This window comes from Mycoplana rhizolycopersici, from assembly GCF_013378445.1.
In the GTDB taxonomy this organism is placed as follows: domain Bacteria; phylum Pseudomonadota; class Alphaproteobacteria; order Rhizobiales; family Rhizobiaceae; genus Mycoplana; species Mycoplana rhizolycopersici.
In genome coordinates, this window is the sequence record NZ_JABXYK010000005.1 from 1 (window position 1) to 112,140 (window position 112,140).

At 64.0% G+C, this 112,140-nt stretch carries 108 protein-coding genes and 1 tRNA gene (1 of these 109 only partly in view); 50 read left to right on the forward strand and 59 right to left on the reverse strand.

Annotation, left to right across the window (positions count from 1 at the left end):
* Window positions 1-421: 421 nt before the first annotated feature.
* Window positions 422-2,068 (reverse strand): beta-galactosidase BglA, encoded by a 1,647-nt coding sequence (bglA, locus tag HV823_RS09305; protein WP_176949457.1) that lies wholly within the window; start codon window positions 2,066-2,068, stop codon window positions 422-424.
* A gap of 336 nt (window positions 2,069-2,404) precedes the next feature.
* Between bglA and HV823_RS09310 the strand changes: the two genes are divergently transcribed.
* Window positions 2,405-3,397, forward strand: a complete 993-nt coding sequence (locus HV823_RS09310) for an Ldh family oxidoreductase (protein WP_425487652.1) — start codon at window positions 2,405-2,407, stop codon at window positions 3,395-3,397.
* A 119-nt stretch (window positions 3,398-3,516) separates the two neighbouring features.
* A complete protein-coding gene (locus tag HV823_RS09315) occupies window positions 3,517-4,434 on the forward strand; it encodes a sugar kinase (RefSeq protein ID WP_176949459.1) in 918 nt (305 codons plus the stop codon).
* 111 nt (window positions 4,435-4,545) lie between these two features.
* Here HV823_RS09315 and der read toward each other — a convergent pair whose 3' ends face one another.
* The 3 genes from der to HV823_RS09330 form a co-directional block, all read right to left on the reverse strand.
* Window positions 4,546-5,979 (reverse strand): ribosome biogenesis GTPase Der, encoded by a 1,434-nt coding sequence (der, locus tag HV823_RS09320; RefSeq protein WP_176949460.1) that lies wholly within the window; start codon window positions 5,977-5,979, stop codon window positions 4,546-4,548.
* A 43-nt stretch (window positions 5,980-6,022) separates the two neighbouring features.
* Entirely contained in the window at window positions 6,023-6,694 is a 672-nt protein-coding gene (locus HV823_RS09325) for a tetratricopeptide repeat protein (RefSeq protein ID WP_176949461.1), read from the reverse strand.
* Between the two features lie 106 nt (window positions 6,695-6,800).
* Entirely contained in the window at window positions 6,801-7,385 is a 585-nt protein-coding gene (locus HV823_RS09330; RefSeq protein ID WP_176949462.1) for an NnrU family protein, read from the reverse strand.
* A gap of 140 nt (window positions 7,386-7,525) precedes the next feature.
* Here HV823_RS09330 and HV823_RS09335 point away from each other — a divergent pair, with 140 nt between their 5' ends.
* Window positions 7,526-8,530, forward strand: a complete 1,005-nt coding sequence (locus HV823_RS09335) for a polysaccharide deacetylase family protein (protein WP_246301060.1) — start codon at window positions 7,526-7,528, stop codon at window positions 8,528-8,530.
* Between the two features lie 23 nt (window positions 8,531-8,553).
* On the opposite strand, the gene bacA is transcribed toward HV823_RS09335, so the two are convergent.
* The 4 genes from bacA to HV823_RS09355 all read right to left on the reverse strand — a co-directional run bounded on the left by bacA (window position 8,554) and on the right by HV823_RS09355 (window position 13,108).
* On the reverse strand, window positions 8,554-9,831 hold the full coding sequence (bacA, locus tag HV823_RS09340; RefSeq protein ID WP_176949464.1) for a bacteroid development protein BacA: 1,278 nt from the start codon (window positions 9,829-9,831) through the stop codon (window positions 8,554-8,556).
* 115 nt (window positions 9,832-9,946) lie between these two features.
* Entirely contained in the window at window positions 9,947-11,128 is a 1,182-nt protein-coding gene (locus HV823_RS09345) for a YbfB/YjiJ family MFS transporter (protein WP_176949465.1), read from the reverse strand.
* Window positions 11,129-11,255: 127 nt separating this feature from the next.
* On the reverse strand, window positions 11,256-12,005 hold the full coding sequence (gene map / locus HV823_RS09350) for a type I methionyl aminopeptidase (RefSeq protein ID WP_176949466.1): 750 nt from the start codon (window positions 12,003-12,005) through the stop codon (window positions 11,256-11,258).
* Between the two features lie 56 nt (window positions 12,006-12,061).
* A complete protein-coding gene (locus HV823_RS09355) occupies window positions 12,062-13,108 on the reverse strand; it encodes an LLM class flavin-dependent oxidoreductase (RefSeq protein ID WP_176949467.1) in 1,047 nt (348 codons plus the stop codon).
* 304 nt (window positions 13,109-13,412) lie between these two features.
* On the opposite strand from HV823_RS09355, the gene HV823_RS09360 reads away from it, so the two are divergent.
* Window positions 13,413-14,171: a glycosyltransferase family 2 protein gene (locus HV823_RS09360; RefSeq protein ID WP_343051819.1), complete on the forward strand. Its 759-nt coding sequence runs from the start codon at window positions 13,413-13,415 to the stop codon at window positions 14,169-14,171.
* 42 nt (window positions 14,172-14,213) lie between these two features.
* Here the strand turns inward: HV823_RS09360 and HV823_RS09365 are convergent, their stop codons facing one another.
* From HV823_RS09365 to glpK, 5 genes are all read right to left on the reverse strand, one after another.
* Window positions 14,214-14,699 (reverse strand): SRPBCC family protein, encoded by a 486-nt coding sequence (locus HV823_RS09365; RefSeq protein WP_176949469.1) that lies wholly within the window; start codon window positions 14,697-14,699, stop codon window positions 14,214-14,216.
* Between the two features lie 90 nt (window positions 14,700-14,789).
* The gene (locus HV823_RS09370; protein WP_176949470.1) at window positions 14,790-16,046 is read right to left on the reverse strand and encodes a sigma-70 family RNA polymerase sigma factor; all 1,257 of its coding nucleotides are present in this window, start codon (window positions 16,044-16,046) and stop codon (window positions 14,790-14,792) included.
* On the reverse strand, window positions 16,043-16,423 hold the full coding sequence (locus HV823_RS09375) for a YciI family protein (RefSeq protein WP_176949471.1): 381 nt from the start codon (window positions 16,421-16,423) through the stop codon (window positions 16,043-16,045). The genes HV823_RS09370 and HV823_RS09375 overlap by 4 nt, the downstream gene beginning before the upstream one ends.
* Window positions 16,424-16,535: 112 nt before the next feature.
* Complete coding sequence (locus HV823_RS26645; RefSeq protein WP_246301062.1) at window positions 16,536-16,706, reverse strand: hypothetical protein; 171 nt, start codon at window positions 16,704-16,706, stop codon at window positions 16,536-16,538.
* A 467-nt stretch (window positions 16,707-17,173) separates the two neighbouring features.
* Window positions 17,174-18,667 (reverse strand): glycerol kinase GlpK, encoded by a 1,494-nt coding sequence (glpK, locus tag HV823_RS09385; RefSeq protein ID WP_176949472.1) that lies wholly within the window; start codon window positions 18,665-18,667, stop codon window positions 17,174-17,176.
* 227 nt (window positions 18,668-18,894) lie between these two features.
* Here glpK and HV823_RS09390 point away from each other — a divergent pair, with 227 nt between their 5' ends.
* The 3 genes from HV823_RS09390 (at window position 18,895) to xdhB (ending at window position 23,793) form a co-directional block, all read left to right on the forward strand.
* On the forward strand, window positions 18,895-19,668 hold the full coding sequence (locus HV823_RS09390) for a 3-hydroxybutyrate dehydrogenase (RefSeq protein WP_176949473.1): 774 nt from the start codon (window positions 18,895-18,897) through the stop codon (window positions 19,666-19,668).
* A 29-nt stretch (window positions 19,669-19,697) separates the two neighbouring features.
* On the forward strand, window positions 19,698-21,170 hold the full coding sequence (xdhA, locus tag HV823_RS09395; RefSeq protein ID WP_176949474.1) for a xanthine dehydrogenase small subunit: 1,473 nt from the start codon (window positions 19,698-19,700) through the stop codon (window positions 21,168-21,170).
* A gap of 286 nt (window positions 21,171-21,456) precedes the next feature.
* Window positions 21,457-23,793, forward strand: a complete 2,337-nt coding sequence (xdhB, locus tag HV823_RS09400; RefSeq protein WP_176949475.1) for a xanthine dehydrogenase molybdopterin binding subunit — start codon at window positions 21,457-21,459, stop codon at window positions 23,791-23,793.
* Window positions 23,794-23,936: 143 nt separating this feature from the next.
* Here xdhB and HV823_RS09405 read toward each other — a convergent pair whose 3' ends face one another.
* Both HV823_RS09405 and HV823_RS09410 read right to left on the reverse strand, forming a co-directional pair.
* Window positions 23,937-24,233, reverse strand: coding sequence for a PRC-barrel domain-containing protein (locus HV823_RS09405; protein WP_176949476.1), 297 nt, complete (start codon window positions 24,231-24,233; stop codon window positions 23,937-23,939).
* A gap of 113 nt (window positions 24,234-24,346) precedes the next feature.
* A complete protein-coding gene (locus HV823_RS09410) occupies window positions 24,347-24,559 on the reverse strand; it encodes a hypothetical protein (protein ID WP_176949477.1) in 213 nt (70 codons plus the stop codon).
* A gap of 103 nt (window positions 24,560-24,662) precedes the next feature.
* Here HV823_RS09410 and HV823_RS09415 point away from each other — a divergent pair, with 103 nt between their 5' ends.
* From HV823_RS09415 to guaD, 3 genes are all read left to right on the forward strand, one after another.
* Window positions 24,663-25,559, forward strand: coding sequence for a LysR substrate-binding domain-containing protein (locus tag HV823_RS09415; RefSeq protein ID WP_176949478.1), 897 nt, complete (start codon window positions 24,663-24,665; stop codon window positions 25,557-25,559).
* Between the two features lie 91 nt (window positions 25,560-25,650).
* Window positions 25,651-26,892, forward strand: coding sequence for a urate hydroxylase PuuD (gene puuD, locus HV823_RS09420; RefSeq protein ID WP_176949479.1), 1,242 nt, complete (start codon window positions 25,651-25,653; stop codon window positions 26,890-26,892).
* Complete coding sequence (gene guaD / locus HV823_RS09425; RefSeq protein WP_176949480.1) at window positions 26,889-28,196, forward strand: guanine deaminase; 1,308 nt, start codon at window positions 26,889-26,891, stop codon at window positions 28,194-28,196. The genes puuD and guaD overlap by 4 nt, the downstream gene beginning before the upstream one ends.
* A gap of 7 nt (window positions 28,197-28,203) precedes the next feature.
* Here guaD and uraH read toward each other — a convergent pair whose 3' ends face one another.
* From uraH to puuE, 4 genes are read right to left on the reverse strand one after another with little or no spacing between them, the layout of a single operon-like run.
* Window positions 28,204-28,566 (reverse strand): hydroxyisourate hydrolase, encoded by a 363-nt coding sequence (gene uraH, locus HV823_RS09430; RefSeq protein WP_097140786.1) that lies wholly within the window; start codon window positions 28,564-28,566, stop codon window positions 28,204-28,206.
* Window positions 28,563-29,096, reverse strand: coding sequence for an ureidoglycolate lyase (locus HV823_RS09435; RefSeq protein ID WP_246301070.1), 534 nt, complete (start codon window positions 29,094-29,096; stop codon window positions 28,563-28,565). Before HV823_RS09435 ends, uraH begins: the two co-directional genes overlap by 4 nt.
* The gene (gene uraD / locus HV823_RS09440; protein WP_176949743.1) at window positions 29,089-29,595 is read right to left on the reverse strand and encodes a 2-oxo-4-hydroxy-4-carboxy-5-ureidoimidazoline decarboxylase; all 507 of its coding nucleotides are present in this window, start codon (window positions 29,593-29,595) and stop codon (window positions 29,089-29,091) included. The genes HV823_RS09435 and uraD overlap by 8 nt, the downstream gene beginning before the upstream one ends.
* Window positions 29,589-30,518: an allantoinase PuuE gene (gene puuE, locus HV823_RS09445; RefSeq protein ID WP_176949481.1), complete on the reverse strand. Its 930-nt coding sequence runs from the start codon at window positions 30,516-30,518 to the stop codon at window positions 29,589-29,591. Before puuE ends, uraD begins: the two co-directional genes overlap by 7 nt.
* Before the next feature lie 120 nt (window positions 30,519-30,638).
* Between puuE and HV823_RS09450 the strand changes: the two genes are divergently transcribed.
* On the forward strand, window positions 30,639-31,013 hold the full coding sequence (locus tag HV823_RS09450; protein WP_176949482.1) for a PRC-barrel domain-containing protein: 375 nt from the start codon (window positions 30,639-30,641) through the stop codon (window positions 31,011-31,013).
* A 9-nt stretch (window positions 31,014-31,022) separates the two neighbouring features.
* Here the strand turns inward: HV823_RS09450 and HV823_RS09455 are convergent, their stop codons facing one another.
* The gene (locus HV823_RS09455; RefSeq protein ID WP_176949483.1) at window positions 31,023-32,201 is read right to left on the reverse strand and encodes an NAD(P)/FAD-dependent oxidoreductase; all 1,179 of its coding nucleotides are present in this window, start codon (window positions 32,199-32,201) and stop codon (window positions 31,023-31,025) included.
* Here HV823_RS09455 and mnmC2 point away from each other — a divergent pair.
* Window positions 32,200-32,946, forward strand: a complete 747-nt coding sequence (gene mnmC2, locus HV823_RS09460) for a tRNA (5-methylaminomethyl-2-thiouridine)(34)-methyltransferase MnmC2 (RefSeq protein ID WP_425487647.1) — start codon at window positions 32,200-32,202, stop codon at window positions 32,944-32,946. The two genes, HV823_RS09455 and mnmC2, sit on opposite strands and share 2 nt — an antisense overlap.
* A gap of 87 nt (window positions 32,947-33,033) precedes the next feature.
* On the opposite strand, the gene HV823_RS09465 is transcribed toward mnmC2, so the two are convergent.
* A complete protein-coding gene (locus tag HV823_RS09465) occupies window positions 33,034-36,732 on the reverse strand; it encodes a PAS-domain containing protein (RefSeq protein WP_176949484.1) in 3,699 nt (1,232 codons plus the stop codon).
* A 236-nt stretch (window positions 36,733-36,968) separates the two neighbouring features.
* On the opposite strand from HV823_RS09465, the gene HV823_RS09470 reads away from it, so the two are divergent.
* On the forward strand, window positions 36,969-38,561 hold the full coding sequence (locus HV823_RS09470) for a trimethylamine methyltransferase family protein (RefSeq protein WP_176949485.1): 1,593 nt from the start codon (window positions 36,969-36,971) through the stop codon (window positions 38,559-38,561).
* A 9-nt stretch (window positions 38,562-38,570) separates the two neighbouring features.
* Here the strand turns inward: HV823_RS09470 and HV823_RS09475 are convergent, their stop codons facing one another.
* Together HV823_RS09475 and HV823_RS09480 are read right to left on the reverse strand one after the other, a co-directional pair.
* Window positions 38,571-39,089 carry a c-type cytochrome gene (locus HV823_RS09475; RefSeq protein WP_176949486.1) on the reverse strand — a complete coding sequence of 173 codons (519 nt, stop codon included), beginning with the start codon at window positions 39,087-39,089 and terminating at the stop codon, window positions 38,571-38,573.
* 149 nt (window positions 39,090-39,238) lie between these two features.
* Window positions 39,239-39,685: a host attachment protein gene (locus HV823_RS09480; protein ID WP_176949487.1), complete on the reverse strand. Its 447-nt coding sequence runs from the start codon at window positions 39,683-39,685 to the stop codon at window positions 39,239-39,241.
* Between the two features lie 425 nt (window positions 39,686-40,110).
* Between HV823_RS09480 and HV823_RS09485 the strand changes: the two genes are divergently transcribed.
* Window positions 40,111-41,604, forward strand: a complete 1,494-nt coding sequence (locus HV823_RS09485; protein WP_176949488.1) for a DEAD/DEAH box helicase — start codon at window positions 40,111-40,113, stop codon at window positions 41,602-41,604.
* Between the two features lie 76 nt (window positions 41,605-41,680).
* Here the strand turns inward: HV823_RS09485 and HV823_RS09490 are convergent, their stop codons facing one another.
* Complete coding sequence (locus HV823_RS09490; protein WP_176949745.1) at window positions 41,681-42,568, reverse strand: DMT family transporter; 888 nt, start codon at window positions 42,566-42,568, stop codon at window positions 41,681-41,683.
* A gap of 329 nt (window positions 42,569-42,897) precedes the next feature.
* Between HV823_RS09490 and HV823_RS09495 the strand changes: the two genes are divergently transcribed.
* From HV823_RS09495 to HV823_RS09505, 3 genes are read left to right on the forward strand one after another with little or no spacing between them, the layout of a single operon-like run.
* Window positions 42,898-44,292, forward strand: coding sequence for a circularly permuted type 2 ATP-grasp protein (locus HV823_RS09495; protein WP_176949746.1), 1,395 nt, complete (start codon window positions 42,898-42,900; stop codon window positions 44,290-44,292).
* A gap of 5 nt (window positions 44,293-44,297) precedes the next feature.
* Window positions 44,298-45,239 carry an alpha-E domain-containing protein gene (locus HV823_RS09500; protein WP_176949489.1) on the forward strand — a complete coding sequence of 314 codons (942 nt, stop codon included), beginning with the start codon at window positions 44,298-44,300 and terminating at the stop codon, window positions 45,237-45,239.
* A 21-nt stretch (window positions 45,240-45,260) separates the two neighbouring features.
* On the forward strand, window positions 45,261-46,085 hold the full coding sequence (locus HV823_RS09505) for a transglutaminase family protein (RefSeq protein WP_176949490.1): 825 nt from the start codon (window positions 45,261-45,263) through the stop codon (window positions 46,083-46,085).
* Between the two features lie 163 nt (window positions 46,086-46,248).
* On the opposite strand, the gene HV823_RS09510 is transcribed toward HV823_RS09505, so the two are convergent.
* The 3 genes from HV823_RS09510 to HV823_RS09520 all read right to left on the reverse strand — a co-directional run bounded on the left by HV823_RS09510 (window position 46,249) and on the right by HV823_RS09520 (window position 47,234).
* The gene (locus tag HV823_RS09510) at window positions 46,249-46,629 is read right to left on the reverse strand and encodes a DUF6481 family protein (RefSeq protein WP_176949491.1); all 381 of its coding nucleotides are present in this window, start codon (window positions 46,627-46,629) and stop codon (window positions 46,249-46,251) included.
* A gap of 36 nt (window positions 46,630-46,665) precedes the next feature.
* Entirely contained in the window at window positions 46,666-46,890 is a 225-nt protein-coding gene (locus tag HV823_RS09515; protein ID WP_176949492.1) for a hypothetical protein, read from the reverse strand.
* Between the two features lie 134 nt (window positions 46,891-47,024).
* A complete protein-coding gene (locus HV823_RS09520; protein ID WP_097140769.1) occupies window positions 47,025-47,234 on the reverse strand; it encodes a cold-shock protein in 210 nt (69 codons plus the stop codon).
* A 276-nt stretch (window positions 47,235-47,510) separates the two neighbouring features.
* On the opposite strand from HV823_RS09520, the gene HV823_RS27350 reads away from it, so the two are divergent.
* Window positions 47,511-47,915: an acyl-CoA thioesterase gene (locus HV823_RS27350; RefSeq protein ID WP_176949747.1), complete on the forward strand. Its 405-nt coding sequence runs from the start codon at window positions 47,511-47,513 to the stop codon at window positions 47,913-47,915.
* Between the two features lie 214 nt (window positions 47,916-48,129).
* Here the strand turns inward: HV823_RS27350 and araD are convergent, their stop codons facing one another.
* The 5 genes from araD to chvE all read right to left on the reverse strand — a co-directional run bounded on the left by araD (window position 48,130) and on the right by chvE (window position 55,098).
* Window positions 48,130-49,869, reverse strand: a complete 1,740-nt coding sequence (gene araD / locus HV823_RS09530) for an L-arabinonate dehydratase (RefSeq protein WP_176949493.1) — start codon at window positions 49,867-49,869, stop codon at window positions 48,130-48,132.
* Between the two features lie 200 nt (window positions 49,870-50,069).
* Window positions 50,070-51,065 (reverse strand): AraD1 family protein, encoded by a 996-nt coding sequence (gene araD1 / locus HV823_RS09535; protein ID WP_176949494.1) that lies wholly within the window; start codon window positions 51,063-51,065, stop codon window positions 50,070-50,072.
* Between the two features lie 106 nt (window positions 51,066-51,171).
* Window positions 51,172-52,380, reverse strand: a complete 1,209-nt coding sequence (gene mmsB / locus HV823_RS09540) for a multiple monosaccharide ABC transporter permease (protein ID WP_176949495.1) — start codon at window positions 52,378-52,380, stop codon at window positions 51,172-51,174.
* Window positions 52,380-53,915 (reverse strand): multiple monosaccharide ABC transporter ATP-binding protein, encoded by a 1,536-nt coding sequence (mmsA, locus tag HV823_RS09545; RefSeq protein WP_176949496.1) that lies wholly within the window; start codon window positions 53,913-53,915, stop codon window positions 52,380-52,382. Before mmsA ends, mmsB begins: the two co-directional genes overlap by 1 nt.
* 112 nt (window positions 53,916-54,027) lie before the next feature.
* Window positions 54,028-55,098, reverse strand: a complete 1,071-nt coding sequence (gene chvE, locus HV823_RS09550) for a multiple monosaccharide ABC transporter substrate-binding protein (protein ID WP_176949497.1) — start codon at window positions 55,096-55,098, stop codon at window positions 54,028-54,030.
* A gap of 269 nt (window positions 55,099-55,367) precedes the next feature.
* Between chvE and HV823_RS09555 the strand changes: the two genes are divergently transcribed.
* Both HV823_RS09555 and HV823_RS09560 read left to right on the forward strand, forming a co-directional pair.
* The gene (locus tag HV823_RS09555; RefSeq protein ID WP_425487648.1) at window positions 55,368-56,384 is read left to right on the forward strand and encodes a LysR family transcriptional regulator; all 1,017 of its coding nucleotides are present in this window, start codon (window positions 55,368-55,370) and stop codon (window positions 56,382-56,384) included.
* A gap of 10 nt (window positions 56,385-56,394) precedes the next feature.
* The gene (locus HV823_RS09560) at window positions 56,395-56,892 is read left to right on the forward strand and encodes a hypothetical protein (RefSeq protein ID WP_176949499.1); all 498 of its coding nucleotides are present in this window, start codon (window positions 56,395-56,397) and stop codon (window positions 56,890-56,892) included.
* 7 nt (window positions 56,893-56,899) lie between these two features.
* On the opposite strand, the gene HV823_RS09565 is transcribed toward HV823_RS09560, so the two are convergent.
* Complete coding sequence (locus tag HV823_RS09565; protein ID WP_246301080.1) at window positions 56,900-57,172, reverse strand: hypothetical protein; 273 nt, start codon at window positions 57,170-57,172, stop codon at window positions 56,900-56,902.
* Window positions 57,173-57,436: 264 nt separating this feature from the next.
* On the opposite strand from HV823_RS09565, the gene iolG reads away from it, so the two are divergent.
* Window positions 57,437-58,429 (forward strand): inositol 2-dehydrogenase, encoded by a 993-nt coding sequence (gene iolG, locus HV823_RS09570; RefSeq protein WP_176949500.1) that lies wholly within the window; start codon window positions 57,437-57,439, stop codon window positions 58,427-58,429.
* A 90-nt stretch (window positions 58,430-58,519) separates the two neighbouring features.
* On the opposite strand, the gene HV823_RS09575 is transcribed toward iolG, so the two are convergent.
* A complete protein-coding gene (locus tag HV823_RS09575; RefSeq protein WP_176949501.1) occupies window positions 58,520-59,743 on the reverse strand; it encodes an ROK family transcriptional regulator in 1,224 nt (407 codons plus the stop codon).
* A 245-nt stretch (window positions 59,744-59,988) separates the two neighbouring features.
* Between HV823_RS09575 and xylF the strand changes: the two genes are divergently transcribed.
* The 3 genes from xylF to HV823_RS09590 all read left to right on the forward strand — a co-directional run bounded on the left by xylF (window position 59,989) and on the right by HV823_RS09590 (window position 63,415).
* Entirely contained in the window at window positions 59,989-61,026 is a 1,038-nt protein-coding gene (gene xylF / locus HV823_RS09580; RefSeq protein WP_176949502.1) for a D-xylose ABC transporter substrate-binding protein, read from the forward strand.
* A gap of 277 nt (window positions 61,027-61,303) precedes the next feature.
* Window positions 61,304-62,617: a sugar ABC transporter permease gene (locus tag HV823_RS09585; protein WP_176949503.1), complete on the forward strand. Its 1,314-nt coding sequence runs from the start codon at window positions 61,304-61,306 to the stop codon at window positions 62,615-62,617.
* A 12-nt stretch (window positions 62,618-62,629) separates the two neighbouring features.
* The gene (locus tag HV823_RS09590) at window positions 62,630-63,415 is read left to right on the forward strand and encodes an ATP-binding cassette domain-containing protein (RefSeq protein ID WP_176949504.1); all 786 of its coding nucleotides are present in this window, start codon (window positions 62,630-62,632) and stop codon (window positions 63,413-63,415) included.
* A 65-nt stretch (window positions 63,416-63,480) separates the two neighbouring features.
* On the opposite strand, the gene HV823_RS09595 is transcribed toward HV823_RS09590, so the two are convergent.
* Window positions 63,481-64,182 carry an SDR family oxidoreductase gene (locus HV823_RS09595; RefSeq protein ID WP_425487649.1) on the reverse strand — a complete coding sequence of 234 codons (702 nt, stop codon included), beginning with the start codon at window positions 64,180-64,182 and terminating at the stop codon, window positions 63,481-63,483.
* Between the two features lie 225 nt (window positions 64,183-64,407).
* Here HV823_RS09595 and HV823_RS09600 point away from each other — a divergent pair.
* Window positions 64,408-64,484, forward strand: a tRNA-Arg gene (locus HV823_RS09600).
* Between the two features lie 96 nt (window positions 64,485-64,580).
* On the opposite strand, the gene HV823_RS09605 is transcribed toward HV823_RS09600, so the two are convergent.
* The gene (locus tag HV823_RS09605) at window positions 64,581-65,474 is read right to left on the reverse strand and encodes a DMT family transporter (RefSeq protein WP_176949506.1); all 894 of its coding nucleotides are present in this window, start codon (window positions 65,472-65,474) and stop codon (window positions 64,581-64,583) included.
* A 310-nt stretch (window positions 65,475-65,784) separates the two neighbouring features.
* Window positions 65,785-66,255: an aminoacyl-tRNA deacylase gene (locus HV823_RS09610; RefSeq protein WP_176949507.1), complete on the reverse strand. Its 471-nt coding sequence runs from the start codon at window positions 66,253-66,255 to the stop codon at window positions 65,785-65,787.
* Window positions 66,256-66,404: 149 nt separating this feature from the next.
* Between HV823_RS09610 and HV823_RS09615 the strand changes: the two genes are divergently transcribed.
* Window positions 66,405-66,833 (forward strand): GFA family protein, encoded by a 429-nt coding sequence (locus tag HV823_RS09615; protein ID WP_176949508.1) that lies wholly within the window; start codon window positions 66,405-66,407, stop codon window positions 66,831-66,833.
* Between the two features lie 64 nt (window positions 66,834-66,897).
* Window positions 66,898-67,257: a DUF488 domain-containing protein gene (locus tag HV823_RS09620; RefSeq protein ID WP_343051824.1), complete on the forward strand. Its 360-nt coding sequence runs from the start codon at window positions 66,898-66,900 to the stop codon at window positions 67,255-67,257.
* A gap of 90 nt (window positions 67,258-67,347) precedes the next feature.
* Here HV823_RS09620 and HV823_RS09625 read toward each other — a convergent pair whose 3' ends face one another.
* From HV823_RS09625 to HV823_RS09640, 4 genes are all read right to left on the reverse strand, one after another.
* A complete protein-coding gene (locus HV823_RS09625; protein ID WP_176949510.1) occupies window positions 67,348-68,394 on the reverse strand; it encodes a Gfo/Idh/MocA family protein in 1,047 nt (348 codons plus the stop codon).
* Between the two features lie 8 nt (window positions 68,395-68,402).
* Window positions 68,403-69,188, reverse strand: coding sequence for a ThuA domain-containing protein (locus tag HV823_RS09630; protein WP_176949511.1), 786 nt, complete (start codon window positions 69,186-69,188; stop codon window positions 68,403-68,405).
* Between the two features lie 92 nt (window positions 69,189-69,280).
* Complete coding sequence (locus HV823_RS09635) at window positions 69,281-69,622, reverse strand: SMR family transporter (RefSeq protein WP_176949512.1); 342 nt, start codon at window positions 69,620-69,622, stop codon at window positions 69,281-69,283.
* Between the two features lie 32 nt (window positions 69,623-69,654).
* Window positions 69,655-70,215, reverse strand: coding sequence for a TetR/AcrR family transcriptional regulator (locus HV823_RS09640; RefSeq protein WP_176949513.1), 561 nt, complete (start codon window positions 70,213-70,215; stop codon window positions 69,655-69,657).
* Between the two features lie 127 nt (window positions 70,216-70,342).
* On the opposite strand from HV823_RS09640, the gene HV823_RS09645 reads away from it, so the two are divergent.
* Together HV823_RS09645 and HV823_RS09650 are read left to right on the forward strand one after the other, a co-directional pair.
* Window positions 70,343-70,753 carry a group II truncated hemoglobin gene (locus HV823_RS09645; protein ID WP_176949514.1) on the forward strand — a complete coding sequence of 137 codons (411 nt, stop codon included), beginning with the start codon at window positions 70,343-70,345 and terminating at the stop codon, window positions 70,751-70,753.
* A 13-nt stretch (window positions 70,754-70,766) separates the two neighbouring features.
* Window positions 70,767-71,132 carry a DUF423 domain-containing protein gene (locus HV823_RS09650; RefSeq protein WP_176949515.1) on the forward strand — a complete coding sequence of 122 codons (366 nt, stop codon included), beginning with the start codon at window positions 70,767-70,769 and terminating at the stop codon, window positions 71,130-71,132.
* A 57-nt stretch (window positions 71,133-71,189) separates the two neighbouring features.
* Here HV823_RS09650 and HV823_RS09655 read toward each other — a convergent pair whose 3' ends face one another.
* From HV823_RS09655 to HV823_RS09670, 4 genes are all read right to left on the reverse strand, one after another.
* Window positions 71,190-71,474, reverse strand: coding sequence for a hypothetical protein (locus HV823_RS09655; RefSeq protein WP_176949516.1), 285 nt, complete (start codon window positions 71,472-71,474; stop codon window positions 71,190-71,192).
* Window positions 71,471-71,872: a DUF2325 domain-containing protein gene (locus HV823_RS09660; protein WP_176949748.1), complete on the reverse strand. Its 402-nt coding sequence runs from the start codon at window positions 71,870-71,872 to the stop codon at window positions 71,471-71,473. Before HV823_RS09660 ends, HV823_RS09655 begins: the two co-directional genes overlap by 4 nt.
* Window positions 71,873-72,291: 419 nt before the next feature.
* Entirely contained in the window at window positions 72,292-73,197 is a 906-nt protein-coding gene (locus HV823_RS09665; protein ID WP_176949517.1) for an energy transducer TonB family protein, read from the reverse strand.
* A 46-nt stretch (window positions 73,198-73,243) separates the two neighbouring features.
* Window positions 73,244-73,675, reverse strand: coding sequence for a hypothetical protein (locus HV823_RS09670; protein ID WP_176949518.1), 432 nt, complete (start codon window positions 73,673-73,675; stop codon window positions 73,244-73,246).
* Window positions 73,676-73,967: 292 nt separating this feature from the next.
* Between HV823_RS09670 and HV823_RS09675 the strand changes: the two genes are divergently transcribed.
* The 6 genes from HV823_RS09675 (at window position 73,968) to HV823_RS09700 (ending at window position 79,004) form a co-directional block, all read left to right on the forward strand.
* Complete coding sequence (locus HV823_RS09675; RefSeq protein ID WP_176949519.1) at window positions 73,968-75,026, forward strand: hemin-degrading factor; 1,059 nt, start codon at window positions 73,968-73,970, stop codon at window positions 75,024-75,026.
* Between the two features lie 11 nt (window positions 75,027-75,037).
* Window positions 75,038-75,985 carry a heme/hemin ABC transporter substrate-binding protein gene (locus HV823_RS09680; RefSeq protein WP_176949520.1) on the forward strand — a complete coding sequence of 316 codons (948 nt, stop codon included), beginning with the start codon at window positions 75,038-75,040 and terminating at the stop codon, window positions 75,983-75,985.
* A 25-nt stretch (window positions 75,986-76,010) separates the two neighbouring features.
* Entirely contained in the window at window positions 76,011-77,087 is a 1,077-nt protein-coding gene (locus HV823_RS09685; RefSeq protein WP_246301106.1) for a FecCD family ABC transporter permease, read from the forward strand.
* A 29-nt stretch (window positions 77,088-77,116) separates the two neighbouring features.
* The gene (locus HV823_RS09690; RefSeq protein WP_176949522.1) at window positions 77,117-77,905 is read left to right on the forward strand and encodes a heme ABC transporter ATP-binding protein; all 789 of its coding nucleotides are present in this window, start codon (window positions 77,117-77,119) and stop codon (window positions 77,903-77,905) included.
* Window positions 77,906-77,997: 92 nt separating this feature from the next.
* Entirely contained in the window at window positions 77,998-78,375 is a 378-nt protein-coding gene (locus HV823_RS09695) for a hypothetical protein (protein WP_246301081.1), read from the forward strand.
* 188 nt (window positions 78,376-78,563) lie between these two features.
* The gene (locus tag HV823_RS09700) at window positions 78,564-79,004 is read left to right on the forward strand and encodes a hypothetical protein (RefSeq protein ID WP_176949523.1); all 441 of its coding nucleotides are present in this window, start codon (window positions 78,564-78,566) and stop codon (window positions 79,002-79,004) included.
* A 32-nt stretch (window positions 79,005-79,036) separates the two neighbouring features.
* Here the strand turns inward: HV823_RS09700 and HV823_RS09705 are convergent, their stop codons facing one another.
* From HV823_RS09705 to HV823_RS09715, 3 genes are all read right to left on the reverse strand, one after another.
* Window positions 79,037-80,551 (reverse strand): sensor histidine kinase, encoded by a 1,515-nt coding sequence (locus HV823_RS09705; RefSeq protein WP_176949524.1) that lies wholly within the window; start codon window positions 80,549-80,551, stop codon window positions 79,037-79,039.
* A gap of 121 nt (window positions 80,552-80,672) precedes the next feature.
* The gene (locus HV823_RS09710) at window positions 80,673-81,224 is read right to left on the reverse strand and encodes an RNA polymerase sigma factor (protein WP_176949750.1); all 552 of its coding nucleotides are present in this window, start codon (window positions 81,222-81,224) and stop codon (window positions 80,673-80,675) included.
* Window positions 81,225-81,229: 5 nt separating this feature from the next.
* Window positions 81,230-81,418, reverse strand: coding sequence for a NepR family anti-sigma factor (locus tag HV823_RS09715; protein WP_343051825.1), 189 nt, complete (start codon window positions 81,416-81,418; stop codon window positions 81,230-81,232).
* Window positions 81,419-81,579: 161 nt separating this feature from the next.
* Between HV823_RS09715 and HV823_RS09720 the strand changes: the two genes are divergently transcribed.
* Window positions 81,580-82,371: a response regulator gene (locus HV823_RS09720; protein WP_176949525.1), complete on the forward strand. Its 792-nt coding sequence runs from the start codon at window positions 81,580-81,582 to the stop codon at window positions 82,369-82,371.
* 279 nt (window positions 82,372-82,650) lie between these two features.
* Here HV823_RS09720 and HV823_RS09725 read toward each other — a convergent pair whose 3' ends face one another.
* The 8 genes from HV823_RS09725 to HV823_RS09760 all read right to left on the reverse strand — a co-directional run bounded on the left by HV823_RS09725 (window position 82,651) and on the right by HV823_RS09760 (window position 91,685).
* A complete protein-coding gene (locus HV823_RS09725) occupies window positions 82,651-84,234 on the reverse strand; it encodes an FGGY-family carbohydrate kinase (RefSeq protein WP_176949526.1) in 1,584 nt (527 codons plus the stop codon).
* 4 nt (window positions 84,235-84,238) lie between these two features.
* Entirely contained in the window at window positions 84,239-84,925 is a 687-nt protein-coding gene (locus HV823_RS09730; RefSeq protein WP_176949527.1) for an HAD family hydrolase, read from the reverse strand.
* 83 nt (window positions 84,926-85,008) lie between these two features.
* Entirely contained in the window at window positions 85,009-86,493 is a 1,485-nt protein-coding gene (locus tag HV823_RS09735) for a mannitol dehydrogenase family protein (protein ID WP_176949528.1), read from the reverse strand.
* 145 nt (window positions 86,494-86,638) lie between these two features.
* Complete coding sequence (locus HV823_RS09740) at window positions 86,639-87,412, reverse strand: L-iditol 2-dehydrogenase (RefSeq protein ID WP_176949529.1); 774 nt, start codon at window positions 87,410-87,412, stop codon at window positions 86,639-86,641.
* Entirely contained in the window at window positions 87,409-88,410 is a 1,002-nt protein-coding gene (locus HV823_RS09745) for an ABC transporter ATP-binding protein (RefSeq protein WP_176949530.1), read from the reverse strand. The genes HV823_RS09740 and HV823_RS09745 overlap by 4 nt, the downstream gene beginning before the upstream one ends.
* A gap of 11 nt (window positions 88,411-88,421) precedes the next feature.
* Entirely contained in the window at window positions 88,422-89,252 is an 831-nt protein-coding gene (locus HV823_RS09750; protein ID WP_176949531.1) for a carbohydrate ABC transporter permease, read from the reverse strand.
* Window positions 89,253-89,256: 4 nt separating this feature from the next.
* The gene (locus HV823_RS09755) at window positions 89,257-90,129 is read right to left on the reverse strand and encodes a carbohydrate ABC transporter permease (protein ID WP_176949532.1); all 873 of its coding nucleotides are present in this window, start codon (window positions 90,127-90,129) and stop codon (window positions 89,257-89,259) included.
* 242 nt (window positions 90,130-90,371) lie between these two features.
* Complete coding sequence (locus HV823_RS09760; RefSeq protein ID WP_176949533.1) at window positions 90,372-91,685, reverse strand: ABC transporter substrate-binding protein; 1,314 nt, start codon at window positions 91,683-91,685, stop codon at window positions 90,372-90,374.
* A 299-nt stretch (window positions 91,686-91,984) separates the two neighbouring features.
* Here HV823_RS09760 and HV823_RS09765 point away from each other — a divergent pair, with 299 nt between their 5' ends.
* Complete coding sequence (locus HV823_RS09765) at window positions 91,985-92,455, forward strand: VOC family protein (RefSeq protein ID WP_176949534.1); 471 nt, start codon at window positions 91,985-91,987, stop codon at window positions 92,453-92,455.
* Window positions 92,456-92,501: 46 nt separating this feature from the next.
* Here the strand turns inward: HV823_RS09765 and HV823_RS09770 are convergent, their stop codons facing one another.
* Complete coding sequence (locus HV823_RS09770; RefSeq protein ID WP_176949535.1) at window positions 92,502-93,455, reverse strand: sugar-binding transcriptional regulator; 954 nt, start codon at window positions 93,453-93,455, stop codon at window positions 92,502-92,504.
* Between the two features lie 256 nt (window positions 93,456-93,711).
* Between HV823_RS09770 and HV823_RS09775 the strand changes: the two genes are divergently transcribed.
* The 3 genes from HV823_RS09775 (at window position 93,712) to HV823_RS09785 (ending at window position 98,235) form a co-directional block, all read left to right on the forward strand.
* Window positions 93,712-95,073 (forward strand): NAD(P)-dependent oxidoreductase, encoded by a 1,362-nt coding sequence (locus HV823_RS09775; RefSeq protein WP_176949536.1) that lies wholly within the window; start codon window positions 93,712-93,714, stop codon window positions 95,071-95,073.
* A 14-nt stretch (window positions 95,074-95,087) separates the two neighbouring features.
* Window positions 95,088-96,401, forward strand: coding sequence for an NAD-dependent dihydropyrimidine dehydrogenase subunit PreA (preA, locus tag HV823_RS09780; protein WP_176949537.1), 1,314 nt, complete (start codon window positions 95,088-95,090; stop codon window positions 96,399-96,401).
* 406 nt (window positions 96,402-96,807) lie between these two features.
* Complete coding sequence (locus tag HV823_RS09785) at window positions 96,808-98,235, forward strand: GGDEF domain-containing protein (protein WP_176949538.1); 1,428 nt, start codon at window positions 96,808-96,810, stop codon at window positions 98,233-98,235.
* 4 nt (window positions 98,236-98,239) lie between these two features.
* Here the strand turns inward: HV823_RS09785 and HV823_RS09790 are convergent, their stop codons facing one another.
* Window positions 98,240-98,890: a TetR family transcriptional regulator C-terminal domain-containing protein gene (locus HV823_RS09790; RefSeq protein ID WP_176949539.1), complete on the reverse strand. Its 651-nt coding sequence runs from the start codon at window positions 98,888-98,890 to the stop codon at window positions 98,240-98,242.
* A gap of 277 nt (window positions 98,891-99,167) precedes the next feature.
* Between HV823_RS09790 and HV823_RS09795 the strand changes: the two genes are divergently transcribed.
* Both HV823_RS09795 and hydA read left to right on the forward strand, forming a co-directional pair.
* Window positions 99,168-100,418 (forward strand): Zn-dependent hydrolase, encoded by a 1,251-nt coding sequence (locus HV823_RS09795; protein ID WP_176949540.1) that lies wholly within the window; start codon window positions 99,168-99,170, stop codon window positions 100,416-100,418.
* A gap of 81 nt (window positions 100,419-100,499) precedes the next feature.
* On the forward strand, window positions 100,500-101,954 hold the full coding sequence (hydA, locus tag HV823_RS09800) for a dihydropyrimidinase (protein WP_176949541.1): 1,455 nt from the start codon (window positions 100,500-100,502) through the stop codon (window positions 101,952-101,954).
* 128 nt (window positions 101,955-102,082) lie between these two features.
* Here the strand turns inward: hydA and HV823_RS09805 are convergent, their stop codons facing one another.
* On the reverse strand, window positions 102,083-102,493 hold the full coding sequence (locus tag HV823_RS09805; RefSeq protein ID WP_176949542.1) for a cupin domain-containing protein: 411 nt from the start codon (window positions 102,491-102,493) through the stop codon (window positions 102,083-102,085).
* A 125-nt stretch (window positions 102,494-102,618) separates the two neighbouring features.
* On the opposite strand from HV823_RS09805, the gene HV823_RS09810 reads away from it, so the two are divergent.
* From HV823_RS09810 to HV823_RS09845, 8 genes are all read left to right on the forward strand, one after another.
* A complete protein-coding gene (locus HV823_RS09810; protein ID WP_176949752.1) occupies window positions 102,619-103,413 on the forward strand; it encodes an ABC transporter ATP-binding protein in 795 nt (264 codons plus the stop codon).
* A 156-nt stretch (window positions 103,414-103,569) separates the two neighbouring features.
* Entirely contained in the window at window positions 103,570-103,905 is a 336-nt protein-coding gene (locus HV823_RS26650) for a hypothetical protein (protein ID WP_246301085.1), read from the forward strand.
* A gap of 1 nt (window position 103,906) precedes the next feature.
* Window positions 103,907-104,791 (forward strand): ABC transporter permease, encoded by an 885-nt coding sequence (locus HV823_RS09820; protein WP_176949543.1) that lies wholly within the window; start codon window positions 103,907-103,909, stop codon window positions 104,789-104,791.
* A complete protein-coding gene (locus HV823_RS09825) occupies window positions 104,788-105,657 on the forward strand; it encodes an ABC transporter permease (RefSeq protein WP_176949544.1) in 870 nt (289 codons plus the stop codon). The genes HV823_RS09820 and HV823_RS09825 overlap by 4 nt, the downstream gene beginning before the upstream one ends.
* A 28-nt stretch (window positions 105,658-105,685) precedes the next feature.
* Window positions 105,686-106,678 (forward strand): ABC transporter substrate-binding protein, encoded by a 993-nt coding sequence (locus HV823_RS09830; RefSeq protein ID WP_176949545.1) that lies wholly within the window; start codon window positions 105,686-105,688, stop codon window positions 106,676-106,678.
* A gap of 329 nt (window positions 106,679-107,007) precedes the next feature.
* Window positions 107,008-108,207 (forward strand): efflux RND transporter periplasmic adaptor subunit, encoded by a 1,200-nt coding sequence (locus HV823_RS09835; RefSeq protein ID WP_176949546.1) that lies wholly within the window; start codon window positions 107,008-107,010, stop codon window positions 108,205-108,207.
* A 155-nt stretch (window positions 108,208-108,362) separates the two neighbouring features.
* Window positions 108,363-111,677, forward strand: coding sequence for an efflux RND transporter permease subunit (locus HV823_RS09840; RefSeq protein ID WP_176949547.1), 3,315 nt, complete (start codon window positions 108,363-108,365; stop codon window positions 111,675-111,677).
* Between the two features lie 213 nt (window positions 111,678-111,890).
* Window positions 111,891-112,140: the 5' end (the start) of a Crp/Fnr family transcriptional regulator gene (locus HV823_RS09845; RefSeq protein WP_176949548.1), read on the forward strand. The gene runs 425 nt beyond the window's last position; the window shows 250 of its 675 coding nt (coding positions 1-250); its start codon is at window positions 111,891-111,893; its stop codon lies beyond the right edge, outside the window.

Consider the following 112,140-nt stretch of genomic DNA (forward strand, 5'->3'; position numbering starts at 1 on the left):
GTATGCGCAAATCCAGAGATAGAGGTCTCGCCATCACTGCCGGCCTCCTCACCAGCAATGACAGTGAATCACACATCAAAGGCAAACGGAATCCCCACCGATTCCGCTTAGCGCTGACAGACTCTAGACAGTGAGGACTTCGCCGCGTTTTCCCGTTGGTTCGAGCAATTGCAGGCGAAGCGATGGGACGAGGCGTTCGACCGTGACGCCCGCGCGAGCAGGAAGCTGTCTGAGCTTGCCGACGAAGCTTTGGCCGAACATCGCGCCGGCAGTACCAGACAGCTTTGACGCACCACGCCAGCGACAGGTTCTGGCGTTCCTACGACACCTTGCCCGCGCACGTGCAAATAGCAGACGGCGATGATCTCGTGAGGTTCTGGATCGGCAGTCACGCCGATTACTACAAACTTTTGAAGTAGCCTCAAGCAATCCGCACGCATGCCATGTCAAGCGGCGCCAGTTCGATCGCACCCTCCGCCAGCCTGCCGCCGAAGCCGGGCACGGCGACGCTCTCGCCGAGCTTCATCGAGGAGGGCGGCGAGAATTCCGCCTTTTCCCGCGTCAGGTTGAACACGAACAGCAGCATCTCCGCCCCCTTCTCGCGCGTAAAAGCCAGGATATCCTGGTTGGACTTCACGAAGGCCATCTCGCCGTCGAAGAGGGCGGCGTGCGCCTTCCTGAACGCCAGCGTGTCGCGATAGTGGTTCAGCACCGAGCCGGCGACCTTCTCCTGTGCGTCGGCGGCAAGCCGCGCGTGCTCCTCCGGTACCGGCAGCCACGGCCGCCCGGAGCTGAAGCCGGCATGCGGCTCCCCGGCGTTCCAGGGCATCGGCGTGCGGCAACCGTCGCGGCCCTTGAAGGCCGGCCAGAAGCGGATGCCGTAGGGATCGCGCAGGTCTTCGAAGGCGAGCTCTGCCTCGGGCAGGCCCAGTTCCTCGCCCTGGTAGAGGCAGATCGTGCCGCGTAGCGTGGAAAGCAGCGTGATCGCCAGCCGCGCCACGCGCTCGCGCTCCTCGGGCGCTTCGACGAAGCGGCTGACATGGCGGACGACGTCGTGATTGGAAAACGCCCAGCACACCCAGCCGTCCGTCACCGCCTTCTGGAAGCCTTCCACACATTTCCTGATGTAGCCGGCGGAAAAATCCGGACCCAGCAGATCGAAGGTGTAGCACATGTGCAGCTTGTCGCCGCCACTCGTATATTCCGCCACCGTCTTCAGCGACCGCGCGCCGTCGCCGACCTCGCCCACCGTCGTGCGCCCCTCGTAGGTGTCGAGAAGTGCGCGTACCTTCTGAAGAAAGCCGACGTTTTCAGGCTGCGTCTTGTCGTAACGATGCGCCTGCATGCCGTAGGGATTGACGTCGGGCGCATCGAGGCCGGCCTCGTCCGAATCCGGCTCGTGCGGCGGGTTATCCCTCAGTTTCGCGTCGTGGAAATAATAGTTCACCGTATCGAGGCGGAAGCCGTCGACGCCACGGTCCAGCCAGAAGCGCATGGTTTTCAACACCGCCTCCTGGACCTTCGGGTTGTGGAAGTTCAGGTCGGGCTGCGAGGCGAGGAAATTGTGCATGTAGTACTGGCGGCGCACGCCGTCCCATTCCCAGGCCGGGCCGCCGAACACCGAAAGCCAGTTGTTCGGCGCCGTGCCGTCCTTCTTGGGTTCGGCCCAGACGTACCAGTCCGCCCTGTCGTTGTCGCGGCTCGACCGGCTCTCCCTGAACCAGGGGTGCTGATCGGAGGTGTGCGAGATCACCTGGTCGATGATGACCTTCATCCCCAGCCGATGCGCCTCGGCCAGCATCTCGTCGAAATCGGCGAGCGAGCCGAACATCGGATCGACGTCGCAATAGTCGGAAACGTCGTAGCCCATGTCCGCCATCGGCGACCTGAAATACGGCGACAGCCAGATCGCGTCCATCCCGAGCCCTGCGATGTGCCCAAGCCGCCGCTTCACCCCCTGGAGATCGCCGATGCCGTCGCCTGTCGTGTCCTGGTAGGAACGGGGGTAAACCTGATAGATCACCGCACCTCGCCACCAGTCGGCGGCCGTCGTCTTCGAAGCGGTCATGCAGGGCTCCCCGGCAATGTTGATCGCCCAATGTGTAGCGAGCGGCTTCCGGCACGTAAACAGGCAAACCGTGCTCGAAGCTGCCGAGCAGCACGGCTTGCCGCGGACGTTGACGGCCACGTTGCGGTTGACGCCCACCGCTCACGCAAGGATGATGCAACCCGATCGAAGCCGGAGCCTCGTAAGGACGGAGCCGCCATTGCACCGCCCGTATCCGGCCAGGCTTGAGCCGACCGGCATCCCGAAGGCCACCCGCGGCCGATCGGATTTCCCGTCGAAATGCAGCAAGACCAGTTGCGGTCAGCCGGAAAGGGCGAGACATTGACTGAACCCACCATCACGCTCACCCTGCAGGAGGTATCGGCGCTCGCAGCGACGGCACTTCTGCGGGCAGGCGCCGGCGAGCCGCTGGCGCGGTCCCTGGCGCGCGCGGTCACATCTGCCGAAGCGACCGGCAAGAGAGCTCTCGGCCTTGCCCATCTCATCGATTATCTCGACGCCCTCGTCCGTGGCCGCATCGACGGTCATGCCGAACCGCTGATCACCTCGCCCGTCCCGGCACTGGTGCGCTGCGACTGCCGTGGCGGCATCGCCCAGCTCGGTTTCGACAGCGCCTTCGAGGAACTGGTCACGAAGACGCAGACCTTCGGCCTGACGCTCTATACGTCGAAGAACAGCTTCACCACCGGCGAACTCGGCTGGTATGCCGCACGGCTTGCCGATGTCGGTCTCGTGGCACTTGCCGCCACCAACGGCCCCGCCCTACTCGCCGGCGCCGGCAGCACGAAGCCCGTCTACTGCACCAATCCGCTCGCCTTCGCCGCTCCGCGCGCCGATGGCCCCCCGCTGGTGATCGATCAGGCATCGAGCGCCACCGCCTTTGTCAAGATCCGCCAGGCGGCAGAACGCGGCGAACCGATCCCGGAAGGCTGGGCGCTGGACGACGCAGGCCAGCCCACGACGGATGCGAATGCAGCGCTGCGGGGCGCACTGCTCGCCTTCGGCGGCGAGCGCGGCGCCAACATCGCGCTGATGGTGGAGGTCCTTTCGGCCGGGTTGTCCGGCGCCAACTGGTCGCTAGACGCCCCGGACTTCCAGTCAGGCGATCAATCGCCGGGGGCGGGCCTGTTCGTTCTCGCCATCGCGCCCCAGTTCCTTGCGCACGATTTCGAAACGCGGCTCGCCCGGCAGCTGGAGCGCCTCGCCAGCGAATTCGGCGTGCATGTTCCAGGCGAAGCGCGTGCACGCGCACGCTGGCATTCCGGCACCGCCGGTATCACCTTGCCGCAGCCCCTCTTTGACAGTATCTCCTCGTTCCGACGCAGCTAGAGCAGATCCGGTGAGATCCGGTTCACCAAATTTGCGCCAGGGTATTGATATGACCGCAGTATCCGACGCCGAAGCGATGCTGCTTCGGCCTCGGATAATGCCATAGGGAGGCGGGAACGATGGCAGGGAAACTGCTCGCAATCGGCGAGTGCATGGTCGAGCTGATGCAGGCGGATGGCGGCCTGATGCGAAAGAGCTTCGCCGGCGACACCTTCAACGCCGCCTACTACGCCCGCCTCTTCCTGCCGGCTGACTGGAGCGTCGACTACTTCACCGCCGTCGGCCGCGACATGATCTCCGACGAAATGCTGGCCTTCATGGAAGGACACGGCGTCGGCACCGGCCAGATCGCGCGCATCGAGGGCCGCGCTCCCGGGCTCTACATGATCCACCTCAACGACGGCGAGCGCAGTTTCTCCTACTGGCGTTCCGTCTCCGCCGCAAAACTGCTGGCGCGCGATGCCAATCGCCTGCGCAAGGCGATCGAAGCCTCCGACGTCATCGTCTTTTCCGGCATTACCCTGGCGATCCTTCCGCCCGAGGACGTGGACACGCTTCTCGCCGAGCTTCGGCGCGCCAAGGCGGCCGGCAAGCTGGTCGCCTTCGATCCCAACATCCGCCCGCGGCTATGGGATGATGCCGGACGCATGCGCGATACGATCACCGACGGCGCCCGGGCAGCAACCCTCGTCATGCCGAGCTTCGACGACGAAGCCACCCATTTCGGCGACGCTTCCATCAAGGCCACGATCGATCGCTACCGCGCGCTCAGCGTCGGCGACCTCGTGGTCAAGGATGGCGCCGAGGGTGCCACGCTCGCTTTCGGAGAAGACATCACGCACGTGCCCTCCGCCCGTGTCGAGCGCATCGTCGATACCACGAGCGCCGGCGACAGTTTCAACGGCGGCTTCCTCGCCCGCTACGTCGCAACCGGCGATGCACCCGCCTCCGCGCGCTTCGCCGCCGACCTCGCCGCCGCCGTCATCCAGCACCATGGCGCGCTGGTCGCTGGCGACAAGCTGCCGAAAGCCGAGTGAGGCATCACGAGAGGTGCTCATCGCACAAGCCCTCTCCAAAGCGATGATGCTTGTCACCAAGGACAGGAAGGTCTCCGCCTTCCTGCCGTAACCGGCGCTCTGGTGGATGCGTCAGCGCTTCTTCTTCGCCTTGTTGGCGTAGGGGTTTTCCGACGCCTTGAAATGGATGCGGATCGGCACGCCCGGCAGGTCGAAATCGTTGCGCAGACCGTTCGTGAGGTAGCGCACGTAGGATTCCGGCAGCGCCTCGGGACGCGTGCAGGAGATCATGAAGCCCGGCGGACGGGCCTTCACCTGCGTCATGTACTTCAGCTTCAACCGGCGGCCGGAGACGGCCGGTGGCGGATGCTGGACCTGCTGCGCATCCAGCCAACGGTTCAACCGGGCGGTCGATATGCGGCGGTTCCAGACACGATCGGTGTCGATGATAGACTGCATCAGCTTGTCGAGCCCGCGGCCGGTCTGGCCGGAGATCGGCACGGCGCGGATGCCGCGCGCCTGCGGCAGGAGCCGGTCGGTCTTCTCGCGCAGGTCGGCGAGAACGGCCTGCGGGTCCTCGATCAGGTCCCATTTGTTGAAGGCGAGCACGGCCGCCCTGCCCTCGCGCAGCACCAGATCGACGATCTGCAGGTCCTGCTTCTCGAACGGGATGGTCGCGTCGAAGACGATGACGACCGTCTCGGCGAAACGGATCGCACGCAGGCCGTCGGCGACCGAGAGCTTCTCCAGCTTCTCCTGCACCCTGGCCTTGCGGCGCATGCCGGCGGTGTCGAACATCTTGATGGTGCGGCCGCGCCATTCCCACTCGACCGAGATGCTGTCGCGGGTAATGCCGGCTTCAGGCCCGGTCAGGAGCCTGTCCTCGCCGAGGAAGCGATTGATCAGCGTCGATTTTCCCGCATTCGGGCGACCGACGATCGCCACGCGCAGCGGCTTGGTCTCGTCATATTCCGGTTCGTAGTCGTCGTCCTTTTCCAGGCCCTCGGCAGCAGCTTCCGCACGCAGGTCGACATCGGTGACGGCCTCGTCTTCCTCGGGGAAGGCGCGCTCCTCGCCGATCGCAGCGACGATGGCGTCGCGCAGGTCGAGCATACCCTGGCCGTGCTCGGCCGAGATCGGCGTCGGTTCGCCGAGACCGAGCGTGAAGGCATCATAGAAACCGCCATCGGAGCCGCGGGCTTCCGACTTGTTGGCGACGAGCACGACCGGCTTGCCCTTGCGGCGCAGCATGTCGGCAAGTGCCGTATCGACAGGGGTCAGGCCCATCTTGGCATCGACGACGAACAGCGACAGGTCTGCCTCCTCGATCGCCGCTTCCGTCTGGGCGCGCATGCGGCCCTGCAGCGTCTCGGGTGCCGCCTCTTCGAGACCGGCCGTATCGATGATTTGGAATTTCAGGTCGATCAGACGGGCCTCGCCGGGCCGGCGGTCGCGGGTCACGCCAGGGGTGTCGTCCACCAGCGCAAGCTTCTTGCCCACCAGCCGGTTGAACAGGGTGGACTTTCCGACATTGGGGCGCCCGACGATGGCGACGGTGAAGCTCATGGGGACGTTCCGTTCAGGTTGAGCCGCGTTGGATCGCGCGGCGTCAGGAGGTCTTGCCGCTGGCGGTGATCAGGTCCAGCATCATCTGGGCGCGGTTGGCGACGTTGCGCGGGCTTTCGCCATCGTTGACGACCTGCTCGAACCATTCCTTCGCGCGGGTGAAATCGCCGTGCTTGTAGGCCGAAAGGCCGAGCACTTCGCGCGCCGAATGGCGCATCGGGCTGGTCGCATTGGTCAGTTGCTCGGCTTCCGCTGCAACTTCTTCATAGGAGCCGGTATCGACGAGCAGATAGGCGGCACGCAGGCGGGCCGCATCGCGCAGCGCCTGCGGCACCGAACCATCCTTGGCGATCGCCGTGAAGGCCGCGATCGCGCCCGGCACGTCGCCGCCTTCCGCCAGAAGCGAGGCCGAGCGGATGCGCGCCAAAACCGGATAGGAACCAAAGCCTTCCTTTTCCACCGCAGCGAGTTCCTTCTGGCCCGCCTCGCGGTCGCCCTCGCGGATCTGCGTCAGCGCCGACAGGAACTTGTCGCCGGCCGTGGACGATTCTCTCTCCCGCCAGAATTCATAGCCGACCTTGCCGATCGTACCGAGGACGACGAGGACCGCAGCGCCGATCAGCACGCGACCGAACCGGCGCCAGATGGAACGCATGCGTTCGGAACGCAGTTCCTCGTTGACTTCGCGAATAAAGCTGTCGTCCTGGTTTACCATTCGTGGTCCGGCTTTCACTCAGATGATAGGTTTTCCGCGCTTCTACCCGATTTTTGCCCCGTTGTAAGGGGGCAGCGCGAAATCCCGCCCTATGCGCGGCTCACGATCAGGGGAGCACGCGAATGCCGATCACCCATTCATGCAGTTTCCACACGATCACGGCATAGAGCAGAGCGCCGACGATCACCGAAATGACGTCGTATCTGGCGGAGACGAACACCGGCAACGTCGCCTCTCCAGACGCGATCCGCTTCTTCAGCGAAATGCGCAGGATCACCGCCCAGGCAAGTATCGTCGCGAACAGCAGTACGGAATAGCTCTCGCCATTGGCAAGCAGGTGCGAGAATGCCCACAGCTTGATCGCGCCGAGCGCCGGGAACTTCAGTTTCGCTCGGATATATCCGGCCGGCATGAAGGCCGACACGAGACAGATCGAGGCGATCAGCATCAGCGTCAGCGCGATGTGAGCCATGAAGACCGGCGGGTAGTAGAGCATTTCACCACCGCTATCGCGCGCCAGCACGAAGCCATAGGCCATCATGAACAGGCTGATCAGCGAGACGATGCCGTGAAGCGCCATGAAGGCCGGCTTGCCGAACCGCGCGATCAGGCCTGCGCGAAGCCCGGGCGCGAAGGGGCGAACCAGGTGGGTGGCAATGAAGAGGATTATCCCGGCAACCAGCAAAGCCATTGAATTGCGCCTTTCGTGAATGAAATCCGGTGTGCGACCGTCGTCATGGGATAGCGCTACCCACTGCCAATTTCCAGCGCGATCACGGCTTTGCCGCATTCTCGAACGATGAAGCCCCCTTGCAAATTGTCGCGGTAGCCATGTTTCGATCAAGTCTTTCGACCCTTTTTGCCTTTACCCTTGCCGGTTGTCCGCTTTCGGCCCACGCCCAGGATCAGGCTCCGGAGAAGCCGAAGCAGCTCGTCATCGTCTCTTTCGACGGCGCGCACGACAACCGGCTCTGGGAAAAAAGCCGCGACATGGCGAAGCGCACCGGCGCCCATTTCACCTACTTTCTCTCCTGCACGTTCCTGATGACGAAGGAAGACCGGAAGAGCTACCAGGCGCCCCATGAAAAGCGCGGCAAGTCCAATGTCGGTTTCGCACCCGACGACGCCGACGTGATCAAGCGGCTGGACGAGATCTGGCTCGCCCGCAGTGAAGGCCATGACATCGGCAGCCATGCCTGCGGCCATTTCGATGGCGCGAAATGGAACGTGGACGACTGGAAGCAGGAGTTCGATTTCTTTCGCAACACGCTCCGCGAGGCCTGGGTCAATGCCGGCGTGCCCGAGCGCGAGCCAGTGGAATGGCGTGACTTCGTCGACAAGGACATCATCGGCTTCCGCGCCCCCTATCTCTCCACCAGCCCCTCTCTGGTCAAGGCGCTGCGCGAATTTGGCTTTCGCTACGATGCAAGCCAGGTCTCGAAGGGTCCGGCCCTGCCCCGCGCCGCCGACTACGGCCTCGTGCACTTCGCCCTGCCGCTGATCCCCGAGGGACCGTCGGCAAAGCCGGTGATCGGGATGGACTACAACCTCTTCGTCCGCCATTCGCTCGGCATCGAGGACAAGAAGCACAGCGCCACATACGAGGAACGCACGCTCGCCGCCTACCGCGCTGCCTTCGAAAGGCAATATGAAGGCGACCGCATCCCGCTGCAGCTCGGCTTTCATTTCGTGGAGATGAACGGCGGCGCCTATTGGCGCGCGCTCGACCGCTTCCTCACCGAGGTCTGCGCCAAGCCGGACGTCGCCTGCGTCAGCCATCGCGAGGCGATGGATATCGTGGCCAGGGAGAAGAAGGCGGCCGGGGCCGCCCTCTGACTGCGTTCAGACCGGTCAGACGATTACAGCCTGTTGGGCGCCAATTCCCCACCGTCTTCCTTCCGTTCCAGATACCGCTGATCGATTTCCGGAAGGGGCTCGTCCTGGATGACCGCCTCGAAAGCCTTCAGGCGCTTGTAGATCGAAAGCAGCTCGACGATAGTGGTCCACGAATTGACCAGATACTGGAAGGATTCGCGCACCTGCCCGAACACGTTCTGAATTTGGCTCATCACGCCGAGGGTCAACTTGCCGGCGACGATCGAGGGCACCAGCACGAAAGTGCCGAACAGGTTGTCGGCCTGCAGATAGAAGATGCGGGCGACGTTGAAATACAGGTAGTGGAAATAGAGGCGGAAATAGTTCTTCCTCACATTGGCGAAAAGCTGCTGCACGGTCGGAGGCTGAGCCCGGTCGGCGTGATCTTCGCCATAGACCAGTTCCTTACGATAGGCCGCCTCGACGCGCTGGTTGCGGAATTCCAGGCCGGGCAGCTTGATGCCAACCACGGCCAGAAACACCGTCCCGAACAGTGACCAGCAGATTGCCGCCCAGACCAGGGCGTGCGGAACCTCACCGACAAAGGGCAGGACGGTCACCGTGGTCGAAAATTTGAACAGAACCGGGAGGAAGGCTACGAGCGTCATGATCGAGCTGACCAGGCTGACGCCGAGGCCTTCCACGGTCCGCGAGAAGCGCATCGTGTCGTCCTGCACGCGCTGCGAGGCGCCTTCGATGTGACGCAGCTTGTCCCAGTGGGACATGTAGAAATCGTTCATCGCCGTCCGCCAGCGGAAAACATAGTGGCTGACGAAGAACAGGTTCAATGTACCGATGGTGATCGCGACGAAAGCGATGCCGGCAAAACCGATCATTCCGACAAAGAGATCGCTTTCCGTCGGGATGGGGTCCGTCCGGGCGAGACCCCGCTGGATCATGTCGTAGAACGGCCCGTACCACGCATTGATCGCCACGCTCACCTGAACGGAAAAATAGGTGTTAAAGATGATGAGTGCCGATCCCAGTACGGACCACAGCTGCCATGGATGCGGACTGAAGACAAACCAGAAGGCGGCGAATATCCCTACCATCAGGGTGTAGTAGAGATAGAACCATATGAACGGCGGCGACCAGAAGACGGAGACCCCGATCACCGCTTCCTCGCCGGGCTGCAGCGGCGGCAGACCGAAGAACGCTCCCAGTTGCTCTCCGCCGGCGTACCAGATGATCATCGCAAGGGCTGACCACGCGATGACGGACGGAAAGAAGAGCTTGGGATGGGGGAAAAAGGAGACAAACAACTGCAGCGCTTTCTTTTCACGGAGACGCGGTTTGCGGCACGAGCCGAAGATGGCGGAAACTAAAGCAGTTTCCGCACAGCAACAATCGCCGATGCCTTGCATTACCGAGATTTAATCAAGCCTGCCGGTCACGTGCGGCAAGCGTCGCCAAAGCCGCGATCGATAGAACGGCCGCCGCAGCCACGCTCGGCAGGCCGTAGCCGCCGCTGATCGAGGCCAGCCAGCCCGCCGCCAGAGGGCCGACGATCTGCCCCACGCCGAATGCCGCCGTCATCATCGCAAGCGAGCGGCGCGGGCTCTGCGGCGCCATCGCCCGGCCGAGCTGCAAACCGTAGGCGGTAACCACCATGAAGGTCGCTCCGAGCAGGACGCCGCCGACCAGCACGGAGGACGGCGCCGGCAGGATGGCGGTCGCAGCAACGCCCACCGCCTCCAGTGCGAGGGCTGCCCGATAGACGCCGAGAACGCCGAGCCGACGGTCCAGCCCCTTCCAGACGAAGAGCGACAAGGCGGCACTCAGTCCGGTGAGAAACCACGTCATGCCCTCCAGCAGATGTCCGCCGCCGCCCTCGCGCGCCATTGCGACGATAAAGGTGGCCGTGACGACATAGCCGATGCCGAACAGGCCGTAGCTCAGCGTCAGCGCCACGAGGGGACGCGGCCAGGCGAGCGGAGGCTCGGGCCTTGCCACAGCATTGGCCTTGCCGCGGGGCAGAAGCGCGCCGACGACAAGAAGGGCGACAGCAGCACCGATTGCGGCGACCAGCCAGTCCAGGCGCCAGCTCGCCATGCCGGCAGGATGAAACGGCGACAGGCCGAGCACCAGCACGGAAGAAAGCGCAATGCCGGCCCCTACCCCCGAAAAGTAGATCATCGGAACGCGGCGGTCTCCCGCCGAAGCACCGAACGAGAGCACGACAGCCGACGTGAAGACCATGCCCAGCGCGCTGGAAAGCCCGGCGAGAAAACGGATCACGACGAATGCGGGTATCGCGCCCGCACCCGCCATCGCCGCCAGCAGCACGACGTTGGCAAACAGCGCCCATAGCGCCAGGCTGCGCTCGCGCCCGGCCGCCCATCCGTGGCCCGCCAGCACGGCACCCAGCAGGTAGCCTGCGAAATTGGCCGCGGCGATCAGGCCGCTCTGGGTGGGGTCGAGCCCGAGGTCGGCCATCATCGCGGGCAGGACGGGCGTATAGAAGAAGCGCCCGAACCCCATCAGGCAAGCAAGCGCTATGGCGCCCGCAACGGCCACCGTGATCGGTGAAGGGCCAGGCGGTTTGGAAACATGCAGCATGGCGCCACCCTATTGCGGCGCAACATGGACCCGCAAACGACTATTTCTGATGGAACGTCCATTTTTCCTGATGCGGATGCCGGTCCTGATGCCCCGCCGGCCGCGACACGGGCCCGCCAAATGCGGCTCAGCCCGGCAGGGTCAGGATCATCGGCCCGTTCCGGGTCGCCACCACCGTGTGCTCGAACTGCACCGTCGGCGCCTGCGGGTCGCTGTAGAGCGTCCAGTCGTCATCGCCGTTTTCCGCCCATTGCGCGCCGAGCGACAGGAAGGGCTCGACGGTGAAGACCAGCCCCTCGGTCATCACCCGCTTCTCGCGCGGGTCCGGCCATGTGGCGATCTCCGAGGGCTCCTCGTGCAGCGAGCGGCCGACGCCGTGGCTGGCGAGGTTGGCGATCAGGGTGTAGCGGTTCTTGCGGGCGAAGGTTCCGATCGCGTTGCCGATCGCCGAAAGCGGACGGCCGGACTTGACCTCCTTCAAGCCGACCCACATGGCGCGCTTGCCGTCGCGGCAGAGGCGCTCGACGTTGGGGGCGGCGCGGCCGACAGTGAACGACGCGCCGGTATCGGCGAAATAGCCGTCAAGCTCCGCAGAGACGTCGATGTTGACCAGGTCGCCTTCCGTGATCACCCGGTCTCCGGGGATGCCGTGGGCCACTTCCTCGTTGACGCTGATGCAGGTCGCGCCGGGAAACTCGTAGCAGGTTTCGGGCGCCGAACGCGCACCGGCCTCTTCCAGCATGCGCCGCCCGATCAGATCCAGTTCGGCCGTCGTCATGCCGGGCCGGATGGAGGCGCTCATATGCTGCAGGACATTGCCGCAGAGGCGGCCGATTGCCTGCATGCCGCGCAGGTCTTCGTCGTTGTTCAGGGTCATCTCGTCTCGCTTTCAGCGGGGCTCCTTAGCATGGCGCGGCCGGCCTTTCCAATGCCTCAGCCAAGAGCCGGTTGCCCGGCCAGCAATTCGCGCACCAGTGGCGCGACCTTCGTGCCGTAGAGCTCGATGCCGCGCATGATCTGCGCATGCGGCATCAGGCCGATCGCCATCTGTAGCACGAAGCGGTCGTTGCGGAAGATCCGGTGATGGGCGGCGATCTTCCTTGCCACCGTTTCCGGGTCGCCGAGGAAAAGGTGCCCCTCCGGTCCGGTGGAGAGATCGAACTGCGCCCGGCTGGTCGGTCCCCAGCCACGCTCCGCGCCGATCCGGTTCATCACCGCCGACTGCGGGCCGTAGAACTGGTCCGCCGCAGCTTCGAACGTGTCAGCGATGAAGCCGTGCACGTTGATACTCGTCTTCAGCTTCGAGACGTCCTGGCCGGCGCGGCTGGCGGCTTCGCGGTAGAGATCGAAAAGCGGAGCATACCGAGATGGCGTGCCGCCGATGATCGCAAGCGCCAGCGGCAGACCATACGCCCCGGCGCGCGCCACCGATTGCGGCGTGCCGCCGACGGCGATCCAGATCGGCAGCCGGCCATGCAGCGGCCGCGGATAGACCCCGAGCCCACGGATCGGCGCGCGCGTCTCGCCGCTCCACGAGACCTTCTCGGCGGCGTTGATCGCCAGCAGCAGGTCCAGCTTTTCTTCGAACAGCTTGTCGTAGTCATTGAGATCGTAGCCGAACAGCGGAAAGGATTCGATGAACGAACCGCGGCCCGCCATGATCTCCGCCCTGCCACCGGATATGAGATCGAGCGTCGAGAACTGCTGGAATACCCGCACCGGATCGTCCGACGACAGCACCGTCACCGAGCTGGAAAGGCGGATGTTTTTCGTCCGCGCGGCGGCCGCTGCGAGGATAACGGCCGGCGCAGAGGCAGCATAATCTGGCCGGTGATGCTCGCCGATCCCGAAGACGTCGAGACCGACCTGGTCGGCAAGCTCGATTTCCTCGATGAGTTCGCGAACCCGCCGCTCGCCCTCCCGCCCCTTGTCGGCGGCAGCGGGATCGACATCGGCGAAGGTGTGAAGGCCAAGTTCCATGGGTGTCTTCCGGATGGATGTTCAAGCTCTCGCACAGATATGGGGCCGCGCCGCGCGTGCAAAGGGCGAATTCGGAAACAATGCGTTCAACGGTTGCTACGGATCGCCGCTGCTGACGTGGCGGGGCATTCCGAAGTCGGCGCTTCCTTGACCCTGCCGCAACCGCCATGGCAAAGAGTTCTCACAACTTGCGACGGCCCCGGGTGGGCGCATATTGCGAATTCGGAGTTCTTTTTTGCGCATCATTTCGCTGTCAACCATACCCCCTCGCTTCGCCACCTTGGCGCCGACACTGAAAAGCCTGGTGAACCAGAAGGGCGCGATCGACGAAATCCGCCTCTACGTTCCCGAGCGCTACCGCCGCTTCCCGGACTACGCCGGGACCTTGCCGCCGGTGCCGGAGGGCGTGAAGATCGTGCGGCCGGACAGCGACCTCGGTCCGGCCTCGAAGGTGCTGTTCGCCGCCCGCGAACTACGCGGCAGGCAGGAGGCGCAGATCCTCTTTTGCGACGACGACAAGATTTTCGGCCCCACCTGGGCAGCCGACCTTTTCGCCGCACAGGCCGCAAGGCCGGGCGAGTGCGTCGCGCTGAACGGCAAGGGCATTCCGCCACACCGCGGCAAGCCGGGCCCGTTCCAGCCGAAGGCCAAGCGCGCAGGCAAGCTGGACCTGCCGCTGCGCGCCCGGCGGCTGAGCCACAGGCTCGCCTCGATGCTATTGCGCACAGGCACGCCGCGGCCGATTCGCCGTCCGATCGCCAAGGCCGGCTATGTCGATATCCTGCAGGGCCTCGGCGGAGTGGTGGTGCGGCCGGACTTCTTCGACGACACCGCCTACGACATTCCCGATGCGGTCTGGACGGTGGACGATGTCTGGCTTTCCGGCCTGCTCGCCTGGAAGGGCATCCCGATCTGGCTTCCGGCCGGCATCGAGGAACCGCTGACGACGGACGCGCATGACATCGATTCCCTCTACCGCTCGACCATCGAGGGGATCACCCGCAAGGACGCCAATCGCGCTTCGGTCGCCTACATGCAGGAGCGCTTCGGCATCTGGAAGTAGGCGCCCATGCGGGATTGAAGCACCGCATGAGCCGAAACTCGCTCAAAGTCTGGAGGCGACCGCCTCGAGCTGGGTCGCGACCTGTCCCCAGCCGCCATGGAAGCCCATCGTCTCGTGCGTCCTGGCGTCTTCCACGTTCCAGTGGCGGGCGATCGCGGTATAGCGGCTGCGCCCGTCGCCAAGGTCGTCGAAGAGGATTTCGGCCGTGAAGAACGCCTTTTCGGTCGGCTTCCAGTCCGGGCCGAAGGCATCGGTGAAGATGATCCGGCGGTCCTTCTCCACCTTCAGCAGGACGCCGGTCGAATCCATGTGGAAATTGTCCGGCCCAGTCATCACGGTGCGGAACTTGCCGCCGTCGCGCGGCTCGATCTCAACGACCGGCGTCTCGTAGGGCTTCGGCGCGAACCACTGCGTCATCAGCTCCGGGGTGGTCCAGGCCTTGAAGAGCTGGGCAGGCGTCGCAATCAGCACCCGCGTGAGAACGAGTTCGCGCTCATTGGCCGGCTTGATCTCGACGGTCGTGTCCATGGTCTTTCTCCTCGTTGATTTTCCAATCGCTTCCCGCCTAGGACGCACAGGATCGGCACGATCCGACATCGGCTGCCGATTTTTTCCGAATTATTTCGCCAAAATGGCGATATCGCGGGCAAGAGCGTCGAGATGCTGGCGGATATGCCCGGCCTCCGCCGGGGTAGTAGCAAGCGCGATCGCGCGCTCGAAGGCGTCATGGGCCTCGCGGGCGCGGCCGAGCTGCTGCAGCAGACCGCCCCTCAGCCCGTGGAAATAGAAGTATCCGGACAGCCGCTCCGCCAGCGGCTCGATCAGGTCCAGCGCCGCCTGCGGCCCGTGCCGCTTCGACACGGCTACGGCGCGGTTGAGGGTGACGACCGGCGATGGCTGGATGCGCTCCAGCGACTGGTACAGCAGGTCGATCTGCTCCCAGTCCGTCTGTTCCGCCACCTCCGCGCGCGCATGCAGCGCGGCGATCGCCGCCTGGATCTGGTATGATCCAGGCGCGCGGTGGCGCAGCGCCTTGTCGATCAGCGCGAGAGCCTCGCGGATCGCGCGTTTGTCCCAGAGGCTGCGGTCCTGATCCTCCAGAAGCACGATCTGCCCGTCGGCACCGAAGCGCGCACTGCGCCGCGAGTGCTGGAGAAGCAGCAGGGCCGTCAGCCCCATGATCTCCGGCTCGGCCGGAAAGAGCCGCAGCAACAACCGCGAAAGCCGTATCGCTTCCTCGCAGAAGGGCGCATCGGCGCGCTGCTTTTCGCCCGCGGAATATCCTTCGTTGAAGACCAGATAGATCATGGCAGCCACCACGCCGAGGCGCTCGGTCCGTGAGACTGCGTCCGGTGCCTCGAACGGCAGGCCGGCTGCGGCGATCCTGCCCTTGGCGCGGGTGATGCGCTGTTCCATAGCCGCTTCAGACACCAGGAAAGCGCGAGCGATCTGGCGCACGGACAGCCCGGAGACGATGCGCAGCGCCAGCGCGATCTGCTGCGTCGCCGGCAATTCGGGATGGCAGCAGACGAAGAGAAGCCGCAGAATGTCGTCGCGGTAGTGCGAGCCGTCCAGTCGCTCCGCCAGATCCCCTTCCACGTCATCGAGATCCGACAGCAGCTCCTCAGGCGGCAGCGGTTCCTGCCGCGCCCGCTTGCGCAGGTGATCGATGCCGCTGTTGCGGCCGACAAAGATAAGCCAGGCGACCGGATCGCGCGGCGGGCCCTTCTCCGGCCAGGTCCGCACGGCCCTGAGGCACGCCTCCTGAAAGGCCTCTTCCGCAAGGTCGAGATCGCGGAAATAGCGCAGAAGCGCACCCATCGCCTGCGGGCGGGCGGAGGAAAGCGCAAGATCTATCCAGGACAGTTCGCTCACAGCGCCTCCAGCGATCCGCCCGGCTTGAAGACGCGCAGCGGCCTGATCTCGTAGGCGCCGACGCCCGGATTGGCGACGGCCAGTTCCCTGGCGAAGGCGATCGCCTCGTCGAGCGTTTCCATGTCGACGAGGAAGAAGCCGAGAAACTGCTCCTTCGTCTCTGCAAAGGGCCCATCGACGACGAAGCTCTCGCCGGGAGACTTGCGCAACGTCGTTGCAGCCGTCGTCGGCATCAGCCGGGCGACCGGCCCCAGCTTGCCCGCCGCAGCATATTTCCTTTCGACCGCGGCGAGATCGGACATCACCTTGTCCTCCTCCTCCCGGCTCCACGCGGCGACGGCATCCTCGGAATTGTAGCAAAGCACGGCATAAAGCATCGGACACTCCTTCCTCGATATGACGTAGAAGTAGCGCCGATCCCGACAGGAGACATGAAAATTTTCAACGGATGTCATCGAGCGAACTCAGGAAGCGATCGCGCCACGCCGATCAGATCTTGAAGACGTCGTCCTGCCGGAACACGATGACGTAGCCGCCGGTCGGCTCACTATCCGCGGCCCAGGCCCGCAACTGCGTGTGGTAAGGCTCGCTGCGCCAGATCTCCGGATGGTCGGGATCGACCAGCAGTGTGAGCTGCGGCCCCTGCCTGTAGATCATCATGTGCGAGCGCGACGGGTCCCACTCCTCGCCCAGCTTCTCGTCGGTAATCCAGAGGCACAGGAAGTCCCGGCAGACAGAAGGCCTATGCTAGTAGATCGAGCACCCCTTCTCCTCGACGCAATGCCTGCACCAGACATTAGCCGGTTTCTCGAACAGATCGATGTCAGGCAGACGGCAACAGAGTGTGCAGGTGCCGCATGATCGACCTGCGACAATGTTCGAGATGGTGTTCGAAGAGTGGTGCATGGTCTCGATCTTCGTCGTGGTTCAAGGGACTACCCGCTCCCGTCTTCCCGGCCTCGAGCCGGGAACCAGCGCGATCCTGTCTTTGATCGCACGAGAATCTTTTCGTCTTACGGACGTAAGGCGCCTGGATTCCGGCTCGGGGCCGGAATGAGGGAAGCGGGAGAGATCATACTCATGCAATCCTTTTGTCGTGTACTGTGATCCGTCGGTCCCGCGCCGCCCTAGCCCGCGCTCAACGTCCGGCGCACCGCGTCCTTCCATCCGGCAACCTTGGTCTGGCGGACCGCCTCGTCCATATGCGGTTCGAAGCGGCGATCACGCGCCCAGGAGCGGGCGATGCCCTCCCGGTCCGGCCAGACGCCGGCACGCTGGCCGGCAAGCCAGGCAGCACCCAGCGCCGTCGTCTCCAGAATGGTGGGACGATCGACGGGCGCGTCCAGGATGTCGGCGAGCCGCTGCATCGTCCAGTCCGAGGCCACCATGCCGCCGTCGACGCGCAGGACCGTGCCGCCTGCGCCATTGGCCCAGTCGCCCCGCATCGCCTCCAGCAGGTCGCGGGTCTGGAAGCAGACGGCCTCCAGCGCCGCGCGCGCGAATTCGGCAGGCCCGGTGCCGCGCGTCATCCCATAAATCGCCGCGCGCGCCTCGGCGTCCCAGTGCGGCGCACCGAGCCCGGTGAAGGCCGGCACGAGATAGACCGCCTGCATCGGATCCGCCTTGGCGGCAAGCTCGCTCGCCTCGGACGCGGTCCCGATGATCTTTAATCCGTCGCGCAGCCACTGCACCGCGGCCCCCGCGATGAAGATCGAGCCCTCGAGTGCATAGGTCGTCTCGCCGTCCAGCCGGTAAGCGATGGTCGTCAACAGCCGGTTCTTCGAAGGTACCCTGTCCTTGCCGGTGTTCAGCAGGGCGAAGCAGCCGGTGCCGTAGGTGGATTTCATCATGCCAGGCTCGAAACAGGCCTGGCCGATCGTCGCCGCCTGCTGGTCGCCGGCAACACCGAGAATCGCCACTTCCGCCCCCAGATGCGATCGCTCGGTGACGCCGAAGTCGGCCGCGCAGTCGCGCACCTCCGGCAGCAGCGCCCTGGGCACGTTGAGAATTCCGAGCAGTTCGTCGTCCCAAGCGTTGGCCGCGATGTCGTACATCAGCGTGCGGCTGGCATTGGTCGCATCGGTGAGGAAGGAGCGGCCGCCGGTGAGCCGCCAGATGAGGAAGGTATCGACGGTGCCGAAGCAGAGTTCACCGCGCGCGGCACGCTCACGTGCGCCGTCCACGTGATCGAGGATCCAGGCAAGCTTGGTGCCGGAGAAATAGGGGTCGAGCAGCAGCCCGGTCTTGCGGGTGAAAAGCTCTTCGAGCCCCTGCCGTTTCAGTTCGTCGCAGCGTTCGGCGGTCCGTCGGTCCTGCCAGACGATGGCGTTGTGTACCGGCCGGCCGGTATCGCGATCCCACACCACGACGGTCTCGCGCTGGTTGGTGATGCCGATGGCCGCAAGGTCCGATGCACCGATGCCCGCCTGCTCGAGCGCCACGCGCGCCGACCAGATGACGCTTTCCCAGATGTCCTCGGGATTGTGCTCCACCCAGCCGGAGCGGGGGAAGATCTGCGGAAACTCGCGCTGACCGACGCCCGCCACCTTCTGGCTTTCGTCGAACACGATCGCCCGGCTCGAGGTCGTGCCCTGGTCGATCGCGAGAATGTAGCCACCCATGAAAATCCTCCCCGATAGCTGCGGCCGCTCCCCAGGGCGTTTACCCTCGGCCTTCGGAATCATCATTACGACATGAAAACGAATGTCAAAAGAAAATAAAACGCAAATCACACCGCACACCCAGGTCCCAAAAGCCGATTGCGCCGCCCCGTTCTTTGCGCGTAGGCTGGCATTGATGCGGTGCGCCGGGAGTGTCGCGCATTGCAACGACAGGGAGAAGGCCAGAGATGAAGACAGCCGTCGTTACCGGCTCCACCAGCGGCATCGGGCTTGCGATCGCGACCGCTTTCGCCGAGGGCGGTGCCAACGTCGTCCTCAACGGACTGGGCGATCCCGCCGAGATCGAGACGATCCGAAAGCGGCTCGCCGAAAGCGGCGGCGGCAAGGTGAGCTATCACCCGGCCGACATGACGAAGCCTGCGGAAATTGCCGACATGATCGAGACCGCAGCCGGCGAATTCGGTGGCGTCGACATCCTTGTCAACAATGCCGGCATCCAGCACGTCGAGAAGATCGAGGATTTCCCCGTCGAGAAGTGGGACCAGATCATCGCCATCAACCTGTCGAGCTCGTTCCACACCATCCGGGCGGCAATCCCCGGCATGAAGGCCAGGGGCTGGGGGCGAGTGATCAACATCGCCTCGGCCCACGGGCTGGTCGCCTCACCGTTCAAGTCGGCCTACGTGGCCGCAAAGCATGGTATCATGGGGCTGACAAAGGCTGTGGCACTCGAAGTCGCCGACCAGGGCATCACCGTCAACGCCATTTGCCCGGGCTACGTTCTGACGCCGCTGGTCGAGAAGCAGATCCCCGACACCGCGCGCGCGCGCGGCATCACCGAGGCGCAGGTGAAGTCGGACGTCATGCTGAAGTTCCAGCCGACCAAGGAATTCGTTTCCGTCGACGAGGTCGCCGCGGCCGCCGTCTATCTTGCGAGCGATGCCGCCCGCTCCGTCACCGGAACGCACATTTCCATCGACGGCGGCTGGACCGCCCAATAAGCAGCGAAGATCGAGGCAAAGGAAGACGCATGCAGCAGACGGGTCGTATCCGCCTCATCCTCAACGATGAAGATATCGTCCTCGACGATGTGCCCGCGACCGGCACGCTCCTGGACTGGCTGCGCCTGCGCCGGCGGCTGACCGGCACGAAGGAAGGCTGCGCTGAAGGCGACTGCGGCGCCTGCACCGTGCTCGTCGGGCGCCTCCTGGACGGCGACCTCGTCTACGAGAGCGTGAACGCCTGCATCCGGCTGCTCGGCTCGTTGAACGCCACCCATGTCGTCACCGTCGAGCATCTCGCCGCCCCCGACGGCGCCCTGCATCCCGTGCAGCAGGCGCTGGTCGACCATCACGGCTCGCAATGCGGCTTCTGCACGCCGGGTTTCGTCATGTCGCTCTACGGCCTGTGGCTCGCCAGCGACCGGCCCGGCCGGCCGGAGATCGAGAAGGCACTGCAGGGCAATCTCTGTCGCTGCACCGGCTACGAGCCGATCGTGGCCGCCGCCGAGGCCGTCGCGGCCACCCGTCCGAGCGCCGTCTTCGACCCGATCGAGCGCACCCGCGCGGATGTGAAGGAAAAGCTTGCAGCGCTCGCACCGCGCCAGACGATCCGGATGGGCGAGGTCGGCAACCGCGTCGTCATACCCGCCGACGTCGGCGCGCTTGCCGAGGTGCTTGCGGCAGAACCGAAGGCGACGCTGGTCGCCGGCTGCACCGATGTCGGGCTCTGGGTGACCAAGCAGATGCGCGCGCTGGATCCCGTCGTCTTCATCAATCACCTGCAGGAACTGCAGGCGATCGAACGCAGCGACGGTGGGCTGACGATCGGCGCAGGCGTCACCTATACGCAGGCCTTTGCCGCGCTCTGCGAGATGGTTCCGGCGCTGCGGCCGCTGATCGACCGCATTGGCGGCGCGCAGGTGCGCAACATGGGCACGATCGGCGGCAACATCGCCAACGGCTCGCCGATCGGCGACACCCCGCCTCCGCTCATAGCCCTTGGCGCCACCCTCGCCTTGCGCGCCACCGCCGGGCGCCGCGAACTGCCGCTGGAGGACTATTTCATCGAATACGGCCGGCAGGACCGCCGACCCGGCGAGTTCGTCGAAAGCCTGTTCGTCCCGGCGCCGGCTGCCGACGACCGCTTCGCCGTCTACAAGCTTTCCAAACGCCGCGACGAGGACATTTCGGCGCTCTGCGGCGCCTTCCGCATCGCACTCGACCACGCCGGCACCGTTACCTATGCCCGCCTCTGTTTCGGTGGCATGGCCGGCACGCCGAAGCGGGCGACGCATGTCGAGGCGGCCCTCAGGGGCAAGCCGTGGACGGAAGCGACCATTGTTGCTGCCGCCATGGCCTTCGAGCAGGATTACACGCCCCTGAGCGACTGGCGCGCCACCGCCGCCTACCGCATGCTGGCGGCAAGAAACCTCCTGATGCGGTTCTATCTGGAAACGACGGGAGAGACGGCGCAGCTGCACCGCTTCGAGGAGGTGGCGTGATGGCCGGACGCACCGCGGATAGACCCTTCGTATCACCGTATGGCCGTGAACCGGCTCAGCCGGCGCTCCTTCGCAAGCGCCGAGAATTGCCCCTCACCTTAACCCTCTCCGCGCAAGCGGTGATAGCTGAACGGAGACGTTGCGCACCCCGCCCTTCTCCCCGCCTGCGGGGAAAAGGTGGCGGTAGGCGGATGAGGGGCGGCCCGCATGAAAGCCGGTGGACAGCGTTGAAGACATGCTCCTCATGGCATCGCCGATGGGATGAAAAAGCCGGAGGTGCATGCTGATGGACAAGTCCGCCTTCGAGGAACGCAAGACGATCTCAGCCCCGATGCACGCGTCGCTGCGGCACGACAGTGCCCACAAGCATGTCGCCGGCAGCGCCGATTATATCGACGACATGCCCGAGCCTGAGGGTACGCTGCATGCCGCCCTTGGCATGAGCGACCGGGCGCATGCTGAAATCGTCTCGATGGACCTCTCCGCCGTCCGCACAGCCCCCGGCGTCGTCTGGGTGATGACCGGGGCGGACGTGCCGGGCCACAACGACATCAGCCCGACCGGCCGCCATGACGAGCCGGTGCTGGCGGAAGGCCGGGTCGAGTTCCACGGCCAGCCGGTCTTCGCGGTGATCGCCGAAAGCCGCGAGGCCGCGCGAAAGGCAGCGCGACTGGCTAAGATCGAATACCGCGACCTGCCGCACTGGACGGAAGTGACGGATACGCTGGAGAATGGCGCGACGCTTGTCACCGATCCGCTGACGCTGTCGCGCGGCGATGCCGATGCGGCCCTTGCCGCCTCCCCCCGCACCATCTCGGGCGAAATGCGCATCGGCGGCCAGGACCATTTCTATCTCGAGGGCCATATCGCGCTCGCAATCCCCGGCGAGGACGACGATGTCACCGTCTGGTCCTCCACCCAGCATCCGAGCGAGGTGCAGCACATGGTCGGCCATGCGCTGGGCGTTCCCTCCAATGCGGTGACGGTGCAGGTGCGCCGCATGGGCGGCGGCTTCGGCGGCAAGGAAACGCAGTCGAACCAGTTCGCGGCGATCGCCGCGATTGCTGCCAAGAAGCTGAAGCGCGCGGTGAAATTCCGCCCCGACCGCGACGAGGACATGACGACCACCGGCAAGCGCCACGACTTCCTCGTCGCCTACGAGACCGGCTTCGACGAAGAGGGACGCATCCAGGCGGTCAAGGCGAACTACGCCGCCCGCTGCGGTTTCTCCTCCGACCTGTCCGGCCCCGTGACCGACCGCGCGCTGTTCCACGCCGACAACGCCTATTTCTATCCGAATGTCCGGCTGACCTCCCAGCCGCTGAAGACGAACACCGTCTCCAACACCGCCTTCCGCGGCTTCGGCGGCCCGCAGGGCATGGTCGGCGGCGAGCGCATCATCGAGGAGATCGCCTACGCGCTGGGCAAGGACCCGCTGGAAATCCGCAAGGCCAATTTCTACGGCGAGCCAGGCTCAGACCGCGTACTCACCCCCTATCACCAGCCGGTGGAGGACAACATCGTCGCCCGGATTGTCGACGAACTGGATCACTCATCGGACTATAAGGCGCGTCGCAGGGCCATCATCGACTTCAACGCCAAAAGCCGTGTCATCCGCAAGGGCATCGCGCTGACGCCGGTGAAGTTCGGCATATCCTTCACCGCCACCTGGTACAATCAGGCCGGCGCGCTCGTGCATGTCTACCAGGACGGCTCGATCCACCTGAACCACGGCGGCACCGAGATGGGCCAGGGCCTGTTCACCAAGGTGGCGCAGGTGCTGGCCGACGCCTTCCAGGTGGACATCGCAACGGTGAAGATCACCGCGACGACGACGGCCAAGGTGCCGAATACGTCGGCCACCGCCGCCTCTTCAGGCTCCGACCTGAACGGCATGGCCGCCTTTGATGCCGCCCGGCAGATCAAGGAGCGGCTGGTGGCCTTTGCGGCCGAAAAGTGGGGCGTCTCGCCCGACGACGTCGCCTTCGTGCCGCATCATGTGCGCATCGGCGAGACACTCGTGCCGTTCGCCGATTTCATCAAGCAGGCCTACATGGCGCGCGTACAACTGTCGGCCGCGGGCTTCTACAAGACGCCGAAGATCCACTGGGACCGCGCGAAGGGCATGGGCTCGCCCTTCTACTATTTCGCCTATGGCGCCGCCGTCTCCGAGGTCTCGATCGACACGTTGACCGGCGAGTACCAGGTCGATCGCGTCGACATCCTCCACGACGTCGGCCGGTCGCTGAACCCGGCGATCGACAAGGGCCAGGTCGAAGGCGCCTTCGTGCAGGGCATGGGCTGGCTGACGACGGAGGAACTCTGGTGGGACGACAAGGGCCGGCTGCGCACGCACGCGCCCTCCACCTACAAGATCCCGCTCGCCTCCGATCGCCCGAAGATCTTCAACGTGCGTCTTGCCGAATGGTCGGAAAACGCGGAGCCGACGATCGGCCGCTCCAAGGCCGTCGGCGAACCGCCCTTCATGCTGGCGATCTCGGTGCTGGAAGCACTGTCGATGGCCGTGGCAAGCGTGGCGGATTACCGGCACTGCCCGCGGCTGGACGCGCCTGCGACGCCGGAGCGGGTGCTGATGGCGGTGGAGCGGCTGCGCGGCATGTGACGCCGCGGCGCTCGCACTCGCCAAAGGTAGGCTGCAGGTTCAGCTAGGTGACGGAGGAAGGTTCCGCGCGAAAAAGTGCCCGGCGCTGTGGCCGGGCTCTGCGCATTCTGTCCGGGCATTCAGTTGAGTGGCGATGCTCCGGCTCAGTGGTGATGCTCGGGCATCTCCTTGAGCTGGTCCTTCGTCCAGCTGGTGACGGCGTGGACTTCGCCGTCCTCGTCGCGCATGAATTCGAGATCGCTGAGCGGAACCGCCACCGGCTTCGCTCCGATTCCAAGGAAACCGCCGACATCGATGATCGCGGTACCGGAAGCGCCCGTGCCATGGACATGGTCCAGCTTGCCGACCTTGTGGTCGTCGGCTCCGTAGATCGTCGCGCCTTCGAGGACTTCGGGCGTGAGTTCCGCAACGCCAAGTCGAACGTGTTGGGTGTGATCCATTTTTCTGATCCTCCATGTTGGATGCACGACCCTAACCACGCGCGAGGCCGATTGTTCCAACGCCGGAAGACGAAGTGGCTGGCGTCGGAAGAGCAGCCCCACCACTGCCAGGCTCAATAGCTTTCGCCGCGATACCGATCACGCCCGTCGAGCAGTCCGATGTCGCGTTTCAGGTGATCCGGCATCGTCTCCGGATCGAGCCTTGGAACGCGGGTACCGAGCGAGGGCATCAGCGCGTCGACGATCGCGCGCACCCACCAGTCGAACGGTGCGGGGAGCGGGTCTCGGGTGGAGGCAGATTCGCGGGCGAGATCGGGGCAGGTCATAACGACACCTCATGGGTGGTTGTTGAGCATGCTTGCAGTCTGCGCTCCGAAATGCTCGAATTCCAATCGAACCTTCGTCTGCATGCATCAAGAGAGCTTATCCATGAAGATGGCCCGTCAGTTCCCGTTGAATGCGATGCGCGTCTTCGACGCCACCGCCCGGCACGCAAGCTTTACCCGCGCCGGCGAGGAGCTCGGCATGACGCAGACGGCCGTCAGCTACCAGATCAAGCTCCTGGAGGACCTGGTCGGCGAGCCTTTGTTCCTGCGCCGGCCACGTCAGGTCGTGCTGACGGAGATCGGCCAGCGGCTGGCCCCGAAGGTTGCCGAGGCCTTCGCCATCCTTGGCGACGCCTTCGCCTCGGTGCTCGAGGATGCCGAGGGGACGCTTGTCATTTCCTCCACCTATACCATCGCGTCCAAATGGCTGGCGCCACATCTCGGCTCCTTCCATCTGCAAAACCCGGCGGTCGCCGTGCGCCTCCTGACGGACCAGCGTCTGGTCGATTTCTCCCGCGAGGCCGTGGACGTCGCGATCCGCTATGGTGACGGAAACTGGCCGGGGCTTGCCTGCCACCGCATGATGGAACTGACCTTCACACCGATGCTGAGCCCGAAGCTGGCAGACAGCGTCGGCGGCATCGAAAGACCGGAAGACCTGCTGAAGCTGCCGATCTTCGACCCAACGGACCCCTGGTGGGCGCTGTGGTTTGCCGAAGCGGGCGTCCCCGGCGTCGATCTCGGCGACCGGCCGCACACCTATCTCGGTACGCAGACGCTGGAAGCTGACACCGTCATGGGCGGCCACGGCATCGCCATGCTCAATCCGGAATTTTATGTGCACGAGGTCGCGCTCGGGCGGCTCTACCAGCCGTTCGACATCGCCTGCACCGACGGCAAGGCCCACTGGCTGGTCTATCCCGAGAGCCGGCGCAACGTCCCCAAGATCAAGCTGTTTCGCAACTGGCTGCGCTCGGAGCTGCCGACCTTCGTCGATTGAAGCCATGGCGGTGCGAACCGCAACCGATCCCCTTCCCTCGCCACGATTTTTTTCGCAATGTGCACGTGCGAACAATCAAGAGGGGCATCGCATGTACGAATACGCCATCGCCTGGGAATGGATCGGCTTTGCCGTGCGCTGGCTGCATGTGATCACAGCAATCGCCTGGATCGGATCGTCCTTCTACTTTATCGCCCTAGACCTCGGCCTGGTGAAGCGGCCGCACCTGCCGCCCGGCGCCTATGGCGAAGAGTGGCAGGTTCATGGCGGCGGCTTCTACCACATCCAGAAGTATCTGGTGGCGCCCGCCACCATGCCGGAGCATCTCACCTGGTTCAAATGGGAGAGCTACGCCACCTGGCTTTCCGGCTTCGCCATGCTCTGTCTGGTCTACTACGGCGGCGCCGAGCTCTTCCTGATTGACCGACAGGTGCTCGACGTCTCCGCCACGACGGCGATCCTGATCTCGCTGGCCTCGCTGGCGGCAGGCTGGATCCTCTACGACCTGCTCTGCAAGTCGCCGCTCGGCAAAAATACCTGGGGGCTGATGATCCTGCTCTATATCCTGCTCGTCGCCATGGCGTGGGGCTACACGCAGGTCTTCACCGGTCGCGCGGCCTTCCTGCATCTCGGGGCGTTCACCGCCACCATCATGTCGGCCAACGTCTTCTTCATCATCATACCCAACCAGAAGATTGTCGTTGCCGACCTGATCGCCGGGCGCACCCCGGATCCGAAATATGGCGTCATCGCCAAGCAGCGCTCGCTGCACAACAACTACCTGACGCTGCCCGTCATCTTCTTCATGCTGTCGAACCACTATCCGCTGGCCTTTGCGACGGCCTTCAACTGGATCATTGCAGCGCTGGTCTTCCTGATGGGCGTCACCATCCGCCACTGGTTCAACACCACCCATGCCAGAAAGGGCCGGCCGACCTGGACATGGCTTGCCACCGCGATCCTGTTCATCCTGATCATCTGGCTTTCCACCGTGCCCAAGGTTCTGAGCGGCGAGACGGCAAACGCCACCCCGGCTCCGGTCTTCCAGAAATTTGCGGCAGACGCGCACTTCCCCGCCGCCCGCGACATCATCACCAGCCGGTGCAGCATGTGCCACACATCCGAACCGGTATGGGAAGGCCTGCGCGCCGCCCCGAAGGACGTGGTGCTGGACAGTGATGCGGCGATCGCAAGCCACGCACGCGAAATCTATTTGCAGGCGGCCCGCAGCCATGCGATGCCACCGGGCAACCTCACCGGTATCACGCCGGAAGAACGGCAACTGCTGACCGCCTGGTACGAGAGCGCGGTCTCGGAAGGAAACACGCGATGACGGCAACGCTGCTCCGCGGCCGCCTGCTGGGCTTTGTCCGCAGGCCGGAGAACATGGACGACAGGGACAGTTACGCTTACGAGGACGACGGAGGCCTGCTGATCGAGGACGGGCGCATCGCTGCTGCAGGCCCCTATGCCGACGTGCTGGCGGCAGCCCCCGCCGATGTGGACGAGATCGACCATCGGCCCTTCCTGATCATGCCGGGCTTCATCGACACCCACGTGCATTTTCCGCAGATGCAGGTGATCGGCGCATACGCCGCCAACCTGCTGGAATGGCTCAACACCTATACGTTTCCCGAGGAATGCCGCTTCGTCGAGCCGGAACATGCGGCACGGATCGCCCGCCACTTCTATGATGAGATGCTGCGGCACGGCACCACCACCGCCGCCGCCTATTGCTCCGTGCACAAGGCATCCGCCGACGCGTATTTCACCGAGGCGCTGAAGCGCGGCATGTGCATGATCGGCGGCAAGGTGATGATGGACCGCAACGCGCCACAGGGCCTGCTCGACACGCCGCAGATGGGATATGACGAGACCCGCGCGGTGATCGCGGAATGGCACGGCAAGGGTCGAAACCACGTCGCGATCACCCCCCGCTTCGCCATCACCTCCACCCCGGCGCAGATGGAGATGACGGCAACGCTCGCCCGCGAATTCCCCGACCTGCACATCCAGACGCACCTGTCGGAGAATGACGAGGAAATCCGCTTCACAGCCGAACTTTATCCCGAAGCAGTCGACTATACCGACGTCTACGCGCGCTATGGACTGCTTGGCCCGAAAAGCCTGTTCGGCCATTGCATCCATCTTTCGGAGCGCGAAGCGGATGCGATGAGCGAGGCGGATGCTGTCGCCATTCACTGCCCGACGTCAAACCTCTTCCTGGGCTCCGGCCTGTTCCCGCTGAAGGCTCTGTCTCGCCGCGAGAAGCCGGTCCGGGTCGGCCTCGCCACCGACGTCGGCGGCGGCACCAGCTATTCGATGCTCAAGACACTGGACGAGACCTACAAAATCCAGCAGTTGCTGGGCGAGCGGCTGAACCCGTTCGAGAGCTTCTACCACATGACGCTCGGGAACGCGGAGGCCGTGTCGCTGTCCGACCGGATCGGCACGCTGGAGCCCGGCACCGACGCTGACCTCGTCGTCCTCGACGCCGCCGCCACCCCGGCGATGGCGCTCAGGATGGAAGTCGTCCGCTCGCTCGCCGACGAACTCTTCCTGCTGCAGACGCTCGGCGACGACCGGGCGGTGCGCGAAACCTATGTGGCAGGCAAGGCGATGAAGGCCGCGCTCTAGAAGCGTCTCAGCTGCCCCGGTAGGTAGAGTAGCCATAGGGCGAGAGCAAAAGCGGCACGTGATAGTGCGCCGAGGCGTCGGCGACGCCGAAGCGCAGGGGGATGACGTCGAGGAAAGCCGGATCGGGCAGTTCGGCCGCACTCCGGCGCAGGTAATCGCCGGCATGGAACACGAGTTCATACGTCCCGGCCATGAATCCCACGCCCTCCAGGAGCGGCTGGTCGACGCGTCCGTCGGCGTTGGTCTTGACCGTGCTGATCCATTGCCGCTGACCGTTCTCCAGCCAGAAGAGTTCGATGGTCAGTCCCTCGGCCGGCTTGCCGAGCGCAGTATCCAGCACATGCGTGGTCAATCTTCCGGGCTTGGTCATGCGCTGGTCTCCAGCTTTTCGATGATGAAGGGCTGATCGTAGAAAAATTCCTCGAGATTGTTCCCCTCCCCGCTGCGGTCGACGACGAGAAAGTCGCTCGTCTCCCCCACCGTCATCAGCGGATGGTGCCAGACGTTGCGGCGATAGTTCACCCCCTGGCGACCGCTTGCGAGGAACACCCACGGCACGCCGGGCCGCCCTCCTTCGTCCTCTGCGACCACCACCAGCCATGGCCGATCGTCGATCGGCGAGAAGCTCTGGCTGCCGAAGGGATGACGCTCCATCATGGTGACGGTGTAGGGAAAGGCGCGCGGGCTGCCGCGGAAGATATTGACAATGACGCGGGCATCGTCGCCCGCAGCCTCGGCTTCGGCAAGCGCATGATAGCGCTCGGTATTGCCGCCATTGATCAGCCGCATGGTCGAGGGATCGGGTTCGATCACGGTTCCGAAGGGCGAAAAGGCCTCCCTGGTCAGCGGACGGACGGTGAGCACGGCAGCCGCATTCATGGACTTTTCCACCTCAGCCATTCTCGTCTCCCGGCAACAGCGCCGCCAGTCGCAGAAGCGCGATCCGCTCGACCTGCGCCTTCGCGGTCTTGAACTCCTCTTCGCGGCTGTTGGCGATGCGGCGCTCGAAGGCGGTGACGATGTCGTCCTTTGTCAGGCCTTTCACGGCGATGATGAAGGGAAAGCCGAATTTTTGGACATAGTCCGCGTTCAGCGCCGTGAAGCGGGCATGCTCCTGAGGGCTCAGCCGGTCGAGCCCCGCGCCCGCCTGCTCCCTGCGGCTGTCCTCGGTCAGTTCGCCCGCAATGGCGAGCTTCCCGGCAAGGTCGGGATGGGCGCGCAACACGCCCAGTTGCTCTTCGGGAGAAGCTGCACGAAACTGCGCGGCCATGGCCGCGTGCACGTCGCGGGCCTTCAAAGGCTCTTGGATCGACCCGTTGTCAAAGGCGCGCTCGGCGACAAAGGGCGAGTGCTCGAACACCCCGCCGAACCGGTCGATGATTTCCTGCCGCGTCATGATTCGCCCGCCTTCGGCTTGTGGTGCTCGTGCCAGTGGCGGGCGATGTCGATGCGACGCGGCACCCACACCTTCTCGTGCGACAGGACATAGTCGACGAAACGGGCAAGTGCGGCTGCGCGCCCGGGCCTGCCGACGAGGCGGCAATGCAGGCCGACGTTGAGCATCTTCGGACTCCCCTCGCAGCCCTCCGCGTAGAGCACGTCGAAGGCGTCCTTCAGGTAGGTGAAGAACTGGTCGCCGGTGTTGAAGCCCTGCGGCGTGGCAAAGCGCATGTCGTTCGTCTCGAGCGTGTAGGGAATGATCAGGAACGGCTCGTCCTTCAGCCCCTTCACCCAGTACGGCAGGTCGTCGGCATAGCTGTCGGAGGAATAGACGAAGCCACCTTCCTCCATCACCAGCCGCAGGGTGTTCGCCGACGGCTTGCCCTGGTACATGCCGAGCGGATGCGATCCGGTCAGTTCGGTGTGAAGCCGCACCGCATCGCGGATATGCTGGCGCTCGACCTCTTCGGAAAAATCCTTGTATTCCAGCCAGCGGTATCCATGGCTGGCGATCTCCCAACCCGCCTCCTTCATCGCCGCCACGGCTTCCGGGTTGCGGGCCATAGCCAGCGTGACACCGTAGACTGTGACCGGCACATTGCGGCTGGTGAACAGCCGCCACAGCCGCCAGAACCCTGCACGCGAACCGTATTCGTAGATCGATTCCATGTTGAGGTTTCGCTGTCCCGGCCACGCCTGCGCGCCGACGATCTCCGAAAGCAGGCATTCCGAGGCCGGATCGCCGTCGAGAATGCAGCTTTCCCCGCCCTCTTCATAATTCACCACGAACTGCACGGCGATGCGGGCGTCGCCCGGCCAGTGTGGGTGCGGAGGCGTTCGGCCGTAGCCGACAAGATCGCGCGGATAGGTCGTGGTGGTCATGCCATTGATCCTCGGATGTTTGCCGGACGGTAGCATCCGACGCTGGAATGTCGAGCAGGAATCCGGAACAAGATGAAGCGCGGCGCGTTCTCATTTCCGAACAACCAAGGGAGTAGATAGATGATTCCGCAGGACGCAAACATCAGGGAAACCGAAGCCCTCATCGCCAGCGACAAGGTCGAGGGAACGTCGGTCTACGGGGCCGATGGCAAGCACATAGGCTCGATCGAACGGCTCATCCTCGACAAGCGCAGCGGCCATGTTTCCTATGCTGTGCTGAGCTTCGGCGGATTCCTCGGCATCGGCAGCGACCATTATCCCCTGCCGTGGCGCAAGCTGAGCTACGATGAAAGCCTTGGCGGCTACCGCGTCGATGTGACGAAGGACCAGGTGGAGGCAGCACCGCACTACGACAGCGGCGCCGACTACGAGTGGAACCGCCGCAACGGCAAGCTCATCCATGATTACTACGGCGTGCCGCCTTACTGGATGTAACCGTCCGGATCAGCGTCGCCGCGCAGCCTCCAGATGCGCTGCGACCTTGAATGACGGCGGTAGCCCAAGGCTGCCGCCGTTGATCTGCGTGACGACTGCACGCGCCAGTTCGTGCGCCACCCCGAAGCTTATCTTGAAGCCGCCGGTCAGCAGGCTCACCGCGCCGAAGTCCGGATGCGCCCCGGCCATCGGGTCCCGCCCGATCGCCTTCGGCCGCAAACCCGCCCAGCGCTCGATCAGCGTGGCGCGGCGAAGAACCGGCGCCAGGGTAAACGCCTTCTCGACAACCCCGTCCAGCAAGGCGTCGGTAGCGGCTGCGTCGTCGAAGCTCTCCTCGCTGGTGCTGCCGACCGCGCAATATCCCTCCTCGTGTGGCACGACATAGGTTCCGCTGTCGAAGAGGATCGGCAGCGACGGGTCGATATCCGCCTTGAACAGCGCCGCCTGTCCCTTGACGGCGACGCCGACCGGTTTGCCTTCCACAGGGACGAGGTCGTGAAGGAATTTGAAGCTACCCACGCCTGCCGAAATGATGACATGGCCGAAGGCGATTTCGTCGCCGTCCCCGATATGCGCCACACGCGCTAAAGGGTCAATCGTGAGGACGTCCGCTCCGGTCAAGACGCGCACCCGCGGCGCGTCGTCGAGCGCCTTGCCGAGCAGCGCCAAAAGTTTGCGCGGTGAGACACGGCCGGCAAGGTGATCGAAGGCAACGCCAGTTTCGGCAATCGCCGCATCCGGCCACCCCGACAAGGGCGGCGTGTCCAGGACATCGAAGGAGAAGCTCCTGCCCTCGCAGGTCCACGCGGTCGCCGCATCGGCAGAATGCCGCAGCGCCCTGTCGCGATGATGGGCGGCCGCAAGCGGGATCAGCCGGCCGCTGCGACGGTAGCCGGCGGAAAGCCCGGTCTGTGCCTCCAGCGCCGCGATCTCGTCCTCCAGAGAAACGAGTGCCTGAAGCTGGAACTGCTTCTTGTCGTTCCAGCGATCCGGCAGATGCGGCATGAGCGCTCCGAGCAGGCCGCCGCTGGCGCCTGCGCCGATGTGGTCGCGGTCGGCCACGACCACGGAAAGGCCCGCGCGCGCCGCCATGAACGCCGCCCACAAGCCCATGATTCCGGCTCCGACCACCAGCACGTCGGGTCGCGATTGACCGAAAAGGCTTGCGCGACTATCCACTGACGGCATGGCTGACAATGCTCCTGAAATCGCCGCGGCGGCGACCGGTTCGACCGCCAATATGGCCCCCGACCTCGCGCTGGATTGGCATGAGGGCGATATGCCCTATTCACAGGCCTATGGCGACCACTTTTATTGCCGCACCGACGGCAGGCTCGAATGCGCGCACGTGTTCCACGAGGGCAACGGCCTGCCGGAACGCTGGACGGATATGGGCGAGTTCACGATCGGCGAACTCGGCTTCGGCACCGGCCTCAATTTCTGCGAGACCTGGCGGCGGTGGCGGGCGGAAGGTACATCCGGGGAACTGCGCTTCGTCTCCTTCGAGCGCTTTCCCCTGCCGCGTGCGGCGATCGACCGCGCGCTTGCCCATTGGCCCGAGATCGACGCCGAGCGGCACGCCCTGTGCAGCCTCTGGCCCGATGCGACGGACGGTATAGGCAACATAGACCTCGCCCTTGACGATGCGACGCGACTGACCGTCGTCTGCGGCCCCGCGCTCGAACGGCTTTCCGAGTGCACCCTGTCCTTCGATGCCTGGTATCTCGACGGCTTCGCCCCATCCAGGAACCCCGACATGTGGTCGGCCGAACTCATGGCTCAGGTCTTCACGCATACGAAGCAGGGCGGCACCTTCGCCACTTATGCGGCGGCGGGCTTCGTCCGCCGAAACCTCGCCGGCGCCGGATTTTCGGTGGAACGGCGGCCGGGCTTTGCCGGAAAGCGCGAGATGCTGTGCGGCAAGCGCGCCTGACAAGACAAGAGGCGCAAGAGGACGCGGCGCAAGCGTAAAAATTGCAGGCGCCGGCAACCGCGCGGGCTGGCTCCGACGCACGCGTCCTCAGTGCAGCGTCGAACGCTTCGCGACGGCAGCCTTGTCGCTCGCCAGCCAGCGATGCAGCATTTCCTGCAGTCGGTCGACGCTGATCGGCTTCGTCAGATAGTCATCCATGCCGGCGGCGAGGCAGTTTTCCCGGTCGCCGTCGAGCACATGCGCTGTGACCGCCACGATCGGCACGCGCGCATCGCCGCCTTCCTCGAGCGCCCTGATTGCCTTCGCTGCCTGATAGCCGTTCATCACCGGCATCGACACGTCCATCAGGATCAGGCGCGGCTTGCGCCGGCGGTAGGCGTCGACGGCCATTGAGCCGTTCGCGACGATCTCGAACATAACTCCCGCCCCTTCGAGCAGATGGCGGAACAGGAGCTGGTTGACGTCGTTGTCTTCCGCCACGAGCACGTCCAGCGTAACCTGCGCAGGGGCGGAACCCTGTGCGGGGGATGGTGCCTGAAGGCTGACCACCGTTCCGCTCCCCGGATGCCGTTCCCTGGTCTTCTGCTGACGGCGCGACCGGACGACCTCGCAGACGGTGTCACGCAGGATCCCGGCGCGCAGGGGCTTCATCAGATGAGCATCGGCCTCCAGCGCATCGATCCCTCCGTGTGAGGCCGGTGCGCCGAGCGCTGAAAGCGCGACCAGCGCCGTTTCCGGAAACTCGCGGCGGATTGTCTCGATCAGGCTTGTGCCGGCCTCGTCGCGAATGTTCTTGTCGACGATGACCGCCTCCACCCTCACGCCGATGGCAGCGGTGGCGGAGAGCAGCGCGAGCGCCTCTTCGGCGTTGCCGACCGCCGTAACGTCGAAACCCCAGCCGCTGAGAAGTCGGCGCGCAACCGAGCGTGTCGCCTCGCTTCGGTCCGCGACCAGCACCCGCGCGCCGCGGATGTTGAAGGGAACGGCAAGGCTGGACATGGCCGCCTGCTCGACGGCGAATGGCAGGGACACGGTGAACACCGATCCCTTGCCAAAGATGCTTTCAGCCGAAAGCGTTCCGCCGAAGAGCGAGACGAGACCGTTGGTAATCGCAAGCCCGAGCCCGGTTCCCTCGTAGCGGCGGGTTGAAGACGAATCGACCTGCGAGAACTTTTCGAACACGGAGGCGAGCTTGTCCTCCGGAATGCCGACACCGGTATCCTCGACCCGCAAGGTGATTACGACGTCACCACCGGTCGCTTCCTCCACGTCGAGATCGATACGCACATGACCGTGGTCGGTGAACTTGACGGCATTACCGACCAGATTGGTCACGATCTGGCGGAAGCGCCCGGCATCGCCGAGGACGGCCGAGGGCACCTCGGTTGCACCGTGCACGACGAGTTCGATATCTTTTTCCGCCGCCTTGGCCGCAAGCAGGGTCGCGACGTCCTCCACCGCTTCCACCGGATTGAACGGCGCCTTGCGTAGTCCCATCTGGCCTGCGTCGATCTTGGAGAAGTCGAGGATGTCGTTGATGATGGTCAGGAGCGAATTCCCGGACTTCACCATGATGTCGATGAAGGCCTTCTGGCGCGTGTCGAGGTCTGACTTCGCAAGCAACTCGGCCATGCCGAGAACGCCGTTCATCGGCGTACGGATCTCGTGGCTCATGTTCGCCAGGAACTCCGACTTCGCCCTGTCCGCAGTTTCCGCCCGGACGACGAGACGACGCAGTTCGTCCTCGCGCTCCTTCAGTTCGGTAATGTCAGAAAACACGATCACGACCCGGCCATGTTCGGTCGGGCGCGCCTCGAGCTGGAGCCACTTGCCGCTGTCGTTTTTCAGCGTGATGGAGGTTTGTTGTTCCCCCAGCAGGACATCTGGAAATTCGGCCGCTTCCACCCGTTTATCGCCGGCAAAGCCGTATATTCCGCGCCGCGTGCAATCGGCCACCAGCGCCTCGACCGAGGCTCCGGGCTGCATGAGCTCTCTCGGAATTCGTACCATTGAAAACAGCGCCTCGTTGGCGAGTTCCACGCTTCCGTTGTCGATGATGAGCAGCCCCTGGCTCATGGCCGACATCGCATCCCGGACGAGGCGCCCGACCTCTTCCAGGGCGCTGCGTGTCTCCAGCACCTCGCGTTCGCGCTCGCGCCGCTCCGTTATGTCGATATAGGTCAGCAGGCAGCGTCCGCCGGATATCGGCTGGCCGGATTCGATCAGCGTCCGGCCATTGACGTAGCTGACCTCCCGCGTCGGAAAGCTGCCGTCCCTGACCCGCGCAAGCCAGGTGTCATGGTCGGCATCGCAGTAAAGTTCCTGCGCCTCGACGATCTCGCCCTGGCCGCGCTTGAACTGCAGCAACTCGCCGAGCGGGCGGCCGCGAAGCGGTGGCGGCCTGTTGTCCCAGAGCGCTTCGAAAGCGCCGTTCACCAGCTCGATCGTGGAATCTTCGTCGACGACGACGATCCCCACATGCAGGGCCGCCACGACGCTCTCCAGATCCGATCTGATCGCTTCGGCCTGCTGGCGCGCCTCGATCAACTGCTTCTCGCGCCGCTTGAGCACGGATGTATCGGTGAGCGAGCCGATGAGGTATCTGCGGTTGTCCGCCGAGATCACGCGGTAGCTGCGCGTAATCGTCGGAATGACCTCACCGCCGGCGTGGACGTATTCCGTTTCCGCTTCCGTTAGCTCGCCGCTGTCGAGCACGCGCTGGTTTCGCGCGAAGAACGCCTCTCCTTGCGTGGGAAAGCTCTCGCGCGGCGTCTTGCCAACGACGTCTGCCGACGTCGTGCCGGTCAGTTCCAGAAACGCCTTGTTGGCGAAAAGCAACCGCTGGTTTTCATCGCGTACGTAGGTCGCGACGGGCAGTTCCTCCAGCAGCGCCCGGTAAAGGCCGATTTCCTGCGCCTGTTGGCGCAGCCGTCCCTCGTTCTCCTTGGCGACGGTGACGTCGGATCGCAGAGCAACGAGCGTGCCGTCCGGCCGCCGCTGCGTCACGAGCCGCATCCAGCCGCCGGCGACCGTCCGGCTGACCCGCTCGAACAGTGGCAGTTCGTGTTCCGCGAGCCGTTCGTTGATCCAGGCCTGCTTGGTGTCCGGATCCGCGTCCGGCGTCTCAACGTCATGGATGGCTTCGAGCACGCCCTCGATGGTGATGTCCGAGTTCGGCACATCGCCCAGCAACGCCAGATAGAATGCCTGCATGACCTGGTTTGCATGCTTCAGCCGTCCGGAGCGCGCATAGACAGCGACCCCCGTCCCGATGGCGTCCAGAAGGTGCTCTGCCGAAGCGGGATCATTGCTGGCGCCGTGGCTCGCCGAACCGGATGGCAGTCGCAGCGCCTCACCTATCTCCGCCGCTCCTCCTGCAAACGCGATGCCCGCGCCCCGCGCCAGCACGTCGATGCTGTCGGCGAGCGAGGCCATCGCCGGCACGAAGGCGCCGACAAGAATGGAAAGCTCCGGCGAAAGCTTCTGCCGCCGCATCGATATCAGGAACGACGACCCGCTCGGCGCATGGTCGTATCGCGCCGTCTCGTCGCTGCCGAACACCAGACAGCGCCGTTCGTGCTCGTTCCTGTCCTCGTGTCCGTCCACTTCGCCGAGCTCGTCGCCCCGCCGGCCGATGAAAGCGTCCTCCGGCATGCCGAAAAGCTCGCAGAAGGCCGCGTTGACGGCGAGGTAACGCATCTCGCTGCCTTTGATGTAGGCAGGCGACTTCTGCGCCCGGATCAGGTCGCATGCAGCAAAGAGCAGATCGTCACGGACTTCAGGCACGCCGGCGTTTCCCGCATGTGGACGGATGAGAAAATCCCAACTCCGCGATTAGCACGCAGGTTTTGAACAGATGGTTAAGAAAATGTTGTCCTACGCCGTTTGGTTGCATCGCTACAGCCAGCAATTGTCGTCCTCGGGGACAAACCGGTACAACATGCCGCGTGTCGCAATTGGCCCGTCATCCCTCCTTGAGTTGTGGCAGGATCACGGGACGTTAAAGGCAATCGGGACGGATCATGGGTAACGTCATAGACTTCGACCTGCACGCGGCCAACCAGGCCGGAGAAGGCCCCGTCGAGCGCAGAAGGCGCTCCGGCGGACGTGCTGCCGAAAGGCAGAGGACGGCACCGAGGGGATCCAAGTACCTCAACCTCGTCAATCCGATGGCAAGGTCGGCGGTCCTTTCGGACGATGCGCTGGAGGCCGTCCATCAGGCGTCCCTGACGATCCTTGAAGAAATCGGCATGGACATCATCCTCCCGGAGGCGCGCGAGCGGATGAAAGCGGCCGGCGCCGACGTGACGCCGGGGACCGATCGCGTTCGCTTCGACCGCGGCCTGATCATGGAGATGATGGCGTCGGCACCGTCGGGCTTCACGATGCACGCGCGCAATCCGGCGCGCAACGTCGACATCGGCGGCAACAACCTCGTCTTCGCCCAGGTCGCCTCTGCGCCCTTCGTCGCCGACCGCGAGGGCGGGCGGCGCGCCGGCAACCAGGAGGACTTCCGCAAGCTCGTCAAGCTGGCCCAGTCCTATGACGTCATCCACACCACGGGCGGCTATCCGGTCGAGCCGGTCGACCTGCACGCCTCCGTCCGCCATCTCGACTGCCTGTCGGACATGGTGAAGCTCACCGACAAGGTGTTCCATGTCTACTCCCTCGGCAAGCAGCGCAACATCGACGGCATCGAGATCGCGCGAATCGGCCGCGGGATCTCGATGGAGCAGATGGAGCGTGAGCCGTCGCTCTTCACCATCATCAACACCTCCTCGCCGCTGAGGCTCGACGGGCCGATGCTGCAGGGGATCATCGAGATGTCGCAGCGCAACCAGGTCGTGGTGGTCACGCCCTTCACGCTGGCCGGCGCAATGGCACCGGTGACGATCGCCGGCGCCGTCGTCCAGCAGAACGCGGAAGCGCTCTGCGGCATCGCCTTCACCCAGATGGTGCGCAAGGGCGCGCCCGTCATGTATGGCGGCTTCACCTCCAACGTCGACATGAAGACCGGCGCACCCGCATTCGGCACGCCGGAATACATGAAAGCGGTGATCGCCGGGGGGCAGCTCGCACGCAGGTACAACATTCCCTACCGCACCTCCAACACCAACGCCTCCAACACGCTGGACGCGCAGGCCGCCTATGAATCGGCCTTCTCACTCTGGGCGCTGACGCAAGCGGGCGGCAACTTCGTCATGCATGCCGCCGGCTGGAGCGAAGGCGGCCTGACAGCGTCCTTCGAAAAATTCATCCTCGACGTGGACATGTTGCAGATGGTGGCGGAGTTCCTGACACCGCTCGATGCGAGCGCCGACGCGCTCGGCCTCGACGCGGTGCGCGACGTCGGCCCTGGCGGCCACTTCTTCGGCACGCCGCACACGCTCGCACGCTACGAGACGGCTTTCTATTCGCCGATCCTTTCCGATTGGAGGAACTTCGAGACCTGGTCCGAAGCCGGCCGCCCGACCACCTACGACCATGCCAATCGCGTCTTCAAGGAGAAGCTGAACGCCTACGAGCGCCCACCCATCGATCCGGCGATCGAGGACGAACTCGACGCCTTCGTCGCAAGGCGCAAGCAGGAAGGCGGCGTTCCGACCGACTTCTGACGGCCGCGCTCACTTCGCCGCCGGAGCTGCCCCTTCCGGAAAGATGATCGTCATCACCGGAAATGCCGGCTTCTCGCCGGGACCGAGCGGCCCGGGCACCTTGTTTTCGACAGCCGGCAGCGACTTCAGGAACTTCGCGATTGCCCCGACGTCCTCCGCTGTCAATTTGGCGAAGGCGTGCCAGGGCATGATCGGCGCCAGAATCCGCCCGTCGGGCCGTTCGCCCGTTTGCAGCGCCTTGACGATCTGCTCTTCCGACCAGTCTCCGAGACCGGTCTTGTCCGGCGTGAGGTTAGGACCGACGAAGATGCCCTGCGGCATCTGGAAGCCCACGTCGGACCCGGAAAGATAGGTCTCCGGCGTCGTCTTTCCAAAGAAGTATCCCGGAGAATGGCAGTCGTTGCAGCCGCCGAACTGGACGAGATAACGCCCGCGTTCGACCGGCGTCTCCGCCCGCGCGGGAGCGCTCGGCCAGAAGGCGGGACAGAGGACAAGCACTGACAGGGCAACGGCTCGATGCGCTTGCATGGTGACGCTCCTTTGACGGTGGCGCACTATACCAATCGAGCAAACAGGCCGGCAATTCGGGCAAAGGGGGTAGTGCGGAGTCGAACCGACGCTGTTCCCCGCGTCGGGGAATGGGAGCAGCCTCTGCGACCGCTCCCAGACAGCCTGTCCTATTCGAACATGATGGAGCGAACCGAGGAGACCAGTTTTTCGGTCGGCAGGTTGGTGAAATCCTTGTCGATCTCGGCCGTCGTGCGCTCGCGCGACTTCGAGCCGAGCATCGAGCGCAGATCGCCAAGCGTCTGCGGAGCCGCACACACGATCAGCCGGTCGAAAGCGCCGGCTCCGGCATAGTCTTCCAGCTTCTCCGCCACCTCGGCGGTGAAACGCTGCTGCTCGTCGCGCACGGGATCGCTGGTATATTCCATCGCGGAGCGGCCGGGACCGTGGGAGGAATAGCTGCGACCCGGCCGGTCGCTCATGATCTCCTGTGCCTTCTTCGGCTCGCTGCGGAAAATCTCCTGTTCGGGGCTTTTCTGGTCGTCCTTGAGGAAGTTGACCCCCTTCAACAGGCGGGCCTGATTACCGTCGGCGGCGAGAATCCATGTGGTCGTCATTCGTGCTCACTCCTTTCGCGGTGACCGGCTGCAGCATCCGTTGCCACAGCCTTTTCCAAAGACAGAAATGGTACATCCCAAAGGTGCAACGCGAGGCAGGGTGTCGGGTTCCCGGCCTATTGCAGTGCGAGGGTCGTGCCGCACCCGCGAAAACTCGTGCTTGACTTTCCAGCCCAAAAGCACGACATGGGGCCTGCGTCTCCTTTCGGCCGCCGCGTGAGCGAGCCCTGCGAACATTTTGATTGGATCGCGGAAGAAGGACGAGCGCAAGCGAAATCGTTGCCGCCATTGGGCGGAAGACTGCGCCAGACGCCTCCATCAACCCACAAGTTCCCAATTCACGCGGGGTTCTTGACGCCAGACGTATCCGGACCGGCATGGTGCCTGTCCGGCTGACGCGTTTGGCGCCCCGAAAGGCTATTGACTTGACGACTTTTAACGACCTCGGGCTGTCCAAGAATGTTCTATCAGCCCTTGAAGTGCTCGGCTTTGACAAGCCCACTCCGATCCAGGAGAAGGCGATCCCGATGGTTCTCGCGGGCAACGACCTGATCGGTCTTGCCCAGACCGGTACCGGCAAGACGGCCGCATTCGGCCTGCCGATGATCGAGCGGCTGCTCGCCGAAGATCGTCGTCCCGACCCGCGCAACATCCGCGCGCTCGTCCTTGCCCCGACCCGCGAACTGGTGAACCAGATCGCCGACAACCTGCGCGACTTCGTCAAGAAGACGCACCTGCGCGTCGTCACCGTCGTCGGCGGCGCATCGATCCACAAGCAGCAGCAGATGCTGGAACGTGGCACCGACATCCTCGTCGCCACGCCCGGCCGCCTGCTCGACCTCGTCGCCCGCAAGGCCGTGACGCTGACGCAGGGCCGCTATCTCGTGCTCGACGAAGCCGACCAGATGCTCGACCTCGGCTTCATCCATGACCTGCGCAAGATCTCCAAGCTGGTGCCGAAGAACCGCCAGACGCTGCTCTTCTCCGCGACCATGCCGAAGCTGATCGCAGAACTTGCCGGCGAATACCTGACCAATCCGCTGAAGGTCGAGGTCACCCCGCCCGGCAAGGCCGCCGACAAGGTCGAACAGTACGTGCACTTCGTTCCCGGCAAGGACCAGAAGACGCAGATCCTGAGGCAGTCGCTGAGCGACAACCCGGACGGCCTGTCGCTGATCTTCTCGCGCACCAAGCATGGCGCCGAGAAGCTGATGAAGCACCTTGACCACATCGGCTTCAAGGCCGCCTCGATCCACGGCAACAAGAGCCAGGGCCAGCGCGAGCGGGCACTGAAGGCGTTCCGCGAAGGCGAGATCCGCGTGCTGGTCGCGACCGACGTCGCCGCCCGCGGCATCGACATCCCCGGCGTGACCCACGTCTACAACTACGACCTTCCGGAAGTGCCCGACGCCTATGTCCACCGCATCGGCCGCACGGCCCGCAACGGCCGCGATGGTGTCGCGATCGCATTCTGCGCGCCCGACGACATCCGTCTCCTGCGCGACATCGAGAAGCTGATGGGCATTTCGATCTCGGTTGCCAGCGGTGAAGCCCCGGCTGATCTCGCCGGTGCGGGCGGCAAGTCGAAAAAGGGCCGTGGCGGCAGGGGTCAGCGCGGTGCCCAGCAGCGCCCTGCCCGTCCGCAGGGCCAGGGTGCCCGCGGCACGCAGCAGGACAGGTCCGAGGGCCAGATCGTCGATCGCGGCTTTTCCGATCGTCCGCAGAAGCGCCAGGAACGGCGTGCGGATGTTTCGGGCCAGGACGGCACGGCCGCAAACCGCCACGCACCGGGCCGCCCCGATCAGAAGCAGGGCGAAGGCCGCAACCGCAATCATGCCGGCGGTCGCCCCGCCCGCAACAACGGCGGTCGCAACGGCCAGCAGCGTCGCCAGGGCAATCAGCGTCGCGAGCAGGCCTGAGGCCAATCGCCCGTTTTGAACGAGTAGCTTGAGAAATGGCGGGCGCATGTCCGCCATTTCCTGTTTCAGGAAGAGCCTATTCGGCCGGGGCGGCGCGCGGGAGCTTGCGGTTTGCCAGATAAACCCCTGCAACGACGATGACGGTGCCGGCGATCATCGGCAGCGTCAGTTCTTCGCCAAAGGCGATCGCCGCCTCGATCGCCGCCAGCGGCGGCACGAGATAGATCAGCGAGGCGGCGCGTGACACCTGGCCGCGTCGGATCAGGTAAAGCAGCAACAGAACGGCGCCCATAGAAATCCCCAGCACCGACCACGCGAGAAGCGCCACGAAACCCCAGGAAAACTGGAATTCCAGCGGCTCCAGCAAATAGGCCAGCGGCAGCGTGACCATCAGCGCGCCCAGATATTGCAGGGTGGCGATGGCGCGGATATCGCCGCTGTGCAGATGCTGCTTCTGGTAGATCGTGCCGTAGGTGACCGAGGCCATGCCGAGCACGTTCACCAGGATCGCAAACGCCGGTATTCCCGCATGCCCCACATCCGCGAACTTCGGCAGGACGGCGATGGCAACGCCGGCAAAGCCGAGCAGCAGCCCGATCTTCTGTAGCCGCGACAGCTTCTCGCCGACGAAATAGGGCGCCGCAAGTGCTGTCATCAGCGGCTGCAGGGCGGCGATAATCCCGGAAAGCGCGGCGGGAACACCCTGCCCCACGGCCCACCAGACCGCCGCCAGGTAGAAGCCGTGCAGAAACACGCCCGAGATCACGGCGTGCGCAACAGTGGCTGCGTCCTTCGGCCAGCGAACGCCGGACATCCGGCACAGGAAGGCGAACAGCACCGCCGCAGTGGCGTAGCGAATGCTCAGGAACGTCAAAGGATCGGAATAGATGCCGCCATACTTCGCCGCGACCCATCCGGTCGACCAGAGCAGCACGAAGAGGGCCGGAGCCAGGCGATCGAGCAACATTTACACTCCGACGGACGTATTGTGTGCGAGCGTTAGGACCGCGCTCTTCGATCGTCAAAACAATAATGCTGATCGTTAGGATCAATGCCGCAGAACGATGCGACCTGCCGCTGACTTGCGCATATGCCGATTAAAAGGGCAGACGCGCTCGGCAGGCATGCGATCCGGCTGCCGCTTCCACACGACGTAACGCAAGGCCGCCCCTTTCTGCCCGTTATTAGCGCTTTCTGGAAATTTGCTTTCCGATTGAGCACGGTTCTTGCATTGCCTCATGCGTTGTACTCAAATGGCAAAAAATGGGGAACACGCCTTTGGCATTTGATGAAATGATGAATGCGGGCTCATCCCCGCGCCAGCCGTACCAAGACTATCATGAATGGTATGCTAGCCAGGATCGGACCCGCCTGATCGCAAAATCTAGGGACGCCGAGAATATCTTCCGCAAGACCGGCATCACCTTCGCCGTATACGGCCACGCGGACTCCTCCGAAAAACTCATTCCCTTCGACATCATCCCCCGCATCATCTCCGGACGCGAGTGGCGCAAGCTGGCCCAGGGCATCGAGCAGCGAGTGATCGCGCTGAACGCCTTCCTCGACGACATCTACCACAAGCAGGAGATCATTCGCGCCGGCCGCATCCCACGCGAACTGATCGAGAAGAACGAGACCTTCCTGCCACAGATGATCGGCTTCAAGCCGCCGGGCGGTGTCTATACCCACATCGTCGGCACCGACATCGTGCGCACCGGCGAAGACCAGTTCTACGTGCTGGAGGACAATGCCCGCACGCCGTCCGGCGTGAGTTACATGCTGGAAAACCGCGAAACAATGATGCAGATGTTTCCGGAGCTGTTCCAGCAGAACAAGGTGCGCCCGGTCCAGAACTATCCGAACCTGCTGCGCCAGAGTCTGGCCTCGCTCGCCCCGCCCGGATGCACCGGCAAGCCGCGCGTCGCGGTGCTGACGCCGGGCATCTACAACTCGGCCTTCTACGAGCATGCGTTCCTCGCAGACCAGATGGGCGTCGAACTGGTGGAAGGATCCGACCTGCGCGTCATCGACGGCAAGGTAAAGATGCGCACGACCCGCGGCTACGAGGCGATCGACGTGCTCTACCGGCGTGTCGACGACGATTTCCTCGACCCCCTCACCTTCCGCCCCGATTCCGCGCTCGGGGTGCCGGGCATCATGGACGTCTACCGCGCCGGCAACATCACCATCGCCAACGCGCCCGGGACAGGCATATCCGACGACAAGGCGATCTACTCCTACATGCCTGAAATCGTGGAATTCTACACCGGCCGCAAGCCGATACTGGAAAACGTGCCCACCTGGCGCTGTTCGGAGCCGGACAGCCTTAAATACGTGCTGGAGCATCTCGAAGAGCTAGTTGTGAAGGAAGTCCACGGCTCCGGCGGCTACGGCATGCTGGTCGGCCCGACGGCGACGAAGAGGGAACGCGCCCTCTTCGCCGACAAGCTGAAGAGCAAGCCGGGCAGCTACATCGCCCAACCGACGCTGTCGCTCTCGACCGTGCCGATCCTCGTCAACAAGGGCGTGGCGCCGCGCCACGTCGACCTCCGCCCCTATGTGCTCGTGTCCGACAAGGTGCAGATCATTCCCGGCGGGCTGACGCGCGTGGCGCTGAAGGCCGGATCGCTGGTGGTGAATTCCAGCCAGGGCGGCGGCACCAAGGACACCTGGGTTCTGGAGGACTGAGCGCCATGCTGGGCAGAACCGCAAACGGACTTTACTGGATGTTCCGCTATATCGAGCGGGCAGAAAACACCGCCCGCCTCATCGATGCCGGCTTGCGCATGTCGCTGACCCGCAGCGATTCCAGCGACGACGACTGGGACGGCGTGCTGCAGAGTGCTGGCGTGCGCGAGGACTACGACAAGGTGCATCCGAGCCTTTCGGGCCTCGACGCCGTGGACTACCTGCTGCGCGACAAGGCCAATCCCTCGAGCGTGATGTCGTGCGTAGAGGCGGCGCGCAACAACGCCCGCATGGTGCGTACCGCACTGACCCGCGAGACCTGGGAAGCGGTCAACGAATGCTGGATCGAGCTGAAGCAGGTGCTGGCCCGCAAGGCGCGCTCCACCGACCTGCCCGAGATCATCGACACGATCAAGCGCCGGGCAGGCCTGATCCGCGGCGCCTTCCACGGAACGATGCTGCGCGACGACATCTACAACTTCGCCCGCATCGGCACCTTCATCGAGCGCGCCGACAACACGGCCCGCATCCTCGACGTGAAATACTACGTGCTGTTGCCCGCGATATCGCAGGTCGGCTCTTCACTCGACAACATGCAGTGGGAATCGATCCTGCGCTCGGTTTCCGCCCATCGCTCCTACGGCTGGGTGTATGATGGGGAGTACCGGCCGGCCAACATCGCCGACTTCCTCATCCTGAATCCGCGCATGCCGCGTTCGCTGGCCTTCAGCTACGACAAGATCGTCAGCAACCTCGGCTTTCTGGCGCAGCAGTATGGCGAGACGCACGCGGCCCACGAGACCGCCTCGGCGACGCTGACGCTTCTGCAGAACCGCTCGATGGATGACATCATGGACCAGGGACTGCATGAATTCATCGAGGAATTCATTGTCCAGAACAACCGGCTGGGACAGGAGATCTCGGACGGCTACCGCTTCTACCAGTAGCCTTGCCGGCAGGGGAAATCGATGCGCCTGAAGATCAACCACACCTCCGTCTACACCTATGACGAACCGGTCCAGTACTCCTTGCAGCGCCTGCGGCTGACGCCGAAGACGCAGCCCGGCCAGACCGTGCTCGACTGGCGCACCACCGTCCACGGCGCCCATGTCGAAGTGGGCTATGCCGACCATTTCGGCAACCATGTCGATCTCGTCAGCATGAACGCGGACCAGACGACCATCCGCATCGTTGCGGAGGGCGAGGTCGAGACGGAAGACCGCTCGGGCGTCTTCGGCCCGCATCAGGGATTCGTGCCGCTCTGGCTCTACCTGCGCGACACGCCCCTGACCAAGCCGGGCCGGCTTGTGCGCGAACTGGCGCGCACGGCAGAGGGCGAGACGGAACTCGCCCGCATGCACGCCCTGATGGCGACGCTTCACCAGGCGGTCGACTACAAGGCCGGCGAGACGGCGACCGACACGACCGCCGAACGCGCCCTGGAAAAGGGCAGCGGCGTCTGCCAGGACCACGCCCATATCATGATCTCCGCCGCCCGCGCGCTGGGACTGCCGGCACGCTACGTCTCAGGCTACCTGCTGATGGACGGCCACGTCGACCAGGCGGCGAGCCATGCCTGGGCGGACGTCCACATCTCCGGGCTCGGCTGGGTTGGCTTCGATGCGGCAAACGACATCTGCCCCGACGACAGATACGTTCGCCTGGCGACCGGCCTGTGCTACCGCGACGCCGCCCCCGTCTCCGGCCTCGTCCTCGGACGCTCGGCCGAAACGATGAGCGTAGCGATCAGGGTGGAAGCGGCAGGGCAAAGCCAGTCGCAGAGGCAGAGCTGAGGGAGGAAGGGGGGATCCGTCTGGCCCATGACACCCGGCATCATTACATCCACAGCGCAATCGCCAGCGTCGGTAATGGTACACGAGCGCCCAGGCTCATCCGGGGTGCAGTTTGCTTTCGAAGCCAACAGGCACCCCTGTCAGAAGGTTTGAACGTCAACCTTCAGGCCTGACGGGCTTTCCGGTTGGCGTAGCGCCGGTCGCGCTCGGCCTTGCGGGCTGCTTCGTCCTCAAGGACGCGCGCAATGCGATTCTTGTCAGCCATCTCGCGTGCTTCGATTTCAGCTCTTGCAGCTGCTGCGAGGGCGGCATCACGCTCCGCTGTCTCTGCTTCGATGCGATTTTGTTCTTCGAGCTTTAGCTGCTCGCGTTCGGCGCGGCGCGCTTCCCGGGCTTCGGCGATTGCAAGGCGTTCCGCCTGTCTGGCCTCACGGGTCGGCTCAGCAGCCTCCTTGGCGGCGCGATAGGCTCGCAGGAGTGCCGCCTTTGCGTCAGCAGCAGTGCCGCGACGGTCGGTAAGTTCGCTATTTCTGATGTTTCTCAAATCTCTACTCCAGTTGAAATGTCATTCCGACCGAGGTCAGGATTTTCTGACACGTTTCGAAATGGTGCTGGCTGCCGGTTTAATGCTGTCCTGCAATTCCTTGGCAAGACGGGCCTCGCGCAGCCTCAGGGTCTTTTCGTCGCGGGCAACGACGATCGCGTCGAGTTCTTCAAAGGCGCGCTCGCGAGCGAAGAATTGCGACTGTATCTTGCCGAAGGCAACCTCTGCCTGTTGACGCGGCTTACTGTAGTTCTCCGTCATTGCTCGCCCTCTTTGCGGTGCTCGCCACGCGAGCGGAAATAAAAAAGGCCAGGCAAAACATTGCCTGACCTCACCTGGTCTCATGCTTTCGACAGTGCCAGTACATCCGTGGTCAAGGGAAAGCAGATACCAAATCAAGCAGCCTGGAGATTGCAGGCCGACATCTTGCCCGACTTGTTGTCGCGCTCAAGGTCGTAGCCAATCTTCTGGCCTTCGACGATTTCGCGCATTCCGGCGCGCTCGACGGCAGAGATGTGAACGAAGGCGTCAGGGCCGCCGTTGTCAGGCTGAATGAAGCCAAAGCCTTTTGTGGAATTGAACCATTTAACTGTGCCAGTGGTCATGATGAACCCTTTCATAGCAATATAGACGACCGCCACGCCAAAGCGTTGCGGATGATGATAACGATTATTGTACGGGGGAGGGTTCGTTCAGGGCGCGATGCCAATCGCGCAATAACCAAAGCTCAGCAGCAAAATATCGATTAATTAGAGATAGAGATTTCCAGCTCGGTTGTCAACTTTTAGTTTTCTGCACATTAATATCAGGCTTGCGACACAATACATCGCGCGACATAAAACAACGTTGCATCACCGTCCTGGCAGTCCCATCTTGTGACCATGACGACAAAAGCGACACCCACGTTCCGCCACCCCCTAACGATCTCTCCAACCGATATCGACGATATGGGTCACGTCAACAATGCCGTGTACCTTCAATGGGTGCAGGAGGCCGTTGTGCGCTACTGGCAGCAGGCATCTCCTATCGATGCGCAAGGCCGGCTTCTTTGGGTCGCTCTCAAGCATGAAATCAGCTACCGCATGCCCCTCTTTCTCAATGACGAGGTTGAGGCACTGGTCACTGCCACTGGCACGCGCGGGTCACGAGCGTCCTTCGCGACGATTTTCAGACGCGGTGATGATCTCGTGGCTGAAGTGCGCAGTTGCTGGTGCTGCGTGGACGCTACCACCCGACGACCGCGCCGAATCGCTGACGATATCGCGCGCGTATTTCTGCCAGGGTAAAGAGCGCGGAAAATGCCGCCGCTCCCCAAGCCTGCAATCATGGGTGGTCGTTGCGACTACTGGGATCAGCGACGCTCCGCCAACGGCGACATGGGGCGGCGATCGGAATGCAGGTGTCCACGGGCAAGCCGTTGCGAACGAAAAAGGCGGGACCTTGCCCCGCCTTCTTTATCAATTTGCACTTTCGCACCCTGCGCGCCTTGCGCGCCGCGGCCTAGTGGCTGTCCTTGCCCACCGCGTTGCCGCGACATCCCTTGAGGAAGTCGAGATCCGCGCCGGTATCGGCGCCCTGGACGTGCTGCTGGTGCAGCCAGGCATAGCCGGACGTCGGCAGGTCATGGTTCGGCTGCCATTCGGCCAGCCGGCGCGCCAGTTCCTCTTCGGAAATGTCGAGGTGCAAGCGGCGGTTCGGCACGTCGAGCTCGATGAAGTCGCCGTTCTTGACGACCGCGAGCGGACCGCCGACAGCGGCTTCCGGCGAGGTGTGCAGGACGACGGTGCCGTAGGCGGTGCCGGACATGCGCGCGTCGGAAATGCGCACCATGTCGGTGATGCCCTTCTTCAGCACTTTCGGGGGAAGCCCCATGTTGCCGACTTCAGCCATGCCCGGATAGCCCTTCGGCCCGCAGTTCTTCATGACCATGACGCAGGTCTCGTCGATGTCGAGATTGTCGTCGTTGATCTTGGCCTTGTAGTCGTCGATATCCTCGAAGACGACCGCCCTGCCCCGGTGCACCATCAGATGCGGCGAGGCGGCCGACGGCTTCAGCACCGCGCCCTTCGGCGCGAGGTTGCCGCGCACGACGACGATACCGCCCGACTGCGTCAGCGCCTTTTCCGCCGGCAGGATGACGTCCTCGTTCCAGTTGACGACGTCCTTGACCTCGTCCCAGACGGTCTCGCCCGAAACCGTGATCGCATCCTTGTGCAGCAGACCGGCTTCGCCGAGGCGCTTCAGCACGACGGGGAGGCCGCCGGCGTAGAAGAACTCTTCCATCAGATACTTGCCGGACGGCATCAGGTTGACGATCGTCGGGACGTCGCGACCGCAGCGGTCCCAGTCGTCCAGCGTCAGGTCGACGCCGACGCGGCCGGCCATGGCGAGCAGGTGGATCACGGCGTTGGTCGATCCGCCGATCGCCGCATTGGTGCGGATGGCGTTCTCGAAGGCCTGCTTCGTCATGATGTCAGAGGGCTTCAGGTCGTCCTTGACCATCTGCACGATGCGGCGGCCGGTCAACTGCGCCATGACCTTGCGGCGGGAATCGACGCCCGGAATCGCAGCGTTGCCGGACAGAGCCATGCCGAGCGCTTCCGCCATCGACGCCATGGTGGAAGCGGTGCCCATGGTGTTGCAGGTGCCGGACGAACGGCTCATCGAGGCCTCGGCCTCGAGGAATTCGGCCTGCGTCATCTCGCCGGCCTTCACCATCTCGGAGAACTTCCACAGATGCGTGCCGGAACCGACGCGTTCGCCACGGAAATAGCCGTTCAGCATCGGTCCGCCGGTGACGACGATCGAGGGCAGGTCGCAGGATGCGGCACCCATGATCAGCGACGGCGTGGTCTTGTCGCAGCCGACCAGCAGCACACAGCCGTCCATCGGCTGGCCGCGGATCGCTTCCTCGACCGCGAGTGCCGCAAGGTTGCGGTACATCATCGCGGTCGGGCGGAAGGTGTTTTCGGAGGCAGAGAACACCGGGACCTCGAGCGGGAAGCCGCCGGCCTCCCACACGCCCGCCTTCACCTTCTCGGCGAGCTCGCGCAGATGACCGTTGCACGGGGTCATGTCCGACCAGGTGTTGAGGATGCCGATCACCGGCCGTCCGTCGAAAAGGTCGTGCGGATAGCCCTGGTTCTTCAACCAGCCACGATGGTAGATCACGTCGCGGCTCGTGCCGCCGTACCATTCCTGCGACCTAAGCCTGCGCGGCCATTCTGCTTTCTTCGTCATTTTCCAAACGTCCTTGAAAGGGGCGCCCCGGCGTAAGTGCCGGAACGCTATGGTCATGCCCGCATGCTGGCGGCCCTGACCGTTGTTCAGACCTCGTTGGCGCACCTGTCCCGTTCGCGCGACCCGGCGCAGAACGGCGCGAAACCCCGCGCATTCTCCGCCGCCTCACGCCGCCAACGCGGCACACCGATCCGTCGCTCTCAGAGCTGCCGGATCTCGATCTCTTCTTCCGCGGCGATCGCCAGCGGATTGCGCAGCGCAAGGCCGAAGCCATCTGCACCGATCTCGAAAACATCGCCCTCCTGCGTGCGGATGCCATCGCCGAACGACAGCGTCGCCGTGCCGAACATGTGCACATGCACCTCGCCGGGCTGGCGGAAGAGCGGATACTTGAAATGGTGATATTCGAGGTTGGCGAAGGTGTGCGACATGTTCGCCTCGCCGGAAACGAACGGCTTTTCCCACAGCACCTTGCCGTCGCGGACGATGCGCGAGAAGCCGCGAATGTCGTTCGGCGCCTCTCCGACGCGGATTTCCGGCCCAAAGCTCGCCTGACGCAGCTTCGAATGGGCGAGATAGAGGTAGTTGACCCGTTCGGTGACGTGGTCGGAGAACTCGTTGGCGACGGCAAAGCCGATGCGGAACGGAACGCCCTTGCCGGAGATGACGTAGATGCCGGCCATTTCCGGCTCCTCGCCGCCGTCCTCGGCGAATGAAGGCGAGGTCAGGGCCGCGCCGGGCGCAACCGCCTGCGAGCCGTTGCCCTTGTAGAACCACTCGGGCTGGACGCCCTTTTCACCGGGCTTCGGCTTGCCGCCCTCGAGGCCCATCCTGAACATCTTCATCGAGTCGGTCAGCGTTTCCTCGGCCGCCTCGTTCGCCTTCTTGTGCATGGCGTCACGGGTCGCAGCCGAACCCAGATGGGTCAGGCCGGTGCCGGTCAGATGCAGATGAGCAGGATCGGGATGGGTGATCGGCGCGATCAGCCGCCCCTCCGCATAGGCCTTTTCCAGATCGACGGCGTCGCCGAGGCCGTGCGCCTCGACCACCGCCTTCAGGCTCTTGCCACCGTCGGCGGCTTCCATTGCCAGCGCATAGAGGCTTTGGGCATTGTTGACGGCGCGACCGCCCTGCCCCTCTTCGCGCACGACGACGGTGATGGAACCGTCAGCATTCTTGACCTGAGAAACCAGCATCATTCATTCCCTTGCAATCTGGCTACGATCGACCGCGGGCCCACCGCGGGTCCGGCGTCCGTCACAGGCCGCCGGCGCATGCAGGCAGCCCGTGGGGTCGAGCCGGTCAGCCCTTGTTCTTGTTGTAGACGTCGAAGAAGACGGCCGCGAGCAGCACCAGACCCTTGATGAGCTGCTGGTAGTCGATGCCGATGCCCATGATCGACATGCCGTTGTTCATCACGCCCATGATGAAGGCGCCGATCACCGCACCGGTGATCTTGCCGACGCCGCCGGACGCCGACGCGCCGCCGATGAAGCAGGCCGCGATCACGTCCAGCTCGAAGCCGACGCCGGCCTTGGGGGTGGCCGAGTTCAGGCGGGCGGTGATGATCATGCCGGCAAGCGCCGCAAGCACGCCCATGTTGGCGAAGGTATAGAAGGTCAGCCGCTCGGTGTTGATGCCCGAGAGCTTCGCCGCCTTCTCGTTGCCGCCCATGGCATAGATCCGCCGGCCGACGGTGGAGCGCGTGGTGACGAAGGAATAGAGTGCGATCAGAACACCCATCACGACCAGCACGTTCGGCAGGCCGCGGTAGGTCGACAGCTGGAAGCCGATGAAGAGTGCGACGACGGTAATGACGGCCATCTGGAGGGCGAAGAACACGAACGGCTCGTTCTCCGAACCGTGCATTTCGTTGATGCGGCGATTGCGGAAGCCGGACCAGATGGCGAGTGCGACGAGAATCACCACCGCGACCAGCGCCACCATGTTCTTGATCGTCTCGGGCGCCGGATTGAGGAAAGAGAGGAAATCCGGAACGAAGCCGGTCGACAGGATCTGGAACTCCTTCGGGAACGGACCGATCGGGCGACCACCGAGCACGACATAGGTCATGCCGCGGAAGACGAGCATGCCCGCCAGCGTCACGATGAACGCCGGGATTTTCTGGTAGGCCACCCAGTAGCCCTGCGCAGCCCCCATGATGCCGCCGACGATGAGACAGGCGGGTACCACCACGATGGCCGGCAGCCCCCACTTCACCAGCATGATCGCCGATATGGCGCCGATGAAGGCGACGATCGATCCGACCGACAGGTCGATATGCCCGGCGACGATGATCAGCAACATGCCCAGCGCCATGATGACGATGAACGAGTTCTGCAGCACGAGGTTCGTGATGTTGACGGGTCGGAACAGAACGCCGTTGGTGACGATCTGGAAGAACACCATGATGACGACGAGCGCGACGAGAAGTCCGTACTCGCGGATGTTGTTCTTGAGGTAGTCCGCGATGGACGGTTTGGCGGCAGGAGCGCTTGTATCGGCGACCATTAGTGTTTCTCCCCGGAGCGCATGATGGCGCGCATGATGGATTCTTGGCTTGCCTCCTCCTTGGAGAGCTCCGCGACGATACGTCCTTCGTTCATGACATAGATGCGATCGCAGGTTCCAAGCAGCTCCGGCATCTCCGAAGAGATCATCAGTATGCCTTTGCCCTCGGCTGCAAGCTGGTTGATGATGGTATAGATCTCGAACTTGGCTCCGACGTCGATACCGCGCGTCGGCTCGTCGAGGATGAGGACCTCAGGATTGGTGAACAGCCATTTCGACAGCACCACCTTCTGCTGGTTACCGCCCGAAAGGTTAACGGTTTCCTGATAGATCGAATGCGAGCGGATGTGCAGTTTCGACCGGTAGTCGGTCGCTACCTTCGCCTCCTTGCGGTCATCGATGATGCCGTTGCTGGACACCGCACCCAGATTGGAAAGGGTCGTGTTTTCCTTGATGTTGTTCATCAGGACGAGGCCCAGATGCTTGCGGTCCTCGGTCACGTAGGCGAGGCCCGCGTCGATCGCCTTGGGGATCGTGCTGACGTCGACCGGCTTGCCGCGCATGTACACGTCGCCGGTGATCTTGTGGCCCCAGGACTTGCCGAAGAGGCTCATCGCCGTCTCGGTGCGCCCCGCGCCCATCAGGCCCGCGATACCGACCACCTCGCCGGCACGGACCGTGAAATTGACGTCGTGCAGGAACTGGCGGTCGCGGTGATGCTGGTGGAAGACGTTCCAGTTCTTCACTTCCAGCAACGTCTCGCCGATCTTCGGTTCGCGCGGCGGATAGCGGTCGTCCATGTCGCGACCGACCATACCCTTGATGATCCGGTCTTCGCTGATGTCTTCCTTGTGACAGTCCAGCGTCTCCACCGTGCCGCCGTCGCGCAGGATGGTGATCTTGTCGGCGACCTTTTTGATCTCGTTCAGCTTGTGCGAGATGATGATCGAGGTCATGCCCTGCTTGCGGAACTCCATCAAGAGCTTCAGCAGCGCGTCGGAATCCGTCTCGTTCAGCGAGGCGGTCGGCTCGTCGAGGATCAAAAGCCGCACCTTCTTCGAAAGTGCCTTGGCGATCTCGACCAGCTGCTGCTTGCCCACGCCGATATCGGTGATGAGCGTCGACGGCGATTCGCTGAGCCCGACCTTTTTCAGCAGTTCCTGCGTCCGGGCAAAGGTCTGCGGCCAGTGGATCACGCCGTTCTGGGCGATCTCGTTGCCGAGGAAGATGTTCTCGGCGATCGACAGCAGCGGCACGAGCGCCAGCTCCTGGTGAATGATGATGATGCCGAGCTCTTCGCTGTCGGAAATGGTCGAGAAGCGGCGAACCTCGCCGTCGTAGTGAATCTCGCCTTCGTAGGTTCCCGCGGGGTAGACGCCGCTGAGCACCTTCATGAGCGTCGACTTGCCGGCGCCGTTTTCGCCGACGAGCGCGTGGATTTCGCCTTCGCTCACCTTGAAGCTGACGTTGTCGAGCGCACGGACGCCGGGAAACGTCTTGGTGATGCTCCGCATTTCGAGGATGATGTTGTCCATAGTCCTGGCATTCCGGCAGAAATCTGCAAGCGACGGGGTGTAGGGCCCGAAATCCCGGGCCCGCCCGCCAAGGTAAAGGGTCCGCTATCGCGCGGACCCCGTTTCATGGCGATCAGTTGTTGATCTGATCTTCGGTGTAGTAGCCAGCGCCCACCAGGATGTCCTTGGCGTTGGACTTGTCGACCGAAACCGGCTTCAGCAGGTAGGACGGGATGACCTTGACGCCGTTGTCGTAGGTCTTGGTGTCGTTGACTTCCGGCTCCTTGCCGCCGAGGATCGCGTCCGTCATGTTGACGGCGACCTTGGCGAGTTCGCGGGTGTCCTTGAACACCGTCGAATACTGCTCGTCGGCGAGGATCGACTTGACCGACGGCAGTTCGGCGTCCTGACCGGTGACGACCGCCATCTTCTGGTCGCCCGAGCCGTAGCCGACGCCCTTCAGGGCCGACAGGATGCCGATGGAGAGGCCGTCATAGGGCGACAGCACGCCATGGACCTGCGCATCGGTATAGGTCGAGGACAGGAGGTTTTCCATGCGGGCCTGGGCAACTGCACCGTCCCAGCGCAGCGTGCCGACCTGGTCCATGCCCTGCTGGCCGGACTTGATGACGATATCGCCGCTGTCGATCAGCGGCTGCAGGACCGACATGGCGCCGTCGTAGAAGAAGAAGGCGTTGTTGTCGTCCGGCGAACCGCCGAACAGCTCGACGTTCCACGGCTTGACGTCGCCGAACTGGGCCTTCAGGCCGTCGACGAGGCTGGTCGCCTGCAAGACGCCGACCTGGAAGTTGTCGAACGTGGCGTAGTAGTCGACATTGCCCGAATCGCGGATGAGGCGGTCGTAGGCGATGACCTTGACCCCGGCTTCGTGCGCCTTGGCGAGAATGTCGGAAAGCGTGGTGCCGTCGATCGCGCCGATCACGAGAACCTTGGCACCCTTGGTGACCATGTTTTCGATCTGCGCAAGCTGGTTCGGGATGTCGTCATCGGCGAACTGCAGGTCCGGCGTGTAGCCAGCTTCCTTGAACAGCTTCTCCATCGTCTCGCCGTCGGAAATCCAGCGGGTCGAAGTCTTGGTCGGCATGGAAATGCCGACGGCGCCCTTGTCCTGGGCGAAGGCAGGCATAGCGAAGGACGCCACGCTGACGGCAGCGGCGGCGAGAAGCGAGGTGATCAATTTCATTAGCAGGTCTCTCCCTTGTATTTGCGGCTCGACCCCCAGGTCCGAACCGTACGCGATGCTTCGTTGCCCGCTGTCGCAGACGACGGTCTCCAACGGAGGAAAAGGATAAATACCCCTCCCGGCCTCAACTCCCTTGGGCACGAGCGCACCTGGCGGCAACCTCTACCGAATTGCCATAACTGTCAAATACAATAAGCTTCTATTCCCATATCAAAAGCGGTATATTGACCGCTAATGATATGATTTTTCGACAGGGCCTCATGCACTCCATGCACGCCAATGAATTCATCGACGACCTTCCGCCCGACGGGCCGCGGGACGAGCAACTCGGCCTCGGCCTCCTGCGCTCTGGCCTGAAACTCAATCACCTGCGCATGATCGTGGCGATCGACCATCACAAGCAGATCAGCGCCGCCGCCGCCGCACTCAACATCTCCCAGCCGGCGGCCTCACGCATGCTGACGGAAATGGAGAGTATAATAAAGGCGCAGCTCTGTGAACGGGTCTCGCGCGGGGTGGAACTGACCCAGTTCGGCCGCGCCTTCGCCCGTCGCGCCCGCACCATCCTGCTCGAACTGGACGAAGTGGACCGGGAGATCGCCGCACTGAAGTCGGGCGCGGGCGGCACCGTATTTCTCGGCACCGTGACGGCCCCGGCGATCAGTCTTGCGGTACCGGCGATCCAGCAGGTCAGCGCCGCCTATCCGGGCATCGAGGTCAATGTCCGCATCGAGACGAGCAACGTGCTCGCCCGCGAACTCTTGTCCTCCAAGCACGATTTCATCCTCGCCCGGGTGCCTGACGATCTCGATCCGCGGCAGTTCAACGTGCAGGAAATCGGCATCGAGAAGGCCTGCCTGATCGTCCGCAAGGGCCACCCTCTGGCCGACAAGCCGGTTGTTTCGCTCTCGGACCTCCCCTCATACGACTGGGTGTTCCAGCCGCCGGGGACGCTTCTGCGCCGCCGCGTGGAGGAGCTTTTCATCGCCGGCGACGTCCCCCTGCCGACGACGGTGGTCAACACCGCTTCCCTGCTCCTCACGGTCGCGCTCGTCTGCTCGTCGAACGCCGTCGCGCCGATCGCCCGTGACATGGCCGAATTCGTCACCGAGAAAGGCGGCGGCCCCAGCGAGGTGCGCATCCTCAACACCGACTTCGACATCGACATCAAACCCTATAGCCTGATCTCGGTCAAAGGACGCGCCCTCCCCCCGAGCGCGAAGCTGTTCTATGATCTCATCCTGCAGCGCAGCAGGATGCTTTTCCCCGAACGCGCGGAAGACTGAGGAAGAACCCGTGTTCGGAAAAAGCGTTTTTGAGAGCGTACTGGAACGCCTTCGTGCGGAAGATGAATCCGCATTCGAAGACGGCGGCGACGCACCGCACGAGCCGCCGCGCGGCCCTCTCCCCGCCTTCGCGGTCTTCGGCAGGGAGCAGATGGCGGCGTCCGGCCATGCGGCGGCATCCGCCTATCGCGAGTTTGCCGAAGATGGCCCGATGCAGGGCGAAGGTGGGCAACGAGAGGAACCGGCGATCGACGAAGCCCCGGCATCACCGCCCTACCTGATGCGGACAGCACCCGACGAAGTCGCCGCGGACCTCGGGCTCAGCGGGTCGGAAACCGGTACGGAGCTGGCCGCGATACGCCGCGCTTTTGCGCGCGAGAACCATCCCGATGCAGCCCCGGAGGCTTTGCGGGCGAACGCGACGCGCCGGATGATGATTGCAAACATGCTGATCGACGAAACGCTGCGGCGCATGCAGGCGGAAGCAGCGCTCGGCTTGCGCAGGTGAACGGCGGCTATTGCTCCCTGTTGTCCCCGGCCGGCTTGTCCTCGACCGGCTTTTCCTCAGCCAGCTTTTCCTCGGCAGGCTTTTCGGCCTGCTCTTCCGGCGGCTTGTAGAAAAGGAGCAGTTGCGCAAACGCGTAGGAGCTGATGACCAGAAAGATCAGTCCCCAGGTCTGCTGGCCGTTATAGTATTCCACGGCGGTCCAGGCGACGCAGCCCCCGACCAGCACCAACCGAACCCAGAGCGGGCGGTAGACCGGGTGGGTGGGATCGATGAATTTCATGCGGCGCCTCCGACTATTGTTTGCAGCCCTCTTAAGAGGTTTTGCGGCGGAAGGAAACCGCCGCCGGACGCGCCACGAACCGCTTGACGACGGCTGCACGAAATGGAATGAATATTCTAAAATTATCGAATGGCGGCTCACGTATTCCATTTAAAATGGAGCGAGGGGCGCACCATCCTCGTCGAAAGAGAGGCGCAATCGGGGAAAGCGCATGCCCCCGCCCACCGCCGGCAGCAATCTCCGGCAGCACAACGAGTTGAAAACATGACGGTCAGATTTGGTCTTCTCGGCGCCGGGCGCATCGGCAAGGTTCACGCCAGGGCAGTCACAGGCAACCCCGGTGCGGTTCTCGTAGCCGTCGCCGATGCCTTTCCCGCAGCAGCGGAAGCCATTGCCGCGCAATATGGTTGCGCCGTGCGCACGATCGAAGGTATCGAGGCGGCCGACGACATCGACGCCGTCGTCATCTGCACGCCCACGGACACGCATGCCGACCTGATCGAACGCTTCTCTCGCGCAGGCAAGGCGATCTTCTGCGAAAAACCGATCGATCTCGACGTCTCCCGCGTCCGCGCCTGCTTGCGCGTCGTCGAGGAGACCGGCGGCAAGCTGATGGTCGGCTTCAACCGGCGCTTCGATCCGCATTTCATGGCCGTGCACCAGGCAATCGAGGCCGGCCGGATCGGCGACGTCGAGATGGTGACGATCACCTCCCGCGATCCGGGTGCGCCGCCCGTGGACTACATCAAGCGCTCGGGCGGCATCTTCCGCGACATGACCATCCACGACTTCGACATGGCGCGCTTCCTTCTCGGCGAGGAGCCGGTTTCGGTGACGGCGACGGCGGCCGTGCTGGTGGACAAGGCGATCGGCGAGGCCGGCGACTACGACAGCGTCTCGGTGATCATGCAGACAGCGTCCGGAAAGCAGGCGATCATTTCGAATTCGCGCCGGGCCACCTATGGCTACGACCAGCGCATCGAGGTGCACGGCTCCAAGGGTATGGTCGCGGCGGAAAACCAGCGCCCGGTCTCGATCGAGATCGCGACGGGCGACGGCTACACCCGTCCACCGCTGCACGATTTCTTCATGACCCGCTACACCGAAGCCTATGCAAACGAGATTGCAAGCTTCATCGCTTCGCTGGAGCAGGGCACGCCGCTTTCGCCTTCCGGCGCCGATGGCCTGGCCGCCCTCGCCCTTGCGGACGCCGCCGTCAAGTCGGTTCAGGAAAAGCGCCTGATAGACGTCGGCTGAAGTCGAAAAGCCCGCCAGGCCGGGCAACGATCCTCCCAGCAACTGGCCGGGCCGTCACGCCCGGCCTTTTTTGTGGCCCGAGCCGCCCTTTCATGCCGTCTCGCCTTCCGCAACCGGTCGTTCGGAGGCTAGCAGCCGGTCGATCCGCGTCAGCGCGCGATCGACATGCCCCTCGAAGACCAGCGTCGCCTCCTCCGGCACGATCGAGATTTCCGGCATGCCGTGCAGGCGCACCTGCTGCGATTGGCGCAACCCCTCGTCCAGCCCGCGCGACAGCAGATCGAGGAAGCGCGTTCCCGGCCCGGTGATCGTCACCGGCATGCTGCCGTAAAGGCTCAGGACGCGCGACAGTCCCTGCCCGAGCGCAAGCCCCGCCTGGCGGAAGGCGTATTCGGACATGCGGTGTCCCTGCCGCGCCCGCTGCGCGATCTTCTCCATCTCGGCAAGCGGCACGAACTTTGCGGGAATCGTATCGGGCGGCACTTCGAATGCCGTCCGCAGGATGCCGTAGAAGCCGGCCGACGCCTCGATGCACCCCTGCGCCCCGCAACGACAGACCTTGCCGTCGGCCGCATGCAGCATGTGCCCGAAATTGGGCGCGGACACCTCGATCTCGCCAGTCGCATGCAGATTGGCAATCCCGAGCCCGACGCTGTGGCCGAGCGACAGCGCGGCAAGCTGGCGGGTGGTCCCCGATGTCGGTTCCGCGCGCAGGCCGAGGGCATGGGCAACGAGAAGCGTCTCGTTGCTGAGCGTGACGGAACGCCACTCGCCCAGCACGCCTGCGAAATCGATCTCGTCCAGCCCGAAGACCGGCGACCAGACAAGCGTGGCACTTGCCGGATCCACGATGCCCTTGCTGCTGATGGAGACCGCAAGCACGCACGAGCGATCCAGGCGCGAACGCTGCAGCGTCTTTGCAAGACCGCCGCGTAGCGCGTCGATGAAGTGCGCCGTCGAGGGATCCGAATGCTGTCGCGGCTCCTCGAAGCGGTCGATCAGCATGCCGGCATAGTCGGCCAGCGAATACTGCACCGCGTCGGAGGAAATGCGCACGGTGATGATGTGGCCGTAGTCGCGCTTCTGGCGGAACAGCACGCGCGGGCGTCCGCGCCCGCCCGCGCTGGCCTGCTCCTGACGCTCCAGCACGCCGCCCCGCTCCAGTTCGGCGGTGATCGCCGAAACGGTCGCCGAGGCAAGGCCGGTGCGCGCAGACAGCTCCGTATGCGACAGGGCCCCCTGCCGCCGCACCGCCGCGAGCACAAGCGCACTGTTTTGCTGACGCACCAGATCGGTGCTCGATCGCGTCAGCATAGCCAGGCTCCGGTTTGAAAAGACGATTCCAACGAATGCTCCTCCCAAAGCATCTGTTGCGGGCGCCGACAAGTCCTCCACCCCCTTGTTGACAGCCCCCGGAACTTCTGACATCTATTTTCTCGACTGTCGAGAAAAATTCCGGGAGAGCTTGAGGGCGTGGAATTGCGGCAGTGTCAGAGAGCTGGTTGTCGACGGTGACGGGAGGTTCGTCCGGACGGCCGGCATTCACTTGGGAGGATAATATGAAATCAGTTTTGAAGCTGATGGCAGGCGTAGCCGTCATCGTATCGCTGCATTCCGTGGCGCAGGCCAAGGATCTCGTGGTAGGCGTTTCCTGGTCGAACTTCCAGGAAGAGCGCTGGAAAACCGACGAAGCCGCCATCAAGGCGGCCCTTGAGGCGTCCGGCGACAAGTACATCTCCGCCGATGCCCAGTCCTCGGCAGCCAAGCAGCTGACCGACATCGAATCGCTGATCGCCCAGGGCGCCAACGCCCTGATCGTGCTCGCGCAGGATAGCGACGCCATCGGCCCGGCCATCGAAAAGGCCGCAGCCGAAGGCATCCCGGTCGTCGGTTACGACCGCCTGATCGAGAACCCGGCCGCCTTCTACATCACCTTCGACAACAAGGAAGTCGGCCGCATGCAGGCCCGCGAAGTGTTCAAGGTCAAGCCGGAAGGCAACTACGTCTTCATCAAGGGCAACTCCGCCGATCCGAACGCCGACTTCCTGTTCTCCGGCCAGTTGGAAGTGCTGAAGGAAGCGATCGACGCCGGCAAGATCAAGAACGTCGGCGAAGCCTATACCGACGGGTGGAAGCCTGAAATCGCGCAGAAGAACATGGAACAGTTCCTGACGGCGAACGACAACAAGGTCGACGCGGTCGTCGCCTCGAACGACGGCACCGCCGGCGGCGCGGTCGCAGCCCTCGACGCCCAGGGTCTCGCCGGCTCCGTTCCGGTCTCGGGCCAGGACGCAGACAAGGCAGCACTGAACCGCGTGGCGCTCGGCACGCAGACGGTCTCGGTCTGGAAGGACAGCCGCGAGCTTGGCAAGCGCGCCGCCGAGATCGCAGCCGAGCTGGCCGGCGGCAAGAAGATGGAAGAGATCGCCGGCGTGACCAGCTTCAACGGCGGACCGAAGGGCGTCGCCATGCAGTCGGTCTTCCTGGCTCCGCTTCCGATCACCCAGGACAACCTGAACGTCGTCATCGACGCGGGCTGGATCTCCAAGGAAGAAGCCTGCCAGGGCGTCAAGGGCGACCTCGCCGCCTGCAAGTAACACGATCGGACGGGCCTGTCCCGCACACCTTCCAAGCGCCGCAACGCATTGCGTTGCGGCGCTTGCGCAAGGTGGAAGTGCGGTGGACAATGCCTGGGCCATCCTCAGCCGACACCGTCGGCAAAGGATGCGGACCGGGAAGTACGCGGGCCTAAAGCCGCGCGGGCAAAAGTCCCGCAGTCACGTCCGTCATCGCCAGACTTTGCCACGACATTCCTGCCCGACCGGGCCGGCAACGCGGCGACAACAACAATTTCAGTGGGGGGAAGGCACGTCCATGGCCGACATCACACAAGCTACCCAGACAAATCGGGCCCGAAACGCGGACGAAAATCCCGTCAAGCGGTTCTTCCGCGCAACCGAGATCGACACCCGCCTGCTCGGCATGGTCGGGGCGCTGGTCATCATCTGGGTCGGCTTCCAGCTTCTCACCGGCGGCCTGTTTCTGACGCCACGCAATCTGTGGAACCTGACGGTGCAGACCTCCTCGGTCGCCGTCATGGCGACGGGCATGGTGCTGATCATCGTCACCCGCAATATCGACCTCTCGGTCGGCTCGGTGCTCGGCTTCTGCGGCATGATCATGGGGGTCATGCAGGCAAAGATTCTTCCGCAATATCTGGGCCTCGAGCACCCGGCGATCTGGATCATCACGCTCGGCTGCGGCATCCTCGTCGGGGCTGCGATCGGCGCCCTGCACGGCTCCATCATCGCCTTTCTCAACGTGCCCGCCTTCATCGTCACGCTCGGCGGCCTGCTGGTCTGGCGCGGCGCCACCTGGTTCGTCACCAGCGGCCAGACGGTCGCCCCGATGAACTCCACCTTCCGCCTGATGGGCGGTGGCACCGAGGGCTCGATCGGCGCCACGGCGAGCTGGATCGTCGGCATCGTCGCCTGCCTCGCCATCGTCGGCGCGATCCTGAACTCGCGCAAGCAGCGAAAGCGCTTCGGCTTTCCGCTTCGCCCGGTCTGGGCCGAATACTTCCTCTCGGTGCTCGGCTGCGTGCTGGTGCTCGGCGCAGTCGCCGTCGCCAACCACTATTACTGGCCGACCAACATCGCCCGCCGCTACGCCGACGCCAACGGCATCGCCTGGCCGGAGGGCGGCCTGCAGATCCCGCACGGGATCGCCATTCCCGTCCTGATGGCGATCGCCGTCGGCATCGTGATGACCTTCATCGCCACCCGCCTGCGCTTCGGCCGCTACGTGTTCGCGCTTGGCGGCAACCCGGAAGCAGCCGAGCTCGCGGGCATCAAGACGCGTTGGGTCACGGTCAAGATCTTCATGCTGATGGGCATCCTGTGCGCCATCGCGGCTGCGATCTCGACTGCCCGCCTCAACGCCGCCACCAACGCGCAGGGCGAGCTCGACGAACTCTACACCATCGCCGCCGCCGTGATCGGCGGCACCTCGCTCGCCGGTGGCGTCGGCACCATCGCCGGCGCCATGATCGGCGCCCTCGTCATGCAATCGCTTCAGTCGGGCATGGTGCTTCTCGGCATCGACAGCCCGTTCCAGCGCATCGTCGTCGGTGTGGTTCTCGTTGTCGCCGTCTGGCTCGACACCGTCTATCGCGCCCGCGCCAAGTAAGGAGTACGCCTCATGACAGATCAACGCACTCCGCTCGTGGAAATGAAGAACGTTTCCATCTCGTTCGGCGGCATCCATGCGGTCGACAACGCCTCGGTGGACCTCTACCCCGGCGAAGTCGTCGCCCTTCTCGGCCACAACGGCGCCGGCAAGTCGACGCTCATCAAGATCCTGTCGGGCGCCTACAAGCGCGATGCCGGCGAGATCCTGATCAACGGCGAGCCGGCCGACATCAACAACCCGCGCGACGCCAAGAAATACGGCATCGAAACGATCTACCAGACGCTCGCCGTCGCCGACAACGTCGACGCGGCCGCCAACCTCTATCTCGGCCGCGAGCTGCGCACCCCCTGGGGCACGCTCGACGACGTGGCGATGGAGGCGAAGGCGCGCGAGGTGATGGGCCGGCTCAACCCCAACTTCCAGCGCTTCAAGGAGCCGGTGAAGGCGCTCTCGGGCGGCCAGCGGCAGTCCGTCGCCATCGCGCGCGCCATCCTGTTCGATGCTCGCATCCTGATCATGGACGAGCCGACGGCAGCCCTCGGACCGCAGGAGACCGCGCAGGTGGGCGAACTGATCAAGCAGTTGAAGAAGGAAGGCATCGGCATCTTCCTGATCAGCCACGACATCCACGACGTCTTCGACCTCGCCGACCGCGTCTCGGTGATGAAGAACGGCCAGGTCGTCGGCCACGCCCGCACGCAGGACGTGACCAAGGACGAGGTTCTGGGCATGATCATCCTCGGCAAATGCCCACCCAAGGCCATCCCCGGCCCCGGCGCGATGCAGGTCGCCTGAGCGCGACGCTCCATTCGAGACAGAAGCCGCGGTCCCCGGGGGCGCGGTTTTCTTTTTGTCGTCGATTACCAGACGACCGCCTCTCCATCGTGCGCGTAGAACCCGCCGGAGGCCTGCGCCGGAAGGCGATCGACCAGCGCCAGCAGGCGCGCCGCCGACACGCCTGGCGTGACGGTGGCGTGCCCGCCGCGAAAGGCCGCACTGAGCCTGGTCTCCACCGTGCCGGGATGCAGTGCGAGCACCAGCGATTGCGGATGCGTGCGCGAAAGCTCGATCGCGGCGGTGCGGACGATCTGGTTCAATGCCGCCTTGGAGGCCCGGTAGGAAATCCATCCCCCAAGCCGGTTGTCGCCGATCGAGCCGACACGGGCAGACAGTGTCGCGAAGATCGCCCGCCGGTCGCGCGGCATCAGCGGCGCAAAATGCTTCAGAAGCAATGCCGGCCCGATGGCATTGACCGCGAACTGTCGGGCCATGACGGAGGGATCGATTGCCCTCAGCGCCTTCTCCGGGCCGATACCGTCGATGGTCAGCGCCCCTGTGGCATCAAAGACAAAATCAAACGGGCCTTCGCCGGAAAGCACACGGGCGGCATCGGCTACAGACGGCTCGTTCGTGATATCGAAGCCCGGATAAGTCCTGCGCGACAGACCGACGAGGCGCCCGGCATTCGGATCCGCCGAGAGCGCCGCATGAACCGCACCGCCGATCCCGCCGCTCTCGCCGACGACCAGCGCCGAATAGCCTTTCCCGATCGACTCCATCACATTCCCTTCCGCCTTGGCATTTCCTTCCGCCTTCCCGCTGAAGACCGCAGGCTTGCCGGGGCACACCGCTCATGCGCCCGCGCCCAAAACGTTGCCGCGATGCCATCCGATCACCCCTGCCCGAAATTTCCTGTGCGGCTTCGGGCGCTTGACCATTGAACCGGCGACAAAGCTGGGGTATGAACCGCGAACCAGTCGACGCCGGGCTCCGCCCGCGACACGGATGCACCCGTAGCTCAGCTGGATAGAGTGTTGGATTCCGATTCCAAAGGTCACAGGTTCGAATCCTGTCGGGTGCGCCAAATTTCATATACTTAGCCTGGATTTTCGATAGCAGTCAGCAATCGTGGCGACGTGCGCCGATCCTTGTCGCCTTTGGATGAGGTTTCACCGGCAGGTCACGTTGGATCGGTCATGACGGCTTCGGCCTTCCTTGCAAGTTGGTGTTCCCGCCAAACGGTGAAGAGGCCTGCGCCGACCACGATGAGTGCGCCGGCGACCATGTTCACCGTTACGCTCTCTCCGAAGAAAAGCACGGCGATGCAGACGTTGAGGACGAGCTGCAGGTAGGTCACGGGCTGAAGCTCCGCTGCCGGAAGGATCGCATAGGCGCGGATCAGGAAATAGTGGCTCAACGTGCCGCAGACGCAGAGAGCGCCCAGGACATACCAGTCCGAAGGTTTGACGTCGGTCCAGTAGAACGGCCCGATCAGCGAGATCGCAAGCGCTCCCACCACGCCCGCATAGAAGACGCTGGTGGTCGAGGAATCCTGATGGCTGACGGCGCGCGTGGCAATGCTGTACAAGGCGAACATGGCCGCCGCCGTCAGCGGCAAAAGCAGCGACGCGTCGAAATGCACATCGACAGGGTTGATGATGATCAGCACGCCGACAAGACCGACGACGACGGCGCAAGCGCGCTTCCAGCCCACTTTCTCACCGAGTAGCGGCACCGAAAGCAGGGTGATGAACAACGGCGTGACCTGAAAGATCGATTGGCTCATGGCGAGCCCGGCCGTCTTGTAGGCAAACACGATGACCACGATTTCCGCGACCAGAAGGATCCCGCGGGAGATCTGCAGCCACGGCCGGCGCGTGGCGATCGCGCCGCGGATGCCGCCGGAAGACGTTGCCGCAAGACAGGACACGAACAGCGCGAACGCCCAGAAGCGTATCATGGTCACGAGGATGGGCGGATATCGGTCACCCAGGTACTTCGTGATGCCGTCCTGGGCCGCAAAGATGGTCACCGCCAGAAGCGCGAAGAGGTAACCACGGGACTTGATGTTCATGCCACTGCTTCAAATGAGAATGAGGTCGGCCCTGCTCCTAGCATGAGTCTTGCCGTTTTTGGGAAGACGCGCGGATGCCATCCGAAAATAGAAATGATCGTCGTTACTGGCGCCGGTCGCACCGACCCCGTGCTCGCAACCGTACAGGGCTATCCGCGCTCGGTCTGCATCAGAGGCGTGACCGGGGACATGACAATGCAGGACGTCAGCGTGTTCGCACTGCTGCAGCGCATCCTTTGTCACGTCGGAAGTCTCCGTGCCCGCACTACGCGTGGCGCACGGTCCGCCGAAACCGCACTTGAAGACGCTGTTAGTGCGGCCTGCCGATGCGGGCGATCTGGGCGTCCTTCATCAGCGCCAGGAAGTTCGGCCCGGTGACATGCACCAGGTTCCGGTGGTCGCCGGCCTCGAAATAGACGTCACTGATGTGGCCGAAGCTTTCGTCGAGCACGACCGGGACGTCATAGGCCATCCCGAGCGGCGGCGCCGCGCCTTCCTCGCAATCGGAGAAGAGCTGGCAGACCTCGTCTTCGGATGCGAGACCGAGCCTCCGGTCCATGGCATCCTGCAGGCTGGTGAGCTCCACCCGGTGCGTGCTGGGCACGACGGCCAGAAGATAGCCCGCCTCGTGGTGGACGACCACGGCTTTTGCCAGCCTGCTGCCGGGGATATGGGCCGCCTGCGCAGATTGGCTCGTCGTTGCCGTGCGATGATGGGGGACGATGTCATAGGCGACACCTTCCCGTTCGATATAGTGCTGGAGCTTGCCGGCGATGCTCATGGAAGCGCCCTTCTTCGGAAAACTGGCGACGCGAAAGGGTCATTGTCCTCCCATCCCGGTTGAAGTCAACAAAGCGGCGGCTGCAAAACTCCCTTGCCATGAACGGCAACGCTGCGAGAAAATCGAGGCGGTCGGACGGAGGAGCGGACATGACTGCGTTTCATTCGGGCGCGTGCTTTTGCGGCGCGGTGGAGATCAGGGCGGAGGGCACACCGCTGGAGATGGGCTATTGCCACTGCGCGTCCTGCCGCACCTATTCCGGCGGCCCGATGAGCGGCTACGTGCTGTGGCCGCAGGACAAGGTCGTGGTCTCGCGCGGCGCAGAGCGCCTCGGCCGCTTCAACAAGTCCGGCATGAGCGAGCGCCGGCACTGCCTTCAATGCGGCGGACACGTGCTGACCGAACATCCCGGGCTCGGGCTAACCGACGTCCGCCCCGGCATCCTGCGGGACTTCGCCTTTGCGCCGTCCGTCCACATCAACTATGCCGAAGCGGTGCTGCCGGTCCGCGATGGCCTGCCGAAGCTGCGGGACTTTCCACCGGAAGCCGGCGGATCGGGCGAACTTATGCCCGAATGAAGGGCTGTCGGCTCGCGTGGCAGGCCGCGACGACGCGAACAGGCGCAAGGGAGGAGACGTGCCGGTGAACATCCGACTGAAACGTGTCTATGAGCCGGCCTCCGAGGCGGACGGCACGCGCATCCTTGTCGATCGGCTCTGGCCGCGCCGGATCGCCAAGGCAAAGGCGGGCATCGACCTCTGGCTGAAGGACCTTTCCCCGAGCGACGACCTGCGCAAGCGCTTTCATGCCCGGCCAGAACAGTGGCAGGCGTTCTGCGACGCCTATGCGGCAGAACTCGCGGGCAACGGACCGCAGGCGACGCTTTCGACCTTGCGCGACAATGTGCAAAAAGGCCCCGTGACGCTGCTCTATGCGGCAAAGGACGAGCAGCACAACAATGCCGCCGCCCTGAAGGCCTGGCTGGCGCAGCACGGCGGGTGAGCCGAACGCAGCCCTTGGTAGAGGAGAGCGTCCTGTGCCTGCCGCCATCAATCCGCCACCGGATCGGCTGGCCGGCGCGCGCCAACAAGCTCAGACGCTGAGTTCGCGTCGCTCCTTCTCCGCCGCGATCGCCAGATCCAGGACCTTTTGCAGGTTTGCCGCATGGCGGAACCCCGGCTCGACGGCATGATGCCGTTCACGCACCGCCGTGACGAAGCGCTCGTAGTTGGTCGGAACGATGCCGGCGTCGATGTCGCGCCAGACGGCATTTTCCACATCCTCGCCGAGGCAACCCCGCAGGCTTGAACCCGCAGGCGTGTGGATCACCTCCAGCCCGCCCCGGTCGCCATGCATGCGCAGCCGCAGTTCGTTCAGATGCCCGGTCGCCCAACGGCTGGCATGGATGACGCCGAGCGCGCCATTGGCGAACTCCGCCGCCATCGTGAAGCTGTCATTGGCGTCGAGTTCGTATTCGCCGATACGGTTGCCTGGCGCCTTGTCGAAGGCCTTGGTCCGGGCAAAAAGCGTCTCGACGTCGCTGCCGCTGCCGTAGCTGGCGAAATCGAGGATATGAATGCCAACGTCGCCGAGCACGCCGTTCGAACCGTGCCGCGTCGACAGGCGCCAAAGCCATTGGCTCTGGCTCGTCCAGTCGCCCCAGGCCCGCGACACGAGCCAACTCTGGAGATACGACGCCTCGACGTGGCGCACCCGGCCGAGCGCACCGGCAAGCACCAGTTCGCGCGCCTTCTGCAGGGGCGCGACGTTGCGATAGGTGAGGTTTACCATCGCTACCTGCCCGGAAGCCTCCGCAGCGCTCGCCATTTCCTCGGCCTTTGTGAAATTCTCGGCTAACGGTTTTTCGCACAGGACATGCTTGCCGGCGGCAAGCAGCGCCAGCGTGGTCGGGTGGTGTACGCGGTCCGGCGTCACGTTGGTCGCCGCATCGAAAGCGCCCCAGGCGATCGCCGCATCGAGATCGGTGAAAACCTTCGCTATGCCGTGCCGTTCGGCAAAGGCGGTCGCCATGGCCAGATCGACGTCGACGGCGCCGACGAGTTCGACGCCGGGGATGGAGGAAAAATGCTCGGCATGAGTATTGGCCATACCGCCGGTTCCAAGGATGAGAAGCCTCATGACGCCGCTCACCGATATCCGGCTTCGCCGGCCTGATGCAGCCGCGGCCCACGCTCGACGATGGGCTCCAAAGCGCTTTCAACCGGCACGTTCGGGGCATCATGGATCGCCGCGTACCGTGCTTGCGGGTTGTATGCCCAGGCCACACCGTTGCGCAGCACCGCCTGCACCGTGGCGTCGTGGTAGGTCGGATAGGTCTCGTGGCCGGGGCGGAAATAGAAGATGTTGCCGGCCCCACGGCGCCAGGTCATGCCCGAGCGGAACACCTCGCCGCCCGCAAACCACGAGATGAACACCGTCTCGAGCGGCTCGGGCACGGAGAAGGGTTCGCCATACATCTCCTCGTTCTCCAGCACGAAATGCTCCGGCAGGCCGGCGGCGATCGGGTGGCGCGGATTGACGACCCAGACACGCTCCCGCTCACCCGCCTCGCGCCATTTCAGGGCGCAGGGCGTTCCCATCAAGCGTTTGAAAATTTTGGAGAAATGACCGGAGTGCAGGACGATGAGCCCCATCCCCTCCCAGACACGGGCGGCGATCCGTTCCACGACCGCGTCGGACACCGCGCCGTGGTCCTTGTGCCCCCACCACACCAGCACGTCGGTCTGGTCGAGCCGGCCTTCAGGCAGGCCGTGCTCCTCCTCCTGCAGCGTCGCGGTGGTCGCCTCGATCTGCGGGTGTTCGTTCAGCGCCTTGGCGATGACGGCGTGCATCCCGTCCGGATAGATCGAGCGCACGACGTCGTTCGTCTGCTCGTGGATGTTTTCTCCCCACACGATTGTCCTGATCGTCATACGCTCCTCCAGAATGCCAAAAATTGATCCAAAGCGTTTTGGATGGCATTTTTAGAGGCTTTCGCTCGCTTGGCAAGCGCAAATCGAGCTCATCAGTGAAAGGAGGACTTGGAGAACAGGTTCAGCACCATCACGCCGGCAACGATCAGCCCCAGCCCGATGATCGCCGGCACGTCCAGCTTCTGCCCGAAGACGAAGAGCCCGACCAGCGAAATGAGCACGATGCCAAGCCCGCTCCAGATTGCATAGGCGACCCCGACGGAGACATAACGCAGGCTCCAGGACAGGAAATAGAAGGCGACGGCGTAGCAGACGATCATGACCACGGTCGGCCCGAGCCGCGTGAAATGCTGCGCCGCCTGCATCGCCGACGTTCCAAGCACTTCGAACACGATCGCAAGCACAAGCACGGAATAGACGACGGGAAGGTTCATGGAAATCTCCGACAAATGAGGTGTTCGCTGTATCAGGATCGCGTGAGGTGGAGCAGGCGCTGCATCAACTCCTGCTCGCGCACCGGCTCAAGCGTATGGCTTTCCAGCAACGAGGCGAGCCACAGCCCGTCGGCCGCAAAGCGCACAAGTTCGCAATCCGGCGAGGAATCTGTATCAGCGTGCCGTTCGGCCTGCTGCGTGATCCAGGCCTGCCAGCGCCGGCGAAGCTGCGGCTCCGCCAAAAGCGCGCCGGTCATCGCCTTCCAACGCGCGCCCTCCTCCATGCCGCCGGGTGCAAAGCAGACTTTCAGATAGGCGCGCGTGAAACGTCCGTGCGGCTCCTCATCCGTCCGCATCTCCCCTTCGATAGCCGCCTCAAGCCGTGCGATGAGGTCGTCCAGCATGCCGACAAGCAGATCGGCCTTGCTCGGGAAATGATGCAGCAATCCCCCCTTGCTGACTCCGGCTTCCGAGGCGACCGCGTCGAGCCGCAGGCTGGCCGCCCCCTTCTCGAGGCACAGCGCTGCCGCGACCTCGAGCAGGAGTTCGCGGACGGCCTCTGGATCTTTCTTGCGCTTGTGGGCATTGCTCATGAGCTAAACATACCGTCTGGACGGTTTTATTGCAAGTCGTGCAGCCGCGCCCGGTTGTCACAGCTTGCGCTATGTCATTGCTCCCTAAATGCGGGCGGACTATCAGTCGACCATAGACGAACTGCGGATGAGACCGGTGCAGGAAGACAGCCAGAGAGAGACGATCACGCTCTATGAAGCCGTTGGAGGCGATGCGGCCGTGCGCGCCCTCACCCGCCGCTTCTACGCACTGATGGACACGCTGCCGGAAGCCGCCGCCTGCCGCGCCATCCATCCTGAAGATCTCTCCGGCAGCGAGGAAAAGCTCTACGAGTATCTCAGCGGCTGGCTGGGCGGTCCGCCCCTCTACACGGAGAAGCGCGGCCACCCCATGCTGCGGCGGCGCCATTTCGTCGCCCCGATCGGCGCGGCCGAGCACGATGGCTGGATGCTCTGCTTCACGAGGGCGCTGGAGGAAACGATCCCAGGGCCGCAGCTGCGCGCCGTCATTCTCGAGCCGGTGACGCGACTGGCGCAACATATGGTCAACCAGGAATAGGACAGACGATCTCATGGCTGCAGCGCGAAGGGCGACGCTTTTCTTTGCCGGAATCCTCGGCCTTGGCGGCGTCGTCAGCGCCGCCATGGCCTCGCACGCCAGCGGCGACCCGCGCCTGATGGGCGGCGCGTCTGCCATGTGCCTGGCCCATGCGCCGGCGCTTGTCGCCCTTTATGCAGGCTGGCCGGCCCTGCGCACCGCTGCGATCGCCGCCGCGCTCCTGATCGCCGGGACGCTTTTGTTTGCCGGCGACCTCGCCGTGCGCCATGCGCTTGGCCACGGATTGTTTCCAATGTCCGCGCCGACCGGCGGCGTCCTCATGATGGCGGGTTGGCTTGCGGTCGCGGCAGGCGCCCTCCTGAAGCCGAAGCACGACTGACCCGGAGAGACCGCTCCGAAGGAGACGCCAAGGGCGCCAGCAGACGGATCCCGCAAATCAGGCGGTGCCGCTGCGGCGTCCCGGCGCCTTGGCCCGGGCGGGAAAGGCGATGAGATTGTCGGGCGCTTCGGCCGGTGTCGTATCCTCACCCGCGAAGGGGACCTCACGGGCCGGCGAGCGGGCCTCCCAGACAGGAAACACCGTCACGTTGGGATTTTCCGCCTGCATGCGCGCTTCCCGCGTCAGAAGCGCATAAAGCTCCGGAATGAGCCCGTCGCCGTTCTGCGCGGCGAGCTTGTGCAGGCCTATCATCATGAAACCGTCAGGCTTGTCGCCGTTCATTGGACCGGTGTTCCTTCGCTGAGGCTCTGCAGCGCGCGCTCGAAGCTGGACTTGCTGCCGTTGCGCAGGGGCACGAAGGCCTTTTCCCACTTCTTGCAGCCGGTCTTCACCCGCAAGCAGGCATCGTGGCTGATACAGTCGATGGGGCAGAAAACACAGTCGACAGACGGCAGCACGTTGTCGATCCGCGAAACCGCCTCGCGCAGGCCGCCATCGTGATGGATCAGATTGGCGCCGAAAGAGCTTGCGATCTGGCGCAGATGCGCCACCTGGCAGTCACGACCGCCGACATAGAGGAAGTTGCGTCCTTCCAGGCTGGCCTTGGCAGCGGCCTCGGACTGGCTTTCGGCCGAATCGGCCTGTTGACGCTGGCGCGCAGCCCGCCTGTCGATCTCGATGCTGCGCCGCTTCACGCGGGTGATCTCGACCGGCCGCTGCACGCGCGCTTCCGGCGAAGCCCCCCGCGCAGCCTGCGGCTTGCCGTCGCCCGCGGCCGCCGAACCGGCCGCCAGGCGCGCCTTCAGCGAAGACACTTCCTTCTCCAGCGCCGCGATGCGCGCGTCGCGCGACGTGATCATGGCCCTGAGCGCTGCCTCGCGCTGGCCGTCCCTGCCTGAATGCATGCGTCACTCCTCGTGCCGTAACCGGCTTCCTTTTGGATCGACGCGACCCTACAAAACATGAGTTTAATAGTAAAGTATAAACATGAAGATTCTTGTCACCTTTCGGTGTGCCTGACACCTTGCGAAAGAAGCAATCCGCACACAAAGCGACGCACCGGCGTCTTCACCGTCACGAACACAGGAATGACTGCGCCTCAGCGCTTGAAGGAAATCGGCACGCTGAACGGCCACGATGCGCGTCCGGCGCCGTCAGGAATTTCCGGGAACGGAGCCGCGCGGCGTACGGCCTCCAGGGCGGCCTCGTCGAGTGCCGGTTGGCCGGAGCTTCTGATGATGCGGATGCTGGTGGCCTGCCCGGAAGCTGACACCACGAAGCTGACGGTCGCGATGCCGCCGCCGTTGCCGCTGAAGCGGCGCTTGGCGCGGTTGATCTTGTTGCGGACCTTGCCAGGATAGTTGCTGACGGCGGCATTGCCCGCCGACGTCGCATTGCCCTTCTTCTGCCCGCCCGATGCAGAGGTCTTCGCATCCTGAGAGCCATCGATCTGGCCTTTGCTCAGCGCCCGGGCACTGTCGCCTTTGTCGCCGGCCTTTTTCTTCCGCTTCTCGACCTTCTTCTTCTCGACCGGCTTTTCGGTCTTCTGCTCCAACGGCTTCACCATCTCAGGCGGCTTCTCGACGATTTCCGGCTTGATCTCGGGAATCGGGATCGCCGCGATCTCCACCTCCGCGCCCTGGATTTCGATAGCCTCGCTCATCTCCGGCACGATTTCGGTGGCGTCCGGCGTGGGCGCGACTTCCGTCGGCGTCATCTCCTGCGGCACGATCTCCTGCGGTTCGACCGCGGCCACCTCCTGCGTCACCGGCTCGAAAGTCTCCTGTTCGACCGTTTCGGTCGGCTGGATCTCCTCCGGGGTGCCGGCCTCCACCGCCTCGAACGCGCTGTTGCCAAGCATCGCCACCTCGGCGACGACACCGCCCGCGATCTGCGAGACATCCGGATCGGGCTCGGGCGAATATGTCAGGATCGCTGCCGCTCCGGCATGCGTCATCAGCGAAAGGACGATGGCCGTGCTCCAGATTGCCTTGTTGCCGGACATGATCATTCCCTTACTTAGTTCTACGACGGCGGCGTTTGCGCCAGCCTCAGCCCTCGAAACCAATCGGCGTGCTGCTGCGCGTCACCAGCCCCGACATGCAGGCTCCGGCCGCGAGCCCCTCGCCCTCGCAAGTGACGGCGTCGTTGACGAGAACGCGCTTGATGCTGTCGCAGTTCGTTCCGGGTAGATCGAACTGGCGCACCTTGGTCTTGCCTTGCGGCAACTCACGGAAGTCCAGCTTCACCATGCGCTCGACAGTGCCGCTCGCATTGAAGAGGACAAACTCGAACGCCGCCTTGGAAACATCCTGCGTCAATTCGTTCCCGACCACGAAGGTGAAGATGCACCCCTTCTGCGAAGGCGCCAGCGTGTTCAGCTCAATCTGCAGCCCTTTTGCCGTAGCCGCGTCCTGCGCGCAGGCCGCGCCGACTTGCAAGACCAGCGCCGTGGCGGTCAGGGCGGCATTTCGAATCGTCATGGTCCTTAGCTCCTCGACACAGCTGCACTTGTACGACAGCCCGGCGCATGGCTTCAATCGCGAATTGCATCGAACCTGTGAGCGCCGGGCCGATCCGGTATTGCGTCCATAAATAAATATGACTATGGAAGTCAAGAAAGTTCGACGATTTTGGTCCCCGCAATCCCCCACTTCGGCGCGGGGACTGCAGAAGCGTGAAACAGAACCGGATCGGCAACGAACCCTGGAAATCAGGCGGGTTCGCGACGTCGTTCACTGTGATTTGATGATTTTTTAGAGACAGGCAGAGGCCATGACGGAAAAAACCCGCCCCACCCCTTCCGCAATTCGCGCATATCGCGCCGATAACCCCAAGTTGCGCGAGCGCGACATTGCAGCCCAGCTCGGCATTTCCGAAGCGGCGCTGGTGGCGGCGGAAGTCGGCATCTCGGCCATACGCATCGACGGCGGCGCCAACCGGTTGCTGGAAAAGGCCGAGCAGCTCGGCGAAGTCATGGTCCTGACCCGCAACGAAAGCGCCGTCCACGAGAAGATCGGCGTCTACGAAAAGATTACCGCGGGCAAGCATGCCTCTATCGTTCTCGGCGAAAACGTGGACCTTCGCATCTTCCCGTCGGCCTGGGCGCACGGCTTTGCCGTGACCAAGAACGCCGAGGACGGCGAAGTCCGCCGCAGCCTTCAGTATTTCGACGCCGCCGGCAATGCGGTGCAGAAGATCCATCTTCGTGCCAATTCCAACCTTGCCGCCTATGAGGCCATCGTCAGCGAATTCCGCCTCGAAGATCAGTCGCAGGACTTCGTCGAGGTCGCCGCCGACACCCCGGATGCCGACGAGACAGGCCCGGTCGATGTCCAGGCCCTTCGCCAGAACTGGAGCGAGATGACCGATACGCACCAGTTCTTCGGAATGCTGAAGAAGCTGAAGATCGGCCGCCAGGATGCCGTTCGCAGCGTCGGCGAGGACTTCGCCTGGCAGGTCTCCAGCAATTCCTGCGAGCTGATGATGCGCGCCGCGGCCGAAAGTGGCACCGACATCATGTGCTTCGTCGGCAACAACGGCACGATCCAGATCCACACCGGACCCGTCGCCAACGTCCAGCCGATGGGCCCGTGGATCAACGTGATGGATCCGACGTTCCATCTGCACCTGCGCCAGGACCACATCGCGGAGTGCTGGGTCGTGCGCAAGCCGACCAAGGACGGCCATGTCACGTCTCTGGAAGCCTACGATGCCAAGGGCGAGATGGTCATCCAGTACTTCGGCAAGCGGAAGGAAGGCGTGGTGGAACTCGCCGAATGGCGCGCGATCCTCGACAGCCTGCCGCGCCACAATGCAAGCGTCGCCGCGTAAGGAACAAGGATATGACGAGCCGATTTTCCGTCCACCGTCCGCGTTTTCGGCAATTTGCACTGGCGGCCTTCGCGCTTACGGCGCCCTTTGTCCTGCCGTTCGCCGCAGCGCTGCCGGGTGTGCCTGCAACCGCCGCAGCCGAAGAGGTGCAGAAGGTCGACACCTCGCGACTCGTCACCATTGGCGGGGCGATTACCGAGATCGTCTACGCGCTTGGGGAAGGCGATCGCCTGATCGCCCGCGACCAGACCAGCACCTATCCCGAAGAGGCCCTGAAGCTGCCTGACGTCGGCTACATGCGTGCGCTCTCGCCCGAAGGCGTGCTGGCGGTCAATCCGAGCGCGATCCTGTCCATCGAAGGCAGCGGCCCGCCGGACGCGCTCGCCGTGCTCAAGAACGCCGGCATTCCGTTCGAGACGGTTCCCGAAGGCTATGACCGTGCCGCGATCCTCAACAAGATCACGACGGTCGGCGATTTCCTCGGTGTTCCCGACAAGGCCAAGGCACTTGCTGACGAGATTGCCGGCGATCTGGACGCCGCGATCGCCGATGCCGCAAAACGCCCCGAGGCGGAGCGCAAGCGCGTGCTGTTCGTCCTCAGCTTCCAGGACGGCAAGATCATGGCTGCGGGCGCCCATACCGGCGCAGACGGCATCCTCAAGCTTGCCGGCGCGGTGAACGCGACGGACGGCGCCTTCCCCGGCTACAAGGCCATGTCGGACGAGGCCATCGCGGACGCCAAGCCGGACGCTATCATGGTCATGTCGCGCGGCGGCGGCCACGACGGCAGCGACGAGCAGCTTCTCGCCCATCCCGCTATAGCGCTGACACCCGCGGCCGCCTCGAAGACCGTCATCCGCATGAACAGCCTCCATCTTCTCGGGTTCGGGCCCCGGACGGCGTCCGCGATCCGCGACCTCAACGAACGGCTGTATGGCAAGGCAGATGTCTCTCAGTGATGCCGGCAAGCCGGGCGCGCGCGGCATGATGCTGTCGAGCCTGCGTGCAGCCGCTGCGGGCGACCGCGCCGGCCTCGCCCGCCTGGTGGTTGCCGCTCTCGTCGTTCTCACGCTGCTGGCGCTCCTGCTGTCGACCGCCACCGGCGCCTCCAACGCCTCGGCCATCGACGTGGTCGTATCGCTGTTGACGGGAGAGCAATCGTCCGTGCTGAGCCAGCGCGACAGGATCATCGTCTTCGACATCCGCCTCCCCCGTGCCCTGCTCGGTCTCCTCATCGGGGCTGCGCTGGCGGTCTCCGGTGCCGTGATGCAGGGCCTGTTCCGCAATCCGCTCGCCGATCCCGGCCTGATCGGCATCTCTTCCGGGGCAGCGCTCGGCGCCGTGCTGATGATCGTGCTCGGCGGTACGCTGCCGATGGGCCTGCTCGGCTTCTTCGGTGGCTTCGCCCTGCCGATCGCCGCCTTTGCCGGCGGACTGATCACGACGCTGCTTTTGTATCGCGTCGCCACGCGGCACGGCCAGACCTCGGTTGCCACCATGCTTCTGGCCGGCATCGCGGTCGCGGCGCTCACCGGTGCGATCACCGGCGTCCTGATCTATATGGCCGACGACCGTCAGCTGCGCGACGTCACCTTCTGGAACCTCGGCTCTCTTGCCGGCTCCACCTGGGCGAAGGTGCTGACCGCAGGGCCGATCATCCTGATCTCGTTGACCGTCCTGCCCTTCCTGTCGCGGGGCCTGAACGCGATCACGCTCGGTGAAGCGACCGCCTTCCATATGGGTGTCAAGGTGCAGAAGCTGAAGAACATCGCCGTGGTCAGCGTTGCTGCCGCGGTGGGCGCCTCGGTTGCCGTCAGCGGCGGCATCGCCTTCGTCGGCATCGTCGTACCGCATATCCTGCGCATGGTGATCGGCCCGGACCATCGCTACCTGCTGCCGGCGTCTGCCCTCTTGGGCGGCATCCTGCTGCTCGCAGCCGACATGGTCGCGCGCACCATCGTCGCCCCCGCGGAATTGCCGATCGGCATCATCACCGCACTCGCCGGCGCCCCGTTCTTTCTCTGGGTGCTGCTGCGCGGACGAACGTCCGCCGGCTTGTGACCGACCGGCCCAACACGCGTGAGACTGCCATGATCCGTGCCAGCAACCTTTCCGTCCGCCTTGCCGGAAAACTCATCGTCGAAAAGCTTTCGCTGCAGGCACAGCCCGGCCAGGTGACGGCGATCGTCGGCCCGAACGGCTGCGGCAAGACGACGACGATGAAGGCGGTGGCGGGAGAAATCCCAAGCACCGGCGAGCTTACGGTGAACGGTAGGGACGTGCGCAGCCTCGACCCGCTGCAACTGGCCACCCGCCGCGCCGTGCTGCCGCAATCGACCACCATCGCCTTTCCCTTCACCGTCAGGGAAATCGTCCGCATGGGCCTGTCGACCGGCCTGAACCGCAGTGCCGGGCGATCCGAGGCGATCGCGGCAGAAGCGCTGGCAGCCGTCGACCTGCAGGGTTTCGCGGGGCGCTTCTACCAGGAGCTTTCCGGTGGCGAACAGCAGCGCGTGCAGCTTGCCCGCGTGCTGACGCAGATCTGGGAGCCCGTGCTCGACGGGGAGCCGTGTTATCTGATGCTGGACGAGCCGGTGTCCAGCCTGGACATCCGCCACCAGTTGACGATCATGCAACTGGCCCGCGACTACTGCGCGCGCGGCGGCGGCGTCATCGCCGTCATGCACGATCTGAACCTGACGGCGATGTTCGCCGACCACATGATCATGATGAAGAAGGGCAAGGTCGTGGTCGCCGGCGCCCCCGCCGACGTCCTGACCGACGAGGCGATGGAGGAGGTCTTCGGCTGCCGGATGCGCGTCAGCGGCTTGCCTGCCGCGGGAACTCCGTTCATTCTTCCTCAGACGGCAATCCTCTGAGCCAGCCTGCGCGCGCAGGTGGAACTTTCTTGCGCCGTCGACGTTGTGCACCACAACATAGTCTTGCGTATGAACAGGCAAAGGAGGGTGAAATGGCATCCGGAATGTTCTCCCGCGGCAAGGACCGCACCGTTTCCGAAGCAGCCGAAACGATGGAAGACCAGATCGCCGACCTGCGCGATCAGATCGCGACATTGGCAAAGCTCGTGGCGCAGGAAGCTTCCGACGGCGCCGACGAGGCGCGCAGCCGCTTCTCCCTGTTCCGCAAGAACGCACGCAAGGCGCGTGATGACGCCGCCGAAAACCTGGACGATCTGATCGCGAACGGCGAGGATATCCTTGCGGAGCTGACCGCGCGCTATCGCGACACCGGCCGCGAGGTTCGCCGCACGGTGCGCGAGCACCCCGTCGCCACCCTCGGCGCGGCAGCACTGGCAGGTTTCGTCATCGCCGCGATCCTCCGCCGCTAAGGCGGGGACGTGCCGGGAACCCCGGTCGTTGACGGGCGGATTCGGCAGGCGATCACAGGTATCGCAACACGCCCGCACATCCGCCCTTGCAATTTGCCCGCGAGCCTGTTCGGGTGCGCGGGCATGATCGGTTTGGCGATCTTCGCAGCCGTGCCGCGAAAGAGCAGAAATTTCGGGAGCAGCAATAAATGGTTTCGATCGTAGCGGCCCTTGCGCAGAGCCTGTTGTTCAGGGTCGAGGACAGGATCGAGGAAACGGTGCAGCGCTCCAAGCGCAATGCGATCTTCGCATTGCTGGCCGGCCATCTGCTCCTGACCGCCTACACGCTTGCCGTCGCCGGCCTGACGGTCGCACTCGCAGAGCGTCACGGTGCAATCGCCGCCCTCCTCGGCCTCGCCGGCGCCGCCACGTTACTCGCCGTGATCCTCGTCTGCATCCTCGTCTATCTGAACAAGCGCGACGCGAAGATACGTCGCAGACGCCGCCAGGAACTGCGTGCCCGCGGCCAGCTTGCAGCACTCGCGGCAGGCTCGGCAGCAAGCAACCCGCTCGCTACCGCCGCACTCGGCGTGGCGCTGGCACTGTTTCTCAAGCCGTCCTCACGGCGCCGTCGCCGCAGCGACGACTGACAATCCCAATTTCCTGAAAAAATCTTCGCGCCTCAGATCTGATCGAGCGGAAGTCTGACGAGTGCCGTCAGCCCGCCCGACAGGAATTCCAGGTGCACGTTGCTGCCCAGCACCTTGTCGAGGCTGCGTTCGATGAGAACGAGGCCGAACCCGTGGCGCTCCGGCGGCTTGACCTTCGGCCCGCCCATCTCGTGCCATGTCATGTTCAACACCGGATGCCCGTCTTCCTGTACCACGCGTGCGGTAATAACCAGCTTCCCGCCGGCGACCGACAGCGCGCCGTATTTGCGCGCATTGGTCGCAAGTTCATGCAGCACGAGGCCCAGTCCGATGGCCTGGTCCGGGCCGAGCTTCACCTCGTCCTTGTGGATCTCGACCTGTGTTGTGAAATCGTCGACATAAGGCTTGATCTGGGCCTGCAGCAGCGTGTTCAGGCGGATCGTTCCCCACTCGTGGTCGCTGAGCAGCCCATGGGCTTCGGAGATCGACTGCAGCCGCCCCGCGAAGGCTTCCATGAAGGCGGCCGGATCCTTGGTCTGACGCAAGGTCTGCCGCGCCAGCGATTGCAGCATGGCAAGCGTGTTCTTCACCCGGTGGTTCAGTTCGCGGAGCAAGAGCCGCATCCGTTCGGAGGCGATCTGCCCTTCGGTAACGTCGAGCGTGATGCCCAGGAATATGGAGGGCTTGCCCTCCGAGTCCCATTCCTGCACGCGTCCGCGGCCCAGAAGCCAGCGGCCGGTGGCGCCTGCCCTGAACATACCGTCATACTCGCCGCCGCTCGAGAGCGCCTCGCGAAGCTTGCCGATGGTCGCCTTCCGCTCGGTCGGGTGGATGGAGGTAAAGATGCGGCGTGCCGTGAGCTTCGCCCCCGGCTTCAGGTCGAGCATGCGCATCAGCGGCGCGTTTCCTGTTACGGATCCCGTCTTGATGTTCCAGAGCCAGCTGCCGACATTGGCGACATCGAGCGCCGATGCCTGGCGCTGCTCCTCGCGGGTGATCGACGCATTCGCCACCGCCCGGCGCCGCGCCTCCTCCTTGAACAGGAGCAGCGATCCCGCAAGCTTGGCAAGCTGCTGCAGATGCAGCAGCGCTTCATCGCTGACATCGCTGACGCGCTTTTCGGTGTCGAAAACGCATACGCTGCCGATCGCCTGGCCCGCATGGCAGATCGGCGCGCCCGCATAGAAGCGGACATGCGGTTCGCCGGCGACGCTCGGCAGCCTGGAAAACCGTAGATCCGCAGCCGCATCGAAGACGGTAACGGGGGCGCCATCCTCGACCAGCAGCCGGGCGCAGAAGGAATCCGCAGCACTGGCGCTCACCTCCGAAATGCCCTTGCGCGCCAGAAACCATTGCGTGGAATTGCCGATCACGCTGACAATCGCGATCGGCGCTGCAAACAGGCCCGCAGCAAGTTCCGCGATTTCGGTAAAATCCGCATCAGGCCCGACATGCGCCGGCACGCTCGCCGCAACGGCTTCAAGCCGCTCCGGAGATGCGAGAGCCGCCGCAAGCGCGGCCGGCGCGGATACGCCTGCCCGGTTCATTTGATGTCCATCCCGGACAAGCATATCTTGATTTGGTACCTCAGTCCCGTTGCGGAAGCCTGCATCTCTATTCTCCGACCACTCCCCCTCCACCCGCCCTCGAAGCAGGTGGCGCCGCCCATTACGATACGAAGGCCCGGGAAGTCAGCGGCGCGGAAATCGCATCAGGTCCAAATTCACCCTCGTTCGAAATCTGCAGGATTTCCTGCAGCTTCTGCCTTGCCCGGTTCACGCGGCTCTTGATGGTGCCGAGCGCACAACCGCTAATATCGGCCGCCTCTTCATAGGAAAAACCGGAGGCGCCTACAAGGATGATCGCTTCCCTTTGTTCGTCCGGAAGTTGCGCAAGCGCCCTTTGGAAGTCTTGCATGTCCAGCGTGCCGTATTGCGCGGGATGCTGGGCGAGGTTGGCCGTCAGCAGGCCGTCGCTGTCCTGAACCTCGCGTCCGCGCTTTCTCAGTTTGCTGTAGAGCTCGTTGCGAAGGATGGTGAAGAGCCATGCCTTCATGTTGGTACCCATCTCGAACTGCTCCTGCTTGGCCCAGGCTTTCATGATGGTGTCCTGGACCAGGTCGTCGGCCTCGTGATGCCGCCCGACGAGCGAGATGGCAAATGCCCTGAGGCTCGGCAGGATCGAAAGCAGCTCCCGCTTGAACGTGTTGTTCGGCTCCATCTTGCTCACCGATCTTCGCTCCCCACCTGAATGCTTCTCTGCTCGGCCAGATCGAGCTTCTCCAGGAGATCGAGGAACTTCTGCGGAATGGGCTCCTCCTGCACGGAGGTATAGAAGGAGCGCAGCCGCTGAGCAATCTGCGCTTCGGCCCCTGCGGAAGCCAGTGGTTGTTGCGGTCGGTGTTGTTGTTTCACAATATCGAACTCTCAATTTGTCTGCGTTGTCGCCACAAAGGGATTTCGAGACAGGTAATGCGCGCCCGCAAGAAAGGTTCCTGACGGGAGGAACCAAAATTGCGGCACGGCGTTCTTTGGTCAACCGGCAGTTCAGCCGAACGCATCAAAGGGGAGCCCCGATGCCGATTTCCGACCGCATAACACCGCATTTGCCGCACCTTCGCCGCTACGCGCGCGCCCTCACGGGCACGCAGGCTTCCGGTGACGCCTATGTCGCAGCCACGCTCGAGGCGATCCTGATGGATCCATCGGCATTCGCAAACAACGAGGACGACCGGCTCTGCCTGTTCCGGCTGCTGTCGCGCATGATCTCGTCGCTTCCGGTCTCCATCAGCGATTCCCTCTCCATCACCCCCGGAGCCCCCGCAGGCGTGGATCTGAGCGCGGTGCCGCCGCGCGTCCGCCAGGCCCTGCTGCTGGTGACGATGGAAAGCTTCCCCACGACCCACGCTGCAGAAATACTGGAAATGGATGAGAGCGACGTCTGCGCCCTGCTCGACAAGGGCTTCCGCGAGATCGCCGCACAGGCCGAAACCGGCATCATGATCATCGAAGACGAACCACTGATCGCGCTCGACCTCGCCGATATGGTCAACGACATGGGCCACCATGTCACCGGCATCGCCAGGACCCAGAGCGAAGCCGAGAAGCTGTGGGGCGATACGAGGCCCGGACTTATCCTGGCCGACGTGAAGCTCGCCGACGGCAGCTCCGGCATCGATGCCGTAAGCTCCATCCTTTCGCGTGCGCAATTGCCGGTGATCTTCATCACGGCCTATCCGGAGAAGCTCCTGACCGGCGAGCGCCCCGAACCGGCCTATCTCGTCAGCAAACCCTTCCATCCGGAGACGGTGAAGGTGCTGATCAACCAGGCGCTGCTGACAAACCACAGCCAACCGGCCGCCGCGTAGAGCGCGCGGCACCTCTTTCCCGAGGCTCCTGCCTGAAGCACATCTGAGGACGCGGCGTTGGCCCCGTCCTCTTTTTTTGATCGTCGCTTGAGAAGTAGCCTGGCAAAAATAAAAGCAGCCAGCGCGGGGGGCGCTGGCTGCCTAAAATTCCGCAGGCCGGAGGGGACACGGCGTGCGGCATCTGCACCGGCTCGAGGGCCTCGCACTGGGGGAATGCGCTTGCCGGTGACGAGGGAGAAACTCGGCGCATCAAAAAAGGTTCCGGCCGCTTCGATTTTTTCAGACGATTTTTTCAAGCTCGTCGCGATGGCGGTAAAGGGCCAGAAATCGCCTGTAGTCGCGCTCGTAGGCCGCAGCGTGCGCAGGCTGGGGCGACTGCTCAATGCCGCCGGGATACATCGCGGCCCCCGCAGAGGCGAGATCGGGATGAAGTCCGCCTGCAACCGCTGCGGCGGTCGCCGTGCCAAGCAGCACCGCGTCGCTGGTCTTCGGCACCACCAGCCGTCGGCCGGTCACGTCGCGGTAAAGCTCCATCAGCAGCGGATTGTGCAGATGGCCGCCTGTCACATGCAGCGCGTCAACGGCATAGCCGCACTCTCCGAGCTTGTCGATGACATGGCGGATGCCGAGCACGATTGCCACGCAGGTCTTCCAGTAGAGCCGGCAGAGACTGTCGAACGTTGCGTCAAGCGACAGGCCACTGATGACGCCGAGCCCGCGCGGATCGGCAAGTGGCGAGCGATTGCCGTGAAAATCCGGCAGCACGTGCAGCCGTGCTGCGAACTTGTCGCCCTCGAGCGCGCGAAGTTCGCGAACGCGACTGGCGATGCGCTGGTGCGTGGCCGGCGTCGGCTCCCCGCCGGCGCTGTGCAGGCGCACAATATGGTCGAGAAGCGCGCCGGTCGCCGACTGCCCCCCTTCTACTAGCCAGTGCTCCGGCAGCACGGCCTCGTAGTAGGGCCCCCACATGCCGAAGCCGAATTTCTTCTCCTTCGAGAAGGCGACGACGCAGCTCGACGTGCCGCCGATCAGGCCAAGCTGGCGTTCCAGCCGGTGCGGCTCTCCGGCGAGGTGGCCGAGAAGGCCGAGTGCGCCGGCATAGGCATCGATCATTCCCGCGCCGACGATGCAGCCCGTATCCAGCCCGAGTTCCTCCGCCGCCCGCCTGCTCAGGCGCCCCACCGCACTGCCGACCGGCAGCGTCTCGCCTGGCAGCGCGCCGCGTTCCCGCAGGTCCTCAAGCCCGATCGCGTCGAGAAAATCCGCCTGCCATCCGCCGCCGTCATGGGCGAGATAGTTCCATTTCGCGGTGATCGTGCAGCGCGAGCGCGCGAGCGATCCGGTCGCCTTCCATGTCATGAAGTCCGCAAGGTCGAAGAAATGCCCGGCCCTTGCCCATTGCTCCGGCCGATGCCGCTTCAGCCACATCAACTTCGGCATCTGCATCTCCGGCGACATTACCTTGCCGGAGTGGTCGAGCACGGGATGCTGCGTGGCGGTGCAGAAATCGGCCTCTTCGAGCGCGCGGTGATCGAGCCATACGATCGTGTCCCAGCGCGGATCCTCCTCGCCCGAAACCGAAAGCTGCGCCGCCTCCACGTCGCGGACCACGAGCGAACAGGTCGCGTCGAAACCGAGTGCCGCAACCCGCTCTGCGCCGACGCCAGCCGTTTCGCAGGCTGCGCGCACGGCCGAGCACGCCGCCTTCCAGATGTCTTCGGAATCGTGCTCCGCAAAATTCTCACGCGGCCGGTTCATCGCGATCGCGTGCTCGGCGCGCGCAAGCATGGCCCCGGCCCGATCGAAAACACCGGCACGGGCGCTTCCGGTCCCGATGTCGACCGCAACGATCAGATCGCGCATGAAGTCATGTTCCCGTGGGATTCTCCTCGCCCACAAACTGGAGTAAATCCCGCATGTCGTCAAACAGGACATCCGGTTCCAGGCTTGAAAGGGCTGCGCGATGGCGCGCATTTCTCGCATGCGAACCGCCGGCAAAGGCAAGGACACGCATCCCCGCCGCCTTGGCCGCCATCACCCCTGCCGGACTGTCTTCCACGACGACGCAGGCCTCCGGCGAGATGCCCATGGCGCTGCTCGCATGCAAAAACAGATCCGGCGCGGGCTTGCCGTTGCGGACCATCGTGGCGCTGAAGATGTTCGGCTCGAAGCGGTCGATCAATCCGGTCACCGATAGCGAAAGCCGGATGCGCTCGGGCTGGCTGGACGAAGCCACGCAGAACGGCACCGGCAGCGCATCGACCACCTGGCGGATGCCGTCGATCGGCTGCAGCTCTTCGCGAAAGCGCGAATAGAGCGTCTTGCGCATCGCTTCGAGAAAGCGGTCATCCACCGCAAGGCCGTAGTCGTCGTGCAGGATTTCCGACATGGACTTGAGGCTCTTGCCCAAGAACCGTTCGGTGGCTTCCGTGGCGTCCATGCTGACGCCGGCGACGCCGAGTGCATCGACGAGGACGGCGAGAGAGATCGGCTCGCTGTCGACGAGCACGCCGTCGCAATCGAAGATCACCAGCTCGTTCGGGCCTGCAGCCATCGTTGCCAATCCGTATTACGGCCGGGGACGGTCCCTTCCGACAAGAACCAATCACCTTGACCTGCTTCAATCCGCAGGCGGGTTCAATCCGCCAGCTTGTCGTCGAGATAGAGCCGCAGCGTCGCACGCGTGCCCCTGTCCCAAAGGGTCTGGAGGGCATGGGCGAATCGCCGACGGAACAGCTCGGAAGCCGCAACCTCGCCGAAGATGTCGGAAAGCGCAAGGAAGGCGGTCGGATCGTCCTTGGCCTTCAGCGCGGCGGCCTGAAGGCGCTCGGCGCTTGCGTCGTTGAAAACGATCGCCTTGCCGCTGTCCGACGTACCTGCGAAATAGCGGCACCACAGCGCTGAGACGAGCGACAGACCGATGACGTCCTCGCCGCGGCGCAGCCGGTCGGCGGTCGACGGCAGGATGAACTTCGGCTGCCGGTTGGAGCCGTCCTGTGCAAGACGCGGGATGGTGTCGCCGATCTTGGGGTTGGAGAAGCGCTTCTCGATCAGCGTGAAATAGTCGGCAAGGTCGGTATCGGGCACCGGCGGGATTACCGGGATGATCTCGTCGCGCTCCAGCTTGGCGAGGAAGGCGCGGATATCGGCATCCTCCATCGCCTCGTGGACGAAATGGATGTCGAGGAGGGCCGCCGGATAAGCGATCGCCGCATGCCCGCCGTTGAGGATGCGGATCTTCATGTGTTCGTAGGGCGCGACGTCCGGCACGAACTGCACGCCGACCGTCTCCAGCGCCGGGCGTCCCTGCGGGAACTTGTCCTCCAGCACCCACTGCTTGAATTCCTCGCAGAAGACCGGCCACTGGTCCTCGATGCCGTATTCGTCTGCGACGATCTCGATCTCGCGCGGCCCGGTTGCCGGCGTGATCCGGTCCACCATCCCGTTCGGGAAGGCAACGCTCGCGTCGATCCAGTCTGCGAAATCCGGATCGGAAAGCCGCGCGAGACCGGAAACGGCGGCATGGGTCACCTCGCCATTGCCGGGGATGTTGTCGCAGGACATGATCGTAAACGCCGCAATTCCCTTTGCCCTGCGCGCCTTCAGCCCGGCAAGGATGAGGCCGAACACGGTCTTCGGATCGTCCGGGTTCTCGCCGTCGGCTGCGATCGCGGGATGGGCGGGATTGAATACGCCCGACGCCGGATCGATGAAGTAGCCGCCCTCGGTGATCGTCAGCGATACGATGCGGATGGCGGGATCGGCGAGCCGTGCCACCGTCGACGCCACGTCGCCTGGCTTGAGATAGTCAATCATCGCGCCGGTGACATGCGCGCCGGTGCGGTTGTTGTCCTGCTCGACCACCGTCGTCAGATAGTCCTGGCTTGCAAGCTTCGCCCGCATCGCCTCGTCAGAGGGCAGCACGCCCGCACCGACGATCGCCCAGTCGAGGTCCCGCCCGGCATTGAAGAGCGCGTCGAGATAGACCGCCTGGTGCGCCCGGTGGAAGTTGCCCACGCCGAAATGGACGATGCCGGCCTTCAGTGCGGATCTGGCGTAGGCGGGCACGCCGGCGGTCTTCCTCACCGTTTCGAGGTTTGCCAGCGACAGTTTGGTGGTCATGGTCTTTTCCTTCCGGTCGTGCGCGGTTCTGCAGCTTCCGGTCATTGCAGAACGCAAAGCCTGTCCGTGCCGGCGCCCGCATCGCGGGCCGCCAGCCTTCGTTTCGTCATTCCGAAATCCCGCAAAAGCCGCGGGCGATCCTTCGTCAGCTCATCCAGTTGCCGCCGTCGACGTTGTAGGTCTGGGCGACGACGTAATCGCTCTCCGCCGAGGCGAGGAAGATCGCCATGCCGGTCAGGTCCGCCGCCGTGCCCATCCGGCCGAACGGCACTTCCTGGCCAACGAGTCGCTTCTTTTCGCCGAGCGGCCGGTTTTCATATTTGGCAAACAGCGCATCGACGCCGTCCCAGTGCTCGCCGTCGACGACACCGGGCGCGATCGCATTGACGTTGATCCCGTGCTTGATGAGATCGAGCCCCGCCGACTGGGTCAGGCTGATGACGGCTGCCTTGGTGGCGCAGTAGACGGCGACCAGCGCTTCGCCGCGACGCCCCGCCTGGCTTGCCATGTTGATGATCTTGCCGCCGCGGCCCTGCGCGATCATCTGCTTCGCCACCGCCTGCATCGTGAAGAGCGTGCCGCTCACATTGATGGAAAACAGCCGGTCGTAGCTTTCGCGGGTGATCTCCACGATCGGCGCCAGATCGAACAGCGCCGCATTGTTGATGAGGATGTCCAGTCCGCCGGCCGTAGCCACGCATGCCCCCACCGCATCGTCGATCGACTGCTGGCTGGTGACGTCCATCTGCACCGCATAGGCGGCCGGGCCGATTTCGCCTGCCGTCCGGCGTGCCCGCTCGACATCGATGTCGGCGATCGCCACACGCGCGCCTTCCCGCACATAGGCCTCCGCGAAGGCGCGGCCGATTCCGCGCGCCGAACCGGTGATGAGTGCACTCTTGCCGTCGAGTCTCTTCATCGGATCGCAAGCCCCGTCTCGTCGAAGCGATGTACCCGGCCCTCCTGCGGGCTGAGATAGACCTGGTCGCCGTGACGGACCGGGAAGTCGCCGCCGACGCGGGCCGTCATTGTTCCCACCTTGTCCACCGCGACATGCAGGAACGTGTCGGAGCCGAGATGCTCGGCAACGCCCACCGTGCCGCGCCAGGCGCCGGCGGAGGTGGAAAGGTCGAGATGCTCCGGCCTCACCCCGATCGTGTGCGCGCCATAGCCCTTCGCGATATCGCCGGTGATGATGTTCATCTTCGGCGAGCCGATGAAACCGGCGACGAACAGGTTGTCGGGATGGTGGTAGAGATCGAGCGGTGAGCCCACCTGCTCGACATTGCCCCTGTTGAGCACAACGATCTTGTCGGCCATGGTCATCGCTTCGACCTGGTCGTGGGTGACGTAGACCATCGTCGTCTTCAGCTGCTGGTGAAGCTGGCTGATCTCGAGGCGCATGTTGACGCGCAGTGCTGCGTCGAGGTTGGACAACGGCTCATCGAACAGGAACGCTACCGGCTGGCGAACGATCGCGCGACCGATGGCGACGCGCTGGCGCTGGCCGCCCGAAAGCTGGCGCGGCTTGCGGTCGAGATAGTCGGTGAGGTTGAGCACGCGGGCTGCGTCCGCCACCTTCTTGTCGATCACGCTGGCGTCCTCTCCCGCCATTTTCAGGGGGAAGGCGATGTTGGAGCGCACGCTCATATGCGGATAGAGCGCGTAGGACTGGAACACCATCGACAGGCGGCGCTTGGCCGGCGCCAGCTCGGTAGCGTCCTTGCCGTCGATGACGATCTTGCCGCCGGAGACGTCTTCCAGGCCTGCGATCAGGCGCAGGAGCGTGGACTTGCCGCAGCCCGACGGCCCGACGAAGACGACGAACTCGCCCTCCTCGATGTTTAAGTCGATGGAAGGAATGACGGTGTGGGCGCCGAAGACCTTCGAGACATTGTTGAGGGTGATGCTTCCCATTTCTGTTGTCCTTATTTCACTGCGCCGAAGGTGAGGCCGCGGACCAGCTGCTTCTGCGAGAACCAGCCGAGGATGAGGATCGGTGCGATCGCCATGGTCGAAGCGGCCGACAGCTTGGCGTAGAACAGGCCCTCGGGACTGGAATAGGAGGCGATGAATGCCGTCAGCGGTGCCGCTTTCGAGGCCGTGAGGTTCAGCGTCCAGAAGGCCTCGTTCCAGGCGAGGATGATGTTGAGCAGCACCGTCGAGGCGATTCCCGGAATGGCCATCGGCGTCAGCACATAGATGATCTCCTTGGCGAGCGAGGCGCCGTCCATCCGCGCTGCCTCGAGGATCTCGCCGGGGATTTCCTTGAAGTAGGTGTAGAGCATCCAGATGATGATCGGCAGGTTGATCAGCGTCAGTATGATGACGAGGCCGAGACGCGTGTCGAGCAGGCCGGTGTTGCGGAAGATCAGGTACATCGGCACCAGAACGCCCACCGGCGGCATCATCTTGGTGGAGAGCATCCACATCAGCACGTCCTTGGTCTTCGGCGTCGGCGAAAACGCCATGGCCCAGGCCGAGGGGATCGCGATGATGAGCCCCAGCAGCGTCGAGCCGATCGAGATCACCACCGAATTCATGAAGTGCTTGAAGTAGTCCGAGCGCTCCTGGACCTCGTGGTAGTTTTCCAAGGTCCAGTCGAAGCCCAGGAACAACGGCGGCGAGGCGATCGCCTGCGCCTCCGTCTTGAAGCTCGTCAGGAAGGTCCACAGGATCGGGAAGAAGATCAGGATGCCGATCGCCCAGGCGGCGACGGTGACGACGATCTTTCGCTGGGTCGAAACGTTGCGGGCCATGGTCTCACGCCTCCAGGGTCTTGCCGATCATCCGCATCAGGAAGAATGCGACGATGTTGGCGAGGATGACGGCGATGATGCCGCCGGCGGATGCGCCGCCCACGTCGAACTGCAGCAAAGCCTGCGCATAGACGAGGAAGGTCAGGTTGGTGCTCTGCGTGCCGGGGCCGCCATTGGTGGTGACGAGGATTTCGGCAAAGACGGAAAGCAGGAAGATCGTCTGGATCAGGATGACGACGGTGATCGCCCGCGAAAGATGCGGCAGCGTCAGGTAGATGAAGCGCGACCATGCGCCGGCCCCGTCCATCTGTGCCGCCTCCTTCTGCTCCTCGTCGAGCGACTGCAGCGCGGTCAGAAGGATCAGCGTCGCGAACGGCAGCCACTGCCAGGCGACGATCACGATGATCGACATCAGCGGCGCGTTGTTGAGAAAGTCGTAGGGTTGCAGGCCGACGGCCTTGGCGAGATGGGCGAAAAGCCCGTTCACCGGGTTCATGAACATGTTCTTCCAGACGAGCGCCGCAACCGTCGGCATGATCAGGAAGGGCGCGATCACCAGGATGCGCACGATGCCCTGCCCGAACATCGGCTGGTCCAGCAGGATCGCCAGCGCGATACCACCGATCACCGTGATCAGCAGCACCCCGACCACGATCGCGAGTGTGTTGAACAGGGCCTGGAAGAAGGCCGGATCCGTCAGGAAGTACCTGTAGTTCGAAAAGCCTGCCCATTCCTCCATACCCGGCATCAGGAGATTGTAGCGCAGGAAGGAGAAATAGATCGTCATCGCCAGCGGCACGATCATCCAGGCGAGCAGAAGCAGCACCGAGGGTGCCATCATCGCGCGGGCGGCGGATCGGGTGTGAAGGGTGGCCATGGCAGTTCCCGGTCAGGTTGCCCGCCCGCCTTCCGAAACTGGCCGGCGGAAATCCGGCCGTCGGAAGAAAGGCGCGTGAAGTTTTTTTCGAAAAGGCCGGCGCCGCATTTCGGGACGCATCCCGCTTGGGCCCGGAAAACGGCCCGACGGCGCCAGCAAGGAGGCTCCCTCCTCCGGAGAATAGAGGATGGAACCTCAACCCCGGTGCAGCAGGTATTGCGACTGCACCGGGCCTTGGGAGCCTACTTGATGTAGCCGGCCTTCGTCATTTCGCGCTCGGCCAGTTGCTGCGCGCTCTGCAAAGCCTGGTCGACGCTGACCTGCCCGGCAAGTGCGGCCGAGAACTGCTGGCCGACCGCCGTTCCAAGGCCCTGGAACTCGGGGATCGCGACAAACTGGACGCCGACATAAGGCACCGGCTTGACCGCCGGGTTCTTCGGGTCAGCCGCATTGATGCTGTCCAGCGTCATCTTCGCAAAGGGTGCTGCCTTCTGGTACTCGGGGTTCTCGTAGAGCGAGGTGCGGGTGCCCGGAGGCACGTTCGCCCAACCTTCCTTCTCGGCGACGAGGTTCAGGTATTCCTTGCCAGTCGCCCAGGCGACGAATTTCTCGGCCGCCGCCTGCTTCTGCGTACCGGCGGGGATGGCGAGGTTCCAGGCCCACAGCCAGTTGCCGCGCTTGCCAAGGCCCGTGTCGGGAGCGAGTGCGAAACCGACCTTGTCGGCGACCGTCGATTCCTTCGGATTGGTCACGAAGGAAGCCGCTACGGTCGCGTCGATCCACATGCCGCACTTGCCGGTCTGGAACAACGCCAGGTTCTCGTTGAAGCCGTTCGAGGATGCGCCCGGAGGACCGGCGTCGTTCATCAGCTTCACGTAGAAGTCGAGCGCGTTCTTCCACTCCGGCTGGTCGAACTGCGGCTTCCAGTTTTCGTCGAACCAGCGCGCGCCGAAAGCGTTCGCCGTCGCCGTCAGGAAGGCCATGTTTTCGCCCCAGCCCGCCTTGCCGCGCAGGCAGATGCCGTAGATCTCGCTGTTCTTGTCGGTGATCTTGCGCGCAGCGTCCGCGATGAATTCCCAGGTCGGGGCGTCAGGCATGGTCAGCCCGGCCTTCTCGAACAGGTCCTTGCGGTACATCACCATCGAGCTTTCGCCATAGAACGGCGCGGCATAGAGCTTGCCGTCATCGCCCGTCAGGCCGGAGCGGATCGCCGGCAGCAGGTCGTCGACGTCGTAGTCGGCGCCGAGATTGTCGAGCGGCAGCAGCCAGCCCTGCTTGGCCCAGATCGGCACTTCGTAGGTGCCGATCGTCAGCACGTCGTACTGGCCGCCCTTGGTGGCGATATCCGTCGTCACGCGCTGACGCAGCACGTTCTCCTCGAGCGTGACCCACTCGAGCTGAATGTCCGGATTTTTGGAGGTGAAGTCGTCCGTCAGTTTCTGCATGCGGATCATGTCGCCATTGTTGACGGTGGCGATCGTCAGGGTTTCCGCATTGGCAAATCCGCACAGGACAACGGCCGAGCACGCGCCCAGCAGCAGCGTCTTCAATTTCATGTCTTCCTCCCAGAAGGGTTATGAGCATTTGCTTCGCTCATGGGCAATTACTCACATTATCTCAGAAAAAGTCAACGGCCATTTTATGCTGCAATGCCGAAGAACACACGCAGACGATTGATATCGTTTCAGTCTTTGTAGATGCGAGGGGAGCCGCGAGAGACCTATTGCGATCCCCTGACGTTCCGCGCGCAGCGGAATTCTTCCGGCAGAACTGTCGGCACCGGCCGCCTCGCTACGTCCTTGGCTCAGGCCCGCGCTCAGATCAGCCCGGGCAAGCGCGATGAAAGGAGCATGCGATGAAGGTCACGCAGCATCTCTGGTTCGAAAAGGACATGGAGCGGGCCGTCCGTTTCTATGCCGCGCAGATTCCCGGCTCGACGGTCGAATGGATAACGACCCTTCCCGCCGAAACGCCGAGCGGACCGCCCGGCAGCGTCAAGATTGCCGCCTTTACGCTCGGCGACCAGCGCTACATGGCAATCGAGGCCGGACCGCTCGACGCGTTCAACCACAGCTTCTCGATCATCGTCGAGTGCGAGACGCAGGCTGAGATCGACCGTCTCTGGCAGGCGCTGGGCGAAGGCGGTACGACCGAACAGTGCGGCTGGCTGCGCGATCGCTGGGGCCTTTGCTGGCAGATCACGCCGCGCCGGCTCGCCGAACTGATGAGGGATCCCGACCCTGCAAAGGCGAAGCGCGTCACCGAAGCCATGCTCAAAATGGTCAAGTTCGACATCGCGGGACTGGAGGAGGCCGCCCGCGGTTGAGGGGTGTGGGAAGGTGCAGCGGCGCGTTTGGGCATTGCCCGGCGCGTCACGCCGAAAGCAGGTACTTCGCCGTCGCCTCGTCGGTGATCAGCCCGTTGATCATCCGCCCTTTCAGCGCCGACAGGATCGCCAGGTATTTGCGCTGCCCCTTGGCGAGGCCGATCACGGCCGCCTTGTCGCGCGACGGCAGCGGGACCGAGGCGACGCGCTCGTTGATGCTGCCGGAAAGAAGCTGACCGTTTCGGTCGAACATCCAGCCGCAGATCTCTCCTGCCGCCCCGTTCTCCATCAGTTCGGCCATTTCCTCCCGATCCAGGAAGCCGTCCACGCAAAGCGGCGCCTCCGGACCAAGTTCGCCGATGCCGACGAAGGCGACCGCGGCCTCCTGGGCGAGCTTCAGCGTCGATTGCACGAGACTCTGTTCGTGCAGCAGGTCGCGCTCCTTGGCCGAGGATACCAGAACCGGCAGAGGCATCGGGAAATGCCGAGCCTTCACCGCATCGGCCATGCTGAAGATGACGTTGTAGTAGGCCGCCGACCCGTCAGGGCCGATATTGCCCGTCAGCGACATGATGCGGTGCTGCGGACATTCCATGGAGGGCAACTGGTCGATCGCTGCCTTCAGGGTACGCCCCGTGCCGACGGCCAGGACGATCGGATCGGGACGCTTCAGCCAGCGCTCGATTTCCGCCGCCCCCGCCTCGGCTATCCCGACGGTGGTCGATGTCGAATCCGGATCGGACGGAACCACGTCCACATGGAGAAGATCGAAGCGTTCCTTGAGCTTTTGCGCCAGTTCCAGGCATTCCGCGATCGGGTGGTCCAGCCGCACCTTGATCAGCCGCTCGGCAACGGCAAGAGAAACGAGCCGCTGCGCCGATTGTCGGGAAATGCCCATGGCGGAAGCGATCTCGTCCTGCGTGCGACCGGCGACATAATAGAGCCAGCCCGCCCTCGCCGCGTCGTCCAGCCTGCCGCCCGTTTCGGATCGCCTCGCCATCTGCGTAACCCCTGACTGCCTCGCGATTTGCTGCCATCTTTTGCGCCGTGCTGTCAAACATCTCGTCGTAGCTGCGACACTCCTGCAACCCGTCGCAGAGCGTTTCAAGGAATCGAAATATAACCCTTTTTCTCATGTTTTCAGTCTCCGGAACGCCCGGATTTCCGGCATTTCATCCCAAAATTTTACCGTTTGATAAAAAAATAAAGCGTGCTACCGTTTCACCATCAAAGCCCAATCAAAATGGGAGACAACAATGGGAACGAACGTATCTGGGATCCATGGCGGCAGGCTCGCGCCCGCCGACTACGAGAAGAATTTTTCCGACCTGCATCCGCCGCTCGATCATCATGAAGCGCTGGTGGCGGCCGATCGCTGTTACTTCTGCTACGACGCGCCGTGCATGACGGCCTGTCCGACCTCCATCGACATTCCGATGTTCATCCGCCAGATCTCGACCGGCAATCCGATCGGCTCGGCCAAGACCATCTTCGACCAGAACATCCTGGGCGGCGTGTGCGCCCGTGTCTGTCCCACCGAAACGCTCTGCGAACAGGTCTGCGTGCGCAATACCGCCGAGGAACGCCCGGTGGAAATCGGCAGGCTGCAGCGCTACGCCACCGACACAGCCATGGAACAGAACATCCAGTTCTACCAGCGCGCCGAAAGAACCGGCAGCCGCATCGCCGTCGTCGGCGCGGGGCCGGCCGGCCTTGCCTGCGCGCACCGCCTCGCAATGAACGGGCATGACGTCATCATCTTCGATGCCCGCGTGAAGCCCGGCGGCCTGAACGAGTACGGCATCGCCACCTACAAATCGACCGACGATTTCGCCCAGCGCGAGGTGGACTATCTGCTTTCGATCGGCGGGATCGAGATCCGCAACGGCCAGAAGCTTGGCCGCGACTTCACGCTCGGCGAGCTGACGGAGAACTTCGATGCCGTCTTCCTCGGCATGGGGCTTGCGGGCGTCAACGCGCTGAAGACCGAGGGTGAGCAGCTTTCCGGCGTCGAGGATGCGGTCGATTTCATCGCCGCCCTGCGTCAGGTCGAGAACAAGGCCGACATCGCCATCGGCCGCCGCGTCGTCGTCATCGGCGGCGGCATGACGGCGATCGATGCGGCTGTCCAGTCCAAGCTTCTCGGCGCCGAGGAGGTGACGATCTGCTATCGCCGCGGCAAGGAGCACATGAACGCCTCGGAATACGAGCAGGACCTCGCCACCTCCAAGGGCGTGATGATCCGCCACTGGCTGCAGCCGAAGCGGGTCATCGGCAAGGACGGCAAGGTGGCCGGCATCGAGGTCGAATATACCGCAATGCAGGACGGCAGGCTCGTTGGTACCGGCGAGACCGGCATCCTTGCCGCCGACCAGATCTTCAAGGCGATCGGCCAGACGTTCGATCCAACAGGCGTCGGCAATCTCCGCCTGGAGGCCGGCCGGATCGCCATCGATGCGGAAGGCCGTACGTCGATGGCCCGGGTCTGGGCCGGAGGCGACTGCGTCAAGGCCGGCGAGGACCTCACGGTCACCTCCGTCGCGCAGGGCCGCGACGCGGCCGATTCGATCAACCGGGCACTTGCCGCTGCGGCAAATCCCGCCGTTGCCGTCGCTTGAAGGGAGAATGAGACATGGCTGATCTCCGCAACAATTTCGTCGGCATCAAGTCCCCGAACCCCTTCTGGCTTGCATCCGCGCCACCGACCGACAAGGCCTACAACGTGGAACGCGCCTTCAAGGCGGGCTGGGGCGGCGTCGTCTGGAAGACGCTCGGCGAGGAAGGCCCGCCGGTCGTCAATGTCAACGGCCCGCGTTACGGCGCGATCTGGGGCGCCGACCGCCGGCTTCTCGGCCTCAACAACATCGAGCTGATCACCGACCGCCCCCTGCAGGTGAACCTGCAGGAGATGAAGCAGGTGAAGATGAACTGGCCGGATCGCGCCCTCATCGCCTCGATCATGGTTCCCTGCGAGGAAGCGAGCTGGAAGGCGATCCTGCCGCTGGTCGAGGAAACCGGCGCCGATGGCATCGAACTCAACTTCGGCTGTCCGCACGGCATGTCCGAGCGCGGCATGGGTTCCGCCGTCGGTCAGGTGCCGGAATATATTGAAATGGTCGTGCGCTGGTGCAAGCAGTACACGCGGATGCCGGTCATCACCAAGCTGACGCCGAACATCACCGACGTCCGCAAGCCCGCCCGCGCCGCCAAGGCCGGCGGCACCGACGCCGTGTCGCTGATCAACACCATCAACTCGATCGTCTCCGTCGATCTCGACAGCTTCGCCCCGCAGCCGACCGTCGGCGGCAAGGGCTCGCATGGCGGCTATTGCGGTCCGGCCGTCAAGCCGATCGCCTTGAACATGGTGGCCGAGATCGCCCGCGATCCGGAGACCTACGGCCTGCCGATCTCCGGCATCGGCGGCGTGACGACCTGGCGGGACGCCGCCGAGTTCATGACGCTCGGTGCCGGCAACGTGCAGGTCTGCACCGCTGCGATGACCTACGGCTTCAAGATCGTCGAGGAGATGATTACCGGCCTGTCGGACTGGATGGACGCGAAGGGACACAGGACGCTGGAAGACATCACCGGCCGCGCCGTGCCGAATGTCACCGACTGGCAGTATCTGAACCTCAACTACATCGCCAAGGCGCATATCGACCAGGATGCCTGCATCAAGTGCGGCCGCTGCCATATCGCCTGCGAGGACACCTCGCACCAGGCGATCACGTCCATGGTCGACGGTGTCCGCCATTTCGAGGTGATGGAAGACGAGTGCGTCGGCTGCAATCTGTGCGTCAACGTGTGTCCGGTCGACAACTGCATCACGATGGTAGGGTTGGAAGCCGGCGTCGTCGACCAGCGTACCGGCAAGCCTGTCGATCCGAACTACGCCAACTGGACGACCCACCCCAACAACCCGATGGCCCGCCAGGCCGCGGAGTGAGGCTGACTGACGACCTCGGCTGCCGGCCCGCCCGGCAGCCGGCCATGGCCGGACGCACGCAAACTCCGGCATCGCCAGCACAACGCCGCAAAGCGCTCGCCGAACTCCGCTGAAACGGATGATGGTGCGGCCTGCGCACGTTCTTCCCGCGCAGCCCCACTACAGATCGAGCATTTCACCCCCGAAATCCCCGCATCCGAGAATTTCAAGGACGATGAACACGTCCTGCGAAATAGGGCTTTCGTTGTCCTGCTGCGACGAACGGATGAATATTTCGAAAGATCCTGATATTTTCGAGTGATTGCGACACCCGAACTACATTCAGCGGCCGTTCAGGACGTATGAGGCAATGGAGCGCGGGCATCGGAGTATAATCCGGCGCCGCGCAGAGGGGATGGGGTGACGGATGCTTGATGAGGGCCGGCGCGATGTGGCGTCAACGGTGTGGCGAAGCTTGCCGCGCGATCTGTTGCTTGTCGGCCTCGCCGTCTTCTGTGCAGCCCTGTTCGGGATCATGACCCGCCCTATGGGCGCATTCGCCGCGTTCTGGCCGGCCAATGCGCTCCTTCTCGGTCTGATGCTACGGGCACCGCACCTCTCCACCCTCGGCGGCTGGTTCGGCGCATTCGCCGGATTCGTGGCTGCGGACCTCGTCACCGGCGGAGAGCCCGGAATGACGATATGGCTGACGGCGGCCAACCTGACGGAGGCGATCACCGGCTACGTGCTGTTCAAGGCGCTCCCGGAAGGCCATGTCCGGCTGCAACGGCCGCAGTCGGTGATGGTGGTGTTTGCCGTCTGCTGTTGCGCTGCCGCGGCAAGCGCATTCCTTGGCGCGGCAGCCTACAGCATCCTGATCGGCGGCAATTTCACCGACGAGCTGGAGCTCTGGTTCAGCACGGAACTCGTCAGCACCGTCACCGTGCTTCCCGTCGTCCTTGCCGCTCCCAAATGGCGGGACATCAGGTGGTCAAGCGCCGCCGCTGCCATCGCGGGCGGCATGCGCGACGCCGCGCCGATGCTAGCGCTCCTCGCGTCGGTCGTGCTCGGCAGCCTCCTCGACGGCCCCGGATCGTTTGCCTTCCCCGTACCCGCGCTGCTCTGGTGTGCGTTGAGCTATTCGTTCTTTGCGACGGCCGTCCTGACACTGGTGTTCGCGATCTGGGGCATGGTCGCCATTACCGGCAATCTTGCCGAGCTGCCGCCGGAAATCGACCCTGTCGAATGGGGCAAGTCGATCAGGTTGGGTCTGGCGCTGATCGCGCTGGCACCGCTCGCGGTCGGCAGCGTCAGTGCGGCGCGCAACGAGCTTGTCAGGCGCCTGAAGGATATGCTCGAGCACGACGACCTGACCCGGACGCTGACCCGGAAGACCTTCATCGAACGCAGCGAGCATCTTCTGGAAAGGCTGAACGATAATAACACGGGCGCTGCGGCCGTGCTGATGCTCGACGTCGATCGCTTCAAGTCGGTCAACGACCGGCATGGCCATGCCGCCGGCGACGCGGCTCTCGTTGCCTTCGCGCTTTCCGTCTCGAACGCGCTCGAAGGCAACGGACTGTTCGGCAGGCTCGGCGGCGAGGAGTTCGCCGTCTTCCTGCCGGGGACCACGCGCGCCGAGGCGGAAGCGGTTGCGGAGCGGATACGCAACGCGGTGGAAAGGTGCACCGTCGATCTCGGTTCCGGCGTCGTCCTGCCGATCACGGTCAGCGGCGGCCTTGCCCTGCACGCCGGAAGCGGCCGGGCCACTCTGGATGCCATGCTTGCCCGGGCGGACGCAGCGCTCTATCGCGCCAAGGAGCAGGGGCGCAATTGCATCGTCACCGCGGGCTGAGCCGTCAGTTCGCCGGGTCGTGGATTTCGAGGCCGGTGATGAAGAGCTGCTCCAGGAAGCGTGCCGCATCCTCGAAGCGGCCGTCGCCGGCATTTTCCTGACCCAGCACCGCCCGCACCTGCACGTCGAAGTCGGCATAGTGCTGGGTCGTCGACCAGATCGAGAAGATCAGGTGATAGGGATCGCACTTGGCGATCTTCCCGGCCTTGGCCCAACTGCGGATCACCGCTGCCTTCTCGTCCACGAGTGCCTTCAGCGGCCCCTTCAGCTCGTCCTCGATGTTGGGCGCGCCCTGCAGGATCTCGTTTGCGAAAAGCCGGCTCTCGCGCGGAAAATCGCGCGCCATTTCCAGCTTCCTGCGGATATAGCTGCGGATTTCGGCGACCGGATTGCCGAGTGCATCGAATTCGCGCAGCGGGTCGAGCCAGGTGTCGAGCACCCGGGTGATCAGCGCACGGTGCATCGCCTCCTTGGTGCGGAAGTAATAGAGGAGGTTCGGCTTGGACATGCCCGCGACCTCGGCGATCTGGTCCACCGTGGCGCCGCGGTAGCCGTGAAGCGAGAAGACTTCCAGCGCCGCCTCCAGGATGCGCTCTTCCTTCTCCTCCTGGATACGCGTGCGCCGCTGGGTCCTGGCTGCCCTCGGTAGAACCATTTGCTCCCCTAGCCCTCGCATGGGCGGAAAAGTGCCGTCAAAATCACCAGTTTAGCCCCTGCCATTTTTGTGGGCGAAGCCCGCCGCATTTGTCTTTTTCGACTTGAGTGCCGCAATGGAAGCTGTAATGTTTACCAACCGGTCAAATTATCGGCGAGTTGCGGAACAAACGCAACGGCTGTTCGGAGGCGCACAAAAACAAATCGCGCCCTTTGCCCGGAGGGAACGCATAGGCGGACGAATTGGATAGTCCGCCCGAAATTTGGGAGCTAGTGACATGGCCGCACCCGGCGAGAACATGCGCGTCAATGCCGACCGCCTGTGGGACAGTCTCATGGAGATGGCGAAGATCGGTCCCGGCGTTGCCGGCGGCAACAACCGCCAGACCCTGACTGATGCCGATGCCGAGGGGCGCACGCTCTTCAAGCGCTGGTGCGAGGCTGCCGGCATGACGCTTGCCGTCGACAAGATGGGCACCATGTTCGCAACCCGGCCCGGAACCGATCCCGACGCGCTACCGGTCTATATCGGTTCGCATCTCGACACCCAGCCGACCGGCGGCAAGTATGACGGCGTGCTGGGCGTACTGTCCGGCCTGGAAGTCATCCGCTCGATGAACGATCTCGGCATCAGGACGAAGCACCCGGTCGTCGTCACCAACTGGACCAATGAAGAAGGCGCGCGCTTCGCGCCCGCCATGCTGGCCTCCGGCGTCTTCGCCGGCGCCATCGACCTGGACTACGCCTATTCCCGCAAGGATCCGGACGGAAAGACCTTCGGCGACGAGCTGAAGCGCATCGGCTGGGTCGGCGAGGAAGAGGTGGGCGCGCGCAAGATGCACGCCTATTTCGAGTACCACATCGAGCAGGGACCGATCCTCGAAGCCGAAAACAGGCAGATCGGCGTCGTCACCCACTGTCAGGGTCTGTGGTGGCTCGAATTCACGCTGACCGGCCGCGAGGCCCATACAGGCTCGACGCCGATGAACATGCGCGTCAACGCCGGGCTCGCCATGGCGCGCATCGTCGAGATGGTGCAGACGGTCGCGATGGAGAACCAGCCGGGCTGCGTCGGCGGGGTGGGCCAGATGTTCTTCTCGCCCAATTCGCGCAACGTGCTGCCCGGCAAGGTCGTCTTCACCGTCGACATCCGCTCGCCCGACCAGGCGAAACTGGACGGCATGCGGGCGACGATCGAGGCGCGGGCCGCCGAGATCTGCGCCGCGCTCGGCGTCGGCTGTTCGGTCGAGGCGGTCGGCCATTTCGATCCCGTCACCTTCGATCCCGACCTCGTCGCCTCCGTCCGCAAGGCGGCGGAAGATCTCGGCTACAGGCACATGAACATCATTTCCGGTGCCGGCCACGATGCCTGCTGGGCCGCGAAGGTCGCCCCTGCCACGATGATCATGTGTCCCTGCGTCGGCGGCCTCTCGCACAACGAGGCCGAGGACATTTCCAAGGAATGGGCCAGCGGCGGCGCCGACGTGTTGCTACGTGCGGTCGTCGAGACGGCGGGCATTGCTGAATGAATGGGCGGGCGGTGCGAAAGTGCCGCCCATTTTCGTGGCCGGGGCAACCCGCCGGAAATCAATCGCGAGGCTAGATAAGCAATGAGCACAGTCATCAAGGGCGGCACGGTCGTCACCGCGGACCTGACCTACAAGGCGGACGTGAAGATCGAGGGCGGGAAGATCGTCGAGATCGGTCCGAACCTTTCCGGCGACGAGATGCTGGACGCGGCCGGCTGCTACGTCATGCCCGGCGGCATCGATCCGCATACGCACCTGGAAATGCCCTTCATGGGCACCTATTCCTCCGACGACTTCGAAAGCGGCACGCGCGCAGCCCTTGCTGGCGGCACCACCATGGTCGTCGACTTCGCTCTGCCCTCACCCGGCCAGTCGCTGCTGGAAGCGCTGACGATGTGGGACAACAAGTCCACCCGCGCCAACTGCGACTATTCCTTCCACATGGCGATCACCTGGTGGAGCGAGCAGGTCTTCAACGAGATGAAGACGATCGTTCAGGACAAGGGCATCAACACCTTCAAGCACTTCATGGCCTACAAGGGTGCGCTGATGGTGAACGATGACGAGATGTTCGCCTCGTTCCAGCGTTGCGCCGAACTGGGTGCGCTGCCGCTCGTCCATGCCGAAAACGGCGACGTCGTGGCCTCCATGTGCGCCAAGCTGCTCGCCGAGGGCAACAACGGACCGGAAGCCCACGCCTATTCGCGGCCGGCGGAAGTCGAGGGCGAGGCAACCAACCGCGCCATCATGATCGCCGACATGGCGGGCTGTCCCGTCTATATCGTCCACACCTCCTGCGAGCAGGCGCACGAGGCCATCCGCCGGGCGCGGCAGAAGGGCATCCGCGCCTATGGCGAGCCGCTGATCCAGCACCTTACGCTCGACGAGAGCGAGTATTTCGACAAGGACTGGGACCACGCCGCCCGCCGCGTCATGTCGCCGCCCTTCCGCAACAAGCAGCATCAGGACAGTCTCTGGGCCGGCCTCGCCTCCGGCTCGCTGCAGGTGGTGGCGACCGACCATTGCGCCTTCACCACCGAGCAGAAGCGCTTCGGCGTCGGGGACTTTACCAAGATCCCGAACGGAACGGGCGGACTGGAGGACCGGATGCCAATGCTGTGGACGCACGGTGTCAACACCGGCCGGATCACGATGAACGAATTCGTCGCCGTCACCTCCGCCAACATCGCCAAGATCCTCAACATCTATCCCAAGAAGGGCGCGATCCTCGTCGGCGCCGACGCCGACATCGTCGTCTGGGATCCGAAGCGGTCGAAGACCGTCGCCGCCAAGACCCAGCAGTCGGCGATCGACTACAACGTCTTCGAGGGCAAGGAAGTGAGCGGCCTGCCGCGCTTCACGCTGACCCGCGGCGTCGTGGCGATCGAGGAAGCGACCATCAAGACCCGAGAGGGCCACGGCGAGTTCGTCAGGCGCGAACCGGTGACGGCCGTCAGCAAGGCGCTCTCCACCTGGAAGGAGATCACCGCCCCGCGCAAGGTCGAACGCAGCGGCATTCCGGCAACCGGGGTGTGAGCGGCATGGCGCCATCCACCGCGCTCAGGTCCACCATTCTCTGTCCCGCCGGGCGTCGCGCCATGCAAGGGAACCAGTTGCTGCAGGGCCCCGGAGTCATGCTTCCGGAAGCCTGTGTTGCAAGTGATCTAGGCCACCAGCCCGTCCAGTTCCGGCAGCAGCACGACACTTTCCTGCTCGTGCGGATCTGTCCGGGCGATGACGGCCGAACAGGGCGCGTCCGAAAGGTTGGCCGGCAGGTGCGGCACGCCGGCGGGGATGTAGAACATCTCCCCCGCCCGCACGATCACATGGTTTTCCAGCCGCGCGCCGTACCAGGTATGCGCCTCGCCGGACAGGACGTATATCGCCGTCTCGTGGCTTTCGTGCAGATGCGCCTTGGCGCGCGCGCCGGGCGGGATCGTCAACAGGTGCATGCAGATGCCCGTCGATCCCACCGTCTCGCGCGCAATGCCCTCGAAATAGGACAGCCCCTGCTTGCCGTCATAGCGGCCGCCCGGCCGAATGACGCGGCAAGTGGGTGTGTCTTCGGCTTCCATCACGTTTCCTCCAACAAATCGGTGTGAACAGTCCCGTGCCTGATCTGACCATGACGACAAAGCCGATTGCAATGCATCCGACGGACATGCAGTCTCTTTCCGAACGCAGCATCGAGAGCACGGAAATGAAAAGCCCCGCCGCATCGTCCGTCGTCTGCGCCACGAACCTCGGATTGACCTTCGAAACGACCGACGGGCCGGTGACGGCCCTGTCCGACGTCAACCTGACCGTCGAGAAAGGCGACTTCGTCTCCTTCATCGGCCCCTCCGGCTGCGGCAAGACCACGTTCCTGCGCGTCATCGCGGACCTGGAGAAGCCGACATCGGGGACGATCACCGTCAACGGCATGACGCCGGAACAGGCGCGCCACAAGCGCGCCTACGGCTACGTCTTCCAGGCCGCCGCCCTCTATCCCTGGCGCACCATCGAGAAGAACATCGCCCTGCCGCTCGAAATCATGGGCTATTCGGCCGCCGAGCAGAAGGAACGGGTCGCGCGCACGCTCGATCTCGTCAGCCTTACAGGTTTCGGCAAGAAGTATCCCTGGCAGCTCTCCGGCGGCATGCAGCAGCGCGCCTCGATCGCCCGTGCGCTCGCCTTCGACGCCGACCTGCTGTTGATGGACGAGCCCTTCGGGGCGCTGGACGAGATCGTGCGCGACCATCTGAACGAGGCGCTGCTGAAGTTGTGGGCACAGACCAACAAGACGATCTGTTTCGTCACCCATTCGATCCCCGAGGCCGTATACCTTTCGACGAAGATCGTGGTGATGAGCCCCCGCCCCGGCCGCGTCACCGACGTGATCGAATCCACGCTGCCCAGGGAGCGGCCGCTCGACATCCGCGAGACCCCCGAATTCCTGGAAATCGCCCATCGCGTCCGTGAGGGCCTGCGCGCGGGGCATAGCTATGATGTTTGAGCCAGTGCTGCAAAACACAGCTTTGCCCCTCACCCCGACCCTCTCCCCGCAGGCGGGGAGAGGGGGAGAGCAACGTTTGCGACTGGTCCCTTCCCCCCGCTTGCGGGGAGAAGGTGCCGGCAGGCGGATGAGGGGTAAAGCTGGGGAGTCCACCCCATGAACCCGCAGTTCCTCATCTGGCTGGCCGGCTCCATGGCCGTGTTTCTTTCCGCCGCGACCGCCTCGCGCGCCTATGTTGCAAGCAACAACCTCCTTCTGCTGGTGCTGTCGCTGTTCCTCTATTGCGTCGGCAACCTGATGATGGTGCGCCTGATGCGAGAGGGCGGGCTGGGGCTGGCTATCTCCGCATCGGCGATCGCCCAGTTGCTTCTCATCAACGTCATCGCCTTTGCGGTCTTCGGCGAGCGGCTGACCAACACCCAGCTTGCCGGCGTCGGTCTCGGAGTCGTCGCGATGGGACTGATGCTGCTTCCGGCAGCGGAGCGGAGCTGACATGGAAAGGGAAAGCTTCCTCAGGGACCGGCTCATCCCGATCGGCACGGTGATCGTGGCCATCGTCGCCATCTGGTACGTCGCCGTTATCTTCCTCAACGCCCCGTTCGAACGCGACACCGCTGCGAGAAACGGCGAGACGATCACGTTTGCCGAAATCGTGCCAAAAACCATGGCGCAGGAACGCCCGGTCCTGCCGGCGCCGCACCAGGTCGCAGCCGAGCTTTGGGACACCACCGTCAACAAGGCGGTCACCTCCAAGCGCAGCCTCGTCTATCATGCCTGGGTGACGCTGTCGGCCACCCTCCTCGGCTTCGCCATGGGGACCGTGCTCGGCATCCTGCTGGCGATCGGCATCGTCCACAACCGGGCGATGGACCGCTCGCTGATGCCCTGGGTGATCGCAAGCCAGACGATCCCGATCCTGGCGATCGCGCCGATGATCATCGTCGTCCTCAACGCCATCGGCCTTTCCGGCCTTTTGCCGAAGGCGCTGATCTCCACCTATCTCAGCTTCTTCCCCGTCGTCGTCGGCATGGTGAAGGGACTGCGCAGCCCCGAGCAGATCCAGCTCGACCTGATGCACACCTATAACGCCTCGTCCGCGCAGACCTTCTGGAAACTGCGCTGGCCCTCCTCCATGCCCTATCTCTTCACCTCGCTGAAAGTGGCCGTGGCGATCTCGCTCGTCGGCGCCATCGTCGGCGAGCTGCCGACCGGCGCGGTCGCGGGCCTGGGCGCGCGGCTGCTCGCCGGATCCTACTACGGCCAGACGGTGCAGATCTGGGCGGCGCTGTTCATGGCGGCCGGGGTGGCGGCACTGCTCGTCGTCATCGTCGGCCTCGCCCATTCGGCCGTGCTCAGGCGAATGGGGGCGCGCGCATGAACACCATCTCCCTTCTCTCCGCGGTGGCGTTCTGGCTTGCCGCCTGGGCCTTCAACGAGTGGCTCGTCCGGCAAAGGTTCGACAACCCCATTGCCCGCCACGCCGCCGGCATCGCCGTGCCGCTGCTCTTCGGCATCACCATCCTCGTGCTGTGGGAAGGGATCGTGCGCGGCTTCGCCGTCCCCTCCGTGCTGCTGCCGGCGCCGAGCGCGATCTGGCAGCGGCTGATCACCTCGCTGCCGACGCTATGGGCGGATTTCCGGCAGACATTCCTCAAATCGGTGATCACCGGCTATGTGCTCGGCTGCGGTTCGGGCTTTATCGTGGCCCTGCTGATCGACCGTTCGCCCTTCCTGCAGAAGGGGCTGCTACCGCTCGGCAACTTCGTCTCGGCCCTGCCGGTGATCGGCGTCGCGCCGATCATGGTGATGTGGTTCGGCTTCGACTGGCAGTCGAAGGTGGCCGTCGTCGTCATCATGACCTTCTTCCCGATGCTGGTGAACACGGTGGCCGGTCTCGCTGCGGCGAGCCACATGGAGCGCGACCTGATGCGCACCTATGCGGCAAGCTGGTGGCAGACGCTCGTCAAGCTGCGCCTTCCGGCCGCCTGGCCTTTCATCTTCAACGCTCTCAAGATCAACTCCACGCTGGCGCTGATCGGCGCCATCGTCGCCGAGTTCTTCGGAACGCCCATTGTCGGCATGGGCTTCCGGATCTCCACCGAAGTGGGGCGCATGAACGTCGACATGGTCTGGGCCGAGATCGCGGTCGCCGCGCTCGCCGGCTCCGTCTTCTACGGGGTAGTTGCGCTTGTGGAGCGCACCGTCACCTTCTGGCATCCGTCTGTCCGCGGTGGGCAGGCGTAACAAAGCAAACGATAATGAGGGAACCGCTATGAAAAGAACGATCGCATCGCTTTTGATGGCAAGCGCCTTTTCGCTCGCCGCCTTCCAGGCCGGCGCAGCCGACAAGGTCGCCTTGCAGTTGAAGTGGGTGACCCAGTCCCAGTTCGCCGGCTACTACGTGGCCAAGGACAAGGGCTTCTACGAGGAGGAAGGTCTTGACGTCGAGATAAAGCCGGGCGGCCCCGATATCGCCCCCGCCCAGGTGATCGCCGGCGGCGGCGCCGACGTGATCGTCGACTGGATGCCCTCCGCACTCGCCACCCGCGAAAAGGGCGTTCCCCTGGTCAACATCGCCCAGCCCTTCAAGAAATCCGGCATGATGCTGACCTGCCTGAAGGAATCCGGCGTCAAGGGACCGGAGGACTTCAAGGGCAAGACGCTCGGCGTCTGGTTCTTCGGAAACGAATATCCGTTCCTTTCGTGGATGAGCCACCTGAAGATCCCGACCGATGGCGGACCTGATGGCGTGACCGTGCTCAAGCAGGGCTTCAACGTCGACCCGCTGATCCAGAAGCAGGCTGCCTGCATTTCCACCATGACCTACAACGAGTACTGGCAGGTGATCGACGCCGGCATCAAGCCGGACGACCTCGTGACCTTCAAGTATGAAGACCAGGGTGTCGCGACCCTCGAGGACGGCCTGTACGTGCTGGAGGACAAGCTGAAGGATCCGGCCTTCAAGGAGAAGATGGTCAAGTTCGTCCGCGCTTCGATGAAGGGCTGGAAATGGGCCGAGGAGAACCCGGACGCGGCAGCGGACATCGTTCTGGAAAATGATGCCACCGGCGCGCAGACCGAAGCGCACCAGAAGCGCATGATGGGCGAGGTCGCCAAGCTGACGGCCGGCTCCAACGGCGCGCTCGACGAGGCGGACTACAAGCGCACCGTCGCCTCGCTGCTTGCCGGCGGCTCCGACCCGGTCATCTCCAAGGAGCCCGAGGGCGCCTGGACGCACGCGGTCACCGACGAGGCTCTGAAGTAGTCCGGAGCCTGAAAATGACCGAAGCGGATGCGCGGCAAACCCTGTCGCGCATTCGCATTTGAGGGGCGGATGCGCGTCAAGATAGCACACCGCGATCTGTTGCGCGCCGACCACGCCTCGTGTAAATATTGAGGCACCATTTTGTTTCAGGCTTGTATGCCGAACGGCACCCCATTACATGAGCCTTGCTTGGTAGAGGTTCGGCGACAGCGCTCGGAACGAGTGTACGCAACCGTTCCGTCTCCAGCCTGGGAAGGAATGCGCGCCCGGCAGAATTGATGGCGGCAGCGGCGCGGCTCGTGAATCATTTTTTACATGAAGGTCGACCCATGGCGCGTGGATTGAAGTACGTACTCTGCCTCTCTGCCGCCATGGCTGCGGCAACCGCCGTCTCGCACGGCGCGTTGGCCGCCGATGCCGACCCCGTGGTGGATCAGGTGGAAAACCTTCCCGCGATCGTGGTCACGGCCGTAGAAGAGCGCACCGTCGTCGACCGCGTGATCGCCACCGGCACCATCCAGCCGGTCGAAGAGATCTATGTCGCACCGCTCGTCGATGGCCTGTCGATCCGCGCGCTCGGAGCCGACGTCGCCGACGTGGTGAAGGAAGGCGATACGCTCGCAACGCTTAACGACGATGCGCTGGTGCTGGAGAAGAGCCAGCTGGAGGCCATGCGTGCCAAGGCCGACGCTTCCGTGGCACAGATGGAGGCACAACTGATCGAGGCGAAGGCGAACGCCGAGGAGGCCGGCAAGGCGCGCGAGCGCGCCGACAGGCTCGTGACCTCCGGCGCTACCTCGCAGGCCGTGTTCGACCAGGCAACGGCCGGCGCCAAGGCCGCAATTTCCCGCGTCACGTCGGCCGAGCAGGCCATTTCCGTCTCGCAGGCGGAGATCAAGGTCATGGACGCCCAGATTGCCGATATCGACCTGAAGCTGGCCCGCACCGCCGTCAAGGCCCCGGTATCCGGCGTCGTTGCCTCTCGTACGGCCAAGATCGGTTCGATCGCCATGGGCGCTAGCCAGCCGCTCTTCTCGATCATCCGTGACGGCGAGATCGAGCTGAAGGCCGACGTATCGGAAAGCTCCATCCTCAAGCTCGCCGTCGGGCAGAAGGCCATCGTGGCGCTGGCCGGTGGCAGCGCCAGGGCGGCTGGTAGCATTCGCCTGGTCGAGCCGACGCTCAACAATGACACGCGGCTTGGGCGCGTCTACATCAAGCTCGACGAACCTGAAAAGGCGCGCGTCGGCATGTTCGCAAGTGCCGAGATCACCGTCGAGGAGAGAAAAGGTCTTGTGCTGCCCCTATCCGCAGTCACCACCTCGCGCGAGGGCACGGTTGCGCGTAAAGTGGAAGGCGGCGTCGTCAGGCTCGTGAAGATAGAGACCGGGATCCAGGACGGCCAGGTCATCGAGATCACAGGCGGCCTGCAGGCCGGCGACGAGGTCGTGGCCAAGGCCGGCGCCTATGTTCGCGACGGCGACAGGATCCGGCCCGTGAAAGCGGACGTTTCCGGGGCTGTGAAATAGCGCACCTGCCGGCAACGAAACGTTGTGCGGGAACTTGACGTGGCCATCGCCACGGCGTTTGGGAAAATTCCTGACCTGCGGGATTTTGCAGCAGGAAATGCGGCGGTCGGAACCGGGACGGTCCATGAGGCGCATGGGATGAGGACATCTGGGACATGAATTTTTCTGCTTGGTCCATTCGCAATCCGATCGCACCGCTGCTCGCGTTTTTCCTGCTGATGGTCGTCGGCCTGCAGTCGTTCTATACGCTGCCGATCACGCGCTTCCCCAATATCGACGTGCCGGTCATCGCGGTGAACGTGACGCAGAGCGGCGCGGCACCGGCCGAGCTGGAACTGCAGGTCACCAAGGAGATCGAGGACGCGGTCGCCGGCATTTCCGGCGTCAAGGACATCATGTCGACGGTGACCGACGGCAGTTCCGTCACCTCTATCCTGTTCGAGCTTGAGGTCCCGACCAACCAGGCGCTGCAGGACGTCAAGGACGCAATCGACCGCATCCGCACCGACCTGCCGGCCTCGATCGAAGAGCCTGTCGTCACCAAGATCGACGTCGAGGGCCAGGCGATTCAGACCTTTGCCGTTTCCTCGCCGAACATGACGCTGGAAGAACTGTCCTGGTTCGTGGACGATACCGTAAAGCGCGCCGTGCAGGGCCAGCCGGGCGTTGGCAAGATCGACCGCTTCGGCGGCGCGGACCGCGAAGTCCGCATCGAGCTCAATGCCGACAAGCTGGAGTCCTTCGGCATCACTGCCGCCGACGTGAACCAGCAGATGCGCAGCATGAATGCCGATGTCGGTTCCGGGCGCGGCCAGATCGCCGGCGCCGAACAGGCGATCCGCGTGCTCGGCGACGCGCGCTCGGTGGAAAAGCTCGCCTCCACGACGATCGCGCTTCCCAACGGCCGTTTCGTGCGCCTTTCCGAGCTCGGCCGGATTAACGATACCTATGAGGAGCCGCGCTCCTTCTCGCGCTTCAACGGCAATCCCGTCGTCACCTTCGCCGTCTTCCGCTCCAAGGGCGCAAGCGAAGTGACGGTCGCCGAATCCGTGGAGAGGGCTCTGGTAACGGTTCGCGAAAAGAACCCCGACGTGTCGATCAGCCTTGTCGATGATGCCGTCTACTTCACCTACGGCAACTACGAGGCGGCCCTTCACACGCTGATGGAAGGCGCGATCCTCGCCGTCATCGTCGTGCTGCTGTTCCTGCGCAACTGGCGGGCGACGCTGATTTCCGCCGTTGCGCTGCCGCTCTCGGCCATTCCCACCTTCTATGTGATGGACCTGTTGGGCTTCTCGCTCAACCTCGTCAGTTTCCTCGCAATGACGCTGGCGACCGGCATTCTCGTCGACGACGCGATCGTGGAGGTCGAAAACATCGCCCGCCACATCAAGATGGGCAAGACGCCCTACCGCGCTGCGATCGAGGCCGCAGACGAGATCGGCCTGGCGGTGATCGCGACCACCTTCACCATCATCGCGGTCTTCGTGCCGGTCTCCTTCATGCCGGGCATTGCCGGCCAGTACTTCATCCAGTTCGGGCTGACAGTCGCCGTCGCCGTCTTCTTCTCGCTGATGGTGGCGCGTCTGATCACGCCGGTCATGGCCGCCTACCTGATGCGCTCCAGCGATGCCGATGGCCATGACGAGGACAAGGAAGGCGCATTCATGCGCGGTTACACCTGGCTGGTGACCGTCACCACCCGCCACTGGTACAGCCGCTATGCCACCTTGCTGGCCGCGATCGCCTTCCTCGCAGGCTCCCTGTTGCTGCTCGCCCAGGTGCCCGGCAGCTTCATGCCGCCGGAAGACGCCTCGCGCATCGTGCTTTCCGTCGAGCTGCCGCCGGACGCCATGCTGGAGGATACCGACAGCACAACCGCGGAGATCTACGACCGCGTCAGGAACATCCCCGGCGTCGACAGCGTCTTCGTGCTCGGCGGCTCCTCGCCCAAGGGCGACCTCGAACTGCGCCGGGCTTCGATCACGGTTATACTCGACAAGCGTGATCAATCGCTGGTGAACAAGATCGTCAACGACGTGCTCGGCGGTATCCCCGTCATCGGCCAGTACCTGCCGAAACTGCCGCCTACCGGTCGCACGACGCCGCAATGGGATATCGAGAAGGAAGTCTTTGCGAGCATTCGTGACATCCCCGACGTCCGCATCATCAAGTTGAACGACCGCGGCGAACGCGACCTGTCGTTCAACCTCCTCTCCAACAGCGAGGCCGATCTCGACCGTACCGTCGCCGTGCTGGAAGCCGAGCTGCGCGCCGATCCCGTCCTGTCGAACGTCAGCTCGGAAGGCTCGCTGCCGCGGCCCGAACTGCAGATCCGGCCGCGTGACGACCGCATGGCCCGCCTCGGCATCACCACCGCGCAGATTGCCGAGGTCGTCCGCGTGGCGACGATCGGCGACATCGATTCGCAGCTCAGCAAGATGTCGCTGGACGACCGGCTGATCCCGATCCGGGTCCAGCTCGATCGCGACTTCCGCGGCGATCTGGGCGCGATCCGCAACCTGAAGATCAGGACGTCGAAGGGCCAGTTCGTGCCGCTGTCGTCCGTGGCCGACATCGACTATTCGGAAGGCCCGAGCTCGATCAAGCGCCATGACCGCAACCGCGTCGTCTCGATCGGCTCCGACCTCAAGCCCGGCGTCGCGCTCGACACCGCAACCGCCCGCTTCAGGGAGATCGCCCGCAGCATCGACATGCCCGATACGGTGCAGTTCCTCGAGAGCGGCGACGCAGAGGTTCAGGCGGAGATGCAGCAGAGTTTTGGCAACGCCATGCTGCTGGGGCTGCTGCTGGTGCTGATGGTGCTCATCCTGCTGTTCAAGGACGTCATCCAGCCGTTCACCATCCTGTTCTCGCTACCGCTTGCGATCGGCGGCGTGGCGGCGGGCCTGATCCTGACACAGAACGCTTTGTCCATGCCCGTGCTGATCGGCATCCTGATGCTGATGGGCATCGTCACCAAGAATGCGATCCTGCTCGTGGATTTCGCAATCGAGATGATGCATCGCGGCATGGAGCGCACCCAGGCGATGATCGAGGCCGGCCGCAAGCGCGCCCGCCCGATCATCATGACCTCGATCGCCATGTCCGCCGGCATGCTGCCATCCGCGCTCGGGGTCGGCGAAGGGGGTACCTTCCGCGCGCCCATGGCGATTGCGGTGATCGGCGGCATCATCGTGTCGACCGTTTTGTCGCTCGTCGTCGTGCCGTCGTTCTTCCTGATCATGGACGATCTCTCGCGCTTGCTGGCGTGGATCTTCGGCCGCTTCGTCGGCAGGAAGGACGAGGAAACCGCACCGCTCGACAACGAGGCACTGACCGAGGCTACGGCAAAGACGACCGAGGATCTGGAAGCCATTGAAGGAAGGGTTTCGGCACTGGAGAAGCAGGGCGACCGCGGAAAGAAGCCGCTGAGCGTGGTCCATCATTCGGCGCTTGCCGCAGAATAGCAAAAAGCGAAGCAGGGCATCTTCGAGCCGGGCGTCGCAAGCGCCCGGCTTTTGCTTATGAAGCATTGCGAATATGGGCTGCGACCATTTGACCGAAATCAACGTGGACCGCACCATTTCTCCTTAACCTTTACCCATGCACCGGGCAGCCGCCTCTCTTGAAGAGGCACGGCCCCGCAAGGACAATGGGAAGGGCGTGAAGCAATGAACAGGATGACGAGACCGAACGCCTGGGAGCGCGAGACCCTGGGATGCCTGCCGCTGCTGACAGCGCTGGATTTGGACACCGTGGCGGCGATGCTAGAATTCGCCATCATTCGCTCGGTCGGTCCGCGGCAGATGCTGTTCCGCGAGGGAGATCCGGCCGAGACACTCGTCTGCGTGCTGAGCGGCTACGTCCGCACCTTCCATCTCTCCCCGCAGGGACGGGAAGTGGATCTCCTGATCCACGAGCCCGGCGACG

Excerpts from the sequence above, each read along its gene's own strand:
- bglA (WP_176949457.1), bottom strand. The coding sequence starts at position 2,068 with ATGACCGCTTCGAAGACGACGGCCGCCGACTGGTGGCGAGGTGCGGTG.
- HV823_RS09315 (WP_176949459.1), top strand. The coding sequence starts at position 3,517 with ATGGCAGGGAAACTGCTCGCAATCGGCGAGTGCATGGTCGAGCTGATG.
- der (WP_176949460.1), bottom strand. The coding sequence starts at position 5,979 with ATGAGCTTCACCGTCGCCATCGTCGGGCGCCCCAATGTCGGAAAGTCC.
- HV823_RS09325 (WP_176949461.1), bottom strand. The coding sequence starts at position 6,694 with ATGGTAAACCAGGACGACAGCTTTATTCGCGAAGTCAACGAGGAACTG.
- HV823_RS09330 (WP_176949462.1), bottom strand. The coding sequence starts at position 7,385 with ATGGCTTTGCTGGTTGCCGGGATAATCCTCTTCATTGCCACCCACCTG.
- HV823_RS09335 (WP_246301060.1), top strand. The coding sequence starts at position 7,526 with ATGTTTCGATCAAGTCTTTCGACCCTTTTTGCCTTTACCCTTGCCGGT.
- HV823_RS09345 (WP_176949465.1), bottom strand. The coding sequence starts at position 11,128 with ATGCTGCATGTTTCCAAACCGCCTGGCCCTTCACCGATCACGGTGGCC.
- map (WP_176949466.1), bottom strand. The coding sequence starts at position 12,005 with ATGACCCTGAACAACGACGAAGACCTGCGCGGCATGCAGGCAATCGGC.
- HV823_RS09355 (WP_176949467.1), bottom strand. The coding sequence starts at position 13,108 with ATGGAACTTGGCCTTCACACCTTCGCCGATGTCGATCCCGCTGCCGCC.
- HV823_RS09365 (WP_176949469.1), bottom strand. The coding sequence starts at position 14,699 with ATGGACACGACCGTCGAGATCAAGCCGGCCAATGAGCGCGAACTCGTT.
- HV823_RS09375 (WP_176949471.1), bottom strand. The coding sequence starts at position 16,423 with ATGCTTTATGCCGTGCTTTGCTACAATTCCGAGGATGCCGTCGCCGCG.
- HV823_RS26645 (WP_246301062.1), bottom strand. The coding sequence starts at position 16,706 with ATGATGATCTACAGGCAGGGGCCGCAGCTCACACTGCTGGTCGATCCC.
- glpK (WP_176949472.1), bottom strand. The coding sequence starts at position 18,667 with ATGGGTGGCTACATTCTCGCGATCGACCAGGGCACGACCTCGAGCCGG.
- HV823_RS09390 (WP_176949473.1), top strand. The coding sequence starts at position 18,895 with ATGAAGACAGCCGTCGTTACCGGCTCCACCAGCGGCATCGGGCTTGCG.
- xdhA (WP_176949474.1), top strand. The coding sequence starts at position 19,698 with ATGCAGCAGACGGGTCGTATCCGCCTCATCCTCAACGATGAAGATATC.
- xdhB (WP_176949475.1), top strand. The coding sequence starts at position 21,457 with ATGGACAAGTCCGCCTTCGAGGAACGCAAGACGATCTCAGCCCCGATG.
- HV823_RS09405 (WP_176949476.1), bottom strand. The coding sequence starts at position 24,233 with ATGGATCACACCCAACACGTTCGACTTGGCGTTGCGGAACTCACGCCC.
- HV823_RS09410 (WP_176949477.1), bottom strand. The coding sequence starts at position 24,559 with ATGACCTGCCCCGATCTCGCCCGCGAATCTGCCTCCACCCGAGACCCG.
- HV823_RS09415 (WP_176949478.1), top strand. The coding sequence starts at position 24,663 with ATGAAGATGGCCCGTCAGTTCCCGTTGAATGCGATGCGCGTCTTCGAC.
- puuD (WP_176949479.1), top strand. The coding sequence starts at position 25,651 with ATGTACGAATACGCCATCGCCTGGGAATGGATCGGCTTTGCCGTGCGC.
- guaD (WP_176949480.1), top strand. The coding sequence starts at position 26,889 with ATGACGGCAACGCTGCTCCGCGGCCGCCTGCTGGGCTTTGTCCGCAGG.
- uraH (WP_097140786.1), bottom strand. The coding sequence starts at position 28,566 with ATGACCAAGCCCGGAAGATTGACCACGCATGTGCTGGATACTGCGCTC.
- HV823_RS09435 (WP_246301070.1), bottom strand. The coding sequence starts at position 29,096 with ATGGCTGAGGTGGAAAAGTCCATGAATGCGGCTGCCGTGCTCACCGTC.
- puuE (WP_176949481.1), bottom strand. The coding sequence starts at position 30,518 with ATGACCACCACGACCTATCCGCGCGATCTTGTCGGCTACGGCCGAACG.
- HV823_RS09450 (WP_176949482.1), top strand. The coding sequence starts at position 30,639 with ATGATTCCGCAGGACGCAAACATCAGGGAAACCGAAGCCCTCATCGCC.
- mnmC2 (WP_425487647.1), top strand. The coding sequence starts at position 32,200 with ATGGCTGACAATGCTCCTGAAATCGCCGCGGCGGCGACCGGTTCGACC.
- HV823_RS09455 (WP_176949483.1), bottom strand. The coding sequence starts at position 32,201 with ATGCCGTCAGTGGATAGTCGCGCAAGCCTTTTCGGTCAATCGCGACCC.
- HV823_RS09470 (WP_176949485.1), top strand. The coding sequence starts at position 36,969 with ATGGGTAACGTCATAGACTTCGACCTGCACGCGGCCAACCAGGCCGGA.
- HV823_RS09475 (WP_176949486.1), bottom strand. The coding sequence starts at position 39,089 with ATGCAAGCGCATCGAGCCGTTGCCCTGTCAGTGCTTGTCCTCTGTCCC.
- HV823_RS09480 (WP_176949487.1), bottom strand. The coding sequence starts at position 39,685 with ATGACGACCACATGGATTCTCGCCGCCGACGGTAATCAGGCCCGCCTG.
- HV823_RS09495 (WP_176949746.1), top strand. The coding sequence starts at position 42,898 with ATGATGAATGCGGGCTCATCCCCGCGCCAGCCGTACCAAGACTATCAT.
- HV823_RS09500 (WP_176949489.1), top strand. The coding sequence starts at position 44,298 with ATGCTGGGCAGAACCGCAAACGGACTTTACTGGATGTTCCGCTATATC.
- HV823_RS09505 (WP_176949490.1), top strand. The coding sequence starts at position 45,261 with ATGCGCCTGAAGATCAACCACACCTCCGTCTACACCTATGACGAACCG.
- HV823_RS09515 (WP_176949492.1), bottom strand. The coding sequence starts at position 46,890 with ATGACGGAGAACTACAGTAAGCCGCGTCAACAGGCAGAGGTTGCCTTC.
- HV823_RS09520 (WP_097140769.1), bottom strand. The coding sequence starts at position 47,234 with ATGACCACTGGCACAGTTAAATGGTTCAATTCCACAAAAGGCTTTGGC.
- HV823_RS27350 (WP_176949747.1), top strand. The coding sequence starts at position 47,511 with ATGACGACAAAAGCGACACCCACGTTCCGCCACCCCCTAACGATCTCT.
- araD (WP_176949493.1), bottom strand. The coding sequence starts at position 49,869 with ATGACGAAGAAAGCAGAATGGCCGCGCAGGCTTAGGTCGCAGGAATGG.
- araD1 (WP_176949494.1), bottom strand. The coding sequence starts at position 51,065 with ATGCTGGTTTCTCAGGTCAAGAATGCTGACGGTTCCATCACCGTCGTC.
- mmsB (WP_176949495.1), bottom strand. The coding sequence starts at position 52,380 with ATGGTCGCCGATACAAGCGCTCCTGCCGCCAAACCGTCCATCGCGGAC.
- mmsA (WP_176949496.1), bottom strand. The coding sequence starts at position 53,915 with ATGGACAACATCATCCTCGAAATGCGGAGCATCACCAAGACGTTTCCC.
- chvE (WP_176949497.1), bottom strand. The coding sequence starts at position 55,098 with ATGAAATTGATCACCTCGCTTCTCGCCGCCGCTGCCGTCAGCGTGGCG.
- HV823_RS09555 (WP_425487648.1), top strand. The coding sequence starts at position 55,368 with ATGCACGCCAATGAATTCATCGACGACCTTCCGCCCGACGGGCCGCGG.
- HV823_RS09565 (WP_246301080.1), bottom strand. The coding sequence starts at position 57,172 with ATGAAATTCATCGATCCCACCCACCCGGTCTACCGCCCGCTCTGGGTT.
- iolG (WP_176949500.1), top strand. The coding sequence starts at position 57,437 with ATGACGGTCAGATTTGGTCTTCTCGGCGCCGGGCGCATCGGCAAGGTT.
- HV823_RS09575 (WP_176949501.1), bottom strand. The coding sequence starts at position 59,743 with ATGCTGACGCGATCGAGCACCGATCTGGTGCGTCAGCAAAACAGTGCG.
- xylF (WP_176949502.1), top strand. The coding sequence starts at position 59,989 with ATGAAATCAGTTTTGAAGCTGATGGCAGGCGTAGCCGTCATCGTATCG.
- HV823_RS09585 (WP_176949503.1), top strand. The coding sequence starts at position 61,304 with ATGGCCGACATCACACAAGCTACCCAGACAAATCGGGCCCGAAACGCG.
- HV823_RS09590 (WP_176949504.1), top strand. The coding sequence starts at position 62,630 with ATGACAGATCAACGCACTCCGCTCGTGGAAATGAAGAACGTTTCCATC.
- HV823_RS09605 (WP_176949506.1), bottom strand. The coding sequence starts at position 65,474 with ATGAACATCAAGTCCCGTGGTTACCTCTTCGCGCTTCTGGCGGTGACC.
- HV823_RS09610 (WP_176949507.1), bottom strand. The coding sequence starts at position 66,255 with ATGAGCATCGCCGGCAAGCTCCAGCACTATATCGAACGGGAAGGTGTC.
- HV823_RS09615 (WP_176949508.1), top strand. The coding sequence starts at position 66,405 with ATGACTGCGTTTCATTCGGGCGCGTGCTTTTGCGGCGCGGTGGAGATC.
- HV823_RS09625 (WP_176949510.1), bottom strand. The coding sequence starts at position 68,394 with ATGAGGCTTCTCATCCTTGGAACCGGCGGTATGGCCAATACTCATGCC.
- HV823_RS09630 (WP_176949511.1), bottom strand. The coding sequence starts at position 69,188 with ATGACGATCAGGACAATCGTGTGGGGAGAAAACATCCACGAGCAGACG.
- HV823_RS09635 (WP_176949512.1), bottom strand. The coding sequence starts at position 69,622 with ATGAACCTTCCCGTCGTCTATTCCGTGCTTGTGCTTGCGATCGTGTTC.
- HV823_RS09640 (WP_176949513.1), bottom strand. The coding sequence starts at position 70,215 with ATGAGCAATGCCCACAAGCGCAAGAAAGATCCAGAGGCCGTCCGCGAA.
- HV823_RS09645 (WP_176949514.1), top strand. The coding sequence starts at position 70,343 with ATGAGACCGGTGCAGGAAGACAGCCAGAGAGAGACGATCACGCTCTAT.
- HV823_RS09650 (WP_176949515.1), top strand. The coding sequence starts at position 70,767 with ATGGCTGCAGCGCGAAGGGCGACGCTTTTCTTTGCCGGAATCCTCGGC.
- HV823_RS09655 (WP_176949516.1), bottom strand. The coding sequence starts at position 71,474 with ATGAACGGCGACAAGCCTGACGGTTTCATGATGATAGGCCTGCACAAG.
- HV823_RS09665 (WP_176949517.1), bottom strand. The coding sequence starts at position 73,197 with ATGTCCGGCAACAAGGCAATCTGGAGCACGGCCATCGTCCTTTCGCTG.
- HV823_RS09670 (WP_176949518.1), bottom strand. The coding sequence starts at position 73,675 with ATGACGATTCGAAATGCCGCCCTGACCGCCACGGCGCTGGTCTTGCAA.
- HV823_RS09675 (WP_176949519.1), top strand. The coding sequence starts at position 73,968 with ATGACGGAAAAAACCCGCCCCACCCCTTCCGCAATTCGCGCATATCGC.
- HV823_RS09680 (WP_176949520.1), top strand. The coding sequence starts at position 75,038 with ATGACGAGCCGATTTTCCGTCCACCGTCCGCGTTTTCGGCAATTTGCA.
- HV823_RS09685 (WP_246301106.1), top strand. The coding sequence starts at position 76,011 with ATGATGCTGTCGAGCCTGCGTGCAGCCGCTGCGGGCGACCGCGCCGGC.
- HV823_RS09690 (WP_176949522.1), top strand. The coding sequence starts at position 77,117 with ATGATCCGTGCCAGCAACCTTTCCGTCCGCCTTGCCGGAAAACTCATC.
- HV823_RS09695 (WP_246301081.1), top strand. The coding sequence starts at position 77,998 with ATGGCATCCGGAATGTTCTCCCGCGGCAAGGACCGCACCGTTTCCGAA.
- HV823_RS09700 (WP_176949523.1), top strand. The coding sequence starts at position 78,564 with ATGGTTTCGATCGTAGCGGCCCTTGCGCAGAGCCTGTTGTTCAGGGTC.
- HV823_RS09705 (WP_176949524.1), bottom strand. The coding sequence starts at position 80,551 with ATGAACCGGGCAGGCGTATCCGCGCCGGCCGCGCTTGCGGCGGCTCTC.
- HV823_RS09710 (WP_176949750.1), bottom strand. The coding sequence starts at position 81,224 with ATGGAGCCGAACAACACGTTCAAGCGGGAGCTGCTTTCGATCCTGCCG.
- HV823_RS09720 (WP_176949525.1), top strand. The coding sequence starts at position 81,580 with ATGCCGATTTCCGACCGCATAACACCGCATTTGCCGCACCTTCGCCGC.
- HV823_RS09725 (WP_176949526.1), bottom strand. The coding sequence starts at position 84,234 with ATGCGCGATCTGATCGTTGCGGTCGACATCGGGACCGGAAGCGCCCGT.
- HV823_RS09730 (WP_176949527.1), bottom strand. The coding sequence starts at position 84,925 with ATGGCTGCAGGCCCGAACGAGCTGGTGATCTTCGATTGCGACGGCGTG.
- HV823_RS09735 (WP_176949528.1), bottom strand. The coding sequence starts at position 86,493 with ATGACCACCAAACTGTCGCTGGCAAACCTCGAAACGGTGAGGAAGACC.
- HV823_RS09740 (WP_176949529.1), bottom strand. The coding sequence starts at position 87,412 with ATGAAGAGACTCGACGGCAAGAGTGCACTCATCACCGGTTCGGCGCGC.
- HV823_RS09745 (WP_176949530.1), bottom strand. The coding sequence starts at position 88,410 with ATGGGAAGCATCACCCTCAACAATGTCTCGAAGGTCTTCGGCGCCCAC.
- HV823_RS09750 (WP_176949531.1), bottom strand. The coding sequence starts at position 89,252 with ATGGCCCGCAACGTTTCGACCCAGCGAAAGATCGTCGTCACCGTCGCC.
- HV823_RS09755 (WP_176949532.1), bottom strand. The coding sequence starts at position 90,129 with ATGGCCACCCTTCACACCCGATCCGCCGCCCGCGCGATGATGGCACCC.
- HV823_RS09760 (WP_176949533.1), bottom strand. The coding sequence starts at position 91,685 with ATGAAATTGAAGACGCTGCTGCTGGGCGCGTGCTCGGCCGTTGTCCTG.
- HV823_RS09765 (WP_176949534.1), top strand. The coding sequence starts at position 91,985 with ATGAAGGTCACGCAGCATCTCTGGTTCGAAAAGGACATGGAGCGGGCC.
- HV823_RS09770 (WP_176949535.1), bottom strand. The coding sequence starts at position 93,455 with ATGGCGAGGCGATCCGAAACGGGCGGCAGGCTGGACGACGCGGCGAGG.
- HV823_RS09775 (WP_176949536.1), top strand. The coding sequence starts at position 93,712 with ATGGGAACGAACGTATCTGGGATCCATGGCGGCAGGCTCGCGCCCGCC.
- preA (WP_176949537.1), top strand. The coding sequence starts at position 95,088 with ATGGCTGATCTCCGCAACAATTTCGTCGGCATCAAGTCCCCGAACCCC.
- HV823_RS09785 (WP_176949538.1), top strand. The coding sequence starts at position 96,808 with ATGCTTGATGAGGGCCGGCGCGATGTGGCGTCAACGGTGTGGCGAAGC.
- HV823_RS09790 (WP_176949539.1), bottom strand. The coding sequence starts at position 98,890 with ATGGTTCTACCGAGGGCAGCCAGGACCCAGCGGCGCACGCGTATCCAG.
- HV823_RS09795 (WP_176949540.1), top strand. The coding sequence starts at position 99,168 with ATGGCCGCACCCGGCGAGAACATGCGCGTCAATGCCGACCGCCTGTGG.
- hydA (WP_176949541.1), top strand. The coding sequence starts at position 100,500 with ATGAGCACAGTCATCAAGGGCGGCACGGTCGTCACCGCGGACCTGACC.
- HV823_RS09805 (WP_176949542.1), bottom strand. The coding sequence starts at position 102,493 with ATGGAAGCCGAAGACACACCCACTTGCCGCGTCATTCGGCCGGGCGGC.
- HV823_RS09810 (WP_176949752.1), top strand. The coding sequence starts at position 102,619 with ATGAAAAGCCCCGCCGCATCGTCCGTCGTCTGCGCCACGAACCTCGGA.
- HV823_RS26650 (WP_246301085.1), top strand. The coding sequence starts at position 103,570 with ATGAACCCGCAGTTCCTCATCTGGCTGGCCGGCTCCATGGCCGTGTTT.
- HV823_RS09820 (WP_176949543.1), top strand. The coding sequence starts at position 103,907 with ATGGAAAGGGAAAGCTTCCTCAGGGACCGGCTCATCCCGATCGGCACG.
- HV823_RS09825 (WP_176949544.1), top strand. The coding sequence starts at position 104,788 with ATGAACACCATCTCCCTTCTCTCCGCGGTGGCGTTCTGGCTTGCCGCC.
- HV823_RS09830 (WP_176949545.1), top strand. The coding sequence starts at position 105,686 with ATGAAAAGAACGATCGCATCGCTTTTGATGGCAAGCGCCTTTTCGCTC.
- HV823_RS09835 (WP_176949546.1), top strand. The coding sequence starts at position 107,008 with ATGGCGCGTGGATTGAAGTACGTACTCTGCCTCTCTGCCGCCATGGCT.
- HV823_RS09840 (WP_176949547.1), top strand. The coding sequence starts at position 108,363 with ATGAATTTTTCTGCTTGGTCCATTCGCAATCCGATCGCACCGCTGCTC.